Source organism: Desertibacillus haloalkaliphilus (assembly GCF_019039105.1).
GTDB lineage: Bacteria > Bacillota > Bacilli > Bacillales > KJ1-10-99 > Desertibacillus > Desertibacillus haloalkaliphilus.
Genome location: NZ_JAHPIV010000012.1, coordinates 68,027 through 179,919, shown reverse-complemented (window position 1 = coordinate 179,919; position 111,893 = coordinate 68,027). Strand labels below are relative to the sequence as shown.

Sequence of the window (111,893 nt, the reverse complement as noted above, 5' to 3'; positions counted from 1 at the left end):
CCTGATTCAATCCCCATCAAGGGGCCTTCCCTCATCTCCGATGTGCCTTTCACAGCACACCACCACCGTACGTACGGATCCGTATACGGCGGTTCAATTTCATACTAAGCATGTACTTTGTTGTAGTGTTGAACACAAGAGATTAGTCCGAACTGGGCTAGTCTCTTATTCGTAATTGTCGTAGTGAGTATCCACGAGTAGGCAATGCGGACAGCACCTTTACTTGTATAGCTATATTTATAAGCATTGTATTTGTCCATTCCCAATTTGATTAAGTTCTTTCTGCGGTTCTTAGCTGTTTTCCATTTCTTCCAAATACACGCTCTCAACCATACTCTTGTATGGGATTCTATTTTACCTAACAGCTTTTTCATATAGCCAATTTTGAAGTAGTTAATCCAACCTCGTATTACTTGATTGATTCGTTCAACCTGATACTTCGTATCAACACTCCAGTTCTTCCTAGTTAACTGTTTCAGTTTATACTTAAGGTTTTCTACCGATTTTTGGTGCGGTTTTGCTTTGTATAAATCTGTTTGATAATCTTTAAAGAAGCCGAAACCTAGAAACTTCATTGTAGGGTCATTCGGTCTTGTCACTTTCGTTTTTGTGGTATTGACTATCAACCCTAGCTTTTCTTCTATGAACTTTGTCACTGATCTCATCACTCGTTTCGCTGCCATCTCGCTTTTGACCATAATAATACTGTCGTCGGCATATCTTACGAATCGAAGTCTGCGATTTTCAAGTTCCATATCCAATTCGTTAAGCATGATGTTACTGAGTAGTGGAGATAGGTTTCCTCCTTGCGGAGTTCCTATGACTGTTTCCTTGTATTCTTCATCAATTTGCACACCACTTACTAAGAATTTGCGAATGAGGGAAATGACATCCCCATCATCGACTGTTCTTGATACAAGATTCAGCAGTCTGTCGTGATTCACTGTGTCAAAGAAACGTTCTAGGTCAATATCCACAATCCAATCATGACCCTCGTTTAGAAATTCTAGGGTTTGTAAGATAGCCATTTCCGCATACCGATTGGGTCTGAACCCATAGCTATATTCGCTAAATTGCTTATCAAATATAGGTGTAAGCACTTGCGCTATCGCTTGTTGAATAACCCTATCTTTGACCGTCGGTATGCCTAAGAGTCTTATTCCACCATTTGGTTTAGGGATTTCCACTCTTAATACGGGGTCGGGTTGATATTTTCTTTGGCGAATTTGAGAAATGATTTCTTCTTTATTTAACGCCATGTATGCCCCCAGTTCTTCTACGGTCATTCCATCCACACCAGCTGAACCCTTGTTCTTTTTCACCTGTTTGAATGCTTCGTTAAGATTATCTCTGTCCAGTATTCTGTCGAGTAGTTTTTCTTCATACATGCTTTGTTATTTCCTTTCTGTCTCGTGAAGTAGGTATCCACTTTTCCGCTTCATGCCAGTGGTCTATTTCCCCTTCCAATCAAGATTTCTCTAACGATGAAATTGTTCAGCCCTTCGCTCCTTCTAACTTTCGTTAGCTGTCTTCACTACTACGGCTTCTGCTGACTTCTCACTATCCAGTCTTGTATCACTACAAGATTTTGATGCAGACCAGTGAGACCTCCCCAGTTAAGGTGCGAACTCTTTCTCTCCATCTATCTGCCATATTTACACCGTATGATTGTAGTAGCTATCGGACTTTAACTTCTTTGGCAGTCTTATCCTCATACGTTGCCTCCTATATGATTTCTGTTCGTCAGACCGGAGGTTTGCCTCGAGCTTCCTTCAGATTCCACGTCACCGTGGACACCCTTGCTTTTGGCTATGTACTTACCGCTACAAGGTCGTACTCGGGACTTTCACCCGTTAGAGTTCGCCCGTGCTGGGCAAACCAAATAAGGAGAACCATACAGGTTCTCCCTTTCTACTTTATTTTGATTGTACCATTCTCGTCTTATAATCAGTTTCATAATATTCAAGTTCTTCTCGAATCATTTGAAATGCACCTTCAATGGACCGCATTAATTCCTTCACTGATGCTGGTACTGGCTTTGAAAATTTAATGGAATTTTTCCCTGTATAGGCAGAGCGACTATCCTCATACCAATTGTCAATTCTCGGATTAAAGAATTCCTCAATGCAATGATGATAGATCCAATACAATGTTTTTTCAGCAGCCACTTTTCTAAACGTTTTCCCATTTAGGATAACACTACAAGCATCTTGACCTTCCTCACAAAATACTAGTACTCTTCGTAACGATGAAAGAATGGACTGATAATATTCTTTCTCCCCTAAGTGCTCTTCCCTTAACATCTCGGTCAGTGTCATTTCATCTAAATAGTCACTAAGCTTTTCACAAATCTCTAACAACGTCTTTCGAGCTTCAATAAGTTGACTTTCCACCAGTGTATTTCCCATGCCTCGTCACCTCCATTCTCCCTATTATAATTTCATGAATATTCTTATTATACATAAAATTTCTTGGTGCATGCATTAGAAAAACGTTATTGATTCGTCAATTCAAATCCATTCTGCTCAACACGTTGTATAATTTCTTGCAATTGATCTACATTGAGGTTCTTAAAGTACTGTTCAAACTGTGCTTGATCGTTACAATAGACGCGCTTATTTTTCTTAAATCCTGGATTTTCTAATAAATAGACTAAGGCAACGATATCTTTAAAGGTTATATTTCTACTCCCTACTGTAAATATCGGGTTTGATTCAAACGGTGTAAACGTTGAGAAAACCTCGTCAAAATATCTCACATAAAGGACATGAAATTCTCTATCTTCCCCTTTGTCTGTATAGACTACCGTTGAACGATTAAAAAAATCCTCCGATGTATTTGGTTTTGCTTTTTCAAGCTCTTCCCCATAAATCTGTTTAATAAACACAGGCAAGCCCCCCTATGATAATCAACTACGTATGTAACCTCTTTCATTATAACAAATTCAATTCATTTTTAGTTAGACAAATTAAAAAAGCTCATCTATGATGGCGAGAAGTGGAAAATATTAGTTTTTACTATTTCCCTTATTCAATATGCGGAGCGGTTGCCAATTTTTAAAGGCCCACTATGAGTGGGGTTCTCAAAGCAGGCGCGCAACGTGCATACCCATTGATACTTAAATAGAGGCAGTGAAAAAGGGTGGCTTTTATTTTTTCAGTGGCTTCATGATGATGAACTCATGTTTTCTTCAAACTTTTCAAAAAAGAGGTCTGCTTCATCTTCTATCGTTCCATCATCAAGTGCTTCTGGTAATGGAGGCAACTCCTTGATTGATTTTAAACCAAAATAATCTAAGAAGTCTTTAGTCGTGCCATATAAAATAGCTCGTCCAGTCCCTTCTGCCCGTCCGACTTCTTTGATTAACGTTTTTGCCAATAATGTCTGTAAGGGCTTTTCCGTTTTCACACCTCTGACCTCTTCAATTTCCACCCGTGTAATCGGCTGTTTGTAGGCAATGATAGCCAACGTTTCTAGTGCAGCCTGGGATAAAGATGAATGGCTGGGCGTATGTGCAAGTCGCTTAAAATAGTGAGCATGCTCAGGCTTTGTTGTAAACTGAAAAGAACCGCCAACCTCAATAATTTGAATCCCACGATTGTCGTCCTGGTATGTCGCCATCAAATCGTCAATGACTTCCTTTACGGTATCTACCTTGACCTCAAGAACATCAGATAGTTGCTTACAATCAATACCTTCGTCACCCGTCACGTATAACAACCCTTCAATAATTGATTTCATTTCTTCTAATGTCAACGAACAAAAACCCCCTCACTCTGATAAACCATGATGTCAGTAAAATTTCCTACTTGTTCGCAAAAAATCAAATTTGATTTCATTAACTCTAAAAGTGCTAAAAACGTTACGACGATATGAGGACGATCTTGATACGGAAATAACTCATAAAAATTCTTTTTTCCGTGGTGCCTCCCTAATTCATCGATGATTTCATCCATTCTTGCTTCCAGTGATATTTCCTCTGCTTTTACAGTAGTCAGCTTGGGCTTCCGTATTTTATTTCGGTTCATGAGCTTTTGATACGCCTCTAGCATTTGATAAATGGATACATCTGAGCTTGGCTGTGCAATAGGGGCATCTTCTGTGTATGGACTAAGATCACTTGGGGGCTTCGTGTGAACGAGTGCACGCTCTTTCTCACGCTCCTCAAGGTCTTTTGCTGCCTCTTTATATTTTCGGTACTCAATCAGACGATCCATTAATTCTTGACGAGGGTCTTCATCTTCCTCTAGGTACATATCGTCTTCTAACAGTTCTTCTTCCTGCTTTGGTAGAAGCATCTTACTTTTTATCGCTAAAAGAGTCGCCGCCATCACTAAAAACTCACTAGCAATGTCTAGCTCCAATTCTTGCATCGTATGAATATATTCTAAATATTGATCCGTTATTTTCGAAACTGGAATATCATAAATATCAACTTCTGCTTGGTTAATTAAATGAAGGAGCAAATCTAATGGGCCTTCAAAAGCTTCCAGCTTCACATTATATTGATTCATCAAAACCACCATGTTCCTTGCTGCATTCAAATTGGTTCTAGCTAGATGAGATTATAACACAATTTTCTTTTCTGCGACGTTGTAATCTGCATACGTTAGCTAGAAAATTATGTTACACTTTTTATAACGAATTCACGTTAGAAAGGGGTTAAACCTTGTATCCAAAAGCTTATATTGATTATCTCGTTTACTTCCACGGAGCACGTGATTTTTTTGAATGTCATGAAGTATTAGAAGAGCATTGGAAAGAAGAAGGACAGAAAAACGACTACTGGGTTGGGCTCATCCAAGTTGCTGTTGCTCTTTACCACCAACGTCGTCGCAATTATCGAGGAGCAAATCGCATGATCAACCGAGCCCTTATGTTATTAGAACAGGAGAAAAAAGCCATTCATTCATTAGGTATCGATTATCATGCTTTCATAGAAGAATTACAAAAAAGAAAACAAGAGATTAGTAAAGAGCAATCATACACTGACATGAATATCCCTCTTCATGATCAAGCCCTGCGAGACCAATGTATACAAATATGCAACGATAGAGGGAATCAATGGGGGCAAAAGAGTCAATTAGATAACGACTACCTTATTCATAAGCACGCGTTAAGAGATCGACAAGACGTCATCGACGAGCGTAACTACCAAAAAAAACTTCGAAAAAGGGTAAGGAAAGAATAATTTCCTTACCCACCTCTTTTTATCTCATTTCTTGCATACAGGCCTCAAAAAATTCAATCGTATCCTCATTCGCCCTTAGTTCGCCTGGTACGATCTCTTGTAGGGCAGCGATCATTTTTCGTCCGATGCCTTCCTGACGGTAAGATGGATTTACACTAAGATGACATAATTCAGCCGTTGTGTCCTCATCGACAAATAATCCTAAAACACCAATGATGTCATCATCTTCTTTCCATAAATACAATTGATACCTGTCGTCTGTCTCATACCTGTCAATCGTCTCTTGTAGTTTCTTAATTTCTTTCTCTTTTGGCATGTACGATATAAGACCCATTGCTATTTTTTTGTAAGATTGCTTATATCGAATGAACATATACATCCCTCATTACATTTAGTAATTACCAGTTATGTGCAAAAGAGCTAATACTTGCTTGTAGCGATCATCTATCGCTTTATCTATTATACTGCATTATTGAAAAAACGTAATCATTTTTTCAATAAAAAAGAGTGATCTTTTATATTACTTTAGTGTCAAACAAGCAACTGTTCAATAACAAACTGTCGATCGGTTTCACCAATTACATATTCGGCCGTGCTTCTTCTTGCACTTCGAGCCTTGAGCATAAAAAATGGCGACAAGGTCGCCATTTTGCTTACTCAAATGAACGGTTTAAATTTGCCATTTCAATCGCAGAAGTGGCTGCATCCCAACCTTTGTTTCCTGCTTTTGTACCTGCACGTTCAATGGCTTGTTCGATCGTATCAGTCGTTATGACTCCAAAGATCACAGGAACACCTGACTGTAACGATAGTGATGCTACTCCTTTTGACACTTCGCTACAAACATAATCAAAGTGTGGAGTCGATCCGCGAATGACAGTCCCTAGTGTAATGACAGCATCATACTTGTTTGAATCAACCATCTTTTTTGCCGCAAATGGGATTTCAAATGCACCTGGCACCCATGCAACATCGACATCTGCTTCATTAATACCGTGACGTTTCAATGCATCTTCAGCCCCGCCTAATAACTTGCTCGTGATAAACTCGTTAAATCGCCCTACAACAATCCCTACTTTTAAACCTGATGCAACAAGATGTCCTTCAAATACTTTTCCCATCTCAACTTCCTCCTTATATACCATATAATTTTTTAATAAAGCTATGTAAGACTAGGAGAAGCCCTCAGGCATCCGATTTGACCCTGAGAAACTTATCCGCCTTTTAAAAATGTAATAAATGCCCAAGCTTTTTGTGCTTCGTTTTTAAATAATGCTCGTTATCTTTGTTATGAGGTAGCTGCAATGGAATACGGTCAACAATCTCTAAATCGTACCCATGTAAGCCTTTAATTTTACGCGGGTTGTTTGTTAATAGGTTCATTTTCGTAATCCCTAAGTCTCGCAAAATTTGAGCACCAATACCATAATCACGTAAATCAGGTGCAAAACCTAATTTCTCATTTGCCTCCACCGTATCATAACCTTCTTCTTGAAGTTTATAAGCCTTCATCTTATTGATAAGACCAATTCCTCGTCCCTCTTGACGCATATACAATAATACACCAGAACCAGCTTCCTCAATTTGTTTAAGAGCAGCATGTAATTGTGGCCCACAATCACAACGGTGAGAACCGAATACATCTCCTGTCAAACACTCAGAGTGAACACGGACTAATGTTGGTTCGTCAGGCAAGAGCTCCCCTTTAATTAAAGCTACATTCTCTTTGCCATCAACCACATTCGTATATCCTACAGCACGAAAGTCACCAAAATCAGTTGGTAGATTAATTTCGATTTCCTTTTTCACCAATTGGTCTTTGCGGTGACGGTATTTAATCAAATCTTTAATCGTAATCATTTTTAATTCGTGTTCATCAGCGATTTTACGCAAGTCAGGAACTCGTGCCATTGAGCCATCATCTTTAATAATTTCACAAATCACTGCAGCTGGTGCTGCTCCTGATAAACGAGCTAGGTCGACGGACGCTTCCGTATGTCCAGCACGTCTTAAAACTCCGCCTTCTTTGGCAACTAACGGAAAGATGTGTCCCGGCTTTTTGAAATGATGACTTTTCGCTTCATCATCAATTAATGCCTGTATCGTTGTTGCCCGTTCATGAGCAGAAATCCCAGTTGTTGTTGTATGATGATCCACACTAACCGTAAAGGCAGTTCCATGTGGATCAGTATTGTGATCAACCATTGGCAAGAGCTCTAATTGCTTGGCTCTAGTCTCAGTAATCGGTGCACAAACGAGACCACGGCCTTCTTTAATCATAAAATTAATCACTTCAGGAGTTGCTTTTTCTGCTAACGCGACAAAATCACCTTCATTTTCTCGGTCTTCATCATCACAAACAATAACAACTCTCCCCTGCATTAACTCATAGATTGCTTCTTCAATTGGATCAAACATGATTCCACCCCTTTTTTGGTCCTCTATACCCTTTATTTAAAACCATTCTCTTCCAAAAATTGTTCTGTAATTGAGGACGTCGTTTTCGCTTCGCTAAAACGTCTTGTAATGAATTGTTCTATATATTTTCCTACAAGATCACATTCAATATTAACCACATCGCCAATTCCTTTTTGACCGATGACAGTTTCAGTTAATGTATGAGGAATAATCGAAACGGTGAACGTCTCATCAGTTACTGTAAAAACCGTCAAACTTGTGCCATCAACGGCTACAGAGCCTTTTGAAATAAAGTAGTGACTTAATTCATGTGGCACACGTATTTCATAATAAACGGCATTATCGACTTCTTTCTTTGCAACAATTTCACCAACACCATCAACATGACCAGATACAAAATGCCCGCCAAAGCGTCCATTTGCAGCCATCGCACGCTCTAAATTAACGTTAGAACCTCTGGTGAGATCACGTAGGCTCGTATGTTTGACCGTTTCAGGCATAATATCGACTGTAAATGATGAAGAGGTAAATGAAGTTACTGTTAAGCAGACACCGTTTACCGAAATGCTATCACCTAATTGAACATCATCTAATATCGTTTTAGCCCCTATAACCATTACAATGGCATCACCAGATTGATTTACTTTTTCGATTGTACCAAGTTCTTCAATGATCCCCGTAAACACTATTTTTCCCCCTTTGGAATTGAGACAATTTTAATATCTTCGCCAATTCTTTCCATCGATTGAACCTCAAGTTCAACGACATCAGACATCGATTCAATCCCCTCACCTGCGATTGAGGGTATAGCATCCTTACCGCCGATCAGTTTCGGAGCGATATACGTGATGACTTGATTAATGGTTCCCGCTACTAAAAAACTACCGTGAAGCGTAGCTCCACCTTCAACAAATAACGATGTAATCCCCTTCTCACCTAACACATCAAGGAGAACAGGAATATCGATCTCGCTTGTTTGTAAACGAACAACTTTAACACCTAGCGATTCTAACTTTTCTTCTTTTTCATCTGGAGCATCTACGCTTGTGACAATCCAAGTCGGTGCCTGTTGATCACAAACGACTGTCGCATCTAACGGTATTCGTAACTGATGATCAAGAATGATCCGAAGCGGATTCTTACCACCATTTTGTAGTCGGGTTGTAAGTGAAGGGTTATCCTCAATCACTGTCCCTATCCCAACCATAATCGCATCATGTTGATGACGATAGCGGTGACTGTCCTCTCGTGCTGCATTTCCAGTAATCCATTTACTTTCCTTTGTTACCGTCGCGGTTTTACCATCAAGGCTCGAAGCTGATTTCAAGGTAACAAATGGTCGTTTGGTCTTCATATAGTGAAAGAAAACTTGATTGATTTGATCTGCTTCTTCTTTCAGTAAACCAACCTCAACCTCAATGCCCGCTGCCTGTAATTTTTCAATTCCTTTTCCTGCAACCACTGGATTTGGATCTACAGTCGCGATCACCACCCGGCGAACCCCCTTTTTTATAATAAGGTCAGCACATGGTGGCGTTCGTCCATGGTGACTACACGGTTCGAGGGTGACATAAATAGTTGCTCCGATTGCCTCATCGCCGGCCATCGTCAACGCATGAACTTCCGCATGCGGCTCGCCTGCTTTTAGATGAGCCCCCATCCCTTTGATTTGACCGTCTTTGACAACAACTGAACCAACAACAGGGTTTGGTGACGTTTGACCGGTTGTTGCTTTTGCTAACTGAATCGCTAGTGTCATATATTCTCGATCATTCATGGGTTCTCCCCCTTATGCACTCATATAAAAAAGACCCTAGAGAAATAGTCTCCAGGGTATCGTTTCTTCGTAAGAGAAATATCAAATAAAGGAACAAGTATACTCTAAAATTGGATCTCGATCTACTAACTATGACGCTTATCAAAATAAGCATGCATAAGTATGATCACTCTAGCTAAGCCAAAAAGAAGATACTTCTCCTATTGAATAGACATTCATTGCTCATGTCATGTCACTTCTCTTCCTTCTCCCATCCAGACTCTCACTGTCGGCCCTGGAGTTTCACCAGATCCACCGTATACACAGGCGTGCATACGGGTCACGGACTAAGAAGCTAACAACTTCATCACCGCCGGTTGGGAATTTCACCCGACCCCGAAGGAATTCGTATGTGATTTTTCTTAGTATAACACATATCTAGCACCGCTTGTCTACTTTGAGGTATTATTTTTCAAAGTCATGACAAAAAAGGTATGATGAAAGGTAAATCCTCACCTTTCATCATACCTTTGAAACTACGATTTAATTAAGCTTATTCTTCCCAAACCTTCACTTCACTCATCACATCACCTTGTTTGATGCGGTCTACGCTTTCCATTCCCTCAGTAACACGACCGAAAACCGTATGAACACCATCTAAATGTGGTTGTGGCTCAAAAAGAATAAAAAACTGACTACCACCCGTGTCTTTACCAGCATGAGCCATTGATAAGTAACCGCGACCATGCTTATGTGGGTTACCTTCTGTTTCACATTTAATTGTATACCCTGGTCCACCTGTACCATTACCTACAGGACAGCCACCTTGAGCAACAAACCCTGGGATCACACGATGAAACGTTAATCCATTGTAAAAGCCTTCATTAGCAAGCTTCTCAAAGTTTTCAACTGTTCCTGGCGCTTCTTCTGGGAAAAATTCCAAAACAACCTTTTCACCATTTTCAAACGTAATGCTTCCTTTTTTCATATGTACAACCTCCTAATGATAACATCTTACCCATCATATCATAATCTAAACAAACAAATCGACTTCGAATCCGCTGAGGGAGATTAGTCTTAGCAAACAGGCTGTGTCAAACGCTTTGTAATGTTTTGACACAGCTCTTCAATTATACCATTTCTTTTGAACTTAACGGTAAATCTAAACGCACGAGGTCCTCATAGGTTTCCCGTTTGACAACAAGGGTTGCTTCACCATTTTCTACAAAGACGACCGGCGGACGCGGGATACGATTATAATTGTTTGCCATCGAATAACCATAAGCACCTGTACAAAAGACGGCTAATACATCCTCATGATTTGCCTTTGGTAAAGGTAAATCCCAAATCAACATATCGCCACTTTCACAGCATTTCCCAGCAATCGAAAAGGTTTGATCCGCTTTTTCATTTGCTCGGTTAGCTAATACACCTTCATACTCTGCTTGGTACAAAGCAGGTCGTAAATTATCAGTCATTCCACCATCAACAGCTAAATAATGCCTTACATCAGGGACTTCCTTTTGTGAGCCGACACTATATAGCGTTGTACCCGCATCACCAACAAGAGATCTACCAGGCTCTATCCAAATTTCTGGCACATCAATCGAAAGGTTGTCAGCTTGCTCTTTCACTGCTTTCACTGTTGCATCAATGTAATCCGCTACTGGTAATGGCGTGTCACCCTCAACATAACGGATCCCAAAACCTCCACCAAGATTAAGAACGTCTGGTGTATAACCAATCGTTTCTTTCCATTGCTTCAAATATGAGAAAATCTTTTCAATCGTCATCACAAACCCTACCGTTTCAAAGATTTGCGAACCAATGTGACAATGTAGACCTAACAACTGGAAACACTCTCGTTTTTGAACATAAGTAATCGCTTGATCAACTTGACCACTTGATAAATCAAAGCCAAATTTTGAATCCTCTTGGCCTGTCGAAATATATTCATGCGTATGAGCTTCAATCCCTGGTGTTGTCCGCAATAAAATTGAAACCTGTTTCTCAAATTTTTTACTAGCACGCTCTAAAAGCTCTAGCTCATAGAAATTATCAACAACAAAACAACCAATACCAGCTTCAACAGCCATGTCGATCTCTTGTGGGCTTTTGTTATTTCCATGGAAATGGACACGTTCCATCGGAAAACCCGCAACTTGTGCGGTGTAGAGCTCACCACCTGAAACAACGTCCAAGCTTAAGCCTAACTCATCTGCTAATTGAATCATTGCTACGCAGCTAAATGATTTGCTAGCAAATGCAACTTGTGCCTGTACCCCATGATTTTGAAATGCTTGTTGAAATGCTTTAGCTTTCTCTCTAATCAAAGACACATCATACACATAAACCGGTGTTCCATACTCTTTTGTTAAAACAACTGTATCAACACCACCAATTTCAAGATGCCCTTTTTCATTCACCTGGCTTGACCCATGAAAAAACATACTTTCCCCTCTCCTTACTACGATAAAGTGCGTGAACCCATTTTTGTCCTATTAGCTTAAAATAGAAATGCAGCTAATGTAGGAACACTAGCTGCACTAACATGCGTGCGACTATAGCCTTCATGATATTTAAAGATCGTACTTACTCCTCAAATACGAGCAGCAACAATCCGATTACACAGTTCCGAAACAAAGTAGACATCCAATGCTCAATTCCCCAGTTAAACGATGGAGAGATTATTATTTACGTAAACTTTATCATACATATCTCGCACTCGCAATAACCGAAGATACCCAATACGAATTACGATTGTTTAATTGAATTTTTCGGGTTAACAATTGTTGGTCTCTGTTTCATGGTTGGTACTGACATTCTAAACAAGATTTGTTTAAACCCTTGTGGATCAAATGGTAAAAATGGCCATAAATAAGGTTTGTTAAGTGCTTTAATATTGATCATGATGATTAACAATAACGTAGTCCCAATCACAAGACCCGGTACTTTAAAGAGTGCGACCGCTGCAAGAAGTACGAGACGAGCCACTTTTAACGCAATTCCTAATTCATAACTAGGTGTAGCAAACGTACCGATGGCACCTAAAGCAACATAAAGAATGACCTCGGGAGAAAATAATCCAACTTCAATCGCAACTTCACCAATGAGTAACGCGGCTACTAAACCAAGCGCTGTCGCTAATGGTGAAGGGGTATGGATGGCCGCCATCCTCAATAACTCAATCCCAAATTCAGCTAGCACAATTTGCATAAAGACTGGAACGTTTCCAGTCTCATTCGGCCCGATAAATGAGATCATCTCTGGTAATAACGACGGTTGCATAACCATAAGTAGCCACAATGGTAAAATGAATAAAGCAAAAATCATTCCAGCAAAACGAACCCATCTTAAAAAGGTCCCAATTGCCGGTGCTTGACGATATTCTTCCGCATGCTGTACATGGTGAAAAAACGTCGTTGGGGTAATAATGACACTTGGTGATGAATCAACAATAAGGACAACATGCCCTTCAAGTAAGTGCGTAGCTGCCACATCTGGCCTTTCTGTATAACGAACAAGTGGGAATGGATTCGCCCCTTGTTTAACAATAAACTCTTCAACAACTTTGTCAGCCATCGTGATTCCATCAATATTGATATTTTCGAGTTCTTTTCTGACGATCTCAACTAAATTTTCATCAGCAACACCGTCAATATAAGAGATACAAATATCAGTTTTCGAGCGCGTGCCCACTCTAAGAATTTCATGACGAAGCCGTTCATCACGGATACGTCGACGAGTTAAACCTGTATTTTCAATAATATTTTCTGTGTAGCCATCACGGGCACCACGAACGACCCGCTCGGTATCAGGCTCATCCGGACCCCGCCCAGGATAACTTCTTGTATCTACAACAAATGCTTCATCTTCACCTTCTAGTAAAATGAAGATTAGACCTGAAAGCATTTCATCAATCGCTTCATCCAATGTTGATTTATATTCGACTTGAACGTGAGTGAGATGATTTTCTATCGCTTTTTTTACATCACGTGTCTCACGACCCCGTGATTCTAGATCCATTAACTCTTTGAGGATTTCAATAATATATTGGATATCACATAAGCCGTTCGTGTAATAAATTTGAATTTCTTTTCCTAAGATGGATAGTTTGCGAATTCCAACATCAAAGCTAGTCCCAATCCCTAAGCGTTGTTTTAAAATTTTCTCATTTTCCCTAATATTTTTGGATATTAATTGTTTTTCTTTCACATGCTGTTCAGTCATAATATCCGCTCCGTTCTAATATAATCTCCACCGCTTTTCTTGTGATAGGAGCCCCCTTTTCTACTGTATCCTGCCCTGCCATTTTCCCGATATCGCCAACACCGACGATGACGGGAATATGTAATTGGTCGAGGCTATAAACCGTGTCCCCGTCTATTCTGCCAACTTCAAGGTCTTGTAATCCATACTTGTCGACACCATATTCTGTTAAATTTCCGTAACGATCAACCGAGACATCTACCTTCGTCCATTCCGAAAAATGGGTAGTGGATGCCACAGCAATTGCTCCAAGAATCGTAAACTCAGGGTGAGTCGCAACGACTCGCATCGCGTGTTCCCCTCTGCCCTCTTCGTGATAACCGCTATCATCAAACATAACGAGCACAGGGTCATAAGGTGTTTTTTTTATTAATGTAACAAGTTCTTCCCCTGTTAATCGTGAAGGATTCCCCCACGATTGAGAAATACACCGTCCACCAATTTGCTGTGCGACAAGCTGAACAGCTTGTTTGGCTGACTCATCACCGTCTGTAACTAGAATCACGCGCTTTTTCTCATCCAATGTCACTCACCCCTTAGTCTCTAACTCTTAGCATGTCGCTGAAACTTAACATTTATGTCTTACATACCCTAGCTAGCAAACAAACTTTTTACAAAAGCTAATCTACATCTAAATGGCTAGTACAGGCATTACGAGGTAGCAGTCGACTCAAGAACAATTCCATGTGCAATACAAGGAATTGATTCTTTTTGCTGAATCATTGTCGGATTTAATAAAGCTCCAGTTGCAACGACTAGTAATCGTCTTAATGTTCCATTTTTCATCTCGTTAACAAGGTGACCTAACGTGACCACTGCAGGACAAGCACAACCGCTTCCTCCAGCAAAGGTTGGTTGCCCCGGACCAAAAACCATTAAACCGCAATCAGCATAGTTGGCTTGCACATCATGTCCATGCTCTTCTAAGAGTCCTTTTATAATTGAACTCCCAACCCGAGACAGGTCTCCAGTAACGATTAAATCGTAATCAGTAACCTCTCTATTCGTATCATTTAAATGAGCAATGATTGTATCAAAGGCAGCCGGGGCCATCGCAGATCCCATATCATAGGGGTTCTTCATCCCAAGATCGATTACTCTCCCAATCGTTGCTTCACTAATTTTTATATTCGCTTTCTCTTTACTAATATAAGCTGCTCCAGCACCCGTTACAGTAAACGTAGCCGTGGCAGGCTTCTGTCCGCCAAATTCAGTTGGGTAACGAAATTGTCGTTCAGCTGTGGCATTATGACTGCTTGTTGCCGCAAGTACGTCAGTAGCATAACCACCGTCCACTAACACTGACGCTAATGCAAGTGACTCTGTAATCGTCGAACATGCTGCAAACACTCCTAAAAAAGGAATTTCCATTTCTCTAGCGACATAACTTGACGTTACATTTTGATTCAATAAATCGCCGGCAAGCAGAACATCAATCTCACCTTTTGACTTATTAACCTTCTGCAAACAACTATTGATAGCCTCAGTCATTAATCGTTGCTCAGCCTTTTCCCAGTTCACTTCACCGCAGTAGAGGCTATCAAATACTTTGTCAAATTGATCTGATAACGGTCCCTTTCCCTCAAGAGGACCTACCGCTGTTCCTGTTGATGTTATATATATGTTATTTTCAAAGCACCACGTCTGCTTACCCTTGCGCTTCAATTGTAAGCCTCCTCCACGTCGTTTTCCTCGCCCCTTATTCGTATTTCAAGTTCAGTCACTGCTTATCTTGACCATGGATTACCTTCACTTTCTATATAGGACGAGTAAAAATCGCTTGCACACCTATATTAAGCAGCTACCGCTGCCTTGCGACTACTAGACAATATGAAGGGTGCTTCTTGTCGTTAGTATGTTCCATAACAGCTTGACTCATTCTAAATCTATTTCCACCAGTTATTCCCAATAGAAAAAGGTCAAATGGTTATTCACCCATTTGACCTTTAATATGCTCAAGTATTTTCTTTTCGAGCCTTGACACTTGAACTTGCGAGATTCCCAACCTGCCAGCAACCTCAGATTGTGTTTGATCTTTATAGTAACGCAAATAGACAATTAACCGTTCACGCTCTTCTAAATGTCGAATCGCTTCCTTTAAAGCAATTTTGTCAAACCACTTCGTCTCGGAATGGTCAGCGATTTGATCTAATAACGTAATTGGATCACCATCATTTTCATATACCGTTTCATGAATGGAAGATAGCGTTCGGCTTGCCTCTCCAGCAAAGACAACCTCTTCGGGTGAGATCTCAAGCTTTTCAGCAATTTCATTGACGGTTGGTACACGTCCGAGCGTCTTTGACATTTCATCTTTCACTTTGCGAATCTTATTCCCTAATTCTTTTAACGAGCGACTGACTTTGACCGTTCCATCATCTCGTAAAAACCGTTGGATTTCCCCTATAATCATTGGAACAGCATACGTTGAAAATTTCACATCATAGGAAAGATCAAATTTATCCACGGATTTAATCAATCCTATACAACCAATTTGGAATAAATCGTCTGGTTCATAGCCCCGGTTTAAAAAACGCTGCACGACAGACCATACCAGACGTGTATTTTTATTAACGATCATATCTCTTGCGCTTTGGTCACCAGCTTGGCTTAGCTCGATTAACTTTTTTACCTCATCATCCTTCAAGTATGCATCTTTATTCCCGTTCTTAACCTCCACATCCATTAGCAGAACCCCTTAATTGCATAACGCTTTACTTTTTGAGAGATGCTTTCGTAAATAGATCGTAGTTCCCATCATCGCTTCAGATACAACTTTGACTTCATCCATGAAATTTTCCATAATCGTAAACCCCATACCGGAACGTTCTAACTCTGGTTTCGTCGTATATAACGGTTGTCTTGCCTCATCAATATCTGCTATTCCTATGCCCTCATCTTTGATCGTCAATTCAATGACACCTTGGTCAAGCGTAACCGTAATATAGACCATACCTTCTGGTTGATTATGGTACCCATGGATAATTGCATTTGTGACCGCTTCTGAAACAACCGTTTTAATTTCCGTTAGTTCGTCCATCGTTGGATCTAATTGAGCGACAAAAGATCCGACGGTGACTCTTGCAAATGATTCATTTTGGCTTAAAGCTGAGAACGCTAAATTCATCACATTCTTCATCATTAAGCCACCCCCAATGTTTGCAAAGCAAATTGTTCACTCTCTTCAAGTCGAACAATCTTAAACAAACCTGACATTTCAAATAATCGCTTGACAGCTGGAGAAATGGCACAAACAACCATCTCCCCATCATTATTTTTCACTTGTTTATAACGTCCGAGAATGACACCTAATCCAGAACTGTCCATAAAGGATAACTGCTCTAAATTTAAAATAATATGCTTCATTTGGTATTTCACTATTTCTTCATCTACTTGCGTTCTTAATGTTTCTGCTGTGTGGTGATCTAGCTCTCCACTTAATCTCACACAAAGGACGCTGCCTTTACGTTCAAGGTCTACTTGTAAACTCACCAATCCTCACTCCCTCAAAGATAGTTGAAGTAATACTGTGTACTACAGGACACAGATCACCAATTATTCTGTAGTGAGTTTTTCGCTATCCTTTATGCATTGTCCTTCTCGGTGACAAAACTAGTGATTATTTGCGAAAAATAGTGGTATTTCGTTTTAACACACCTTGAGGTTTTTAAAGTGAATCTAACTCTACCCAGCGAATTTACCTAGTGTACGTTTAAATAACAACCACCATGATGCGTCATTAATATCTTCTTTAGCTACCAGCTTCGTTTCCGACAATACGCTACCACCTTGTTCAATGATTAATGTTCCTACTTGGTCGCCCTTTTTAATCGGCGCTTGTAATCCCTCTTCTAGCACTACTTTTTCCGTTGCATCCTCAACACTTGCACCTTTTTTCGTTAAAATTGACACTGACCCAGATGTCACTGCTTCTACTTTTCCTTTATGTCCCTTGCTTATCTTAACCTCATCAATTACATGGTTTCGTTCATAAAGGTTATGAGTCGTATACTGACTAAACGCATAATCAAGCATCTCGGTGATTTGTTTATTACGTTCTTTAGGTGAGCTGGCCCCCATAACAACAGAGATCACTCTCATCCCATTTTTTTCTGCAGTTGCGGTTAAGCAATATTGCGCCTCACGAGTATAACCTGTTTTCAAGCCATCAACCCCCGGATAAAATTTAACCAGTTTATTCGTATTCACTAGCCAAAATTCATCATCTGTATTTTCACGAAGGTAATCCTCATAAATACCTGTATAGTTTGTAATGTCTTCATACTTTAACAATTCTTTAGAGATCAATGCCAAATCTTCTGCTGTCGTATAATGATTCTCTGCTGGAAGACCATTTGAATTTATAAAATTTGTCTGCTCAGCCCCTAACTCTTTTGCCTTCTCATTCATCATTTCTACAAATGCCTCCTCTGATCCAGCAATATGTTCTGCCATTGCTACCGAGGCATCATTACCAGATGCAACAGCGATTGCTTTTAATAACTCCGCAACCGTCATTTCTTCACCAGGTTCCAAAAAGATTTGTGAACCTCCCATCGAAGCAGCCCTTTCACTTGTTCGCACCTTTTCATCTAATTTAATCTGACCCTTATCGAGTGCCTCCATGATCAGAAGCATTGTCATAATCTTCGTCATGCTCGCCGGCGGAAGCTTCTCTTGACTATTTTTTTCAAATAAAACCGTCCCTGTATCCCGTTCAATTAAAATCGCTGATGAAGCATCAGGCGCTAAATTGATCGAACTTTCTTCAGCAAGCGCCACTGGCGTAACGATTCCTGTTAGTAAAACTACACTTAAAATGCTCGTAATCAATCCCCTCATCACTCGTACCTCCATTCGTTTTATTAAAGTGTTTTCCAAAATTTATTGTTTTATACCTAAATCAGGAAATTTTTATCTCCAATTCATATGAGAAGCGAACCTTAGAAAATCAACTTCTTCTCACCTCAGTGAAACTGCCCTCATAATTCAATCCTAAGGCGGTGCGAGTAAGCGTACTTCACTGATTTTTTCTCCCTGTTCGCGCACTCCGTCCCTTTACCACACAAAAAAAGCTGATCGAAAAATGGCTCTCCATTTTCGATCAGCTTCATCCTAGATCAATCGATTACTTTATAAATCAATTCTAGTGTATCTGGTTTCTCGTCGGATATTTCATATGCTTCATAAACTTTATTAATGGATACTTCCGGGTCTTCATCGTTTGAATGAATCACTACAAGTGGTTCACCAGCACGTACAGCATCTCCAACTTTTTTCTTTAATGAAAGGCCAACACTATGGTCGATTTTATCCTCTTTTGTTGCCCGACCAGCACCAAGGTGCATGGCAGCGACCCCAATCGTTTCAGCGTCAATCGCTGCAACATATCCATCTTGGTGCGCCTTCACTTCAATGTGATGAGAAGCTTTTGGTAGCTTTGTAAGATCATCAATCATCCCTACATCCCCACCTTGAGCTTCAACCATGTTACGGAAAGCGGTAAAAGCCTTCCCATTTTCAAGGTTTTTCTCCAACGCCGCATAAGCCTCGTCATACGTAGCAAATACGTTCGCAAACACAGCCATATGTGCGCCTAATTCTAAGGAAAGCTTCCTTAGATCATTGACTTCCTTTCCTTGTAGAACCTCAACGGCTTCCTTTACTTCATTTGCATTTCCAACTTCAAAACCAAGCGGTTGATTCATATCGCTAATCACAGCAACCGTGTTACGTCCAAGATTCTGGCCAATACTTACCATTTCTTTAGCGAGAGCCTCAGCTTCCTTTAACGTCTTCATAAACGCACCGGTCCCTGTTTTCACATCAAGGACAATGCCATCCGCTCCTGAAGCTAGCTTTTTACTCATAATCGAACCAGCAATTAACGGAATCGAATCGACCGTTGCCGTTACATCTCGAAGGGCATATAATTTTTTATCTGCAGGTGCTAAATTACCGGTTTGTCCAGCAACAGAAAGCTTATGATTGTTAACATTAGCGACAAATTCCTCTTTGGAAATCGCAATATTAAACCCACGTATTGATTCAAGCTTATCAAGCGTACCACCTGTATGGCCAAGTCCTCGACCGCTCATCTTCGCAACAGGTACATCAACAGAAGCAACAAGAGGTGCGACAATAAATGTCACTTTATCACCGACGCCACCTGTAGAATGCTTATCAACTTTCACCCCATCAATCGCTGACAAATCAATAGTCTCACCAGACTCAACCATCGCCTTCGTTAACGTCGCTGTTTCTTGAGGAGTCATTCCTTTAAAATAAATCGACATTAATAGAGCGGACGCTTGGTAATCAGGGATGCTTTCCTCTGTATATCCTTTTATGAAAAAGCGAATTTCTTCATCTGTTAATTCATTTCCATTACGTTTTTTTTGTATTATGTCAACCATGCGCATGACGATCACCCCATCGTTAGTAACATACTGATAACACCTAATATAGATCCTTAGAACGTTGCAACTTTTAAAAGCTTATAAAGGTTGCCCCAGGTCAGGAGATATCCTAATCTTATATCTCACTCAAAAAGCTCTTCCCGTATTTTGGTATTTTTACGTTAAAGTTTTCAGCAACGGTTGCTCCAATATCAGCAAAGGTCTGCCGTATTCCTAAATCGCTCGCCTCACTTTGACCTTTGTAATGGACGAGCAACGGAACATATTCACGAGTATGATCGGTGCCGTGATGGACTGGATCATTTCCGTGATCAGCAGTAATGATTAGTAAATCTTCATCTGTTAATTTCTCAAGAACCTCGGGCAAGCGCTCATCAAATTCCTCCAACGCTTTACCATACCCAATCGGATCACGTCGATGACCGAACTTCGCATCGAAATCGACCAAGTTTAAAAAGCTGAGTCCAGTAAAATCTTGATTTAACGTTTGCACAATTTTATCCATCCCATCAAGATTTGACGTCGTACGAAGAGACTCAGTAATTCCTTCGCCATCATAAATATCGGAAATCTTTCCGATCGCAATCGAATCGTAGCCTGAATCCTTTAATTCATTCATCACCGTTCGCTCAAATGGCTTTAGAGCATAATCATGGCGGTTTGCGGTACGTTCCCAACGTCCAGGTTCCCCAATAAACGGTCGTGCAATAATACGTCCAACCATATATTCTGGATCCAACGTTAACTCACGAACTTTTTCACAAATTTCATATTGTTCTTCGATTGGTACGACATCCTCATGAGCAGCAATTTGTAAGACGGAATCCGCTGACGTATAAATAATTAATGCCCCTGTATCGACATGCTCCTTACCTAATTCATCAAGAATCTCAGTACCGGAGGCCACCTTGTTCCCAATCACTGAGCGCCCAGACAAATCTTCAATCGCTTTAATTAGCTTATCCGGAAACCCATCAGGGAACGTTCGAAATGGCTCTTTTATATTAAGACCCATAATTTCCCAATGCCCTGTCATTGTATCTTTTCCTGTTGATGCTTCTTGCATCTTCCCAAAGTGCCCTAATGGCTGTTTAACTTTTTCAATCCCTTTAATTTCTCGGATATGACTTAACCCTAAGCTTGCGATTGTCGGCATATGTAAGCCATCCATTCGTTCTGCTATATGTCCTAATGTATCAGCACCTTCATCATTAAATTCCTTTGCATCCGGTGCCTCCCCAATTCCAACAGAATCCATCACAATAAGAAAGATTCTTTTAAAACGATAATCTGTCATTCTCAATATCACCCTCACTTCACATCGTTATATTCAAATTATATGTAATCATTCGCCTTATTATCCTGCAAAAGCAGGATCGTGCATATTCGTTGGCCCTACAATAGAATCCCATTTATGCGCGAGGATGAAAATCAGCGTAAACATCTTTTAATCTTGTTTTAGTCACATGTGTGTAAATTTGGGTTGTTGAAATATCGGCATGTCCCAACATCTCTTGAACTGCTCTTAAATCAGCACCGTTCTCAAGTAAATGGGTAGCAAATGAGTGTCGAAGGGTGTGAGGAGTTAGGTCTTTTTTGATGTTAGCCTCTTGCGCTAACTTCTTTAGAATCTTCCAAAACCCTTGCCTAGAAAGAGGGGATCCATGATGATTAACAAACAACGTTCGGTGATCGACCTTCTTTACAAGCTTAGGTCTTCCCCGCTCAAGATAGGTAGTAAGAGCATCTGCTGCCATCGTACCTAGGGGAATAATTCTCTCTTTATTCCCTTTCCCAATACAGCGGATAAATCCCATTTTTAAATGAACATCATCTAATTGCAACTGACAAAGCTCAGAAACACGTATACCAGTTGCATACAACACTTCCAACATCGCTTTATTTCTCATATCGAATGGTGTATGTCGATGAGGTGCTGCTAACAATGATTCTACTTCACTAGTTGATAATACTTTTGGTAAACGCTTGTCTGCTTTCGGTGTTTCAATATGAATGGAAGGGTCTTGATCTGTTAATTTTTCTCGTAATAAAAATTGATGAAGTGCACGAATCGAGGCAATCGTCCTTGCGATTGTAGATGCTGCGCGACCTTTTTCTTTTAAAAAGTAAAGGTAATCAGTAATCGTTGTACGGTCTATTTGGCTAAAATCCTTACATTGTTTGAATTCAAACAGATACTTTTGGTACTGCCCTAAATCGCGTTTGTATGATTGAACCGTATTCGCAGACAATCCACGTTCCACGATACAATATTGTAAAAACTCATCAATCTGGCTTTGCATGTTCATCGCCCCTAACATGAGAATCACCATTATCATTCACCATAATGATAGAAGAACAGTAGACGATCCATAAACCAATGAGTGTTCGGGTCTGTCCCTTCCATTTGGACAACCTTTACTGCTCTTCCTTGCGGTTCATCATAACGGTGATAACTTTCATATTCTTTACTAACCCAAAGAATACCATAATAAAATAACAATGTGCATCCCATAAAGAGAATAAAAACTTTAATTGCGCTTAAAATAACAGTAACAAACGATCGCAAAGGCATAACCTCCTTAGGACTTGTCTAAAACAACAAAATACTCCCTGTTACAAGCTATGCCAAAAACAATACAGTTTATACCAAAATATAAAAAAACCTCTTCATGAGCGAAAAGGTTCATTCATTCTATTTAATTACTCTTCTTTATCTGTACAACGATAACAAATTCCATGGAACGTTAAACGATGATCTTTTATTTTAAAATTCCAGTCACGTTCGACGATTTTTTCTACATCTCCAAGTAAATCCTCCTGGATTTCATCAACGGATCCACATTCGATACAAACCAAATGGTGATGAAAGTGATCTGCTCCTTCTTGACGTAGGTCATAACGAGAAACTCCGTCACCAAAGTTGATTTTATCTACCACTTTTAATTCACTTAGTAACTCTAATGTTCGATATACGGTCGCAAGCCCAATCTCTGGCGCTTTCTCCTTGACAAGTAAATATACATCTTCCGCACTTAAATGATCTTCCTCGTGCTCTAACAAGACACGAACCGTAGCTTCCCTTTGAGGAGTTAATTTATAACTTTGCGAATGTAATTGTTTTTTTATTCGTTCAATTCTTTTTTCCACGATCATAACCCCTCCCCAATAACCATTTCCATTCTAATTATAATCATGGAAAAAAAGAGTGTCAAATAATAATTATTATCAGGAGTTAATCATACCCATTCTCATATAAGAATGATTATTAAGTGATTACGCCACCCAAGATAAAACAACCCTCATGAGACCAGGAGTTACATACGCTTCAAACGCAGATGCAGCTGAGAGCAAGGCCCCAATCACTAAAATGACTAATGAATAATTTAAAAATTGCGGAAAGATCGGCTCGTTATTCTTTTTAATAAACTGGTTACGAATCATTTTTAAGGAGAAGGCTACCGCTGTCGTGCCAACGATAATAAAAGCAGGAACTAAAATAAAATTTTGCGGCATCACACTTACAAATGATAAGGCAAAGCCAGACATCCCCATTTGGTTAACGAGAAATCCAACCGTAAACCCCATCGCAACACCTTTTAAAAATAGTAAAATTAATATGATCGGGAGTCCGACAATTGACAACCCTAAAATCCACATTAACCCTACATACTTCGCATAGTGAGCAAAACTTTGACTAAACATCGCTGCCGAATTAGCAAATTGCCCCTCAGACACTTGTCCAAAAAACTGACTTAAATACATATATAAATCATGCTTTTGTGTTAACCCTAAGCTATTGACTACAACAGCTCCAAAAATAATCCCCATTAAAAAAAGAACGGTCGTAAATATATAAATTGATCGGTTATCCTCTAAATGATAAGCGATAGACGCTCCGATACCATTCTTCATTCTTAACCCTCCCCAAACTCTCTTAATTCAATCTATGAACTCATCCTCAATTCTATGACTTGATAGGTCAACGAAATTCAAAAATAAACATATAAGAGAATTAAGAAATGGGGGGGAGTTAAAATATTGGCTTTTAAAAGATGGTGGCGGTTACGCTCATTGTTTCGAAGCTGGGACAAAAGGTAAAACCAACCTTTTGTCCCAACTTCTTCATTATCTACCGCTTGAGAAGCTTATGTATCCTTAACTTTCCCGTAGCGCCCTGCACCTCCATAATGAAACTGAAGCTCGCCACGCCTTGCCTTGATAATGGTTTCGGCTATCGAATCTGACACGACATGACGCAATCCTTCCTCTGGAACATCGTGAATAATGGCCATATCTGTTTTAAAATGGTCTCGCAATTTTGCTAATGTTTTTGATCCAAGTTTTGGTATGAACTCCAACGGAACTTGATGAATATAGGGGGGACGATTAGGAACAAGCGGACCATCACTGCTTTTTAATTCTAGTAAACGGTTATAAACACCTTTTGTAAAACGATTGTGTTCACATGTTGGGCAAATCATATCATCCTCGTTTGGTATAATTGTCGAACACTTTTCACAGCTCGTATAATAATATTTTCCTAAATATGGATTCAAGCCGAAGTTAGCACTAACTTTACGTCCTTCTTGTTCATGTAGGGCTAACCTTAACTCATTAAATGATGCATGCTCCATACGAATGGTTTGATACTCTCTAGCAATTTTTTCTAGCGAATGGGCATCAGAATTACTAATATACGAATAATGATGGAGCTCTGAGATTTGGTCAGCCATTGCAGTATCAGAGCTTAGACCAAGCTCAATCGCGTCGATCTTCCTATGATCCAATACTTCCCTGAGGCTATTTTCAACACCCTTACCGTATAAGCTTTTATGTGGGGTAAACACATGGGCCGGTATGAACATGCCACCAAGCTCGCACACGACATGTTGGATCGTTTTCGCTTGTTCATAGACTCGTTGTGAACTTAGCGTTATATTTTTCACGTGGGCTGCTAACCATTTACTAAATTGTTTCATTTTTTGGAGCTGAGGCATAAATGCAAGAACATGGATTGGACCTTTGCAGTTGTCATCATAAATTTCCATTTCTGTCCCCAATATGAGCGTCAATCCGTGAAAATCAATCCCACCTTCTGATAGCTCTATAGCTTCACCTGCTGCAATCATATCCTCAAGTTCAGCGATCACTTCTGGGACATGACAATCGATAATCCCAATCATATCAATCCCTTTGATCGACCGAGCATATTCTATGATATTAGACAGAGTTAGTCGCTTTGCCCCTGTGATCTTCACCGGTTTCCCAGAGGCAGTTCGGCCAATATGGATATGTAAATCAACAAAAAAATCTCGCATGGCCTTCCTCCTTCGTTGCTAAATATCCTTACGTAACCTCAAGTATTGAATTGCAAAGGCTGTTTTCGCATCAAAAATTTCTTTTGTTTCAATCATTTTTTCTGCGTCCTCTAGGGTAACTTCAAGCAGGTCGACGAATTCATCTTCATCCGTTTGTACATGTCCTGCGGTTAATTGATCTGTAAAATAAATATGAACGATTTCATCTGCAAACCCTGGAGACGTATAAAAAGAGGTGACAAACTCTAACTGGTTACTTCTATACCCCGTTTCTTCTTCTAGTTCACGCTTTGCTGAATGAAGTGGCTCTTCATTTAGCTCAAGCTTACCTGCCGGAATTTCAACAATGGTTCGCTCAAGAGGTTTTCTAAATTGCCGTACAAGCAACAAGTTCCCTTCTGGTGTTAACGCAATAACAGCAACTGCACCTGGGTGATTAACAATCTCACGTTTACTCGTATGTCCATTCGGCAACTTGACATCATCAACTTTTACATCAATAACTTTCCCCTCATACACCGTTGTTGATGCAATCGTTTTTTCATATAAATGTTCACTCACCTTAAATCCCTCCATGTTCTATTCCTTCATTCACCTTCATATAGTCTACCATAGCATAACTAGATTAATGACCGTTTAGCGCACACTTGAGGAAGGAGATATGCTATGAAGATTTATTTGCGAACAAATGGTGTTACGATTGTCGGCAAATCATGGGAAGTTTGTGCGATCTTGAAACAATACAAAAAAAAGTACGAAACTGTTCGAGAATGGACCGAGTCTAATTAATAGCTTCTTTTGCAGCAACAGCCACACTCAAAAAAAATGCCGGATCATCCGAAAATGTTCGTCCCATTGTTGTAATTGGAATTGGGTATTGTAAAAGGTTTTCTTGAATGAGCCCCGTCACCTCATCACTCGACACCCTTACAACCGTATGCTTCTCCTTCATAGGAACTACTTGTTCAGAAATTTTACGATCCCAGCTTTCCTTATGAAAAATCGGTAATGGAATAAGGCTTTTAGGATACGTAAATGAAAGCAGTGGGGTCAACAAGTGATGACTAATCCCCTGATGGCGACTTCGTTGATCTGCAAAAGAAATCCTTGGAACCCATACGGGTAAACCAGAAAAGCTACCGACCGTATTGGCCCAATCTGCCAATGCCATCCCTGTGAACCCATATGTTGTACCTGTACCCACAACCCCCGGTCCAACTGAAACAATAAGTACATCACTCTGTAATTTTTCCGAAGCAAATTGCAATGCTGTAGGAATATTTACAGCTTCATAATCCCCTCCGAATGCTTGACCGGTCGTTATCGTTTGAAAGCGTTGATCCTCCCTTAAATAACGCAAATGACTACTCATCTCAAGCGGTAAGGCCGCCTCATCACTTATAATAACGGTCATTTTCAAAGATGGATTTAATTCACTGATAGTTAAAAATAAAATTGGAATCATACTATGTAGTTCAGCTAACAAAACTTTCTTCCCTCGCAATGAGAACTCCTGTTGAAAAAGCGAATGATCAGCACTCTCCTGTGATTCAACACTCAAGACACTATGTTGAGATGGCAAGTACCTTGCTTTCATAATATGTCCTTGTTGGTGATCGTCAACTGCCATGTGTGGAGATAGAACCGCCTTAACGATATCCCAGCCACCTGTCCCTAACGAAAGGCTTACTGCCGTTGTATTGACTAATAATGTACAGCCTGGTGTAGCGGCAGGCTGTATTCGCCGATACAACATCGCTTTTTTTGCCCCCTCTGATGTTCGAAGTAATTGGATATGTTCGTCCTCATATAATACGTCTACTACTTCGACAATTAACTCTTTATACATGCAGAGCCTCCATCTTCGATATGATGATACTCTCATTATCACCGCTTACCGGCTTATTTATCCTTGACCATTGTGAAAATATACATCCATCCAAAAAAAACACCTCTATAAGAGTACATCTACCCTTTTAGAGGTGTTTCCACATGGTTTACTCCTTAAAACATTTCTAAAATGATTTCTTCTAGCCCTTCGTAATTGACTTCACCACGAATAACAAGGTTAATCACCCCGTCTTCATCAATAATGTAAGTCATTGGTAACCCTTGAATTTGATAATCTGTCGCCACATCGCCATCGACATCAATTAATGTCGGAAATGAAACATCGAACTCTTCAAGAAATGCATCAGCATCTTCTGTTGTTCGTTCAAATTTATTCATATTGACACCAAGCACTGTTACACCGACATCCTTATAATCCTGATAGAGCCTGTCTAAATCTGGCATCTCTTTTCTACAGGGCGGACACCACGAAGCCCACATATTCATGATGACAATCTCACCACGGTAATCAGAAAGTGACGATGTTTCATCCGTTCCCCACAATGGTAACGTAAAGTCTTCGGCCACCATTCCTTGATCGATTCCGACCTGTTCTTGATTCGCATTGGTAACAATCAAATAAAAAATAAGACCTGCTGCCAAAAGTAGAACCACTGCACTTACCAACCGACTTTTGCTAAACACAACCTACACTCCTTTCTAGGATCACACTAACAGATATACCATAATCAATCGCTCAATTATGTATGAACGTTTTGTTTAGTTTCGGCGTTTTGTTTCCCCCACTTTTGCAGAAAATTTGGATTTGAAGCTAAAATGACACCAGACAAAATACAAGCTCCACCAACCACTTGGATGATTGTCAATACTTCCCCTCCAAACAAGACGGCTAATACCGTTGTGAATAAAACAATTAAGTGCAGATAGTTGGAGGCTTTCCCCGGTCCTACTTGCATAACACCTTCATTCCAACAAATAAATGAAATAATACTAGGGAATACACCTAAAAAGAGAATACCAGCTAAGATATCTACGGATAAAGAGGTAAACGCAACCGGTTGCTGTGTTCTTTCAAAAATGGCAAAAGGTAGCAAGCATAGAATCCCTATATACATCGTAACGATAAATGTTGCTCTTTTTGGAAATCCACCTGCAAACTTTTTCAATAAAACAGAATAAATCGACCAAGAAATGACTGCCGCCACAACAATTAAATCACCAGGATTAAAGGAAAGTGTAAATAGATTTTCTAATCTCCCCTCCGTGATGACAATAACAACACCGAGAAATGAAAGCAAAATACCTATGTATTGAAAGCGAACTAGCGTTTCCTTTAAAAAGAGAACAGAGAGTACGACGATTAATAACGGTGCTAGTGAATTAACAAGTGATGCATTGATAGAGCTAGTATACTGAATCGCTATATACAATAACGTGTTGAAGCCAGCGATTCCGGTTACTGCAAATGCCAATAGTACTTTCCAGTTCCGTTTTAATAGTTCCTTAGATTCTCGTAGTTCGCGCCACACAAATGGTAGAAAAACGAGGCTCGCAATCCCCCATCGCACAACAGACAACTGAAATGGTGGGACTTCTTCAACAATGATGCGACTAAACACAAAATTAGTTCCCCAAAAAAAAGTTGCAAAAACTAACAATAAATAAGGAAGCCGCTGTAACTTGGCCATCATTTCCCTCACCCCCTCACCTTTCCTTATTGGTATATACTCAAAAAGCGCCCAACTCATGACGAATAACTCTATCTCTATTATAAAGATTTACGCGCAAGTTGAACAATAATCACGATTACATTCGTAAATTTTTTTCATTTTCCCTTCAGACTTTGATATAATAGATTAGCTAGAAATCAGCAACTTGTGAAAGGAGTTAAGCATGTCAATTATTGAGGCACTTATCTTTGGGATCGTACAAGGATTAACAGAGTTTCTCCCTGTCTCTAGTACAGCCCATATTGTTATTACACAAATGGTTTTTGGATACACATTTCCAGGTCTAGCTTTTGAGATTTATTTACATATCGGCTCGATCTTAGCTGTTATCCTTTATTTCAGAAAAGACCTAGCCGATGTCATTACAGGTTTCTTCGGCTATTTTAAAACGAAGTCACAAGAACACCGTATACAATTTTGGTTCGCGATTTACATTGTGGTCGCAACAGTTATTACCGGTGGTCTTGGTGTGCTATTAAGTGATGTGATTGGTGATGCAATGAAAACTCCACTATTTATTGCTGTCGCTTTATCAGTTACTGGTATTTTCCTAATTATTATTGAACGCTTCCATACTTATGGTAATCGTTCAGAAAAGAACATGACATTTTTTGATTCAATCGTTGTTGGTCTCGGACAAACATTGGCAGTGTTCCCCGGTATCTCACGATCTGGTGCCACGCTTGTCACCGCGCTATTTATGGGTTTGAACCGAGAGACTGCCGTCCGCTACTCATTTTTACTTTCGATCCCTGTGATTTTAGGTTCGACCGTACTAGCTTTCGATGAAATTAGTGCTGGTGGCTTCGCGTCGATCGGAATAGGGGCACTGACCATTTCTTTTCTTGCATCCTTTATTTTTTCTTGGATTGGAATTGTATGGTTAATTGAATTTTTAAAACGTAGCAAGCTCACATATTTCGCGATCTATTGCTTTGCTGTAGCAATTTTGGTTTATTTATTTATCGATCCAAGTACTGTGATCGAGATTGACTAATAAAAAACTGCGCAAGCGTGATTTGAATAAAACAACAAAGTCGACTACGGGAGATGGCTCACACGTAGTCGACTTTGTTAATGGCTATTCACTTAACAACCTTTTCACTTCGTTAACATCCTTATCACCACGACCAGAGATGTTAACGATAATAATATCATCACTATTCATCTCTTTTGCAGCTTTCAAAGCGTAGGCAACCGCGTGCGCACTCTCTAATGCTGGAATAATCCCCTCTGTACGTGCAAGCTCCTGAAAGGCATCCAACACTTCTTGTTTTGATACGGTATAATACTCGGCACGATCGGTAACCTTCAGATGACTATGTTCCGGTCCAATCCCAGGATAATCTAGCCCAGCGGATATTGAATGCGTTGGCAAGGGATTCCCCTCTTCATCTTGAAGGCACAGGCATTTAAAGCCGTGGATCACTCCAGGGGTTCCTTGTGTAAGTGTTGCAGCTTCTTCTGGCTCGACTCCGACAAGACGAACATCTTGTTCAGGTATATACTCAGAAAACGCCCCAATCGCATTACTACCACCGCCTACACATGCAACAACCATATTTGGTAGGCGACCTTCTTTTTCGAGAATTTGACGCTTAGATTCCTTACTAATGATGGACTGGAAGTGGTGAACCATGGTTGGGAACGGATGTGGCCCTACAGCCGAACCTAGTAAATAGAACGTTGTTTCATAATTCTCAACAAGATCATTTAATGCTTCATCGACGGCATCTTTCAATCGTCCTTGCCCTTTTTTAACAGGGATAACCTTCGCCCCTAACAGTTCCATACGAAACACATTTAATTCTTGGCGACGTGTATCCTCTGCCCCCATATAAATGATACATTCCATCCCAAGCATCGCACATGCCGTTGCTGTTGCCACACCATGTTGACCGGCACCAGTTTCTGCAATCACACGGTGTGCACCCATTTTTTTGGCTAGTAAAATTTGACCAATGACATTATTAATCTTGTGAGCACCTGTATGGTTGAGGTCCTCACGTTTCAAATAGATCTTCGCCCCACCAAGCTTATTCGTTAAACGATCAGCATACGTTAATGGGTTTTCCCTGCCTACATACTCTTTCATATAGTACAAGTATTCTTGATTAAACGCTGGGTCATCTTTATACTTTTGAAACTCTTCATCTAAACGCTCTAAGACACTTTTTAATTGCGGTGGTACAAAACTCCCACCAAAATCTCCAAAATAACCTTTTTCTTGATTCTCTACTCTACTCGTCTCTACTTTGCTCATCTCTAAAACTCCTTTTCTCTTATGTTACTATTTATTTTATCAACCACTGCTACAATTAGCAATTGTTAATGTTTAGTGGTTACTAACACCTAATGGCGGCTGATACGTTTTCTCTTTAACGACTGCCTCAATCTCATGTTCATGTTTTAATAAGTAATAACGAACACTATCGATAAGTGCATACCAACTCGCCTCAATGATATTTCCTGACACTCCAATTGTGCTCCATTTTTCCTTTCCATCTGAGGATTCGATTAGTACCCTTACTTTTGATGCCGTTGCTTCTGTTTCATCTAAGACACGAACCTTATAGTCAGATAAATACATCTCGTTAATAATCGGGAAGAATTCAACCAATGCTTTACGGAGCGCGTGATCAAGTGCATTGACTGGTCCATTCCCTTCTGCTGCTGTTAAGACAATCTCGTCATTGACCATCAACTTTACAACAGCCTCAGTTGTGAACGTTTCAGTTTTATTTTTTTCAACTAAAATTTTAAAATGATCAAATTTAAAGAAATCCGTCAGTTCACCTAAACCCTTTTTCACTAGCAATTCAAACGAAGCCTCTGCTGCCTCATATTGATAACCGATATGTTCCATCTCTTTAATTTTTGTAATGAGTTGTTTAGATGCTGGATTTTCTTTATCAAGGTCAAGGTTCCACTCTTTTGCTTTAAAGAGTAGATTACTTTGACCTGCTAACTCAGACACAAGTACTCGACGCTCATTACCAACCATTTTAGGAGATAAATGTTCATAAGTCTCTGGGTGCTTCATAACCGCACTAACATGCATGCCCCCTTTATGAGCAAATGCACTTTTTCCTACAAATGGTTGGTTGCTTGGTGCAACCTGGTTCGCAATTTCATGTACATACTTTGATACAGACGTGAGTTGTCGTACTTGCTCCTCGTCAATACATGAATAGCCCATCTTTAACTGTAAATTCGGAATAACAGAGATCAAGTTCACATTCCCGCACCGTTCACCATAGCCATTGATGGTCCCTTGAACGTGTGATGCACCTGCTTGCACAGCAGCAATCGTATTTGCAACAGCTAACTCACCATCATTATGACAGTGGATTCCCACTTGGATGGAAAGGTTCTCACGTACAACAGACACAATCTCAGCAATTTCATGCGGTAACGATCCACCATTCGTATCACACAAGGCAACGCAATCCGCTCCAGCTTCTTCCGCTTTCGCTATCGCTTTTAATGCGTATTCTGGATTATGCTTGTAGCCATCAAAAAAGTGTTCAGCATCAAAAATAACTTCTAAGCCACTCTCTTTTAAAAACAACACGGAATCATAGATCATGTTTAGGTTTTCTTCTAATGTTGTTTTCAATGCCTCTGTCACATGAAAGTCCCATGTCTTCCCAAAAATGGCAACCGCGTTGGTTCCACTTTCAATGATACGTTGCAGGTTTTGGTCTTCACTCGCGCTAACTCCAAGCCGCCTCGTACTACCAAACGCAGTAATTGTCGCGTGGTTTAGTTTTAAGTTTTTGACACGGGCAAAGAAGTCCATATCTTTTGGATTACTGCCTGGCCAACCACCTTCAATGTAGTGAACGCCCATTTCATCTAGCTTTTGCACTATTTTCAGCTTATCATCAACAGATAAACTCACTCCTTCTCCCTGTGTTCCATCACGTAGCGTTGTATCATATAAGTAGACTTGCTGTTTCAAAGGTTAAACCTCCCACTTTCAGTTACGATCTTAGCCTTCATTTCTAAATTGTAAGAATGTTTGAACTCCATGCTAATATTGGGTAAAAGTATAGCACAGCTTCTTCTAATTGGCTATGTGATTATTAGAAAATTATGATTTTATCTATTTTCTGATGATTTCATTAAAAATGAGCGCTAAAAAACCTATAAACGAATGAAATCAAAACAAACTCGAAAAAAAGTTCGGGAAAAATAGAATTTCATCTGTTTTCAATTCTATTTCTATGCTATAATCATCTCAATTCAAAATATTTAAGAAGGTTTACTCGTATAATTGCAGGAATACGGCCTGCTAGTCTCTACCGAATCGCCGTAAATGATTCGACTACGAGTGAAGCAATGACAACCTTTAGTTGCTTATAGGCGAGGCCTTTTGCAACCTTTTAGAAGCTGCTTTTTATAGCTCAAATGTCAGTGGTTCACTTGTATGTAGTGTCCTGACATTTGAGCTTTTTTCGTTATTACATAGAAGTAAAACTATAATCAGGAGGTATTGCAATGGAACAATTAAAACAAGCCATTCAAACGAAAGGAACGGTGTTAGCCAACGAAGTTTTAAAAGTTGATTCGTTCTTAAATCACCAAATTGACCCAAAGCTAGCGGTAGCTATTGGAAAGGAGTTTGTTGAACGGTTTAAAAGCGAAACGATTACAAAAGTGTTAACAATTGAATCTTCCGGGATTGCTCCTGGTTTGACAGCAGCGCTAGAGCTTGATGTTTCGCTCATCTTTGCTCGAAAGAAAAAATCACTAACCATGAACGATGATGTCTACACAGCAAGTGTGTATTCCTATACAAAGAATGAGACAAATGAAGTTACTGTATCTAAAGCATTTTTAGAAGGTGACGACCACGTCTTAATTATTGACGACTTTCTTGCAAACGGGGAAGCGGCACTAGGATTAGCAAAGGTCACGGAGCAATCTGGCGCAACGGTTGCAGGAATTGGAATTGTGATTGAAAAGTCCTTTCAAAATGGTCATAAAAAATTAACCGAAGCAGGATACCGTGTCGAATCACTCGCTCGAATTCAATCTCTTAAAGATGAGAAAGTTACGTTTGTGGAAGAAGCAAAAGTTACGAACTAGTTAACACAACGACCATAGGAGGATCATCATGTCTACGAAAACCATTCATTACCCTTGGTATAAAAAAGAAGATACCGACGCATTCTTTGCTCTTTTTCAAAATAATTTAGCCAATTTTGTCATTATCGCGGTGACAATGCTCGGAATGGGATTTCCTACGAGCATTGTGTTCGGTCAAGTCATTCCAGGTGCAGCTGTCGCTGTTATTGTCGGAAATCTTTACTATGCCTATATGGCTAACCGTTTAGCTCAAAAAGAAGGCCGCACAGACGTTACCGCACTATCATATGGGATCAGCACTCCTGTTATGTTCGTCTTTTTATTCGGAGTCTTACTCCCAGCATTGACATTAACAGGAGATCCGGACTTAGCTTGGAAAATTGCACTTGCGGCTTGTTTTATTAGTGGCTTAATTGAAGTCCTTGTTAGTTTCACAGGTAGCTGGGTCCGCAATAACATTCCACGTCCAGCGATGCTTGGTGCGCTTGCTGGTGTTGCCCTTACCTTTGTAGCGGGAGAGATGTTATTTAATACGTTTTCAATGCCTGTTGTCGGCCTTGTTGCCCTAGCAATTATACTCATTGGCTTTATCGGAAAAATTGCACTACCTTTCAACATTCCACCGTCACTATTTGCGATTGTTATCGGTACTGTGCTTGCATTTTCACTTGGTTATACGGACACAGCCCAAATAAGCGAGGGTCTTGCTCATATTGGCTTTTATCCAATTTTACCAACGCTCGCTGCCTTTGAAGGCTTTAATTATTTATTTGGTGCATTAATCGGCTTATTAGCAGTGATTCTGCCAATTACGATTTATAATGCGATTGAAACGATGAATAATGTTGAAGCAATGGCTGTTGCCGGTGACAACTACGATGTTCGTGAGTGCCAAGCCGTTGACGGCCTTGGAACAATGATCGGAACGCTATTTGGCGGGATGTTCCCAACAACGGTTTATATAGCGACTGTCGGTTCAAAATGGATGGGAGCTGGTCGTGGTTATAGTATTTTAAATGCACTTGTGTTTGCTTTAGCAGCGATGTTCGGTTTCATCGCAGCGATGTCATCCATTATTCCAATTGCTGCTATTGCACCTATTTTAGTATTTGTCGGTATTTCAATGGTCACCACCGCTTATCAAGCTAGTAACTCAAAATACTTCATTGCCGTTTCGATTGCGATGCTTCCGTATTTAGCAAATTACGTGATGACTCGGTTTAATAATGATGCAAGTGATGTTGTTGCTGGAATTTCTGAAGGAATTGTCCCATTAGGTGAAGGTGCTATGTTTACAGGTATTATCTTAGGTGCCATTACCGTTTATATTATTGATCATCAATTTATGCGGGCAGCTGCATTTTCTCTACTTGGTGCCCTCCTTTCATTCATCGGCTTCATGCATGCACCAGCACTATCTATCAATGCTGCAACAGATTTCGCGATTGGATATCTTATCGTTGCACTCATTTTCATCTATTGTTCGTTCAAACAAACGAATGCGAAACATCAAGGTGAACACTTGAGCGAGTCGAAAAAAATAGCATAAATGAAAACATGATGAGAAATAAGCCATGATCCAAGCCTATACTCTAGATCATGGCTTATTCATCTAAGTTCACTAAAATCATTAACGTATACAATGTTAAGACGTTTTGAGGCTTTACATTGAGTGTACGCAACAATTCAACCGCTGCTTGTTTGTTAATGGCATAAACAATATTATTTCGCCACTTCCAAACTGTCGGGTCGACATTGCTTTGATACAAAAAACCTTTTCGCCCATTTATCCAATAAAACGTGTGACCATCGCCTTGAATCCTTACCCATTTCTTTTCCATTTTTCACTCCTGTATCCCCTTTTCTACTACTATATTCACCACCCATTGTCTAATGAACCTTCTTGATTTTGCAACACATTGATTTTTATTTTACACCTTGTCCTATAGAAATGCTCTATACTCATTCTGCCCCCTATACCAATTGGATGACTTAGATAATTAATGTGTATATATTTCTTTCTCAGTCGCATATGATGTAATACCCTTCTAAAGACAAGTTACATAGCATCATATTCAATCTACAGGAGGGCTTACAATGGCAAGCAATGATTTTATCCTTATCATTACGGTTGGTAGCTTAATAGTCTGTTTTACCGCCTATCTATACGCCCAAATCATCATTTCTCGAAAAAACAAAGAAATTAAAAAACTCTCCAAGCAATTGCAACAATTGACAGCTCCTTCAAATAACCAAAGAAAGCATTTCCGATTAAAACTTGACCTTGACGATGTCATTCTAACCTTTAAACAAATGAACCAAGGTGCCTTTAAACGTTTAGAGAACAAAAAAGCAAAGGTTAAAATCCTTGATTTAAGCGCAGGTGGTGCAAAAATCTACTGTGATCTTGATGTACCGATCAAAGAGAGTATGTTAGTTAACCTCGACTTTCATCTCCGTGGTGTCCATTTCACTTTAAACGGACGAATCATAAGAAAAGAAACACTAACCGACTATAAAACAAATGTTTTTAACTATGGCATCGAGTTCATCATTACACATAACGACCGAGCTCGGCTCAACAATCTCCTCAACCATATTGCAGTAGAGAAACATAAAAAAGCTAAGCTTGAATAAACCAGTACGAAAGAACTCTACAGAACCTAAAAGGACGATGTTACTTATTGGCTACTTTCCAAAACTACATGATTTTTCTGACCAAACATACTCCTGTATATGAATTGATTAGACTTCTTGTCATGATAAACCGTTTAACCAAAAAATAGACACTGCCTCTTAGTAGCAGTGCCTACATCCATTCTTATTTGTTTCTATTTAATGAGAAAATCACTTCTCTAATAAAGCTCAAAAAGTTCTCTCTTGCATATTCTGTTGTTTCAATAACTTCAGTGTGACTTAATGGTTGATCTAAAATCCCCGCCGCCATGTTTGAAATACAAGATACTCCTAATACGTTAATTCCAGCATGTCTAGCAACGATAACTTCTGGGACAGTCGACATTCCGACGGCATCTCCACCTAAATAGCGAATCATCTTGACCTCAGCCGGTGTTTCATATGAAGGGCCTGAATTCCAAACATATACGCCATCTTTTAGTGTAAGGCCTAACTTTTCTGCTGCTTTCTTCGCTACGACTCGAAGGTCTTGATCATATGCCGTAGACATATCTGGAAAACGAACACCAACTTCAGAGTCATTCGGCCCAATTAGAGGGTTTTGACCTGTATTATTAATATGATCAGTAATTAGCATAAGGTCACCAGGCTTTAGGTTTTGATTTACCCCACCAGCAGCATTCGTTACGATCATTGTTTCAATGCCTAACTCCTTCATCACACGCACTGGAAGAGTTACCATATCAATAGGGTAACCCTCATAAAAGTGAAATCTACCTTGCATCGCAATGACCGGTACCCCTTGTAATGAACCATAGACCAATTGGCCCGCATGGCCTTCCACTGTTGAAACAGGGAAACCTGGGATGTCTTGATATGCAACCTTAACAGGTTCCTCGATTTCATCAGCCAATACGCCCAAGCCTGAACCAAGAATTAAACCAATCTGAGGTTTTGTTGAGATCCTTTCGCTAATATATTTTACCGCTTCATTTACTTTTTCTTTTAGCATTTTAATCTCCTTTAAACTGGAATATTATAGGTAGGATGTCATACCACTAAAAAGTAAAAATAACGACCACTTAGATACAATATATCGAACACCGTCAACGATCCTCGCGATTGTACCTAACATCGCAAACTAAATACGCTACCCTATTATGTTGACCTAACGATTAAAAATTTACACGCTTTCTAAACACACTAAAACTAAATTGGTCTGCTCTAAAAAAATTAATAGAGTACAATACGGGTTGATCATTCATATCAAAGTGTGTTTGCTTTAATATAAGTAACGGAGACTCTTGATCACAATCTAAAATCTTAGAAATTTCTTCGTGATAACCAATTGTCTCAATGACGGCAGTCGCGTAATTGATCGTGACATCTCCTTCTTTTTCAAGAAAATCAAAAATCGATTCATTATCTTGAATAGCATCATCCGGAACAATATGAGCCGGGATTTTGTCGATACAATAAATCACCGGACTCCCATCAGCTGTTCGAACTCTCTTAACTAAAAACACCAACTCATCGTCTTTAAGATTTAACACGTCTTTATCTTGCGCGATTGGAGTGACAAAATCAGAGAAAAGAATCCGATTTCCCGCTACCTTACCTTCCTTTTCAATCATTTCAGTTATACTCGTTAATTCTTCAATTCCGTTATAAAAAACAGGCTTTTTATTAATAAATGTTCCAATGCCATGTCTTCGTACAACAACTCCTTCTTCTTCAAGGATACGAAGCGCTTCTCTCAAGGTTGTGCGACTAACACCCAATTTTTTTGCTAATTTATTTTCAGAAGGTAATTTTTCACCTGGCTGTAAGTAGCCACTTTCAATATCTTGTTTAATTTTGTCTATGATTAAAAGATATCTAGACCTTTGTAGCCCACCTAATGACATGACTATTCCTCCAACGATAGCTAAATTGTCTTACAACTTATCATTTTATAGTTTAAACCATTAACAATCAAGTTCATTTAGCCTTACTACCGGTGGGTTACACACCCTTTAAAAGGTTATTCCACTCATTTTAGGTAACCCCTTCATTTCTATCAGTGTAGCCATCGTTGCTATCTCGTTAAATCCTCAGAAGAGAAAGCACCTGGTAAAAGATCTTGTACATCCATTTCTTTTACATCTCCATTTAGGTTAGCAAGAACGACTTTCATTTCAGGTCTGCACAGCTCAGCTATCACCTGTCGGCATGCACCACATGGAGGTACTGGACGCTCAGTATCAGCAACAACTGCAATCATTGAAAACTCTCGGTCACCTGTGGAGTAAGCGCTAAATAATGCTGAACGCTCTGCACAATTGCATAGTCCGTATGCAGCGTTCTCTACATTACATCCATGGTATACCTCTCCTTGTTTTGTAAGGAGTGCTGCTCCAACTTTAAACGTTGAATAAGGTACATAGGCCTTCTCTCTCGCTTTAATTGCTTCTTGAACTAAACTTGTTTGATCCATATATAATCCCTCCATTAAAGTGATGATACGACCTCTTTAACTAAAGAAATAAATCGAGGCTTCGTACGATTAGCTACTTCTACGACTTCATCATGGGTAAGTGGCTCTAACTCTTCACCAATCGCCATATCTGTAATGCAAGAAATACCGATAACCTTCATGCTCATATGACTTGCTACGATCACTTCAGGAACCGTTGACATCCCAACTGCATCCCCTCCAATAGCACGTAACATCTTAAGTTCCGCAGGAGTCATATATGTTGGCCCGGTAATCCCAGCGTAAACCCCTTTTTGAACAGGAATATTTAATTTCTTAGCTGTTTCTTCTACTAACGATACATATGCTGGCGTATATGCCGCACTCATATCAGGGAAACGTGGCCCCAACTCTTGTTCATTTGGTCCAATAAGCGGGTTTGCTCCGGTCATGTTTAAATGATCTTCAATAATCATTAAGTCACCTGGGTTAAACGTTGGGTTCATTCCCCCACATGCATTTGTCACAATCATCGTCTCCACACCTAACTGCTTCATAACACGTACAGGATATGTGACTTCCTGCATCGAGTAACCTTCATAAAAATGAAAACGCCCTTGCATCGCTACCACTTGTTTACCATGTAATTCTCCAATCACTAACTGCCCTGCATGGCCTTCCACTGTTGATACTGGAAAATGAGGGATATCTGCATAGCTAATTGTTACCGGGTTCTGAATTTCGTCCGCTAGCTCTCCAAGACCTGATCCAAGGATTAAGCCGATTTGTGGAGAAATACTTACTTGATTTTTTATAAACTGTACTGATTCTGTTATTGCATGTAAATGAGACAAATGAATAACCTCCCTAAACGATTTTTTTGAAATGAAAATGACTAGATATGGCTGGTACAAGCTTTTCTGTTCCTTGTACAATTTTACCTTTTAATGGCTGTTAAAAAACTCTCCCCATGCTGTGGCATTTCAACATCGAAGTTATCAGCAATTGTCGCTCCGACATCAGCAAATGTTTGTCTAACCCCTAAATCATTTGAGGCTTTCTGCCCTCGGTGATAGACTAGCAATGGCACATATTCACGGGTATGATCGGTACCATGATGTGTAGGGTCATTCCCGTGATCTGCCGTAATGATCAGGAGGTCATCTTCTTGTAATTTCCCTAGCACTTCTGATAAGCGCTCATCATATTCTTCTAGTGATTTTCCATAACCTATCGGATCACGCCGATGTCCATATAGAGCGTCAAAATCAACTAAATTTAAAAAACTTAAACCCGTAAAATCTTTCTCCATAGACTGAAGCAACTTATCCATTCCATCCATATTCGATGTTGTTCGAAGGGTATCTGTGACCCCTTCACCATCATAAATATCTGAGATTTTCCCAATCGCAATCGAGCTAAACCCTGCGTCTTCCAATGTATTCATAACCGTTTTCCCAAATGGCTTCAACGCATAATCATGGCGATTTGTCGTCCGAACCCATGCACCTGCTTCCCCCTTAAATGGACGTGCAATCACTCGACCGACCATATACTTTTCATCTAACGTCAGTTCTCTAGCTATCGTACAGATCTCATATAACTCATCCAATGGAACGACCTCTTCATGAGCGGCAATTTGTAAAACGGAATCTGCTGACGTATAAACGATGAGGTCTCCAGTTTCGCAATGTTGCTCCCCTAATTCATCAAGAATGCCCGTGCCTGAAGCTGGCTTATTTCCAATCACCTTTCTTCCAGTCCGACTTTCTATCTGCTCAATCAACTCGCTTGGAAACCCGTTTGGAAATGTTTGAAACGGCGTTTGAATATTAAGCCCCATCAATTCCCAATGCCCCGTCATTGTATCCTTCCCATTTGATGCTTCTTGCATTTTTCCATAATGCGCAAGTGGGTGCCCCACTTTTTCAATCCCCTTGATTTCACGGATATGACTCAACCCAAGTTTCACCATGTTGGGCATCGATAACCCATCCATCTTTGCTGCAATATGTCCTAATGTATCTGCCCCAACGTCGTTAAATTGATCAGCATCAGGTGCCTCACCAATCCCAACCGAATCCATCACAATTAAGAAAACCCTTTTAAACGTTTGCACAAAATAACCTCCTCTAGCTCACTTGCTCTTCATGTTGTTTGATGTCCAACAACTACGATTAAAAAAATATAGCTTATTAAATTTTAAATAACCAACTTGCGATTACTCCCCCTGCATAGACACCAAAGACGGCAACTACCCCCGCTAATACTGGTGGTGCTGGTAAGGGAAGTCGTAACACCTTAAATACCATCCCAATGATGAGACCCGCTAACACACTTAAAAGTATTTCTTTCATTCCTCTTTCTCTCCTATCGAATCTTTCTATTAATATTGTGAAGTTGACGTTTGTCCATTAACGATCGCTACACCTGAACTTGCTCCAATTCTTGTTGCACCAGCTTCAATCATCGTTTGGACATCCTCAGCACTCCGAACACCACCTGACGCTTTGACACCAATAGATGGTCCAACAGTTTTTCTCATTAATTGAACATCCTCTACCGTTGCCCCACCTGTTGAAAAACCAGTTGATGTTTTCACATAATCAACTCCTGCTTCCACCGCTAGTTGACAAGCTTTGATTTTTTCTTCTTCTGTTAACAAACATGTTTCAATAATTACTTTTACTAATGCCTTATGATGAGTAGCATCAACAACAGCTTTTATATCATTTTTCACCTTAGTCGTATCATTTGTTTTTAATGCTCCAATATTGATGACCATATCAATTTCAGTTGCTCCGTTTTTAATTGCATGTTCTGTTTCAAATGCTTTAACTTCCGAAGACGATGCTCCTAATGGAAACCCGACTACCGTACATACTTTCACATTTGTATCTTTTAAAACCTCATAAGCCGTTTTTACCCAACTCGGGTTTACGCAAACGGAAGCGAATTGATAATCCTTTGCCTCTATCGCTAATTTCGTAATGTCTTGTTCTGTCGCATCCGCTTTCAATAATGTATGATCGATCATTCCTGCAATATTCGTTGTCATTATTATCCACCCTTTCTAATTGTCCACTTATGGTTGTTGGACATCATACCTCTATGATACCACAAGTATCTTTTTATTAAAGACAAAAGTTAAACAAATAAATCCTTTTTCTTCTTCCTAAAAAAGGGGAAGGGACTCTCCAACACACCAAAGAGACCCTTCTTTTCCTTCTAATCTACTACTCATTAATGACATCATAAATCAGTGGAAGTAACTCAACATCCTCTTTTGTCATTGAATACGATTCATAAATTTTATCGATTACATCTTGGACATCCTCTTGATTACTATGAATCGTTACAAGCGAATCACCCAGTTCTACTTTGTCACCGATCTTTTTATTCAGCACAAGACCGACGGCTAGGTCAATCGTTGAATCCTTTGTTGCTCGACCTGCTCCAAGTAACATCGCTGCCGTTCCGATTTTATCTGCAACAATTTCTGACACATAACCCGATTCCTTCGCCTTAACATCGAACGCAAATGTCGCTGTTGGTAACTGTTCAGGTTGATCGACAACTGCTGCATCTCCCCCTTGTGCGGCAAGGAACGTTTTAAACGTCTCAAGTGCTTGACCATTATTCATTGCTTCCTCTAGCATCATACGAGCGTCCTCTATCGACTCTGCCTTTTTCGCCAAATACACCATGTGACTACCTAAGACTAAACAAAGTTCATGAAGGTCACTCGGACCCTTTCCTTTTAACGTATCAATCGCTTCCTTGACTTCAAGTGAATTCCCAATCGCCCTTCCTAAAGGTTGACTCATATCAGAGATCACTGCTGTTGTCTGACGTCCAACTTCATTTCCAATTTGCACCATAGCCTTAGCCAGTGACTTCGCTCCCTCTAACTCTTTCATAAAGGCACCACTACCCGTTTTCACATCAAGTACAATGGCATCAGCACCAGAGGCAATTTTTTTACTCATAATAGAACTTGCTATCAGTGGGATTGAATCAACAGTAGCTGTAACATCTCTTAACGCATATAACTTTTTATCAGCCGGTGTTAAATTTCCTGTTTGACCAACTACAGCAACTTTATTGTCATTGACTAACCGATTAAACTCATCATTATTAATCTCTACATTGAATCCTGCAACTGATTCAAGCTTATCAATCGTTCCTCCTGTATGTCCTAAACCACGACCTGACATCTTCGCAACAGGTACACCAACCGCTGCTACTAATGGTGCTAGTACAAGTGTTGTTGTATCACCAACTCCACCAGTACTGTGCTTATCGACTTTGATTCCTTCGATCGCTGATAAATCAATTTGATCGCCGGATTCTACCATAGCCATAGTTAGATGAGCGCTTTCAGATTGTGTCATACCATTAAAATAAACTGCCATTGCCAAAGCTGAGAGTTGATAATCTGGGATGTCATCGTTTGTATAACCTTCGATGATAAATTTAATTTCTTCCTCTGTTAACTCCGCACCATTACGTTTTTTTTCAATTAAATCTACCATTCTCATGAATGAACACCTCTTCTATTCGTTTTATTAATAAACGTTTCAAAACCACTATCGGTTCATTATAAATCGAAATACATACAACGTGGATCTTATATCTTAAAAGATCATCATTCCCGCAATTGCTGCACTTAATAAAGATGCAAGTGAACCTGCTAAAATGGCTCTTAATCCTAAACGAGCAATATCACCACGACGGTCTGGAGCAAGTCCACCAAGTCCACCTAATAGAATCGCTAATGAACTAATATTAGCAAAGCCACATAGAGCAAAACTAATAACTGCAACTGTCTTATCTGTCAGTTCTGGAATTTCAGGAGCAAATGCTGCATAAGCTACAAATTCATTTAGTACAAGCTTTTGTCCAATAAAGCTACCAGCTGCTAATGCTTCTGTCCAAGGTACACCGATCGCAAACGCAATTGGGGCAAAAATGACACCAAGAATCGTTTCAAGGGTTAAGCCTTCATAACCAAACCACCCACCTAGACCGCTTAAAATACCATTAACTAATGCAATTAGAGCAATAAAAGCGAGGAGCATCGCCCCTACGTTTAGCGCTAATTGTAAACCGACACCAGCCCCACGTGCTGCCGCATCAATCACATTCGTTGATTCTGTATCTTTTCCGATTTCGATTTCATCTGTTGTTTTTGATTTCTCTGTTTCCGGAATAATCATTTTCGCCATAATTAAACCAGCTGGTGCTGCCATGAAACTCGCTGCTAGTAAATATTCTAACGGTACTCCTAATAGTGAATAACCAATGAGCACAGAACCAGCGACAGACGCCAGACCTCCTGTCATTACGGCAAACAACTCAGAAGTTGTCATTTTGTTAAGGTAAGGACGTACAACGAGTGGAGCTTCCGTTTGTCCAACAAAGACATTTGCCGCTGCTGACATTGACTCTGCCTTGCTTGTCCCAAGTGCTTTAGAAAGAGCTCCTCCAAGTAATTTAATTAGCCATTGCATGATACCTATATAATAGAGCACTGATATTAAAGAAGAGAAAAAGATAATAATTGTTAATACTTGAAATGCAAAGACAAATCCTACATTTGCTTCTTCTACAAATAATCCACCAAATAAAAAGTCTACGCCTTCATTTGCATAGTTCGTAATATCTGTCACTCTCATTGTCAGCCATTGCAAAGCCGCTTGTCCTGTTTCCCATTTTAAGACAATAAATGCAAATGACAGCTGAATGATTAACCCTACGATGATTGTTCGCAAATTAATCGCTTTTCGATTTGAAGAAAATAAAAATGCGATTAAAAAGATAACGAAAATACCTAAAAGTCCCCATAAAATATTCATAGATTTCAATCCTTTCTTGGTGTTTAAACAATTAAATTCATCAAAAACACATCAACTAGAAAGCGCTTTCTTTTCGTTTAAAAAAATAATTTGAAACTCTATCATCCTTGTATAAATAAAGTCACATAAAACCAACGATCTACTCCTCTACCATTTGGTCATTTTTACCACTTGTATGATGTCCGACATCTGGACATTAAAATAATCACACATCGTAAAAGCGTTTATCATATCCCTTCCCTCTCCCCTATTTTTCAATCCCTTTCAAACTTCAAATCAACAGTGGTATGACGTTGGACCTCTTACCACGATTTCATTATATATGTTTTATTTTTATTCGTAAATAGTTATTCAAAAATAGTATTGAGTTTCTAATATTCACGCATTTCTATAACTTTTGAAGGTATCTATCCTATTCTTGAAGTCGTGATATAAGGTAAACGAACACGACCTAGAAAAGCTAATCAACTTTTCTAGGTCATGTTCGTTCATTACTCTTTAACCTCAACCTGATAATCTTTCAACCACGTATTGATTTGCACGAGATGTGCAATCAATTGCGGACCGGTCATCAGTTGCCCGAACCACGGCACATCAAATGACTTTCCTCCCGTTTCGGTCATTTTTGTTAGTTTCTCTTTATTGATAAATTCTAAAATTGGAGCGTTTCGGTCATCAAGGATCGAAAACATTTGCTGTTGTACCGCTTTCGTATACGCTGGATTGTGTGTCTTCGGGTACGGACTTTTCTTACGATAAAGGACATCATTTGGAACGATTCCCTCTAATGCTTTTCGCAAAATCCCTTTTTCCCTACCTTCTAGTTGTTTCATTTCCCATGGGATGTTCCACACATATTCAACAAGACGATGATCCGCAAATGGGACGCGCACTTCTAAGCTGGCTCCCATACTCATCCGGTCTTTGCGGTCCAATAACGTTGTCATAAACCATATAATATTTAGATAAGAAATCTCGCGCCTTCTCGCTTCTTCTGCACTTTCCCCCTCTAAACGCGGGGTTTCATCGATTGTTTCACGGTAACGGTCATACACATACGACTGTAACTTTAATTTTTTCTGCCACTTTTCATGTAACAAGTGCTCACGAGCTTGTGTGGATTGCATCCATGGAAAGCGATCTGCAAACATCACTTCAGGCTTATGAAACCAAGGATACCCGCCAAAAATTTCATCCGCACATTCTCCTGATAGCCCAACTGTTACATCATTTTTAATTTGTTTACAGAACCACAAGAGTGAGGAATCAATGTCAGCCATTCCTGGTAAATCCCGGGCATGAACGGCTTCTTTTAACGTATTGGTTAATTCGTCCATTTGAATAACGTGTGACGTATGGTCCGTTCCAATCGCTTTTGAAACCTTTTCGATCCACGGCCCATCTGCATTAGGCTGGAAATCATTCGCTTTAAAGTATTTCTCATTATCAACGTAATCAATCGAGTATGTTTTTAATGGTCCTCTTCCTTCTTGTGCAAATACATCAGCTGCAAACGCCGTTAGTGCACTCGAATCAATCCCCCCTGATAAGAATGTCCCTACCGGAACATCAGCAATTAATTGACGCCTGACTGTATCTCCTAACAAATAACGAATATACTCAGCTGTTTCCTCAACATTTTCTTCATGCTCTTCACTCTTTAGTGACCAATACCGAGTAATTTTTGCGCCATTTCGATCGTACAGGAGTGCATGACCGGGTCGCAGTTCATCAATTCCTTCAAACACGCCATGAGCCGGTGTACGTGAAGGACCTAAACCAAAGACCTCTGCTAGCCCATCCTGACCAACATGAGGGTGGACATCACGATGAGCTAGCAAAGCCTTGATTTCTGACCCGAATAACAACCTCCCATACTGTACACTATAAAATAACGGTTTTACCCCTAAACGGTCACGTGCTAAAAACAAACTTTGATCATAATCATTCCAAACGGCAAATGCAAAAATGCCATTTAACCGTTCTAAACAGTCGAACCCCCATTCTATATACGCGGTGAGTAAAACCTCTGTATCTGAATGTCCTTTAAATGTATATCCTCTTTGCGCCAGTTCCTTTCTAAGCTCCTCGGTATTATATAACTCACCATTATAGGCAATGGCATACGAACGTTCCCCCTGTTTTTTCGTCATCGGTTGAACGCCGCCTTTTGGATCTACAACAACTAAACGCGTATGTCCTAACGCTGCATGCTTGGAACTCCAGACATTGCTATCATCCGGTCCACGTCGAAGCATTGTTTCAGCCATCTTTTTAACCTCTGCTTCTTCTCTTGTCATCTCTTTCTGCCAATCAATCCAACCGGTAATGCCACACATCGATTTTCAACTCCTTTGAAACGATTCTCGTGTTGTCATTATGCTCTTTGCAGCGTTTTGCAACATTAGGCGTTTTACCCATAACTTATCGTATGCGTATCGCTTAGTTGTGTGACTATTTGCATGACCAACGATCAACTTTTTGACTGTTCCTTCACATTAGTACAACATTTAAGGCGATGAGTAAGCTCATTTTTCTGGAGATGCTTTCTTGCTACTTTAAAACCACAAAAAAGCAAGAGGCAAAACAAATTGCTCACCTCTCGCTCCATTGTTTACTGATTTTTCACCCATGTTCTCCCATCAACTGAATATTTCACAACACTTTCTTCAACATCAGTCAATACATCGTTATCGTCATCTAGGACCGCATCGAGTTGTTCTGAGGTCATCTTCGTACCAAGAACATCGTGAATGACAGCCGAACTAACTCCTTCTTCCTTGAGCTGTCGAACTTGCTCTCTAATTGGATCCATCTTTAAGCCCCCCTCTCTCTTTTAGCATTTCCGTAATGGGGGTCATTTAATTACAATTGCTCCCGATCACATATATAGGTAAGCAGACGTGAGCAAGCTTCATTTACTAATTCATATACTTCATCAAAGTTACCTGTAAAGTAAGGATCAGGTACATCAGCGACGTTACTGTCAGGTACAAAATCAAGCAGCCTTGCGATCTCTCCTGTTGTCTGTCGACCAGCAAGGGCATGTAGCTGACTTAAATTGTCCGCATCCATCGCCAAGATATAATCAAACCTCGTAACATCTTCCTCTTTCACTTGCCTTGCCTTTAAACCTGCATAGTCAACATCGTATCGATCTAAAAGGCTTCGCGTCCCTTCATGTGGTGGCTTACCAATATGCCAGTGACCTGTCCCAGCAGAATCAATACTGATCTGATCTTTAAGACCAGCCTCCTCCACCTGTTTTCGAAAAACAGCCTCGGCCATCGGCGAACGACAAATATTTCCTAAACATACAAATAACACACGAACCATACGGTCCCTCCTCATGTACAGTCATCCCTCACATTCCTTATAAATCGTATACTACCTTTATTTTTTACGCAATCTATATGTTAGATAATGACTAAGTGTAAAGTGTCTGCACATCAGCGATCAGCATGACCAATTGACCTCGAGGTCCTGGCACCTGAAGGTAGATGATAAAACAAAAGCCCCCTCAGTCAACCATCAACATCGGGGGCTTCACGCTTACATTATTGAAAAATTTCTTGATGTGTTTCTTTTACTTTTGTTAAAACTGCTTCAAGGGACGGGTAGTCATTACCAATGTCATAGCTATCGATTTTGCGAAGCGAATGCTCCTTTTCACCATGAAAAATTTGCACTACCTCTTTTGTCCCTGCCTCAATCTCTTGGTATTTCCTTCCGTCAATTCTCGCGTCACGATCAATGACCTTTTCATAAACGACTAAATAGTCGGGCTTTGTTTCACCAATAAATAATTGTTTTGTATCGACCAAATCATGGACAATCACAATATTCACTTCCTATTCTAGATAATTTTATTCAATTTGAGTTCTATTATAGCGATTTATTATGCCTTATGTCCGCCTACAAGCGTACTTCGATGTTTAGCTGTTCCTGCTTTTGTATACGAAACGGCACGAAGAAGCGTATCTGCTCCATACCTTTCACGAATTTGATCCATCACATAGCCTAACTTCTTTCTTTCCGGCTTGCTCATATCGAACAAGCTTAACTGCGTATGGGTATCATCACAAACATTCGATAAGGAAATATCAATTTTACGAACAGTCTCTCCATTATAATGAGTTTTAAACAACTGCATACAAATCTCATAGATGTCCATTGTAATATTTGTCGGTTCAGCAATTGTTTGTGAACGATAAAATCCACTTCGGCGTTCACTTTTACTATAACCAAGCCCTAAGCGGACCGTCCGTCCTGCCTTTTTCTCATTTCTTGCTCTTCTAGCAACTTCCTCACATATTTCTAAGATGACATGCTTAATCTCGCCTTCCCTGTCATAATCCCTCAATAATATTTGACTTTTTGCAAAGCTAATTTGCCCCTCAAGCATCGGCGTTCCTAAATCTGATAAATCAATCCCCCACGCATGATAATACAACTGGTTGCCTATCACACCGAATTTCTTTTCTAATTGATCTAATGGATAATTTGCTAATTGGCCGACCGTACGGACCCCGATGCGGTGCAGTCGTTGTTCAAGCCGTGAACCAATTCCCCACATCTTACTTAAAGGAGAGAGTGGCCAAAGCTTTTTCTTGACATCGTCAAACTTCCATTGAGCGATTCCAGCTTTCTTTGCTTCGACATCCAAGCAAAGCTTAGCCAACAGCATATTAGGCCCAATTCCAATCGCGCATGTTAAACCAAACTCTTTGAACATATCCCTTTTAATCCTTTTGGCAAGTGTCTCGGCATCTCCCCAGAGTCGTTCAGTCCCATCTGTATGTAAGAAGCTCTCATCGACACTGTAGGTGTGGATACATTCCATCGGTACATAGCGGTTAAAAAAGTTGGTGATCTCAACTGACGTCTGCAAATACGTCTTCATTTGCGCGTTCACAATATGAATGCGTGGATCATTCGGAATCTCAAACAGACGGCTCCCTGTTTGAATACCAAAGTCCGCTTTTAGCTTAGGAGTTGCAGCTAACACGACACTCCCATTACGATTTGTATCTGCGACTACGGCAAGGTAGCACGTTAACGGATCTAGCCCAAGCAACCGCGCTGAACAACTCGCATAGAAGCTTTTCATATCAATACAAAAAATCGTTTGCTTTGGCAGTGATTCATAAATTTCATCCATAACGTCATCCCCCTTATTAAATGTTGACGTTATACCATCATTTCTGTTGACAGTATAAAAGAACCTACGTTCTCATCATACACCTTAGCATATTCGAATATACGTTCGATTTCAATTAGTAAATAATGGATCGGATGATACAAATCATAGCAAAGACTTACACGTCGTCCCACAGATCAACAAACTCCTACACCGACGAATCAAATCGCGCTCGTAAACTGATCTGAAAACGGACAATCTAAAATAGGGGGTGATCAGAGATGGAACACTACGATGTTGCTCATTTAGATGAAAAACAACTACAAAAGCTTAGAAACCTTGAAGAAGAACTGCATGTCGTCTTAATTGCTTATGACGACAATGAACAAGAAGGGCAATAACTGAAGAAGCTTTCACTGCTCCTGTTAAAACCCTATATTCAAATCAAAGCTGTGTGCTAAACCTTGTTATGCACTTAGGCGAAACGGTACGGGTGATACGGATTTCGGTATCCGATCACCCCTGTTTATTAACGAGCAAAACGTTGTTGCTAATCGCTTCAACCTCTCGTAAGATATAATATGATAACATGAAACGAGAGGCTTTTATATAATGAACCAAGAATTTTTAACAAAAAAGGCCGAAGCTATAACAAGAAGTTATGTAAATGATCAAATGCTCCCCTTAACCGATCAAGAATTTCAAGAGCTACTTGCTAACGTTCATCAGCGGATCAAAGAAAACCCAAAGGAAGACCTGTACCTCATCATTAATGATGTGATATATGATTATTTAACAACATAACAACAGGCCTCCCAACCTTCAACCTTCATTCTCGAAAGCAAGACTTTAAGAACACCGAGCGTTATTTTTGGTTGAACTTCTTTCCACCAAACTTTTCAATTAGTCCGGGAAAGAGCTGATAAAATATGGTCCCAATGCTCATCCACGTTGGTACATTTACCTCACGTTTCGGTCGCCTAATCACATCAATGATTTTGGAAGATACATATGTTGGTTCAAGCATCATACGTTCTACATTTTTAACGTACGTCCCTGTTTGATCAGCTGTTTCAAAAAATGGTGTCTTAATTGGCCCTGGGTTCACACTTGTGACATGAACATTCGTCTGTTGAAGTTCCAAGCGAACACCATTCGTAAACCCAAGTACAGCATGCTTTGTCGCAGCATAACCACTTGACTTAGGCGTCGCAAGCTTTCCAGCTAACGAACCAATATTAATGATATGACCTTGGTTACGTTCAATCATCGACGGTAAAACCGCCTTTGTACAAGCCATCATCCCGTATACATTAACGTCAAACATGGCTTTCAATTCCGATAAATCAGCATCTAAGAAAGAATCAAAAATAGCAAATCCAGCATTGTTTACCAGAACATCGATGTGCTTATGCTCATGAAAAATCGCTAAAAATGTTGCTTGAACATCCTCTAAAGAGGTAACATCCAGTTGATAATAATCTGGCTTCACACCTGTTTTTTGCTCAATTTGCGAGCAATGTGTTTCCAGCTTATCCACGGAACGCGCCAACAAGACAGGCGTTGCCCCGTAGGAAGCGAGATCATAAGCAAGTTGTGCTCCGATTCCGCTAGATGCACCAGTAATCACAATCACTTTTTGTGTTAACATTTGTTTCCCCATGTTTTGTAACCACCTTACGTCTGTTAATACTCCGTATGATAGCAACGATATGGGGTCAATTTCTACCCCGCTGTAACCTATATCACTAAACCTCTTGACAAAGCGACTAAAAATCGTCGATAATGTGATAAAAGTATTTATTATGAGCGTTGAAAGGGATTAGTAAATCAAATTCATGTGATAGAGAGCGGAACTCATCGGCTGAAAGGTTCTGCCACCTCTGAATGATCGAACCTACCCTTGAGCTGTTAGGGATAAGCTAACCGTCTTCCCTCGTTACGGGTAATGAGCGGACATTTCTAGAAATGTCAATGAAGGTGGTACCGCGGAATCATGACTCTTCCGTCCTTTTCTATAAAGGACAGAAGGGTCTTTTTTAAAGTTTTTTAACACTAAGAACATGAGAAACCTTTACGTAAAGAGAAAGAGGAGAGTCCAATGAGCAAACAACGAATCGTTGTCAAAATTGGGAGTAGTTCATTAACAAATGCACATGGCGGTCTTTGCAAAGAGAAACTAACAGAACATGTCTCAGCACTTGCCCAACTTAAAAAGCAAGGACATGAAGTTGTTTTAATTTCATCTGGGGCAGTTGCTGCTGGTTTTACAAGCCTTGGGTACCCTACTCGCCCAGTAACAATTGCAGGCAAGCAAGCGGCAGCCGCTGTCGGCCAAGGTTTACTCATGCAAGGATACACTGAAGAGTTTAATAAGCATCAGATTGTTACTGCTCAGTTGTTATTAACCAAACATGATTTTGCCAACGAAGAGCAATATAACAATGCGTATTCAACGTTGTCTGAACTGTTAAAACGCAATGTTTTACCGATCATTAATGAAAACGATTCGATTGCGATTGATGAACTAACATTCGGTGATAACGACATGCTCTCCGCTCTTGTCAGTGGCCTGGTCCACGCCGATTGTCTAACAATCTTAACTGATATTAATGGTCTTTATGACGATAACCCACGTGACAACCCAAATGCCAAAAAGTACAACTTTTTATCAACGATCTCCGATGAATTACTTGAACGTGCGGGGTCAGCCGGCTCAAAAGTAGGCACGGGTGGCATGCGCTCAAAAGTGTTAGCTGCCAAAACCGCCCTCTCGCTCGGAACACATGTATTTATCGGTATGGGTGAAGGTGAGAAAAAACTCATTGATATCCTAGCAGGCAAAGGTGATGGCACTTACATTGGTGATGCGACTCCTGGTTCAATCAAAAATAAGAAGCAATGGATTGCCATACACTCGACCGTCTCTGGTCAGATCGAAGTTGACCGTGGTGCCGAACACGCAGTCACCGAACAAGGAAAAAGCCTTCTGCCCGCTGGTGTAAAATCACTCACTGGACACTTTGAAGAAGGCGATGTCGTTGAAGTGATCAATGAAAAAGGAAGCGTCATTGGCAAAGGGCAAGTCAACTATCCAGCTGACGAATTAAAAGAAGTCAAAGGCCTATCAAGTAAAGAAGCAAAGCAAAAAACGAAACGTGAGCATTCAGAAGTGATTCATAGAAACCATTGGGTAAGCTTAACAAAGGAGAAGATGATCAAATGAGTGAATTAATAACAAAAGCACGTCGTGCACAAGAAGTTGCTGCAACGTTATCAATTAGTTCAACTGACCAAAAGAACCAGGCATTAGAATTCATTGCCAAACAATTACTTGAAGAAACAGACTATATTTTAACTGAAAATGAAAAGGATATTGTTGCCGGTCGAGAAAGAGGCTTTAGCGATGCACTGCTTGACCGCTTAAAGCTTTCTGAAACACGCATTAAAGATATGTCTGAAGCACTTGGACAAGTCGTTGCTCTTAACGATCCTATCGGGGAAAAACTCGAAGCATGGAAGCGCCCAAATGGCTTACAAATCGATAAAATCAGAGTCCCATTAGGTGTCGTTGGCATGATTTATGAAGCTCGTCCTAATGTTACAGTTGATGCATCAAGCCTTTGTTTAAAGACAGGTAATGCTGTCCTATTACGCGGGAGCTCATCAGCGATTCATTCAAATAAAGCCATTGTCCGTGTTATTCATCATGCTCTAGAAAAAAGCGATCTACCGACTGAGTCCGTTCAACTATTAGAAGATACAAGTCGCGAAACGGCATCAGAAATGTTTAAGTTAAATGAATATCTAGACGTCCTCATCCCTCGCGGTGGTGCAAACTTGATCCAATCCGTTGTCAAAAATGCTTCTGTACCAGTGCTTGAAACAGGTGTTGGTAATTGCCATGTCTACATTGACGCAACGGCTCAAAAAGAAATGGCAACAGAAATTGCGGTTAATGCCAAAACACAGCGACCATCGGTATGTAACGCAGCTGAAACGTTCTTGATTCACGAGCAATGGGCAAAAGAACATTTCAATGACCTCGTAACTGCCTTGAAAGCTAAACAAGTTGAGATTCGGGTCAATGAGCCCGGCCTTGCCTTTGATTCAAGTTTGACACTTGCGACTGAAGCTGACTGGGAGGAAGAATTTCTAGACTTAACAGTTGCGATTAAGATCGTCAGAGATGTTGATGAAGCGATTGAACATATTAAAACGTATGGTAGTAAACACTCTGAGGCGATCATCTCAGAAACAAATGAGCATGTAGAGCAATTTTTTAAAGCCGTTGATGCAGCTGCCCTTTACCATAATGCATCCACTCGCTTTACAGATGGATTTGAGTTTGGGTTTGGAGCAGAAATCGGTATCAGCACTCAAAAATTACATGCACGCGGACCAATGGGACTACCAGCCTTAACCTCCACAAAATACATCGTCCGTGGCACAGGACAAATTAAAGAGTAGGAGGAAATTATGCTAGAAAATAAGAAAATAACCTTTCTTGGCGCAGGCTCAATGGCTGAATCTATTATCGCTGGCTTAATTAAGCAAAAACTGCTTTTACCCGAGCAGATCTATGTCACAAATCGCTCGGACCAACAGCGCTTACAGCAACTTCGCAAAACGTATGGTGTACAGGTCATTGCAAGAGATCAGGCACTTAAACAAGCCGATTTCATCCTGTTAGCGATGAAGCCAAAAGATGCACAAGAAGGACTTGAAGCGATCAAAGAGTTTACCTCAGAGGACCAACTCTTTTTATCGGTTTTAGCTGGCACCCTTACTGACCATATAACATCATGGCTAGGTCACCATGCACCTGTCGTTCGTGTCATGCCAAATACGTCAGCTAAGGTGGGAGCCTCAGCTACCGCACTCGCACCTGGTGCTTATGCGAATGATGATCATATGACAATTGCAAAGCAATTATTTGAAGCAATTGGAACCGTTACCGTCGTCGATGAAGAGCAACTCGATGCAGTTACCGGCTTATCAGGTAGTGGTCCTGCATATATTTACTACTTTGTTGAAGCGATGGAACAAACGGCAAAAGACCTAGGTTTAGACGAACAGGATGCTAGAACGCTCATTATTCAAACTGTTTTTGGTGCAGCAGAGCGACTGAAGTCTACTTCAAAACCGACCGCCGATCTTTATAAAGAAGTAATGAGTCCAGGAGGGACTACCGAAGCTGGTTTTACTGCTTTACAAAGCTATAAATTCCAAGAAGCAATCTCAAAAGCTATTCATGACGCAGCGGCACGCTCAAAAGAACTTGGTAGAATTCCACCAAACCGCAACTAGTAGAACCAAACCCACGCGCGCTTTCCTTACAACAAGGAGGCGTGCGTTTTTTAGAGAGTATAATAGTTACCTTAATGATTCGATAGTTAAACACAAACGTATGAAACTCGCCCCTTTATAAACTCATAGATTTTTAGTAAAATGAAAAATAGTGTCATTTTAATCGTTAATATATTACAAATACTCGAAAATACTAGTTTAGTTGTTATGGAGGGGCCAAACAATGAACCAAAGCGCCAATAAATCCAAATCTAAAAACTCACTTTTATCCTATATTCAATCGATTGTCGGTCACTCTGCATTTACAACAACGATCATTATTTTAATTATCATTAATGCAATTATTGTTGGTTTAGAAACCTACCCTAACTTGTATGACCAATACGAACAATGGTTTTATTATGCTGATCTCGCACTTTTATGGATTTTCACCGTCGAAATTGCCTTACGCTTAACCGCAGTTCGGCCTACACGTGACTTTTTTAAAAGCGGTTGGAACTGGTTTGATTTGATTATTGTCGCAAGCAGCCATATCTTTGTCGGTGCGCATTTCATCACTGTACTACGAATTTTGCGTGTGCTTCGTGTCTTACGTGCGATCTCAGTTATCCCTTCGTTACGTCGCCTCGTTGATGCGCTCTTAATGACCATCCCCGCACTAGGTAATATTATGCTACTCATGGGGATTATCTTTTACATTTTTGCAGTCACAGGGACGATGCTGTTTGCAGATGTTGCGCCTGACTATTTTGGAAGCTTGCAGTTATCATTACTAACACTATTCCAAGTTGTTACGTTAGAATCGTGGGCTAGTGGAGTCATGAGGCCAATTTTCGAACAAGTGACTTGGTCATGGGTATACTTTGTCTCCTTCATTCTCGTTGGAACGTTTATTATCTTTAACTTGTTTATCGGTGTTATCGTTAATAATGTGGAAAAAGCCAATGACGTGGAAATTGCAGCGACTAACGATCCAGATCCAGCAGATGATTCGAAAAAAGAATTAGCTGAACTAAAAGAGGAAATTAGAGAGCTGAAGCAATTAATTATGCAAAACAATAAAAAAGATCAATAAAAAAAGCTGTTCTATAAGTAATCTATCACTTATAGGACAGCTTTTTACTATCAATTATCGAATGAGCCGGCCCTCTTTAAGCTTATTAATAATCATCCGATCAGTAGGAAATGCCAGTTCAGGAAGTCGGTGCGTATCAAAGTAATCCACGTCATCAAGATCATCACCAGCAGCTAACGTTCCAGCGACGACGTCGGCCAAAAACCAAATACCAACAGTATGCTGTTTTGGATTATGAAAATTTGATTGAACATCATAGACCGATCGTGGTTGTATTTGTAAGCCAGTTTCTTCATTAAATTCCCGCTGCACCGCATCATAAACATCCTCGTCGTATTCAACATACCCACAAGGAATACACCATTTATCTTTATAGCTGCTGTTTCGTTTTCCGAGTAAAAGCTGCTGATCTTTTATGACAATGGCTGCTACACCAACAATCGGATTCTGATAAAACACAAACCGACATTGCTCACAGATCGGTTTATTTTTCTCTAGTTGCTCATTAAGCTTTAATCGTCCACCACACTTTGGACAATAATGATAGCGCATCACACTCTATCTCCCCCATCTATAAAAACCCCGAGGAAGCACTTCCCCGGGGCACTTTCATTCTTATTGCAGCGATTCATCCGCCTCGCCAAAGAATTCATCATAAAGCTCACGAACAGCATTATCAGCATCTTTTTCATGGACACCAAAAACTAAACTTACTTCGGATGAACCTTGGTTAATCATCTCAATATTAACATCAGCTCTGGCTAGTGCTGTTGTTGCACGAGCTGAAATCCCTTTCGTGTTATGCATTCCTTCACCAACAATCATAATCATAGCGAAATCTTTTTCAATATAAACATCATCAACTTCTAACTCATCATTGATACGGTTAATGATACGATGTTCGGCTTCATCTGTTAATTGATCTTGACGAAGGATGACAGATGTATCGTCAATACCTGAAGGAATATGCTCATACGAAATCCCTTCATCTTCAATAATTTCTAGCAAACGACGTCCAAACCCAACTTCTCGGTTCATTAAGTATTTACGCACATAGATCGTTGAGAAGCCGTCATCACTGGCAATCCCAATAACAGGGTTTAACATATATTCGCGTTCTGCAATAATCATCGTTCCCCGCGCTTGTGGGTTATTCGTATTTTTAATACAGACAGGAATTGAATTTCTAAATGCTGGGATTAACGCTTCATCATGGAATACTGAGAACCCTGCATAAGAAAGCTCACGCATTTCACGATACGTTAACCGTTTTATCTCAACTGGACCATCAACAACCTTCGGATTAGCTGCATAAACCGAGTCAACATCTGTAAAGTTTTCATACAAATCAGCCTTGATTCCTGCTGCAACAATTGAACCCGTAATGTCAGAGCCTCCACGTGGAAACGTGACAAGCGTTCCTTCTGGTGAGTAACCAAAGAATCCTGGGAAGACAAGAACTCCTGGACGCTCACGAAGCTTGAATAAGTTTTCATAGGCTTCCGGCAATACTTGAGCATTCCCTGGCTCATCACTTACAAGTAAACCTGCATCCCTAGGGTTCACATATTGAGCTTCAATTCCCTTACTCTCCAAATAAAAGGCGATTAATTTTGCATTGTTATCCTCACCGCTTGCCTTAATGGCATCCATAAACTTACCTTCATTTGAAGTATCAGCGGCTAAGCGCTCTTTAAGATCGCTTTCAATCGTATCAATAATTTCACTTGACAGTTCAAGGCCTTTTGCAATCTGTTCATAACGATCGACAACAGCTGCTAACTCTGCATCTGCACTGCCTTCGCTTAAATAGGTTTCACCTAGTTTTATTAATAAGTCCGTTACTTTTGTATCTTCATCATTACGCTTCCCCGGTGCTGAAACGACAATAACTTTTCGTTCTGGGTCATCTGTAATCACTGATGCGACTTTTCGAATTTGTTCTGCACTCGCTACTGATGTTCCACCAAATTTAGCTACCTTCATCTTCTCTCTCCCAACTCCAATGTTTGTTTTGTGTTCGCTAACATTTTGACAATTCTAAATTTAACATAGCTTTACACGTAAAGCAAAACGAATCTGCCAGCTTTATCTTTCATACAGTTTGATATAGTTTCATCAGCCACAGTGATACCCGCATCACGCTTATTTTTACCTAATCAATCTCATTCACTAGCAAATAGTAACAAATCACCTTGTAAATCAAACACTAGTCAGAACATACAAGCCCAATTAAATTTTCCGAATTTTAGTTGCAAATGGTTATAAACTTTAGTATGATTCAACTGTACAACTAAAGACAAACGGGAGCTTGATCGAATCAAGCTGAGAGGACAACTAGTGAGTTGTCGACCGGTGAACCTGAACTAGGTAATGCTAGCGGAGGGATTATATTTATCTATGTATGGATACGTATGCCTATCAGACCGCTTGCTAGCGGTCTTTTTTACGTTTAAGTAATGATGACAATAGTGGTTTACGTATTATACCTTACTTTTTATTACAAAAATGTAAATATAACCCTCCTACTAGAGTTCACTTTCTACCATGAGAGTAAAATTCTATTTTTAGGAGGATCATCGTATGAAAAATCAATCTACTCTTACCCTATCATCAACATTCCCCAATAGTTCAAAGGTGTATCTTGAAGGTTCAAGAAAGGACATTCGGGTGCCTGTACGCGAAATTAAACTTCACCCGACAGATAATAACGGTCAAAAAGAGATCAATCAGCCGTTTCAAGTCTATGATACAAGCGGTCCCTACACAGATCCTCATTATTCTGTAGACGTTCGCAAAGGACTTCCTACCATTCGTCAACAATGGATTTTAGAACGTGAAAATGTAGAAGAATATGATGGAAGAAATATTAAACCTGAAGATAACGGCTTTAAAACCACCCAAGACAAAAACGAGGTTGAAATGTTTGATACACGCCAACGAAAGCCTCTTCGTGCCAAAAAAGAAAGAAATGTTACACAACTCCATTATGCCCGCCAAGGAATGATTACCCCTGAAATGGAGTTTATCGCTATTCGTGAAGGCCTTTCCCCTGAATTTGTACGAAAAGAAGTTGCAGAGGGACGAGCCATTATTCCGGTAAACATCAACCATCCGGAAAGTGAACCGATGATTATTGGTCGCAATTTTCATACGAAAATTAATGCAAACATCGGAAATTCAGCTGTCAGCTCGTCGATTGAAGAAGAAGTTGAGAAGATGACATGGGCTACCCGTTGGGGGGCTGATACGATTATGGATCTGTCAACAGGAAAGCATATCCACACAACAAGAGAGTGGATCATTCGTAATTCTCCTGTACCGATTGGAACCGTACCTATTTATCAGGCGCTTGAAAAGGTAAATGGTGTTGCTGAAGACCTTTCTTGGGAAGTTTATCGTGATACATTAATTGAACAAGCTGAACAAGGGGTTGACTACTTTACAATTCACGCTGGTGTTCTGTTACGGTATATTCCACTTACTGCAGATCGTGTTACAGGTATCGTTTCTCGTGGCGGCTCGATTATGGCAGCATGGTGTCTCGCGCATCACGAAGAAAACTTTTTATACACTCATTTTGAAGACATTTGTGACATCTTAAAACAATATGATATTGCATTTTCTTTAGGAGATGGTCTTCGTCCTGGCTCCATTGCTGATGCTAACGACGAAGCACAATTTGCCGAATTAGAAACGCTCGGAGAGTTAACAAAAATTGCATGGAAACACGATGTTCAAGTGATGGTTGAAGGTCCAGGACATGTACCAATGCACAAAATTAAAGAAAACATGGATCGTCAGCTTGACGTATGCGAGGAAGCACCGTTCTATACATTAGGTCCATTAACGACAGATATTGCACCAGGCTATGACCATATTACATCAGCGATTGGTGCTGCCATGATTGGTTGGTTCGGAACAGCGATGCTTTGTTATGTGACACCAAAGGAACATCTAGGGTTACCGAACAAAGATGATGTCCGTGAAGGTGTGATCACCTACAAAATTGCCGCTCATGCCGCCGATTTAGCCAAGGGTCATCCGAATGCACAAAAGCGTGATGATGCCCTATCAAAAGCGCGGTTTGAGTTCCGCTGGTATGATCAATTTAATCTATCACTTGATCCTGAAAAAGCGTTGAGCTTCCATGATGAAACACTCCCTGCTGAAGGTGCAAAATCAGCCCACTTTTGCTCGATGTGTGGTCCGAAGTTTTGTAGCATGCGCATTACACAAGATATTCGTAACCAAGCAAAAGAAAAGGGTCTCAAGGAAGATCAACTTCTAAAAGAGGAACTTGAGAACAAATCTAAGGAATTCCGGGAAAAAGGCAGTAAAATCTACCAATAAATAACGATCTCAATTCCTCATTATCAGGATTAAACAAATGGCGAACAATTCATGCCTATCAACTCAAGGGGCACACATACAACCTCATCCTCTCCAACCGATGACAGGTAGGATAATAGAGAACTTAAACATGCTTAAGAGGGCAGGAAACCTGCCCTCTTATACACGACTTTTTTATGCCAATAAATAGATTAACTTAAAAAGTGGAGATTAGGAAACAATGGTTTCATCGAATATTCTAATAGAATCGCTCAACCTTTTTGGTGACAACCACCTCTTATTAATTCCAAGAGCCATCGCGTCCCCAATTTGGCTCTACCAATCCAACCTTCTCAAATAAGGCTATAGCGATTGAACGAGGTTCTCCGACGAGTGATGCCTCCGTACATGCAGATTCAGGTTCATATCCTGTCGCTAATGCCTTTTCTAACGTTGTTTCCTCTAAATAATTCGTCAGCTCTGCTTGATCAAAGCATGGTGGTGATACATAAACGTGATGAGTATGATCAATGATCATTCGTGTTTGATCTGGCGCTGTTGGTGTGATTTTAATAAAAAATGCAACAATAACAATAGCAATAATTACACTGATCAATAATAGTTTCTTCATCTCTTTTCCTCAACTTTCATTCAATTAAACGATGTCGTTTCTAGTTTAATATGAATGCTAACGTCAAAACAACTGATTTGTTTTTAATAGTAGAGATCGTTGAGACCAAACGACGTGATAGGACTAATTGTTATATAATCCATCAACTAGTAATTCTAGTGCAGCTGGAGCGCGAATTCCTTCGGCAGCCGCTGATAACGGAATAATGATAAAGTGTTCATTTTTAATCGCCGTCACATCTTTTAAGGCAGGATGATGCAAGAGGTGTTCCCTTTTTTGATCGACTGTAGTCTCACCATAATCAACGATGACAATCACTTCTGGATCACGATCAACAACTTCTTCCCAACTGACTTCTGCCCAGTTCTTCTCAACATCGTTAAAAATATTTTTGGCACCCGCAACCTCAATTAACGTATTTAAGAAGTTTCTCGCCGACGTAAATGGTGCCTGTTCGCCACTATCATATACAAAAACACGTAGAGGTTCTCCCTCCTCGTCTATACGTTCACGGAGTTGGTTGATCTCTTCGTCCATCTCTGCAATTAATGTGTCAGCACGGTCTTCCACTCGAAAAATACGGCCGATATTTCGAATATCTTCATAAACATCTTCAAACGTCGGTCCTACTATCCTTGATGACTCATGTAAGTAGGCATGAACCCCAAATTCATTTAACTGTTCAACCGTCCCAATGCTATCTTCACGAAAAGCACTTTCCCAGCCTGCATAAGCAAAATCTGCTTCTACAGACAAAAACACTTCTTGTGAGGGATACTGATCTGCGAGAATTGGAATTTGTTGATAGGCTTCTTGAAATCTCGGTAATATTTCATCATCTAAATATGCCATACCTACCATATGATCTTCGAGACCGAGGGCTAACATGACTTCAGTGACATGTTGATTAAGCGTCACAGCTCGTTCTGGAACTTCGGTAAACGTTAGCACATTGCCGTTGTTTTCAATTTCTACAATAGTAGAACCCTCAATATGTTCACTTCCTATTTGTTTATGATCTTCTCCTACCGTTTCATTTGCTGAGCTGCAACCGACGATAAGTAGCATACTAAACAAAGTTAGTACCAGTAGTAAAGGGTGTTTTTTCTTCAAACTTATCTCCTCCACATAAATGGTAATTTATAATGATAGAACTTGACTTCCCGAATCTTCTTCAGCCGTTTGGTGAGACAAAAACGTAATTTGTAGTTTTTTTGTCAATGGGTGCCTACGTACATCCGTTTGAACGTGAAAAACATCGGCTAGGAGTTGTTCAGTTAAAACGTTTTCCGGTGAGCCAGAAGCGATCATTTCTCCGTCACTTAACATAAAAATCTGATCACAATATGCAGCGGCTAAATTCAAGTCATGCAATGCTGCTATAACCGTCACATTAACTGATTTCACAAGCTCTAACAGCTGCAACTGGTGATGAATATCAAGATGGTTTGTCGGCTCATCGAGAATAAGTATCTTCGCTTGCTGAGCCAAAGCACGCGCTATCAGAACACGTTGTTTTTCACCGCCTGATAACGTTGAAAAGTGTCGCTTGCGACCCGCTTTCATCCCTACATCACCTAAGGCTTGAGTGACTATCTCTTCGTCATTAGCTGTATCTGACTCAAATAACCGTTTATGTGGGTTTCTACCCATAAAAACAATTTCCTCGACGGTAAAGTCAAACTGTGAACCATTTTCCTGTCGAACAACGGCAAGCTGTTTAGCTATTTGTTTCTGTGATAATTGATATATGTTTTTTTCATTTAATGTAATCACACCGGAATCTGGCGCAAGTACCCTATAGATCGTTTTTAACAACGTTGACTTCCCACTTCCATTAGGTCCAATTACGCCGACAAACTGTCCATCTTCAACATTCATCGTAATTTGTTTAATAATTACTCTATCATTAATGCTTGAAGATACATTAGTGACCTCTACATTCATTTAGTTATCACCTGCCGAAAAAGAATAAGAATTCCTCCGTAGTAACCATATAAAAAATGGTCCACCACACAAAGCTGTTATAATCCCAATGGGAAGTTCCTGTGGGGCTAAAACCAACCTAGCAAAAACATCAGCCCAAATTAAAAAGATCGCACCTACACACGCGCTCACAGGAATCACATGTTTATGATTAGAACCCACAAACAAACGAACGATATGCGGAATCATTAAGCCGATGAAGCCGATTGCTCCACTTACCGCAACGAGGACACCTGTTAATAAGGCTGTCAATATAATTAGACTTTTACGAAACAAATTCACATTGATACCTAGAGTAGCCGCTGTTTCTTCACCCATTAATAACAAATTAAGCGAACGTGATTGTAAGAGTAAAAAAGCAAACACGAATAACAAAACAAGCGTCGGTATGAGTAACTGATCCCATTTGGCTCCAGCTAAACTCCCCATCATCCAAAAGAGTGCATCACGCATTCCTTCTTGTCTTGGGGCTGAAATGACAATGAAATTTGTAACAGCTGATAACATCATTGACACAGCAACGCCTGCAAGGAGGAGACGAACGGTTGAAATTCGGCCACCGACTTGCGCAAGCAAAAAAACGAATAGAACCGAACATAATGCACCAATAAACGCCGCGAACGTCAATGCATATTGTCCCAAGATGTGAAATGCCCCTAATATAATCACAAGGGTCGCACCGACAGATGCACCTGATGATACCCCTAAGATATATGGGTCTGCTAATGAATTGCGAACAAGGGCTTGAATAGCGACACCAACCACTGCTAGTCCTGCACCAACGACCGCACCGAGAAGAACTCGTGGAAAACGAATGTCCCAGATAATATGTTCGTATGATGTCGGCCATGTAACCTCAATCCACTCACCGAGATAAGGAAGTTTTGAAAATGCTACCTTCCAGACAAGATCGGGTTGTAATGAGACAGGACCAAGCATAATCGCTAGTGTCATTGATAAGATAAGGCCGACAATTAAACAGAGATAGATGACATTACTTTTGACCGCACTCCCCTTATGTGATCTGTTATTCCTTTGACCTGTCGTGAGCGAACGACCATTTTCTTGCGCTTGCTGCTCCATTCAACCACCTCAAATAGTAATTATTACGATTTACGACACAAAGGTTGAGTAGGGCCATTTGCTATCCCTACCCCTGCATAAGAGTATTACGCTCTTGAAACCATTGAAGCTTTTCACGTAAACGAACGACTTCTCCGACTAAAATGATCGCAGGATGAGTGATTGCGAAAGATGCAGACACTTCTTCTATCGTTTCAAGTGTACCGGTAATCGTACGCTGTTTTTCAGTTGTCCCCCATTCAATCATCGCTACAGGTGTCTTTGAATCACGACCGTGTTCAATCAAACGACGACAAATATAACTAAGATTATTGACCCCCATGTAAAAGACGATGGTATCAACCCCCGTTGCTAATGCTCCCCAACGACGTGTATCCTCTTGCTCTTGTTGCAAATGTCCAGTCACGACAGCAAAAGACGAACCATATTCGCGGTGGGTGACAGGAATCCCTGCATACGTGGGAGCTGCAATTCCAGCAGAAATACCAGGAACGATTTCAAAATCGATGCCGTGGAAAGCTAAATGCTCCGCCTCTTCACCAACCCGCCCAAAGACGCATGGGTCTCCCCCTTTTAACCGAGTCACAACTAATCCTGCAGATGCTTTTTGAACGAGAATCTCATTGATTTGCTCCTGCCTTAATGTATGATGCTTTGGCAGCTTCCCACAATAGATAAGTTCTGCTTTACTCTTTGCATGTTCAAGTAAGCTAGAGCTGGCAAGTCGATCATAAATGATTACATCTGCTTCTTGAATACATTCTAACCCCCGAATGGTCAGTAACTTAGGGTCACCAGGCCCTGCACCAACAAGGTACACTTTTCCTGTTGTCTTCATGTTTCTCTCCCCCTTTATTAGCACATTAGCTTAACATAGAGGCTGGGACAAAAGGTTGGTTACCTTTTATCCCAGCCTTAACTAGTTTTGTCCCGATCCCTATCTCTCTTTGCTAATCATGCCTTGGCTTTGATACCAAGGTCTGCAAACGTGGCCATATTTGCAACCATGCTTGTCGATGCTTTTACGAGCGGATAAGCCAAAGCCGCTCCTGTTCCTTCACCTAGCCGTAAGTCTAAATCAAGCAGTGGTTTTTTTTCTAAACAACGAAAAACAGCTCGGTGACCTTGCTCGACAGACTGATGACTTAAAATGAAATAATCCTTTACTGTTGGGCATAAGTGATAAGCGAGGACAGCTGCCGTTGACGAAATAAACCCATCAACTAACACCGGTATCCGTAGTCGAGTTGCCTGTAAAAGAACACCCGCTAAAGCAGCAATCTCCAATCCACCGACTTTGGCGACAACATCAATCGGATCATTTCGATCTGGCTTACGCCTCGCAATCGCCGTTTCGATTGTATTGATTTTATTTACTCTAGCCTGTTCATCTAAACCAGTGCCTCTGCCGACTAGATCTTCTACATTTTCATCGAGAAATGTAGCTAGTAACGCACTGCTTGCGGTCGTGTTACCAATGCCCATCTCTCCAATAATTAATAAACGATGTCCGGAATGAATAAGTGCTTCGGCAACCTCTAACCCAACTTCAATCGCTTCACGGGCTTCACTGTGCGTCATTGCATCTTCTTCAAGAAAGTTAGCTGTACCGGATCGGACCTTTTTCGATAACAAGTTAGGATGTGTCATCTCACTATTAACGCCGACATCAACAACAGATACACTCGCTCCGATTTCATGGCCAAATACATTAATGGCTGCCCCATCTCGTAAAAAATTTTCGATCATTAACTTCGTTAGCTCTTGTGGATACGCTGATACTCCCTCAGCGGTAATGCCGTGATCCGCAGCGGCAACGATAATTGCTGGAGAATCAACAGTTGGTCGCTCTTTTTCCGTGATCCCCGCAAGCTGAATCGCAACCTCTTCAATACGGCCTAAACTCCCTGTTGGCTTCGTCAATTGATCAATATGATCCTTGACTCTTTCCATCACCTCATGATTCAGAGGCCTGATCCCTGCAACTGTTTCTTCGATTTTGTTCACCTAATCACCTCAACTTAAAATTCGATCCCATAGACAGCCGGAACATTTTGATCGTAATAATGCTTTGTTGCATCAACCGTTGAGACAAGATCCGCGATTTCCGTCAGTTCAGTTTTTGCATCACGACCTGTGATCACAACATGGGTATGTGGGGGTCGCTGTTTTATCGTTGATACAACATCCACTAATGGCAGACAATCGTCAATTGGAAATCTCTCAATCGCGAGTGCATTATTTAATTCATCAAGCACGACAACGTCATACTCTCCCGACTGAACCACACCTTTAGCATGCTCCCACGCTTGTTTTAACGCTTCACGGTGGACTTCAGGCGTCTTCGTCCATGTAAACCCCTCACCGAGTTGGACCATCTCTACCCCTAACTTTTTAAGGGCTAATTGTTCGCCATACGTGCGTTCAGATGATTTAATAAACTGTAAAAACGCAACCTTCATCCCACGCCCAACCGCTCGAACGGTCAAGCCGATCGCTGAAGTTGTTTTCCCCTTTCCATTACCGGTATAAACAAGACAATAACCCACTTGCTTCTCCCTCGATCTAGCCATGATTTGTCCCCCTAAAGTTCAAACACGCCTCAACAAAATGGTTTGCCATGTTTGGATTTGATGCAAAATGCAAATGTGTATAACCCGCAACAAGATTCGGTAAATAATAGCCTTCTTGCTTCGTCCCTCTTAATGCTTTAACCTCATAAACAGCTGGAAACTCCTGCTTACTCGAAAATGTTGAGTAATGAAACTCGTGCCCACGTGCCTGCTCACCTTTTTTGAGAATAACCGTCTCATGATTAGCCGTAACGTCTCGGTACCCTAATGCCGCTAACCGCTCTTGCATCTCGACAACACCAGGAACAACTCCTACCATCGGATACGTATCCCCACTCGTTGTCGTAATCGACTCGGCTAAAAACATGTAGCCTCCACATTCAGCAAGCGTTGGTAGACCTGCTTTAATCGACTCTTTTATCTCTCGCTTAACATCAACATGCTGTGAGAGTTCATCAGCAAACTCTTCTGGGAACCCACCACCGATATAGAGACCATCAACATCTTTAGGCAGCGATTCACCTGCTAACGGACTAAAATAAACAAGAGTTGCTCCAGCCCCTTCTAACAACTTGAGGTTTTCCTGATAGTAAAAATTAAATGCCGCATCTTGAGCAATCGCAATTTTAACTTCCTTTGTTTGCTTCGTAGCCGCTGTAAGTAAGTTTCCTGTTGACTCAATGTCTGGACTTTGATTTGCAATACGAACGAATGCTTCAAGGTCAACTCTCTTTGCAATGACCGCTCCTAACTGGTCAAAAAATGAATCAAGCTCGCCACGTTCAATGGCTGGAATCAGACCGAGGTGACGTTCAGGAATCGCCGGAACATCCCCACGCTCCAAGAAGCCAAGAACCGGAACATGACACTCTTGTTCGATCGCTGTTTTACATAGCTGATAATGGCCCTCACTCCCAGCTTGATTTAAAATAACACCAGCGACATTAACAGTTTCATCAAGTAATTGATAGCCTTTCACAATGGCAGCTGCACTACGTGCCATACTCGCAATATTAACCACTAGTATAACCGGTGCATCAAGTAACGAACTAATTTCCGCAGTACTTCCGATGTTACTTTTCGGGCTTTTTCCATCGTAAAAGCCCATAACCCCTTCAATAATAGATACATCAGCACCGCGACTTGCATCAACAAAAATCTCTTTTACAACCTCTTCGTCTAGCATCCAACTATCAAGATTACGAGAATACCTCCCAGTCACTGCTGTATGATAGCTTGGATCAATATAATCCGGTCCACATTTAAAGCCTTGCACGACAAGCCCTTGCTTTTTTAATGCTGCTAATAATCCGACCGTCAGCGTCGTTTTTCCAACTCCGCTGCCGGTTCCGGCAATAACAATTCTTGGTTGCATCCCTTCACTTCCTCTGCCCATTTTTCTATGTAAAAGCTATTTTCAATAAATAGACTTCTTTTTCTAGTTTACCGCAATTGAAATCGTTACGTTGCCACTTTTCTTTTTTTCTAGTAATAACTTATCAACACCTGCCGACCGTTTTGCCGCTGGTTCGCTCACTCCGTATGCTCCTGTATATTTAAATACGGTGTCGGACGGGTTGTCTATTTTGATTTCATTTAATTGTTCAGGTGTATAATACGTAAAATTCCAATTATACTTCTCACACACCTCAAGTAAGCCTTGTTCATCTTTCTTTAAATCAATCGTTGCCATTTCTTTTACAGATAATAGAGAAATACCTACCTCCTCCAATGTATTTTTAATCACTTGTTCTATTTCTTCTGCCGTTGTTCCACGATTACATCCCATTCCCAGATATACCGATTTCGGGCGGTAGAGCACTCCATTCTTGAGCAGTTGTTCTTCCATTGACTTGGATAACAGACTGTGAGTGATTACAAGTGCTGCTTGAAACTCTTGCTGAAGCGCTTCTTCACAGGAGCTAACGACTTGAAAGTGAGTAGGCAACGGCTTTTCATGCTTCCACCACGCGCGTTCACCTGACTCTTGCACGATGACAACCGGTTCCTCATTGACGACCGCCGCACTGACCGGGGTTACATGAGTAAAATCTTCAATCTCCCAACCAAATTCTCGACCAAAAATATCAACTGGAATTGTCTTTTGAACATCTGATGCTGTCGTAATCACAGGTGTAGCCTGCAAATAGTCGCTTAGTTCGCGTGTCAAATCGTTAGCGCCACCAATATGGCCAGATAACACACTGATCACAAACTCTGCCTTGTCATCAACAACGACGACAGCAGGATCCGTTTTTTTGTCTTTTAAAATTGGAGCGATCATGCGCACGACAGCTCCTAATGAAATGACCATCACGACCCCGTCATAACGCTTAAATAACTCAGGTAAAAGTAATCGCACGGAGCCTTCAAACATTTGTATTTGCCGATCGGTTTCATCACCTTTTGCAAACTTAGTCATGTAATATACATCAGCACGTGGCATTTTTGGTTGTAAGCTACGAACGAGCTCAACACCATGCTTAGTGATCGCCACTAACGCTACGTTATCCATGCTCGGGCTCCCCTTTCCGGTAGCCATGTGTAAAGCTTTTATCATAAAGCTTAGATTCATAGTTTCCTTGAGCGACTAAATTCGGATCAACTGCTGGGCTAATAATCACCATCGCTTGTTTTGTAATTCCATTTTTACGCATATCTTCTGCTAAATTGCCTAATGATGTTCGAACAACTTTTTCGTCAGGCCAACTCGCACGATAAACAACAACGACTGGGGCCTCGCTTTTCCACTCTGCCTCGAGGAATGCGTGAACGACTTTTTTTATGAGCGTCGCACTTAAAAATAAGGATACGGTACAATGGTGCTTCGCTAAATCAACGAGCTTTTCGCGTTCAGGTACTGGCGTACGCCCTTCTGCTCTAGTTAAAATGACCGTTTGCGTTAAATCTGGAACAGTGAGCTCTACACCGGCCGCTGCAGCTGAGGCAAAGACAGAGCTCACACCGGGGATAATTTCATAGGCAATCCCCTGATTATGTAAATGACTCATTTGCTCTAAAATGGCGCCATAGACAGCTGGGTCCCCCGTATGTATTCTTGCAACACTTTTTCCTTTTCTTACAGCTGTTGCCATTACTTCAACAAGTTCTTCTAGCGCCATCCCTGCACTTTTTAATACCTTTGCTTCAGGTTTTGCAGCTTCGATTAACAAGGGATTTACGAGCGAATCAGTATAAAGGATTGTGTCAGCTTCTTGTAATATCTTCATCCCTTTAACAGTAATCAGTTCGGGGTCCCCTGGCCCTGCCCCTACGATATAGACCTTTGCTTCCAAACCCAACGTTGATCACACCTTTCTATTTTCTAACCATCATTAATGTTAAATATTCAAGCTCTGCATGACGTAGTTCTTTTACTTCGCGCCAAATGTACTCTTCTTTTGACGTAACTTTCGTGGCAACGGTTGCTTTCTCTAGTAAATCGAGTTCTTCTAGTAATTCAATCATCATTGGAAGGACTTTTGCGACTTTGATAAACACAATCCCGTCATGATCTAGTAGCGCCTGTTTCATCCGCTCACGATCCTCTGTTGCTGGAATGACAGCCGTCCAATCGTCACCGTCTGCAAGCGGTAATCCAATTCTTGAAGCCACTCCATTAATCGATGAAATCCCAGGAATTGAAACGACGTTAACGTCAGGGTGAAGCTCACTCATTAATCGATAAAGATGAATAAATGTGCTGTAGAGCATCGGATCGCCTTCAGTGACAAACGCAACGTCTTTCCCTTCTTTCACATACTCCCACACCTCAGCGACGATCGTTCTCCACTCCCGATCTAATACGTCTTGGTCTTTGGTCATTGGAAACACAAGTCCGAGCATTTTTTTCTTACTCTGGTCAATATACTCTTCGACGATTTGATAGGCATAACTTTTACTGCCTTTTCTTTTTTTTGGATAGGCAATCACCGGTGATTCTTTCATCGTTCGGTAGGCTTTCACCGTAATTAACTCCGGATCACCTGGGCCAACACCTACGCCATATACTGTTCCTAGTGTCATGCTGTTGTGTCCTCCTTTTGTTTTGCACAAATAATATAAATTGGATTTAACCCTTCAAACCGGTTCATATGTAAGATTGGCTTACTGCGAGAGATTTGCGCTAATGTGATGTTGACCTCAAAACCCTCATCTGCAAATGCTTGAGTTGCCTCGTATAAGGACTCAACTGTCGCAGCATTAAGTACAATTCGTCCGCCCTGCTTGAGGCGATTACAACAAACGTGAAGCAACTCACGCATTTCTCCTCCTGTACCACCGAGAAATATTGCATCAGGATTGGGAAACTGATCTAATCCTTGTGGGGCTTTCCCTTGTACGACCGTTACATCCGTACGAAACTTCTTCGTGTTTTCTTTGAAATTTTTTAAGTCTGGTTCATTCTTCTCAATTGCGTAAACCTCACCGAATCGTGCAATTTTTGCAGCTTCAATCGCGATTGAGCCCGTGCATGTGCCAATATCCCAAACGATACTATCCTGTTTTAATTGCAACTCGGATAGACTTAACACACGCACTTCTTTTTTTGTAATTAACCCTTTATCAGGCTTACGTTGCGAGAATTCACCATCAGCAATGCCAAGTGGCCATTTTGGACTTTCACCCACCTGCTTTAAAATGACAACGTTGAGCGGGTGCGCCTTGTAATCAGCCATTTCTTCAAGAGTCATCTTTGTCGTTTTTTCGTTTTCTCCTCCGAGCGCTTCAGCAACAAACGCTTCATATTCACCGAATCCAAACGAGAGCAAATAGTTGGCTATAGCGGCCGGTGTATTCTCTTCATCTGTTAGTAAACAAACTTTCTGGCAACCATCAACCTTTTGTGCCAATCCTTTCATTTTTCGGCCATGGACACTAATAAACGTGCAGTCTTGCCAACTTTCTTGAAGCTTTGCAAACGCTTCTTGAATCGAGCTGATATGTGGGTAGATTTCTACGGACTCAAGCTTTTTTGCTAAGTAACTACCAATCCCATAAAACAACGGATCACCTGATGCAAGGACAACTGTTTGCTTCTCTTCTGATGCGAGCTCGTCGATCACTTTTTTTAATCCACCTTGTAAGACAACTTTCTCTCCTTTGTAGTCAGGAAAGAAATTCAAATGACGTTCACCACCGACAAGACGCTCACTTTCATAGATCCACTCATGATAGATTGGTAGTAGGCTACTTTGCCCTCGATCTCCAATGCCAATCACTTTGATAGGCTCTCGCATGTCACGGTCTCCCTTCCTAATACCTCTTGTTTCATCGTCATTAAAATCGTTTCAATTTCAAGTCCGCCTCCAACTTCTGCTAACCCTGAACGTGATGCAGCGATGCATAACTTCGCAAAAAAATCATCATAACCGTTTTCCTGCATCATCGTCCCAACTTGTGAAGCAGTGTTTGCAGAACGGATTTCCTCAAGCAAACCTTCTTCAGCACCGACTTCCTTAGCAAGATCAGCTAAAAAATTAAAATCTACCGGCGCACTTTTTGAATGAACCATCATGATCCCTTGAGCGACTTTTGAGAATTTCCCCATCATCCCAACGAGAGTCACTTTCGTTATTTTTTGTGCTTTGCATTGTTTTAGCGCAAAACCAACAAAATCACCCATTTCAATAAATGCTTCCTCTTGGTGCCCCTCATATAGCGCCATCGCGTACTTCTCACTACGACCTCCTGTTGTTAAAAACAGATGGTCACAGCCACTTTCTTTTGCGACCTTTATCGCTTGAACAACGCTCGCCTTATAGGCAGCGGTTGAAAACGGTACGACAATCCCGCGTGTTCCAAGGATTGAAATCCCACCGATAATCCCGAGACGGGCATTTAATGTCTTTTCAGCAATTTCTTCCCCATCAGGAACGGATATCGTAATTTGGATCCCTTTTTGGGTTTCCGACTCGGCTAAAACCGACTCGGCGGCCTCACGAATCATTTTGCGCGGAACCGGGTTAATCGCCGCTTCGCCAACTGGAACGGGTAAACCTGGTTTTGTTACTCGACCAACCCCAACGCCTCCATCAATCGTTATTCCTGGCTCACCTCTCCAAGTAACACTTGCCACAATTTTTGCTTGATGAGTTGCATCTGGGTCGTCTCCCGCATCTTTGATCACCGACGCTTCAGCTCTCTCTGTAGAAAAGGTTACCTTTTCCATCTGAAAAGGAATCACTTCACCAATTGGAAGTGGAATTTTCACTTCCTTTACCTCCTGTTGCAACATTAACGAGAGCAAAGCCGCTTTTGTCGCAGCGGTCGCATTGGCTCCAGTGGTATAGCCGCGTTTCATGTCTTTCGGGTCTTTTTGTTGCTTCTTTTTCATTGTTATCCCTGCTTTTCTGCAATCAGTGAAAGAGCGTTAACAGCAGCAACCGTAACTGGACTTCCCCCTTTTCGACCTACATTCGTAATGAATGGAATATCCAGTTTCGCTAATTCTTCCTTCGATTCCGCTGCGGAAACAAACCCGACAGGCATCCCAACAACAAGTCCTGGGCGCGCTTCACCACTTTTTACTAAGCGAATCAATTCCAACAGTGCCGTTGGTGCGTTACCTATTGCAAAAATCCCACCATCTGCTTCTTTGATTGCTTTTCGAGTCGCTATAATTGCTCTCGTTGTATTTAATCGTTTTGCTTCCTCGATGACATCTGGATCTGAGATGTAGACGTGGACACTTCCACCAAATTTCTCAAGTCGCGGTTTACTAATACCTACTTGAACCATTTGCACGTCTGCTACTACCTTCTTCCCAGATCGAATCGCTTGAACGCCGGCACGGACTGCATCCGGGTGAAATGCGACACTTCTGCCTAGATCGAAATCGGCTGATGCATGAATGATCCGTTGGACAACTGGATATTGCTCTTGCGTAAATGAATGCTTTCCGATCTCTTCAGTAATCATCTCAAAACTTTTTCCTTCAATCTCTTGAGGCTGTACTGTTAACGGTTTAAATTCAGTTGAAAAATCCATTTCAATCACACCTTTTTTATTTTTTTAATCTGTTCTACTACTTGGGGAATGTCTGAATACACATTTCCATAACCGATCCTAGGGCGTTGGATCATCACAATCGGGATTCCTAATTCACGTGCCGCTTCAACTTTTTCATCCACCGACCCGACTTTCCCACTTTCTTTTGTGATCATTAACGTAACTCCATATTGCCTGTAGAGAGCTTTATTTAATTCTTTGGAAAATGGTCCTTGAATCGCAATGATGTTTTTTTGTTCAATCCCTAATTGTTCACATAGTTCGAGATTATCTTTGCGAGGTAACATCCGCGCAAGAAACCTCACACCTTCTAAGCCAACCAATTTTTGCGCAAATGTTGGAAGCGTCTTACTTCCAGTTGTTAACATCACTACCCCTTGATGGTTGCTGGCAACATCAGCCGCCTCCTCATATGACGCTACCTTAGTGACAATCGCATCATAGCTCGTTATTTCTTTTCGTTCATAACGAATGTAAGGAGTATCGGAGCGTTCTGCAGCTTCAATCGCATTTCGAGAAGCCTCCTCAGCAAAAGGATGGCTCGCATCAACAATAAGAGTAATCTGATGTTCCTTAATGAAATCAACCATGTCAATAGCTGCCAGCCGTCCAACCCGAACCGGTAACCTAGCCTCTGTTAATGATTTCGCTGCATTTTCTGTCACGACTGATGTGATCAGCTGGTACCCTTGTTTGTCGATCTCAATCGCTAATTCTCTAGCATCACTTGTCCCTGCTATGACTAAAATCATTTGTTGCTCCTTCCTTTGTCACTTGAGTACATGGTGGTGATCGTGGTCGTGGTCGTGATGATGATGGTGAACATCCATATGTGCTAATGCATGTAAACGATACTCGCACATGTCACAATTTAATTTTGCGCTTCCACCTAGTGCTTCTACTGCTCGGTCAATAAAAATCGTTTTAAGTGCGGGATGAAAGCCGAGGTAATCTGTCATCTTGAACACAACATCATCATATTCCGATGTAAAGTTTGCAAGCTTGTCTTCCATACGATCCATCAAAATTCCCGTAAAGAAGAAGTAAGGGACGATGTAAATCGTTTTAGCGCCAAGCTTCAGACAACGTTGCACCCCTTCTTCAACCGTCGGTGTCGTTACACCAATAAAAGAGAGCTCAACATTTGTCATTTGTAATCGCTCAGATAATAACCTTGAGATTTTATACAACTGACTGTTGGCATCCGCATCACTACTTCCTCGTCCAACGAGCAAGATCGATACTTCCTCGTTGCTACTTTCACTCGAAAATCCACAGTCGGACAACCGTGACTCTAAAATATCAAACAGCTTGTCATGGACATCAATTGGCCGACCATAACTAAATTCTACTGCAGGGTATTTTTCTTTTGCATGATCAATTGCATCTGGAATATGTATTTTTGAATGTCCGGCAGCAAAGAACATCATTGGGATTAGAGCAACCTTTGTCGCTCCTCGCTCAATACAACGCTCAATGCCAGTTGCAATAGATGGCTGAGCAAATTCTAAATAGCATGTTTCTACAATCGGGACATCGAGCTCCGGTTTCATTGATTCAACAAATTGAGCAATTTCACTATTTCCTTCGTTCTTCTTACTTCCATGACCGATAAATAAGACAGCGTTCATGCGTAACACATCCCTTTTCTATTTAATCTCCACAAACTTCATCAACAACGACTTGATCCGGTACATCACGGAACTTGAAGCCATTAATCTCTTGAACCCGTTTAAAAAATTTATGAAAACGCTCATTTGGTAAACCGCGCTCACGAAATTGTTCAACAACAGCCACAACGGTTTCAACAATTTGATCTGGTTCTACACCTTCGGCCACGAGCTGTGCGACATGCGCGTTTCTACCTGTACGTTTTGCTCCTAAAAAAAGGTCAAATTTTTGTCTTCGATAAATGATGCCAATGTCATCTGCCGTTGCACCGTAACAGGCCATTCCACATCCATTAATGCCAATGGTCATTGCCTTTGGTACAGACAACCCACCTAGCTTTTCCTGTAATTCCGTTGCATGAGGGATCGCATCACGCTTTTCACCATCACAAAAGTCACATGCTTTCACTTTAACAACATTGCCTATCGGTAATAACAACAGGCCCTCAGTTTTTAACCTTGACGTGATCTCATCTGGCTGATCCGTATGTACCGATATTCGCATTTCATGGTCTGGTGTATACTCAATTGTCCCTGATTCACCAACTATTTCTGCAATCGAAAGCATTTGCTGAGCGCTGATCTTTTTATTTGCAATACCTGGAGACACAGCAAATTCAAAAATCGATTGTTGCCTAAACTCATTTGAAAATTCCGATGACTGTTTATGTTCAGACTCCTTGCAACCTACTTTTGTCATAGCTTCCTCAGCTAAGTCAACGGCTGAAGCTACCTCTGCTTTTGTTTGAGATCCACCTTGGTGCATAGCCCAAGGCTCAGCTTGTTCTTGTAATCGTTGGTGCGGTTTTAATTGCTGTTCCTCGCTATCTAACGTGTATTTGCGTTGATAGCCACGCGGTGTAATCATCTTACCGTCGTACATAAACGTCGAGTTATTACCTATCACAACTGTCGTTAGCATCCCGATATCATGATCAAGCATATGTGCAAGATCAGTGATAACCACGTGTTGACGCTCGCGGTATGCACTTTTCACTAACCCGACCGGTGTATCTGGTGACCGATAGCTTAAGAGGATCTGTTGTGTTTCAACAATTTGACGAGTTCTTCGCCCACTTCTTGGATTGTATAAAGAAATGACAAAGTCCGCTTGAGCTGCAGCTTCTACACGCTTTTTAATTAATTCCCAAGGCGTTAGATGATCACTCAAACTGATCGTACAGGCATCGTGCATCACAGGTGCACCTAATAGCGACGCACAAGAATTAATCGCTGAAATTCCTGGAATAATCTCAACCCTTACGCCTGTTTCTTCCTTCCACCCTTGCTCAATGAGCACTTCATAAATCAAACCAGCCATCCCATAAACACCAGCATCGCCACTCGAGATGACCGCGACACTCCTACCTTGTTCTGCTTGCCTGACCGCCTCCTGAGCACGACTGACTTCTTCTGTCATCCCGGTACGAACAATTTCTTGATCTGTCAATAGTGGACGGATGATATCAATATATGTGTTATAACCGATAACTGCATCACTTTCCAAAATCGCCTCTTTTGCCCGAAACGTCATATGTTCCTCATTCCCAGGCCCAAATCCAATGACTAGTAATTTCCCTAGGTTCATTTCCATACAACTTCCTCCCATCTATAGACTCCAATGACTTGTTGTGACCAAACAGCATGATCACTAAACTTATTAAACATCCCTTTTTACTCAAGTTTATGAATCTCTCGTCTATTCTTCACACTCTACCTCAATGTGAGAGTATACGTACCCTTGTTAACATACTCTCTGCTACATCTAAAACGAAAAAAGCATCTCTAACCATTATTGGAAGGTTAGAGATGCTTGAATGATTGTTTACTAGTTTTTAGTATTCAACTTAGACTCTGCTCTCTAACACTTCCCTATTCCCCGTAGGTCAAACAGTGTTGTTAGAAAAGGCAGGTCTCCTGGCTTATGGTTCTCGCTCTTCTACACCTTCCCATTCGATATGAACAGTGGTTTCGCAGAGAGCAACCAATTACAGTGGCGGGTCCGCGTCGGTTTCTCACCGACTTCCCTATTAGAAGGTTACGAATCGTAACCCTCACCTTTTCCCTTAAATGAAATTGTTAACTATAACAGTATAGCAGGCGAAAAACTTTGTCAATTATTTTCATGAAATTTTCCTAAAAACTACTACTCTTGTCGAAAAATACTATTATTTTTGAATAGGGAGAGAACACTCGTGATTTCAGTCATGTGAGGTTCAAAGCGCACATTCTTCAATCTCAAAACCAAGATCCTCAATGATGTGATGATCATCCTCTACTAACTGACCCTCAGTCGTTAAATAATCACCTACAAAAATTGAATTAGCAGCATAGAGAGCTAAGGGCTGTAAGGTACGTAAATTCACTTCACGACCACCAGATACACGAATTTCTTTGGTTGGATTTATAAAGCGCATTAAAGCTAATACTTTCAACGATTTCATTGGATGTGTGCGACCGTAATTTTCAAGGGGCGTGCCTTGAATCGCATGAAGGAAGTTAACTGGAATGGAATCAGCATCAAGCTTTCGTAAGGCAAGCGCTGTTTCAACAATTTGTTCGTCCGTTTCTCCCATGCCAATAATACACCCAGAACAGGGTGACATTCCTGCATGCTTCACAGATTCGACAGTGTTTACACGATCTTCGTACGTATGAGTTGAGGTGATGTTTTCATGATTATCTTCATGGGTATTAAGGTTATGGTTATAACGATGAACCCCCGCTTCCTTTAACTTTTCTGCTTTTTCATCACTCAATAGACCTAAACAAGCGCAAATTTTTAATGGCATCGTTTCTCTAATTTCCTCGACAGCTTCTACAACTTGATTTAACTCTTGATCCGTCGGTCCACGTCCACTTGCCACAATGCAATACGTTCCTGCTTTTCGATTCATCGCTTCCTTCGCACCGGCTACGAGCGTTTCTTTATCAAGAAAGGAATACTTATCCACCGGTGCATCCGAAACAATGGATTGCGAGCAATATCCGCAATCTTCCGGACATAAACCACTTTTAGCATTAATAATCATATTTAGCTTTACTTTTTTCCCGAAGTAGTGTTTTCGCACCCGAAAAGCAGCTTGCAATAATGGTAATACTTGCTCATCTGGTGTTTGTAACACTTCAAGTCCTTCTCCAACTGTTAGAGGGACCCCTGTTAATGCTTTGTTAGCGAATTGTTCCCAACGATTTTTCTCATTGACAGTTATCGTCATCTCATACACCCTTTCGTTAACCTTATTTAATTAAAGGTTAACATTAAGGAGTTCAAGTTGACAAGCATTATTTTCCACTGAGTTCCTCAAAAACTTTGTGAATCCAATCATAAATCAAACCTTCGTAGCTAGCGCACTCCGTACCCTTTTCCATCTTCCTGATTTACTCCTTTCTGCTTCAGTGCATTCTCCCTCATCCTTCAATCAAAGGCGGCGTGAGTAAGCCCACTTCCTGGGCACCTCACCTTTGTTGGCGCACTCCGTACCCTTTACCTAATAAAAAAAGGCCCGAAAAACGGCCTTTTGTCAATTCAACTTTTTCATTAACTTTTCTAACTCCCGCTGGCGATCCGCAGCCTCTAAAAATCGCTTACTAGCTAACTCTTGAAACATTTGCTTACGCTTAGTACGTTCTGGAACATGTTCAATAATATCCTTTCTCGACTTCAATAGAAATTCAAGATACTCTTCATAACGTTCATCATACGTTTTTTCAAGATCTTGGCAAATGTGCTTAGCAAGCATAGGACTAGCTCCTCCTGTGGACACCGATATTGTCAACTCTCCCCTCTTTAACATTGACGGTACATAGAAATTGCTAAGTTCGGGCTGGTCAACAATATTTACTAATTGGTATTGATTAACTGCCTCAAAAACGCTACGGTTCACGTCACGATCATCTGTAGCAGCAATCACCAGAAATGCATCTTTGATATACAAAGCTTTGAAACGATCTTGCACCCACGTCAAACGATGGTTATGGTCATGAATAAGTATTTGCAGTGATTCACTTAAGTAGGGAGAGACAACTGTGACATCGGCTGCTTCTTGTATTAATCGCTTGATTTTTCTCGTCGCAACTGCCCCACCACCAACTACGACAACCAATTTCCCTTTAAGCTTCACCATAAGTGGGTAAGTCATACTCTCGCCTCCATGGTCTTTAGCTGACTAGAACGATCACTTTCATCTGTGATCAAAAAATTGTACCTACCCCCAACAACTTCATTCACCCGCTCAATCAACACATGAATCAATTTTGAATGAAAGCCTAAGTAGTCACACAAAATCACTTGTTTGTTACGTCTTTGAAAGGAATCGATTTTTTCTTCCATCCGTTTCATTAACACACCTGTAAATAATAAATAAGGCAAAACATAGACCGTTTTTGTTGGCAATGTTAGTACACGGTCTAGCCCTTCGTCAAAACTAGGCGACGTGGCAGCGAGATAACACGTTTCCACAAACGTAACAGGATAATGTTCCCAAACAAGACGACTGATTTTTGCAAGGTCACTGTTTGCATCAGGATCACTGCTCCCTCGACCAACAACAAGGAGTGATACGTCTTGACGTTCTTGCATGGTAGGTCTACTCTCCGATTCAAACAGAAATCCTTTCTCTTTCAACCGTTCTCCGATAACGGTTATCACCGTCTCAGTGACCCCAAATGGGCGCCCATAACGAAACGTAATATCAGGATAGATTGTTTGTGCACGCATAATTTCTCTTGGTATATCCACTTTTGCGTGACCAGCTGTCAAAAGCAGGACGGGAATAATAGCGATGCTCGTAGCCCCTCGTTTTACACAAGCATCAATTCCAGAAGCGATTGTCGGCTCTGTTAATTCAATAAAACAAAGCTCTTGAATCGTAATATCAACGCTTGCCATCGCTTCACTTACAAAGGAGCGAAGTTGCTCATTCCCTTGCTCTACTCTACTTCCATGCCCGACATATAGAACGGCTTCCATATCTTTCACCTACTTAATAACAATTTCAACTTCTTCTCGTTCCTTATTTGTTTGTACTTGCTCTTGAATCGAATCGATAACATCGGCAATACTAGGCGTTTTTGACGTACTTGCCACGTTAAACCCAGCTTGTTTCGCTGCTACAAATGATCGACTTCCCATACAAATGACTGCTGCATCTGCAAGTAGTTGGCTTGGGTCTTCCCCTTGTGCTCGCACTGTTTCAACTAGATTTGTAACGGCTCTAGCACTTGGGAATACAACTGTATTTAATGTGTTTTCTTGTCGCAGACGTCTAAACGTCTCATTCGATTGCTTAACAGCACTTGTCTTATACACTGCAAGGTAATCTCCCATGTACTGAAACCTCTGTTCTTTTTCATAATCGCGTTCACCAATAACTAACCAGTCCCCAACGTCCATGTTCACATTGTCGATCACGTTAGCGATACATCCGTACGCTTCAAGTGCCCGCTTTGACTTAACAGATCCGGCATAGAAGGTGGCTTGAACGGAGCGAATATCAATTTGATAGTGCCGCAATCCCCGAAAAAAGAACTCCACGCTTTCAGGGGAAGTAAATAACATATTCGTATAGCGTGCCACCTGCTCAATCGTTTTAATAAAAGATGTTTCAGAAATGAGAGACTCAGCTTGCATGCGCGGGTACTCAAACACTTCTGCCCCTTGTTTTGTTAATGCCTCTGCTAACTTCCCACGATTTGTCCCTGTTCTTGCAATTAATACCTGTCTTCCTTTCAATGGCTTTTTCTCAAACCATTGTATTTTTTTACGAATGCTAACAATATCACCCACTAATGTAATCGCGGGATTTTCAAACCCGACTTCTTCGGCTTTAGCTGTTATTGTCTCCAATGTGCCTTCTAATACGTTTTGCCTACCTAGTGTTCCCCATTGAATTAAGATGACAGGGGTTTTAGGTGATCGGCCATATAAGCAAAGTTGTGAAGTAATATAGCCTAAATTTCCAACACCCATATAAAACGCAATCGTATCGACACCAGATGCCAACGCGCTCCAATCAATCGTCGGCTTCCCTTCTTTTGATTTATCATGTCCAGTCACCACAGCAAAAGAACTCCCATACTCCCGGTGAGTGACTGGGATTCCTGCATAAGCAGGAGCCGCAATCCCTGATGTAATTCCTGGGACAATTTCAAAATCGATTTGATGCCGAGCCAGTGCTTCAGCCTCTTCTCCAACTCTTCCAAATACGCTTGGGTCTCCGCCCTTTAAACGAACGACGTTTTTACCTTCAAGCCCTTTATCAACTAATAATTGATTAATTGATTCCTGACGAAGAATATGTCGGTCTGGGAGCTTACCACAATATATGAGTTCTGCCTCTGGTCTCGCATGTTCTAGCAATAGAGGATTAACTAAGCGGTCATATAAAATCACATCCGCTGTTTGAATACATTCTAACCCTTTGACTGTGATTAACTGCGCATCACCTGGACCAGCACCAACTAAAAACACTTTTCCTTTTACCATGACCGTCTCTCCCTCGTTTTTAGTTTAGTCAAATCTTTGACTGATCTACGAATCAACTTTTTACGCTATTATTTATCGCTCGACGCCAAATCTGTAAATGATTCTCGCCAACCTTATTGACTAATTGTTGATCAGCATAACGGATTCCCTCTTCTATCGTTGCAAATTCACCATAAAGAAAATAGCGAACACCAGCATTAAATAGCACTTGAGCCCTAAAATACTCGAGCTCTTCAGCTTGATCACCAGCGAGAAGACGGTTGATAATATCGACTTGTTGATCTAGTGAAAGCTTCTCTTTTTCCTGGTCCTTTGTTTGAGCAAGACCGAAATCCTTTGGCTTTACCGTTAATGACTCCGAACCATCATCTGTGATTTTATAAATAAAACTGCTGTTTCGGTGAACAGGGATGTCCTCCGAACCTTCAATTCCTTGAACGATATATGCTTGTTTATACGGAAGCTTCTGCAAGGCTGGAATAATTTTATCAATGGCTGTTTTATGAAATGCACCAACCATTAACGTTTTTGCATTCGCTAAGTTAAGTAACTTTTCAGCCGTATTCAAAAACGTACGAACGCCCATTTCTTCACGAATATGGCGAATACGCGCAAGTGGCGAAGAAAACTTTTCTGTCCATGCAAATCCAATCATCGCTTCCTCAATTGACTTAGCGACTTGGTTCGTGGTTACATCAACAGGAATGTCTAGTTTCTCTACAATCCTTTTGATCGATGTTCCATACTTTGGTGGCAATGATTCACTTCCATGCAATAACGCAGGAATTCCACGCTCAGCTAGTAAAATTGACACAGGAACTGTAGCTGCAAATGTGTTTCGCCCTGCATAAGGTCCAGCAAAATCTACTAATTTATCTTGAAGAACCGTTGATGTAGGAATTCTGTCTGATCCTTGTCTAAACTGTTGGATAAATGCCGACAATTCCTCTGCTGATTCTTCCTTCACTCGTTCTGCGATTAAAAACGCTCCTATTTGAGCATCTGTCGCTTCACCACTCGCAATAGCATCAGCCGCTTGCATAGCTTCTTCATAGCTTAAATCGCGTCTCCCTTTTTGTCCACGTCCAACTTCACGAATCCATTGTTTCACGTTTACTTCTCCCCCTATCGATTCACTATCCCGACTTAATTGATATGTTTTATAAAGTATAGTAGATATTATTGCTAGATTCAATAGTTTTCATATCTTAATATCTATTCTATCATTAAAGTGGTGTCACTTTTACGACACTTACTTTAAATTCAGGCATACGACAGACAGGATCAAGGGCAGGGTTAGTCAAACGATTAACACTTTGCAAATCGCCCCAATGAAATGTTGTAAATAAAGTATCTTCTCGAATCGTTTCTGAATACTTACTTCTCGCAATCATTGTTCCCCTGCGCGAAGTAAGTTGAATTAAGCTATGGTCTTCAATTTGATACAATTCTGCTGTTTTTGGGTGAATTTCTAAAAGTGGTTCAGTGGCACGCCCCAATAAATCAGGACTATTTCGCGTCTGTACGCCTGTTAAATAGTGGTGCATCACCCGCCCTGTCGTTAACACGAGCGGAAAGCTTTTTGACACCTTTTCCTTTGGTTCCTGAAATTCAACGGCACTAATAATTGCTTTTTCATCCTCGTGCGCAAAAGAAGATTCAAATAAACGTCTTGTACCTGGATGTTCAAGTGTCGGACAAGGCCAAAACACCCCTTCTTCCCGCAAGCGATCATAAGTCACACCATAATAATCAGCCTTTCCACCTCGACTTGCTATACGGAGCTCATTGAAAATCTCTTTAGCAGATGTGAACGCAAAAAACTCTTCTCTTCCTAATTTTTTAGCGACATCGCAAAGAATTTGCCAATCATGCTTTGCTTCGGGTGGTGCCGGTCGTTCCCCTTTTCTTAACAGCACCCGTCCTTCAAGGTTGGTCATCGTTCCTTCATCTTCCAAATACGCAGTAGTTGGTAAAATAAGGTCCGCCATTCTTGCTGTCTCAGACATATAAAGATCAGCAACGACTAAACAATCTAGCTTTTTTAACGCTTGTTCAACAAACTGTGAATTTGGATTGGATACAACTGGGTTCGACCCCATAATAAACATAGCATTGATCTCATTTTGATCAATTTTCTCAAACAATTCATAGGCTGATACTCCTTTTCGTGGCAACTCTTCTTCGTCAATACCCCAAACGCCTGCAATATACCTACGATGTTCGTCGTTTTCAATCGAGCGATAACCAGGCAACTGATCGGCTTTTTGTCCGTGCTCCCTTCCACCTTGACCATTCCCTTGTCCTGTAATTGCACCATAACCACAGCCTCGCTTGCCAATCTTTCCTGTTACCAATGGCAGGTTGAGAAAATTTTTAACCGTTTGAACACCACTTGCATGTTGTTCAACCCCTCTCGCTGTAAATACCATCCCAGTCTCCGCTTGACCGTATTGCTCAGCCGCTGTGATCATGTCGTCAATATCGACTCCAGTTACCTCAGAAACTTCGTCTAGTTGAATCACGCTTACGTGATCGCGTAACTGAGAAAATCCATTCGTGCGTTCATTCACAAACTTATAGTCAACAAAATCACGATCAATCAGTATCTTAAGAATTCCGTTCACAAGATTGGCATCCATTCCGGGTTTGACTTTTAGGTGTAAGTCAGCAAGCTTTGTTGTTCCTGTCTCACGCGGATCAATCGCAATAATATAAGCACCATTTTTCTTCGCTTTACGAAAATAAGGCAATATCGTCGGTTGGCATTCAGCAATATTAGTACCGGCTAGAATAATGCATTTCGCCTCAGGGACCTCCGAAAGTTGGTTGGTTAGACCGCGATCGATCCCAAACACTTGTTGTGCAGCTGAAGCTGCTGAAGACATACAAAACCGTCCATTATAATCGATATACTTGGTTTTTAAAGCGACACGAGCAAATTTTCCTAATAGATAGGCTTCTTCATTGGTCAAGGATCCTCCGCCATAGACTGAGATTGCATCATTCCCTTTTTGATGTTGAATCTTTTCGAACTTTTCCTTGATATAATCGAGTGCCAAGCTCCACGGAATGCGCTGAAATTCACCATCAACATTTAATAGTGGAAATTTAATCCTTTCGCCATTGATTACATGTTGATGTGCGTTCATTCCTTTGATACATAAGCGACCTTCTGAGGTCGGATCTTCCTTGTTCGGCTTTACTTTTATCTTTTTTCTTGCGATAATCCGCTCCTCCATCACCTCTTTGGTACACTGAACACTACAATATGGACACTGTGCTTGATAAATGGTCTCTGTACCTAATTCAAGTTGTTTTTTTCGAAAATGTTTTAATAAATCACTCACTCTTATCAACCATCCTTATTATTCAATCAGACCCATATTTACTGCTACTTACAGCATCTGTTAACTAAAATACTCTCTCGATCATGTATGTAAAGAACACTACCTTTTGTTAATTCTGATTATTCCATAAAAACAACTTCAAAGCAGTAAAAATGTAAGGAATCCTAACAGAAGAATTTAAACTACTTTTACTTCCTGCTCTTTTTTACACCATTCATTTAAATTTTGCCTAAGCCGTTTGAGTTTTCCCAGAAGATAATGCTTGCCTATGTTTGCGTTGTTTCATGAACTTGTAGTGAACAAGTAAACATACAAAACCGAAGGCACCTAAGAAAACAAATCCAAGAACATAGCTGCCTGTATATTGATTAATGAAACCTAGCATAATCGGAGGAAAAAAGCCTCCTAGACCTCCGATCGCACCAACGACCCCAGTGACTGCACCAGTGTTTCCTTTTGAAACTTCTGGTACAAGCTTAAAAACAGCCCCATTACCAATACCAAACAAGAACGCTAACAAAAAGCAGCTCGCAACAAAAAAAGTTAAATCGTTAATCAAAAAGGAGATGATAAGCGCAGCTCCAATTGCCCCAACAAAAACAGTGGATAAAATGTTGTCGGTTCCAAATTTGTCAGCTAAATAGCCCCCAAGCGGGCGAATGAATGTTGCAATTGTAATAAACAAAGCCGATATCATTCCAGCACCAACAGCTGAAAACAAAAATTCATCCTGCAATAACGTGGGCATATAAACGCTAAAAGCAACAAAACCGCCAAACGTCAAAAAGTAAAACAACGATAACACCCAAGTCGCTTTCATCTTCATCACAGACAACGAGTCTTTGATCGAACTAGGTTGTTCTTGTACCTCGGACTCTTTCGTCCCGAACCAAAAGATGATCGCCATTAGTCCAATTAAAATAGCTAATCCCCAAAAAGCCCAAGAAAGACCAAACACCAAAACAATCGTTGGGATCGTAAAGCTAACGGCAGCTGTACCGAAATTCCCCATCCCTGCAATGCCTAATACTAACCCTTGCTTCTCGGGTGGGTACCATTTTGATACATAGGTAATCGCAATAGCAAATGTTGTACCGGCCATGCCGATAAAAAAGGCAGACATCAACAACCATGCATAAGAATCGGCAAAACCTGCTGCCACTAACGGAAAAACAAGCGACAACATTGTAATCGTATAAACTTTTTTACCCCCATAGCGATCCGTTAATATTCCCATTGGTATTCTCATGATTGATCCTAACAATACTGGGATTGCAACTAAAATACTTCTCTCAACGGATCCAAAACCATAAGCCTCTTGGAGTTGTGAAGCGATTGGTGACATGACCGTCCAAACGGAAAAAGAAACGACCATAGCTAGCGTCGATAATAGGAGTGCTGAGCTACTACCCTTCATAAAAATAACCTCCTTACATTTATTTACACGCTTAATCACACTTATATTTTTGCATATCACGGTATATAGATCTGCATTCCTGTTAACTTTTGTCACATATATTTTTTTACAATTTAATGGTTCACCTCGTTCGTACTAGGCTATCACATTACCTTAACGTCATAAAAAAGTTGATCCCATTGTCACCACAAACGTGACAATGGGATCAACTTTTAATCAATAGAAAAAAATTATTATCGCTTTAGTTATTTTCCTGTAACGTTATGCACTATATTGATTCGATCGGTCGACAGAAGATTCAAGATACTCGTTGGCAAATGAACCTTCTGGCTCATCTAACCAGAAGTAGCAGCAAATAAAACTTAAAAATGCTCCACCTGCTAAAATAAAGAAAAATTGCTGTGGTGTAACAAGGGTGTAGAGCACTAAGTAAACTGTAGAGCCCACATTCCCATATGCGCCACTCATACCGGCAATTTGACCAGTAATTCTTTGTTTAACAAAAGGAATGACTGCAAATGTCGCTCCTTCTGCCCCTTGAATAAACATCGACGTTACAATAGTCATCGCAACTGCCAATACGAGCGGCCAGCTCGAATCAATCATCCCCATCCCAACAAGTCCAACGCTAATCCCGATCATATAAATAAGCATTGTATTTCTACGACTATTCATTCGGTCTGATAACCAGCCTCCTAACGGCCTTGCAATTAAATTAACAAATGCAAATGAAGATGCGATCAACCCTGCTTGTGCTGGGCTTAATGAGAACATCATTTGGAAAAACATTGGTAACATTGAAATAATCGCTAACTCTGCTCCAAAGTTGGCAAAGTATGTACTATTTAACGCTGCTACATTTCTAAACTTATAACGATCGTCCTTAGGTACACCTTTTTTTAAAATCGGCACATTTACCTTAAAGATGTTGTAAATTTGATAGATACAGAAGATAACACAAAGTGCATATGCCGTATATAATAAGGTATCTGAGATCATTCCCGTTCCCTGCAACCGCCATGCGACAAGGGTAAGTGCTGCATATAATGGAATGGTCCATAAGATAAGAAGAACCATATCTCCCCAACTGCTAACTTCCATAGCTGCAATCTTCTTTGGTTTTTTGTATTCCTTACCTTCAGGCGTATCTCTTGCAAAGATGTAAAAAATAATCCCGTAAATTAAACAAACTAGTCCTGTAAAAGCTACAGCATACCTCCAACCGTTATCTCCACCAAACATTGTTAGCGATAACCAAGGCAAAAGCATGGCACCCGCTGCCGAACCAAAGTTGCCCCAACCTCCGTAAATACCTTCAGCCATTCCAACACTTCTTGGTGGAAACCATTCCGATACCATCCGTATCCCTACAACAAAACTGGCTCCTATGCTACTTAATATCAGTCTTGCTATTAACAATTGCATAAAACTAGTACCGAACGCAAACACAAATGTCGGAATTGACATGATTATTAATAACCCGGCATAGACCTTTCTCGGGCCATATTTATCTAGCAATTTCCCAACGATAATCCGTGCTGGAATCGTTAACGCAACATTAACGATAGCTAATGCAGCAAGATGATCCGCTGTCAAAAAGTCTGTCGTTTCTATCATTGTTGTAGCAAGCGGTGCCATATTAAACCACGTAAAGAACGATACAAAGAATGCGATCCAAGCTAAATGAAGCATTTTCGTCTGTTGATTTTTAAACTTAAAAACATCTGATAATGTCATCTTATACACCCCTCTACATCGTTTTAATCTAAAAACAGCAAGACCAACCATCATCATTTAACCTTACAATATTAATCCCTCCTATGAATGACATCCTGCATATGGCATTCATCAGTAGTTTTGTGATTCTCATTATTCCACAGTTTGTTTTCAGAAACTTCAAACATGTGAGTTTCTTTTACAGAGGAATTTTACTGGCAATGTTTCTAGACACTAAAAAAGCCATTGGAGATGGTCTCCAATGACTTTGATCACTAAGATTTAAATGTTTAGTTGATGTCCTTTAAGACTCGAGTTTCAAAATCTTTACTAGTTAATGGCTTACTTAGGAAATACCCTTGAATTTGATGACATAAATGCTCCTTTAAATACGATAATTGCTCCTCGACTTCAACACCTTCTGCTATCACATTCAGTCCTAAGCTGTGCCCCATCGCGATAATCGCCCGCACAATAGAAGCATCACCACTACTTGCTATTTCATCGATAAATGATTTATCGATTTTCAATGTATCTACTGGGTAATCTTTCAAATAACTAAGTGATGAATAGCCTGTCCCAAAATCATCAATAGATAGATGGACACCGAGATTACGAATCGCATTTAGCTTTTGATTTACATACTTCTTTTGATGCATCGCAATATTTTCTGTAATTTCTAATTCTAAATAATGCGGGTCCAACTCTGTATCTTTTAAAACACCAGCAATCATATCAACGAGATCTGGTTGTTGAAACTGTCTTACCGATAAATTAACAGACACACATATTGGCTTATACCCTTGCTTTTGCCAGGCTTTGTTTTGTTCACACGCGGTACGTAAGACCCACTCGCCAATTTCACAAATCATACCAGTCTCTTCAGCGACCGGTATGAACTCCCCCGGTGAGACAGAGCCTAAGTGGTCATTCTCCCAACGAAGAAGTGCCTCCATTCCATTAATCTCTGACGTCATTAAATTCAACTTCGGCTGGTACACTAGTGAAAACTCTTCGTTTTCTAATGCTTTACGTAAGTTTTTTTCAATCATAACTTGACGAGTTACCTCTCGGTCCATGATCGATTGAAAGAACTGATAATTATTTTTCCCTTGTTTTTTCACTTGATTAATCGCGATATCAGCTTTTTGAGTGAGCTCATCAATCGTTTGACCATCATCTGGAAAAATACTTATTCCAATACTACAGGTCGTATAGTTCTCACTTCGTTCTATACAAATGCCCTTATCTAAGGCTTTCAAAACCTTCGTTGCAATCACCCGAATCGTTTCCTCATTTGCGTCGCGTAAATAAATTAGAAATTCATCCCCACCTACACGTGCAATCATATCGTCAGCTCGTAAGCAAGCATGGATTCGTTGCGCAACCGCCTGTAACATTAAATCTCCGTATCTGCGCCCCAATGAATCATTAATCATTTTGAACCGATCTAAATCAATCGATAAAACCGCTAAACGTTCTTGGTTTGCTGTTGCTTCCTGTAAAGCCGTTGCTAACTGCTCACGAAATGCCAGTTGATTTGGCAATTTTGTTAACTCATCATAGTAAGCTAGATAATGGGCTCGTTCTTCTACTTTTTTTCGTTCAGTGACATCCGTACGAATGGATACATATTGATATGGTTTGCCATTGGAATCCAAAAAGGGAACAATCGTTGTGTGCATCCAATAATAGCTCCCATCCTTGGCTTGGTTTTTCACTTCCCCTTGCCAAACATCCCCATTTCCAATCGTACGCCACATCTGGCGAAAAAATTGTTTCGAGTGATAACCAGAGTTAACAATACGATGGTCCCTACCTAATAGCTCTTCTCGAGAATAACCCGAAATTTCAGTAAACTTATCATTGATATACCTTATCCTCCCTTGCGGATCAGTAATCGCGACAATGGATGATTGATCAAGGGCAAATTTAATGTCTTTTAGCTCTTTGAGTGTACTTTGCAACTCATTCTCTGCCTTTTTACGAATCGTTTGATCCTTTAAGATCAATAAAAAACCGATAAGTTCCTGCTTTTGATCAAAAAGCTGCACACCAGATACACTGACATCAATCATTAGACCTGACTTTTTGGGTAGAATAGCATCTTCACTCGCAATAACCTCACCCTTCTGAAGCCTCTCAACAATTGGACGTGTTTCTCCCTCGCAACCATAAAACGACGGATGGAGTTTTCCGATGATTTCGTCTTCATGCCACCCAAACATCGATTCAGCCCCATAATTTAGTAAGATCAACTTTCCATCTTTATCTAGAACCACAATCGCTACCGGTGACGATTGGACTAAAGCACGCAAAACCTCTACATCTTCCCACATATACTGACAATACTCATTTGTATGATGCGCTAGTAAATTGTTTAATTGATCAAAATTATTGTTAGCCATAGTTCATCCTTCTTTCAAAACTGTAATGCAATCGCTTGGTGATCATATATAGCTATTTTACCCTTTTTTTGTCTACATTTACATAGCCAGGCATCATTCAAATATGAAGAACTTAACTCTCTTTTCTAACGGCTAACAACTTTCTCCAGAAACTATGTTAGGAAATCTAACAAAGAAAGCTTTTCCACCTATTCTGATATGGTATAGTATAAATAACAATCACAACTTTCCAAAAATTGAGAGGAGTGTATACACTTGTGGCAAAGTCTTATAAAGAAAAGAAAGTTATTACCATTGGGGTTGTTAGCGAATTAACAGGACTATCTGAACGAAAAATTCGCTATTATGAGGAGCGAAAACTGATCTATCCTGAGCGTACACAAGGTGGCACACGTAAATTTTCTTTCATGGATGTTGAACGGTTGGTAGATATTGCCAACAAAATGGAAGATGGAATGCAAACCTATGAAATCAGACGGATGGAACAAAAGCAACTCAAGAAGAAAGATGTGCGTGACCGTATGATCCGCGGACAGTTAAACGCCGCCTTTAATATAAGAAAATAGTAAAAAAGCACTACATGGCAATTCAGAGATGTCATGTAGTGCTTTTTATTTTATTATATTTAATTCTCATTTTTGGAAAGCTAACCGTAGCAAGAAAAAGTGCAGTATGGAAAGGACGGTTACGTGATGACATATGATTGCTTAATTATTGGTGGTGGTATTGCGGGCTTACAAGCAGCGATTCAATTAGGCAGGTATGATCACTCCATTGCAGTGATTGATGCTGGAGGCGGTCGTTCGAGTCTTTGTCGAAATTACCATAACTTATTAGGTTGGCCCGACGGTGTTAGTGGTGATCACTTTCGTTCTACCGGACAAAAGCAAGCCAAGCAATTCGGTGTTCACTTTATCAATGACAAAGCGATTGATATAAAAAAAGATCAGCAAGGGTTTGCCATCACCCTACAAGACGACACAATTTGTCCGAAAGGAAAAACCCTCTTATTTGCAACAGGTATCACGGAACGACTCCCAGATTTGCCGGCACTACTCCCCTGTCTCGGCCACAGTGTCTATATTTGTCCTGATTGTGACGGATATGAAATTAAACAGAAAAAAACGATTGTAATCGGTTCAGGGAAAGCTGGTGCGAACCTCTCACGTGCTCTTCGTTATTGGAGCGATGAGATTACATTTGTGAATCACGAAAAAATAAATGTGCCAGATGAGGTTGTGAACAAACTTGCAAAAGAAAATATTACAATCATAAATGAAGAAGTCAAAGATGTTCATACGAAAGATCAATCACAATTTACAGGAATTACGTTAGTAAACGGTGAGAAAATCGAGGCTTTTCATGCATTTCTTGCAATGGGAAACAATCAAGTAAATTCAGGCCTTGCCAAACGTATTGGAGTAGAAAGGCTAGAAAATAAACATATTAATGTTAACCCTCGTACGAAGCAAACCAACATACCTGATGTATGGGCTGTTGGTGATGTCGTTGCCCATTCGCAGTTACTATCTGTTGCCATGGGTGACGGAGCACAAGCTGCGATTTGGATTCATAAGCGTCTATTACAAGGTCGATAATCCAGTATCAAAACAACAAAATCTTTAAACAATTAGGTGGTTAAGATGATGAAAAAGCTACTACTATTCTTATTCATTTCTGCATCAATCGTCTCTCTTGGTTCCATTAATTACGCCCATGCAAAAGAAGTTGCTAAAGCAGCAATTATTATTGATGACTTCGGTGGCGATGTTAAAGGAGTTGATGAATTTTTTGAATCTGATATCCCCATTACAGTGGCCATCATGCCTTTTTTAGCGGAGTCAGAAGTACAGGCGGAGCTTGCACACGAAAAAGGGTTAGAGGTTATGCTTCACCTCCCTCTTCAACCTAAAAAAGGCAAAAGTTCGTGGCTTGGACCGAATCCAATCACTGCAGATCTACCGATTGAGGAAATTAAAAAGCGAGTTGAAGCTGCCATTGAATCGATCCCCCATGTTAAAGGTATTAACAATCATATGGGATCACGAATTGTAGAAGACGAAGACATTATGCGTGCCATACTAGAAGTTGCTAAAGAACACAACCTCTATTTTATCGACAGTGGCACGAGCGGAAACACAGTGATTCCGAAACTAGCTGAAGAACTTGGGGTTCCATGGGCAATGCGAGATGTTTTTTTAGACGATACACATTCATCACATTCGCATGTAAATAAGCAAATGAAGAAACTAGCGAAGGTTGCTCAAAAGAAAGGGAGCGCCATTGGAATTGGGCATGTCGGTATACGCGGGACTGAAACAGTCAAAGGAGTCAAACAATCGGCGACTCAATTTCAAGAAAAACAGGTTGAAATCGTTCCAGTTTCTCATTTGTTAAAATCGTCGATTGACAAAAATCCTGATAAGTTTTGGCAGAATTAAAGGAGGGAACCTAAATGTTTGTTAAAGAACATTCAAAACAACTCATTATGTCGTTCGAAGCAAAAGATCGCACGCGAGTAATCTTAAGACCCGCTTCAGTGGATGATGCACAGGCAATTGTTGATGGGGTGAAAGAAATCATTGCAGAAGGTACGTATTTACAAAAGGAAGCTGTCCGCACTGTTTCAGAAGAGAAACAATTTATTGAAGATATGATCAAAAAAAACAATATGTACACCGTAATTGAAGTTAATGGCGAAGTCATGGGCATTGCCAGAATTATTCGTGGCGAATTAAAAATGAAATCCCATACGGGCATTTTCCGCACATGGCTAAGAAAAGATGCTCAAGGAAAGGGGATAGGCTCCCGTGTTATGGAATATTCAATTCAGTGGGGGCAGCAAAATCAACTTCATAAAATTTGCTTAACTGTCTTTGCCCGAAATGCCGTTGCAACAAAACTTTACAAAAAATATGGTTTTATTGAGGAAGGGGTCCAAAGAGAGCAAGTCATCATTAATGGTTCGTTTGATGATGAAATTTTTATGGCTCGTTTTTTAAACGATTCATACTAATCCTTTTTAGCGATTATGACCAAACTGAAAACTCTCATTTTAACCTTCATATGGATTGTAATGACCGATTCAATATAAATGAAAACTGTAGTCAATGTAGGAGGAAGTTATGAGCAAACTAAATCCATACGCTTTTTTTATCGGAGCCATTTTGCTATTCTTGATTGCTGCCCCCTTTTGGGGAGATGGGGGGAATCAGCAACGAGCAACAAATCAATCGCAACCCGAGCCACTCGATGGCTCAGTCATGGACCAAGTCTTGGCTGATGATTTAGCGATGACAACATCACTATTTATTACTCACTTATCAGAACAACTGCAAGAATGGGCAGAAAGGGACTTAAGTGAACCTTCCTTACAAAAAGAATTTGAGGACGAACTTTATGAACATCCCCACTTCCATTCTTTTGCCGTTACCAAAAACGATCAAGTAGATGTAGCGATCGGTCAGATCTCTACATCTAGACTGAAAGAGTTAATCGACGATGCCGACCAAGACATTGTCTACTCAGACCCTTATGAGTACGATGGGCATCAGTATTTCCTCATGGCACAACAAAAAGATACAAATGGTTGGGTCGCAGGTGAAGTTGACCTTTCATTTGTTAGAACATTTATTAATGATATGGCTTCTGTCGCCGATGCTAATGGGAACTTTTTCATTTCAAATGGTGACCCAGAGGTCGATATAGAAGATGGGAAGGACCGAAAACATCACGTCACAGCACAATCTGTTCCAGAACTCGATTGGCAAATAGTCGTGGCATCCGATGACGAGGAGACTGACAAGGAACGGGATTATCAAGAGCACGAAGCGGTCGTAAAGTTTAATGATGAAACAGAAGTAAAACAATGGATTAACGCTCAATCAACTATAACCATCAAAAAAGATAGCGATCCTTACCTTGTTTTACGTGATGAAACAAAATCAACTGCTGATTTAATTGAGCTATTATCAGCTGATGAAGCTATCGAATTTGTTGAACCAAACTATGTCATTTCAAAACAAGGAACAGCCTCTAGTTATCGACGTCACTCCTCTCCGTTACCGAATGATGAGTTCTTTGCAACTCACCAGTGGAACCTCTCACAAATTCAAGCGGAGGAAGGCTGGGATATGTCAATCGGTGATGAGGATGTCATCATTGCGATTTTAGATACAGGAGTTGACCCAGATCATCAAGATTTAAAAGAGAAAGTTCTCGACGGATATAATTCATTTGATGGGTCTTCTGATTATTATGATAGCCATGGTCATGGGACTCATGTCGCTGGAATTGCAGCCGCAATCACAAACAATATCAATGGAATTGCTGGTGTATCATGGAATAACCCGATCTTACCGGTCAAAGTGTTGGATGACGACGGAGAAGGAACATCGTTTGAAGTTGCACGGGGAATTCGTTGGGCAACGAATCAAGGTGCAAAGGTCATTAATATGAGTCTTGGTGATTATTACGATTCATTTATTTTACACGATGCCATCCGCTATGCAGACCGAAATGACGTCGTCTTAATTGCAGCTTCTGGGAATGATAATGTTGATGATCCGATGTATCCGTCTGAATATGAAGAGGTTTTAACGGTTGCTGCAGTTGACCATAACAGGGACCGTGCGTTGTTTTCCAACTACGGACACCATGTCGATGTCACCGCTCCAGGCGAGCATATTCCGAGCACCTTTCCAAATAATAACTATGTGATTATGTCTGGAACATCAATGGCTGCTCCACATGTTGCAGGTCTCGCAGGGCTCATTCGATCAATTCAACCAGAGCTAACGAACAGCGAAGTCTATCAATTAATCCGAGAAACATCCGAAGATTTAGGGCCAAAAGGACTTGATCCTTATTATGGATACGGAGAAATCAATGTAGCTAAAGCACTTGACCGACTTTTAAATGAGTGAATAAACACCAATAAAAAACCCTATCTGTTGAATTCAGATAGGGTTTTTGCATTTAGATAATCGACTGTCCCTTTAAGTAATCGATAACTTTATTTACAGATTCCTCAATAGATAGTTGATCGGATTCAATGACGAGCTCAGGCTTTTCTGGTTCCTCGTAAGGAGAACTGATCCCAGTAAATTCGGGAATTTCACCAGCTCTTGCTTTTTGATAAAGGCCTTTTGGATCACGACTTTCACATTCTTCTAATGAACATTTTACGAAAACTTCAATAAATTCGCCATCCTCAACGATTTCTCTCACTTGATCTCGATCCTCTTTAAATGGTGAGATAAACGCCGTTAATGTAATGACACCGGCATCAACAAATAACTTAGAGACCTCTCCGATACGGCGAATATTCTCACGGCGATCATCAGCACTAAAGCCTAACCCTTTATTGAGTCCATGGCGTACATTATCGCCATCTAATACAAAGGTCTTCTTATCCAATTCATATAATTTATGTTCTACTGCGTTGGCTAATGTTGATTTACCAGAACCGGACAATCCCGTAAACCAAAGAATACAGCTTTTATGATTGTTGGACTTTTGACGATCCTCTTTTGTCACCGTACTTTCATGCCAAACGATGTTTTCTACCTTTTGACTCATATCCTTCACCTGCTTTCCATTTTTTAAGACATTAGATGATATCTATCTTTAATAATAAGAATAAAAACACTTAAATCCCGCCACCTTGATCATGAATCGTACTTTTTTCTTTTCTTGTTGCAGAAAGTAAACTAATCGATCCCACGGTTGCGATAAAGACACTTACAATAACGATCAATGTGTAGAAGTCTGACTGTAGAAAAAGTAAAATTAGACCGTACGAGACCACCAAAGAAAATACTGGCGACACGACCCAAACTTTAATAATGCGCTTGATTACATCTTTTTGCCACAGTTTAAAGCCATTATCAGCTGTACCTATACCTAGTATACCCGATGTGGTTACTTGGGTTAGTGGCACTGGTATGCCAAATAATGAAGAGAAGATGACTAGTGTTCCACCTGTTGCAGAAACTGCACTTCCCTGTAACAAAGACAGTTTTGTAATTCGCTTCCCGTTCGTTTCGAGTACACGGCCTCCTAAAAGCAATGCACCTAATGCAACAAATGCACCACCAAACCAGACGGCTGTCGTTACATCTAATAACCCAGCACCAACAAGTGGGCCGACCGCATTAGCAACATTATTCATCCCTGCAGCAAATGCTTCGAGAAATCCCGTAATAATGAGAAGCATTGCAAGCCAACGCCCCCATTTCCCTTTTCCTTTTAGCTGGGGCCACTTCTTTTCAGCATGTTGAATTACTTTTCCAAAAACAAATGAAAGCGAAAACGCTACAAAAGGAATAATAACCCAAAATGAAACAATCACAAGCAACGTTTCAAGATAAAGTGCATTATAAGCAATCCCAGCACCTACAATCGCACCTACAACCACTTCACTCGTCGACAACGGGATCCCAATAATATTTGCAATAAAAAGAGTTAAACAAGCAGCAGAAAGGATGATGACAACTAAGTTCACTTCAACGATAGATTCAGGAATAATTCCAGAACCAATTGTACGAACGACTTCACCACCAGCAAGAGCACCTAAAAATGCACCTACACCGACGATACACATCGCAATTCGTTTGTTTTTGACGGCACCACTTCCATATGCAGGACCCATGGCAGCCGCTGTTCCACTTGCTCCTATATTTAATGCGAAGAAGAATGCTACCGCGAATGCGATGTAAGTTAACGTCATTGCTTGCTCACTGGTTTATATACTCTCATCACCATCACCCTTTCCAACCTCTAACTAGTTACGATTGAACTTTCTCTTTCATCCCACGAATTAACACTTCAACCACTTCCGGACGACTAAATTCTGGTGGTGGGGTTACTCCATTTCGTAACATTTCTCGTACCTTTGTTCCTGATAAAATGACATGATCTTCTTTACCGTGCGGGCATGTTTTTGCCGATCCCATATTTCCGCACTTCTTGCAGTAGAAGCTGTGTTCAAAGAATAATGGTGTAATCCCTAATTCGTCTTCAGTAAAGTTACTAAAAATCAGCTGTGCATCGTACGTGCCATAATAATCACCCACACCAGCATGGTCGCGACCAACAATAAAATGAGTGCACCCGTAATTTTTACGTACCATAGCATGGAAGATCGCTTCTCTCGGTCCTGCATAACGCATCGCAGCTGGGAAGACCGCTAAAAAGACACGGTTTTCAGGATAATACTTTTTAAGTAAAACCTGATAACTCTCCATGCGAACTTCAGCAGCAATATCATCTGATTTTGTCTCACCTACAAGCGGGTTTAAGAATAAACCATCAACGATTTCAAGTGCTGATTTTTGAATGTATTCATGAGCGCGGTGAACAGGGTTTCTCGTTTGGAAGCCAACAACACGCTTCCAGCCACGCTTTTCAAACTGTTCACGTGTTTCAACTGGATCAAGATGAAACTCTGAAAAAGTTTTTTCCGGACGATTAACGAGTGTAATTGGTCCAGCAAGGTACGTGTTCGGTCGTTCAAATAGTTTTTTTACCCCTGGGTGTTCAAGGTCTGTCGTTTGGTATACCTTTTCGGCTTCACGCTGTTTATTAGGAACATACTTTTCAGTTACTTGTAAGACACCGTAAACAACACCGTTTTGAATAAGCTTTACTTCATCACCAATTTTCAACTCGCCTGCCTTTTCTTCTGTTACAGGCAATGTGATTGGAATACTCCAAACTTCACCACTTGCTAGCTTCATTGATTCAACAACGGATGTATAATCTTTTTCACCTAAAAAGCCTGTAATCGGACTAAAAGCACCAATTGCAATTAATTCAAGATCTGATAATGCAAAATTGTCTAATTCGACTTCCTTAGTAATGTGAGAATAATCAAGCTCCAAATCAATTCGATTAACTAACTTTCCTCCATGTGGTTGACTTAAACTCATTTTGACCGACTCCTTTATCTAAATTTTAATTATTGATGTAATCCACACTCTGTTTTGTTACTGTTGGCCCATCGTCCTTCACGACTATCTCCACCATCCGTGACAGGCAATGTGCAATTTTCACAGCCAATACTCGGATAGTTTTGATCGTGAAGTTCATTGTACGGAAGTTGATGAAGTTTGATATACATCCAAACTTCTTCCCACGTCCAATGAATAAGTGGGCAAATTTTAATTGAATGAAATCGATTATCCTTATTGACAAACTCAGTATTTTGACGTGTCGGTGATTGCTCTCGACGTAATCCAGAGATCCATGCACTGTGCTGCCCTAACATCTTTTCAAGTGGCTGAAGTTTTCGAATGTTACAGCATTGATCTGGATTCGTTTTCCAAAGCTTTTCACCATGCTGCTCTGCTTGCTCTTTAAGGGTTAACTCCGGTTGTAACAGTTCAATTTGTAATGTTGGGTATTTCTGTTTTACACGCTCAATGAGTTCATATGTTTCTTTAAAATGTAAGTTCGTATCTAAAAAGACGATCTTTGCATCTTTACGAACTTTACTGATTAGATCGATCAAGACCATCCCCTCGGCACCAAAGCTACATGCATAGACGAGATCTTCTTCAAACGTATCATATGCCCATTTCAAGACATCAAGTGAATCCTTTCTCGCTAAGTGCTGCTGATTTAAGTATTGGTAGTCTTCTTGTTTCAATGTTTCATAGCTTGCACTTCTCATTGAATCTCCCCCGTTTCTCAACTACATGTGTTCAAATGATTAGTTAAAAACAAAAAACGACGCTTAATTAGACAGGTACCTACTAATTAAAACGTCGCCTCTAGTTTTCTAGTCAGCACGTCTAACATATTTACTTATTTCAAACGAACCTTTTCATTTTTTTCAATCTGGATTACCTTACCATCCTGAACAATCAGTGTAACGGATCCAAATTTAAGATCTTGAAGTAACTTCTTCACCTCAGAAAACACCTGATCTTCTTGACGACTCATCCCATTTCCCCCTCTTTACTATCATTCAGTATAGCTGATATAGGTCTATGTAGTTTAGCTTTTATTAGGGCCAACGGGTTAATCCCTTGTAAATCACTCAGTTTTATAAGTTTAATAGTATTGTAATTCCTTGGTAACGAAAAGTCAACACATAGTTTTCAGGTCGGAATAATTTTTTTATAAATAAAAACAGGTTCAGCTATACTGAACCTGCTTTTACGCTATTATTCGTTTTCAATGACACTACCCTCGATATTCTCAATTCGCACTTCACCATTACTGTTTTCCAAAATTTTCACATCGTGAGACACATCATCAATATCGATATCACCGGCACCACTTCTAACAGAAACGGAACCATCAACAGCTCTTACATAAACATCACCAGACCCTGCAATAATTGTAAGGTCACCAGTAACCTCTTCAATGGTTAAGCGACCTTGGTTCGTGTGAATGGTCATATGACCTGAAACCTGTTGAATATCAATCGCACCTTCTCCATCTGTAATCGTCACATCGCCCGTTACTTCGCGCAAGGAAATATCTCCAACACCATCATTAATTGCAACATGACCTGCTATGTTAGACATTTCACTATAACCAGCATCTTTTTTCATATCAATATCCAATGTTTCTGGGACAAACACTGTAACATGAATCCGTGCTTCTGTCGCTGTATCCGACCGACTATTCACTCTTGTTCTTAAATAGGCTGTACCATCTTCATTTTCTAGTGTAATTTCAGTATTTACATCTTTGAAATCAATCGCTTCTTCTTCAGTTTCTGCTACAGCCGTCACCAATGCAATTACATCTATTTGCTCACGAGCACTTTCACCAATAACTTCAACATCTCCCTCATCAAGATCTAGCGAGAGTAACTCAATACCTTCCGATGCAAGAGACAACTGTTTTTCCTCTTCAACCGTTACTAAATTACATGCACTTAACACGAACGCTCCAACGAGTAAAACTGTGAGCTTTAACTGTTTCATCTTGACCTTCCTTTGTATACAGTTTAATAATCTGATTTACTATACCACAAGCCTATCATGGTTACAAGTAAAACGCTTTTTTACGACTCTAACGGAAATCAGAAGATATAGAATGAACAGTCGCTGGTTGTTTATTAATAAATTTATATTCAACACGATAGCCCTGTTTTTCTCTTTGAAAAAACGTACGTTTCGAAATGGGGCGTGGCCTTGACCAACTCAATGAATCAAGGTTATTCCACGAATCATGTGTAATGATCTCTTGTTTATAGTAATAACAATTACCAGATGGATATTGTTCACACCGATACTTCACCGTCTGTTTTGTATGCATAAGGTCACCTAATTCAGTTCTTTTTACTTATATCATTGGCAAGTATTATGGAATTTATAATGAAAGGATTAATATCTTATTACTAACAGCAACATAATACAGAAGCATTTATTCGATAATGATTTTATCTAACCCTCCAATAGTCACATTTTTGTAAGCGCTTTCTTTTAGACCTTGACAAAAATAGGATTTATCCATAGTATAAAATTAAGAAAGTTTGTGTACGTTCGTTTAAAATTATTAAGAAAGAAAGTGATGCGAATTCTATGATGCAAAACCTAAAGAATAGTAACATTATGAATAATGAAATTAAAGAGTTGGTTATACCACTAGATAAAGTTGCTCATGTTCAGTTAGGAAATCCACTGGAACATGCTTTGCTCGTCTTAATTAAGTCCGGCTACTCAGCCATTCCTGTATTAGACTCCTCCTATAAACTTCATGGTCAAATAAGTAAAGCATTAATTCTTGATTCAATCCTTGGCCTTGAGCGAATTGAACTCGAACGTCTAAATCAAAGCAACGTTGAGGATGTGATGGATTCGAAAATTCCTCGTATGAATAAAAATGAGACGTTTGCCCGTGCTTTAACCCTATCAATCAATCATCCATTTGTTTGTATACTAGATGATGATGAGTCATTTATGGGAATTTTGACCCGCCGTTCGATCCTTGCCCTCGTCAACCGTTATTTAAGAAAAGCCAATGAATCGTAATCATGTCATTGTCATACCATACTCAGTTTTCAGGCTGACCGTTAAAGTTCATGCAATCTTTCGCGGTCAGCCCTTTGTCTAACTTCAAAAGGCAAGCCTTTGTTCATCGCTTCTCCTATATGATAGAATAACACTGGAAGATTTAAGTAATTTTTAACCTAGGGGGACGAAACGATGGCAAATCAACTTTTTTCTCCATATACAATCAAGGATGTTACGTTAAAAAATCGGATTGTGATGTCACCAATGTGCATGTATTCTGCAAAAAACCAAGACGGAAAACTAACACCTTGGCATTTCACCCACTATATCAGTCGTGCCGTTGGCCAAGTAGGATTGCTCATGATTGAAGCCTCAGCCGTTACACCACAAGGAAGAATTTCAGCTGAAGACCTTGGAATTTGGAGCGATGAGCACATTGAGGGTTTTAAACAATTAGTTGAACAGATCCATGAACAAGGATCAAAAGCTGCGATTCAAATAGCCCACGCCGGCAGAAAAGCAACCGTCGCTGGTCCAATCATTGCCCCATCAGCGATTGCCTACAATGGAAAAATGAGAACTCCTGAGGAAATGACGACAGCTCAAATCAAAGAAACCATTAAAGCATTTGCCGATGGTGCTAGACGAGCAAAACAAGCAGGCTTCGATATCATTGAAATTCATGGCGCACACGGGTATTTAATCAGTGAGTTTTTATCACCATTAACAAACCAACGCGAAGATGAATATGGCGGAAATGAGCGAAATCGCTATCGCTTCTTAGAAGAAACAATTGAGGCTGTGAAACAAGAATGGGACGGTCCATTGTTCGTTCGCATTTCAGCTTCTGAATATCACGAGAACGGGACCCCACTTGAAACGTTTGTAGAATACGCAAAACAAATGAAAGAACAGGGGGTAGACCTCATCGATTGTAGTTCTGGTGGAGTTGTCCCTGTACGAATCGAGCCTTATCCCGGCTATCAAGTCCGTTTTGCAGAAACAATCAAACATCAAGCGGCAATTGCATCAGGAGCAGTCGGTTTAATTACAACTGGGATTCAAGCTCAAGAGATTTTACAAAATGAACGAGCAGATCTTGTTTTCCTTGCTAGAGAGTTACTAAGAGACCCTTATTGGCCAAGAACTGCGGCAATAGAGCTCGGTGTAGAATTACCTGCTCCAACTCAATATGAGCGCGGTTGGTAATTGAGTAAAAAACTTACAATTATAATTGCAGATTATGAACAACCCACTAGACGATCTTAGGAAGGGGGTATTCCCCATTTAGGATCGTCTTATCTTAAATCTAGCCCCTCAATCACTCATTCCATTTCCAACTTTGTGATACACTAATACCGAACAAACATAGATTACATACTCCAACCAAAAAAGGAGGCGAGGTTCATTGAGTTTTCGTTTTCAAAAACGAGTGAAAGTTGCTCCTGGTGTGCGATTAAATTTTAGTAAACGAGGCGTTAGTACCTCGTTTGGACGTCGCGGGGCATCAGTTTCACTCGGTAGACAAGGCTTATATGGTAATGTTGGGATTCCTGGAACTGGTATCTCCTACCGGACAAAATTAAACAAACAAGGAGCTCACTCTTCAAAAACTACAACCAAAGCTCCGGCTACTGACCTTGGGGATATTCAACTCGTCTATCGTAAGGACACACATTCTATATCCTTTATTGATGAACAAGGCGAGGCACTTCCAGCATCACTCGAGCGCCAATTAAAAAAACAATTTGCCAATGAGATCCAAGCACTATACCAACAAAAAGAAGCAGAAATTAATGCCCAAACCGATCGCTTACTTGGTCTGCACAAGCAGCCATTTCCTGAGCGAACGTATGAACAAGTTTATCAAGTTATCGATGAAGAAACAGCGCTTGACCTTGATCAACCCAAAAAGCAGGCGTTTGTAGATAAAGTTCGCCAACAAAAAGAAAAGAGCCTATCAACACTTGCAAAACTCAGCCTGTTCCTGCCCTCTAAACGAAAAGATTTTGAGGAAGAGATTCAACATGAAGCGGAAAAGTTGTTTGCTAAAGCAAGCGATGAATACGAACAACTCGTTAGCGACGCCACGACTGAAAATGAACACCGTAAACAGCAGCTAGCCCAAGTCGCTGAAGGTGATGTAAACGCAATTGAGGAATGGCTAGAGCTACATTTAGCAGAGGTCGACTTTCCGCTAGAAACTAATATCTCATTTTCAGTATTGACAAAAGATACGATCTACCTTGATGTTGATTTACCCGAGATGAAAGATATCCCACTCACAAAAGCGACGATTTTAAAATCAGGAAAATTAAAAGTTAAAAATAAATCGCAACGAGAAACGAGAGAACATTATGCCATAATGGTAGGTGGGACCGCTCTTTCTCTCTGCTCATTTGTATTTTCGCTCTTGCCAGACTGTCAACAAATCATTATTTCTGGCTATACCCAACACCTTAACGAAGCAACGGGACATGTTGAAGATGAGTATATTTATAGCCTTGTTGTTGAAAGAGAACCATTTTATTCGCTTAATTTTGAAGCTATTCACCCCATTGCGGCCTTTGAAAATTTCCAACCCCGTCTAAATGCAACGAAAACGTATATTTTTAAAGCCATTGATCCTTATGATCCCAGTACGTTTCGTGAATAGAAAGGAATCTGAACCGTGTACATCCGAGTATCATTTATAATCGCCATCTTTTTAGCACACGTTTTATTATGGCTTAGTTTCACAATCCGCCCTTTTGAATTTTGGGTACTATTTCCTCTATCACTGCTCGTCCTTAGCCTATATGCACTCACAAATGAAACGATGGAGACAAGAGCCAACCATTGGGAAATGATTTGGATAGGGACAATGACAGGAATTGGATTGTATAGCTTATATGCCCTTGGCAAGTGGCTCATTGTTGTAACAGATGTACCACTGCTCGACCAGCTAGAAGCACTATATGCTATGATCCAGCCAATCGAATGGTGGCATTACTTACTGTTATTTACCATTGTCATCCCGGGTGAAGAATTATTTTGGCGTGGATTTGTGTTAAAACGATTAATTAGACATGGGGTCAAGCCTATATATGCAGTCATTGGCGCGTCATTACTTTATGCAAGTGCCAACATTTATGCGGGGAGTCTTTTATTACTCGTCGCAACTGTTCTTGCTGGACTTCTTTGGTCAACGCTCTATCTATGGAAACGAAATATTTGGTTATGTATTTTTTCTCACCTTATTTTTGACCTCTTTTTACTTGTGTTATTTCCATTGTTATAATTCGTACATTACAGCGACACCAAACAAGCAAATAGCTGAGTGTGAGACGATCACACCCAGCTATGTTAGGCATAGATATTGACAAGTAGACCTTTAATCTCTCCGACCATATCGAGGATCTCAAGCCCTTTTTTCTGTTTAGCAAGGACTGCATCGGTTAAATCAAGCAATTTCCGGTCTACTTCTTGAACAATTTTATATACCTTCGTACGACCACGACGGTTGAATCCACGACGCTCTTCAAGGCTCAACCCCAGTTGCACCGCATCTTCCATAAACTCTTTGACTAGCTGCTTATACTTCCGTAAATCCTCAACGGTACGTGATTCAGATAATGTTTTCCCTTGATCATCTATTTTTTGCATTAACTGATTAAGCTTTTCATACGCTTTTTCATTGCGTTGTTTTCCCATTACCTCAGAAAATGACACTGACGCTGACGGTTCACTTTTCTTTGATTCTGCACGGCTTAAACCAGCCCTACCGACCTTTTGAACATCCATTGCCTTCCCGCCTTTTACCTTATTTATGATAATTTATCCTAGACCTACTCGCAGCTTCGTTAACAACTGCTAGTAGCGTATTCGCTTCTTCTCACCCTTTTATAGTAGCATAAGAGCTAGCAAGAAGTAAGAATTGATTAAAGGAAATCCTTCTACTTAATGGACAATCTTATGGTGCTCTTGGTCAAGCGCTTCAATTTCACGGTGCAGTTTATTGATTTTATCTTGAATCAGTGCTATATCCTCTCGGTCAGGTTGCTGATCACGAGCATACTCCGCTAACGTGCGCATCTCTTTTAGCTTCGCTTCAATCGTGTTAAGAACACGAATTCGGTAACTAATCCATTCAACCTGCTCCTCAAAAAACTTTTTATCATCTATCATTGTCCCACTTCCTTTACTAGATATGTAGAAATTATGTAAAGAGTAAGGAAAAAGAGGTAGATCCACTGACCTAACCTCTTTATGCTCTTACTATTATTGTAATAATTGTAACACACCTTGCGGCAATTGGTTCGCTTGCGCGAGCATCGCTTGTGCTGACTGGTTCAAAATATTATTCTTCGTAAACTCTGTCATCTCTAGTGCCATATCAGCATCACGGATACGAGATTCGGCAGATGTAAGGTTTTCACGTGTGTTAGTTAAATTTGAAACTGTATGTTCTAAACGGTTTTGAATGGCACCAAGGTTTGAACGCTCTTCAGATACTCTTTGTATCGCTTCATCAAATGTCGAAATCGCCTTACTTGCGTTTTCAGCAGTTGTAACATCTACGGCATATTCTTTTAATTCATTATCTGTACCATTAGAAACATTCATTTTATTAGAAAATCCATTTCCGGCCGTTTTACTAGTAATCCCTAGTGCCTCGGCACGCATATCATTAATTGAAACAGCAAGTGACTGACCTTCATTAGCACCAATTTGCATTTCTAAAGATCGATCAGTAAGTGAACCCATGATATTGAAACTTGCTGTATCACTTTCAAGTGAACCGATTTGTGCTTTAAGGCCATTTCCGAAATCTAACAGACTGTCAGGCTCAATACCTTTTAGTTCCGATTGTTGACTTAGACCCATGTTTAATACTGCATTATAACTCTTTGAATCTAGTACTCCAAATTCATACGAGCCTGCAGAAACATTACCTGTTGTAAAAGTAACACCATTTCCAAAATTAAAGTTACCATCATTATCTACTACAACTTGTTGAACCCCTGTTACTTCTTCTCCGTTTTCACTCTTTAATGTGGCAACATATGAATTCTCTTCTCCAACTGTAAATGTAGAATTAGTAATTCCAGGTACATAACTTGAAATATCATCATTTGTATTTATTGTAACACCGTTACCAAGACTAACTGATTCACCAGCAGTAAAATTCACTGAAGATTCATCATTAAGTTTAGCTGTTAATGTGTTCTCGATGTCAAATGTTGTCGTTCCAACAGTTAGAGCACCTGTAGGAATTTCTCCATCATCATTTGACTGGTTACCACCATGCTCAACAGTAAATGTAGCATTATCATAAGTAAACTCTACCGTACCTTCTGTATCACCCGCTGCTACAGTCTGTGTGTCTAATAAGTTATTTTCTGCATCTCTAAGGTTTAGTTTATAATCCACGTCAAATGTAGTTTCAGGTTCAGGAGCATTGCTTAATTGCTGGTTAATATCTTGAATCGTATTAAACTCTAGGCCAATCTCTTCGCTACCTGAATAAAATTTATATGTCTGTGTATTATTATCTAACGTAACAGGATCAGAAAGAGGTGTTACACCATCTCTAGCATATAAAGTTACTTCAAAAATACCCGAACCGTCTTCTGTTTCCGCATACTGTAGAGTCAGGTCCTCACCAGCATAATTAAAGCTTTCGTTAGTGATAGTTAAATCAGTTACAGGGCTTCCATCAGATATGTTATTAATTGTTTTAACTGTTTCAATGGAATAACCTTCCGCAGCCGACAAGTTTGCATTATTATTGATAGACACGCTTGAAATTCCAGTTCCATCATTTTCAACATTGGTTACAGAATCTTCACGAGATACTGAAATTGTATGTTCGTCATTTGGTAAATCTGAATTAGCAGCTAACTCAATATCCTCTATAGAGTCTGCCAAATTAGGATCAGCTACAGTTTTAGCGAGTTGATTAGCACTCACTTCAATACTGTAATTACCTTCTTCAAGATTCACATCTTCCTCAATATTAACAGTATTAATCCCAGCTCCAGCTACATTTTCTACGCTTGATTTTGTAATCACTTCATTTACATCAAGGGTATAGGAACCCTCTGGTAAATTACTGTTAGAGTCTAGATTTATATTGTTTATTGTTGTTCCTGGAACTATAGTATTTTGATCAATTTCCTTTTCACCAAAACTATTAGAAACTGTATCATTTAATAACTTTTTGCTATTGAATTCAGTTGAATTACCGATACGGTTCACTTCTGTTGCTAATTGATCAATTTCTTTTTGAATTTGCTCACGATCTTCGGGAGTGTTTGTGTCATTACTTGCTTGGACTGCTAATTCTCTCATACGCTGCAAAATACTATGCGTTTCTTGTAGTGCTCCTTCAGCCGTTTGAATAAGAGAAATACTATCAAGCGCATTACGCTCAGCTTGTTGAAGACCTCGGATTTGTGAGCGCATTTTCTCTGAAATTGCTAGACCTGCGGCATCATCAGCAGCGCGGTTAATGCGTAGCCCAGATGATAATTTTTCTAAGCTTTTTGACGTGTTAAATTGGTTTTGGTTTAAGTTTCGGTAAGCGTTTAATGCTTGAATATTGTTATTAATTTTCACGGTCATCGATCTCCCTTTGTATTATTCATACATTACATTTTGTTCGTATGCTGAAGCTTTTTGTCTCATCATTTTTGGTTGATTGTCAACCTTTTTATCCATCGCCTGTTTCCAAGCGTCAATAATTTCAGTTAGTAGCTTAATTGTTTCTTCAAGCGGCTCTACTTTCTTATGAAGATTTGCTTCAATAATTTTATCTGCCATGTAGTTATATAGTGCATCTAATTGATCTGAAATGATTCCTGCGTCATAATTAAGTCCACCACCTAAGCGATGCAAAATATCATTCGCTTTTTGGAGGCTTTTATTGGCATCTATATATTCCTTTGCATTAATTGCATCTTTTGCGGTGTATAAGTTTTCTAAGCACGCTTCATATAAGAGTGCTGTAATTTCTTGTGGAGTTTTCTTGTATAGCAATTCTTTCGTGATAAACTGACTCATTTTTACACCACCATCCTTCTATCTTTTTTATCGGACATATTTTTTGATTGTTTAATAGTTTTTCTCCATTTCTTCAATTAATAATAAAATTTCTGCAATAACTTGATATAGCTGTGGTGGCACATTCTCTCCAAGATCCATATCCAATAAATTTTCAACTAGCATTGGATCTTCTTGCATGTGTATATTATTTTCTTCTGCAAGTGCCATAATTTGATTAGCAACTTGCCCCTTTCCTTGTGCAACAACTTTAGGAGCTCCCCCCTGATCTTCGTCATAGCGAATGACAGCTGCAGATGGGCCGTTTACACTTCGTCTTTGTTTATGGTTAAAATGTTTCGAAATAATCATATTTTAAAGTCGAATCCTTTCTCTGTAAAAATTGCCGATTGGGTCTCTGATTCGTTTGTGGTACCTTCTCGACGTTGATCTACTTGTTTACTCTGTTCAGCAGTATTCATTTTTTTGAATTCAATCCCATTGATGTTATAGCCAACTTCACTAAGTGTCTCAACGCAATTTTCAACAAACGGTTCCATCTTCTCTTTAAATGAAGCTTCGTCATTTTTTAATGTTACAGAAAGGTTTCGCTCAGATGCTGAGAGCATGATACCAACTTCCCCTAACTTCGGTGTTTCAATTAAAAAGTAGAGGCTGCAATTTTCCCAATCAACTTGCTGTCCTTCATTTCTCGAATTGACATACACTTGTAAATTCTCAACTTTTTCTTCCAATAAAAATGGTAAATTCATAAACATACTTTGTAAGTTTCCACCGCTATCGGATTTACTAAGCAGTTGTTGTCCTGTTACATTATTTAACGCCTGATTCGCTTGCTGTGAAACTCTACTTTCTCCCTCTTCACCACGTGCAAGCTGCATCAGAATCGACTTCAAATTTCGCTGATTAGCCTCTTGATCATTTTGTTCACGACCAAATGCTAACATTTGCCCAATTTCGCTATCACGGTTCAGTCCTAATCCACGTACCATTTCAAAAGCTTGCCTAGCAGTAGGTTCTTGTGTAACTGCTTTCGCTGTATCATTAAATTGTTGCAATAAGTTTTGGGAAGGTGCTCGACTTTCTTGATTTTGTCTCTCACTAGCAACATAGTGTTTCACCTTTGTTTCGGATGGCTGAAAGTTCAAACGCTCAACAAGTGTTTTTACCTCTCGAACAATACGATTAGCCTCATGATAATTTCCTCGATTAAGTAATTTTTTAGCTTCTGCTAATTGGCTGCTTGCTTGCATTAAACTTTTTTCTGTCTTCATATCAGTCAGCAGCATCATTTCACTCTTTAAGATTGCATTGTCTAGTTTTTTAATCGTTGTTTCAAGTATTGGCTTAACTTGTACATTCGCTTGCTTTTTAAATTGCTGTATAAGGCGGTCCACTGTATCTAAGTTTCTCGTGATATCACGTTGCATGCCTTTAAAATCTGCTGTTGCTTGGGCCAGTTTTTGAGTGACAGTTGTTACAGCGATATCTTTACTGTTCAATTGGATATTTTGAAATTGCTCATTCTCTGTATATTGGCGTGCTTCAGCCAATGGGCGTACCTCAGAAGGCTGCACACGTTCTTGGGTAACAGCTTGTTGTTCGGCCTTTGTTAATGCTTGCATCATTTGTTCCCTTGCTGCAAGTTCACGACCCTGTGCATGCAATTGCGCAGCTTCGGCTGTTGTACGTTCCAAACGCTTAGCAGTTTCCTCGTTGGTTTGCGAATGGTTTACGACGTCGGCTCGTACCTGTTCTAACACTCGTTGCACGTTCGGTTCACGTTGGAGTTGAGTTATGGCATTTCGAATCGCTTCACTTAATCGTAGTTCAGATGGTCGTCCCTCAGAGGTAGCGATATTCTCTTGGCGCACTTGGTTTTCCTGACGACCTAGATCATTTTCTACACTATTTAACGTTTGGGTCAGGCGCTCTCGGCCGACTTGTTCTAGTTGTTTTGACTGTGTCATAAGTCGTTCAAGACTCTCTGTGGCAGCTCGATCAATGGAGTGGTTATGAATAACTTGATTTCTTATTTGTTCATGCGCTCGTTGGAGATTCGGCTCACGCTGTACCTGCTCACGGGTTTGGCTAACCACTTCACTAGTACGTAACCGACTGTTCTCCGAAATGACTCTATGATTATGCCCATTTTCACTTCGTGATAGGTCACGTTCAATACGGCTTAGCTCTTGTGCTAAACGATCCCGACCTATTTGTTGTAAGTGTCGTGCTTCATTTACTGAACGTTCTACTTGTTTTGCTGTTTCACGATCAATGTTGGGGTTGTTTATTACTTCATTACGAACTTGCTCAATTGCTCGTTGTAGGTTCGGCTCGCGCTGGACTTGTTCTCTCACACTGCGAACTACCTCACTCGGACGAGCTTCCGTGACTCTTGGCTCAACTTGGCGAGCTTCTACTCGACCTAGATCTCGCTCTACCTGACTTAACGCTTGCGTCATTCGCTCGCGACCAGCACTCTCTTGACCGCGTTGCTGAAGCTCTCGGGCTTCATTCATGGCTCGGTCTACCTGTTGCGATACTTCTTGACTCACTCGTGGGTTGTTTACTACTTGCTCGCGCACTTGATTCATCGCTCGCTGAAGATTCGGCTCGCGCTGGACTTGTTCTCTCACACTGCGAACTACCTCACTCGGACGAGCTTCCGTGACTCTTGGCTCAACT

General features: G+C 40.4%; 110 protein-coding genes, 4 riboswitches and 1 other annotated feature. Of the genes, 21 read left to right on the top strand and 89 right to left on the bottom strand.

Annotated features, from left to right (window positions below; all coding sequences use genetic code 11):
* Window positions 1–104 precede the first annotated feature (104 nt).
* The 5 genes from ltrA to KH400_RS14805 all read right to left on the bottom strand — a co-directional run bounded on the left by ltrA (window position 105) and on the right by KH400_RS14805 (window position 4,514).
* Window positions 105–1,388 carry a group II intron reverse transcriptase/maturase gene (ltrA, locus tag KH400_RS14825; protein ID WP_217225837.1) on the bottom strand — a complete coding sequence of 428 codons (1,284 nt, stop codon included), beginning with the start codon at window positions 1,386–1,388 and terminating at the stop codon, window positions 105–107.
* A 528-nt stretch (window positions 1,389–1,916) separates the two neighbouring features.
* Window positions 1,917–2,408, bottom strand: a complete 492-nt coding sequence (locus tag KH400_RS14820; protein WP_217225835.1) for a DUF3907 family protein — start codon at window positions 2,406–2,408, stop codon at window positions 1,917–1,919.
* Between the two features lie 86 nt (window positions 2,409–2,494).
* Entirely contained in the window at window positions 2,495–2,887 is a 393-nt protein-coding gene (locus tag KH400_RS14815; RefSeq protein WP_217225833.1) for a hypothetical protein, read from the bottom strand.
* A gap of 278 nt (window positions 2,888–3,165) precedes the next feature.
* Window positions 3,166–3,741 carry an SMC-Scp complex subunit ScpB gene (gene scpB, locus KH400_RS14810; RefSeq protein WP_246589674.1) on the bottom strand — a complete coding sequence of 192 codons (576 nt, stop codon included), beginning with the start codon at window positions 3,739–3,741 and terminating at the stop codon, window positions 3,166–3,168.
* Between the two features lie 11 nt (window positions 3,742–3,752).
* Complete coding sequence (locus tag KH400_RS14805; RefSeq protein ID WP_217225829.1) at window positions 3,753–4,514, bottom strand: segregation/condensation protein A; 762 nt, start codon at window positions 4,512–4,514, stop codon at window positions 3,753–3,755.
* 155 nt (window positions 4,515–4,669) lie between these two features.
* On the opposite strand from KH400_RS14805, the gene KH400_RS14800 reads away from it, so the two are divergent.
* A complete protein-coding gene (locus tag KH400_RS14800) occupies window positions 4,670–5,191 on the top strand; it encodes a DUF309 domain-containing protein (RefSeq protein WP_217225827.1) in 522 nt (173 codons plus the stop codon).
* Between the two features lie 19 nt (window positions 5,192–5,210).
* Here the strand turns inward: KH400_RS14800 and KH400_RS14795 are convergent, their stop codons facing one another.
* The 22 genes from KH400_RS14795 to KH400_RS14690 form a co-directional block, all read right to left on the bottom strand.
* On the bottom strand, window positions 5,211–5,564 hold the full coding sequence (locus KH400_RS14795; RefSeq protein ID WP_217225825.1) for a GNAT family N-acetyltransferase: 354 nt from the start codon (window positions 5,562–5,564) through the stop codon (window positions 5,211–5,213).
* Window positions 5,565–5,844: 280 nt separating this feature from the next.
* Window positions 5,845–6,312 carry a 6,7-dimethyl-8-ribityllumazine synthase gene (gene ribH / locus KH400_RS14790; protein ID WP_217225823.1) on the bottom strand — a complete coding sequence of 156 codons (468 nt, stop codon included), beginning with the start codon at window positions 6,310–6,312 and terminating at the stop codon, window positions 5,845–5,847.
* Between the two features lie 103 nt (window positions 6,313–6,415).
* The gene (locus KH400_RS14785; protein WP_217225821.1) at window positions 6,416–7,609 is read right to left on the bottom strand and encodes a bifunctional 3,4-dihydroxy-2-butanone-4-phosphate synthase/GTP cyclohydrolase II; all 1,194 of its coding nucleotides are present in this window, start codon (window positions 7,607–7,609) and stop codon (window positions 6,416–6,418) included.
* 32 nt (window positions 7,610–7,641) lie between these two features.
* The gene (gene ribE / locus KH400_RS14780) at window positions 7,642–8,295 is read right to left on the bottom strand and encodes a riboflavin synthase (protein ID WP_217225819.1); all 654 of its coding nucleotides are present in this window, start codon (window positions 8,293–8,295) and stop codon (window positions 7,642–7,644) included.
* A complete protein-coding gene (gene ribD, locus KH400_RS14775; RefSeq protein ID WP_217225817.1) occupies window positions 8,295–9,386 on the bottom strand; it encodes a bifunctional diaminohydroxyphosphoribosylaminopyrimidine deaminase/5-amino-6-(5-phosphoribosylamino)uracil reductase RibD in 1,092 nt (363 codons plus the stop codon). The genes ribE and ribD overlap by 1 nt, the downstream gene beginning before the upstream one ends.
* Window positions 9,387–9,624: 238 nt before the next feature.
* Window positions 9,625–9,773, bottom strand: a riboswitch (FMN riboswitch).
* A gap of 145 nt (window positions 9,774–9,918) precedes the next feature.
* On the bottom strand, window positions 9,919–10,353 hold the full coding sequence (locus KH400_RS14770) for a peptidylprolyl isomerase (RefSeq protein ID WP_217225815.1): 435 nt from the start codon (window positions 10,351–10,353) through the stop codon (window positions 9,919–9,921).
* Between the two features lie 142 nt (window positions 10,354–10,495).
* The gene (gene lysA, locus KH400_RS14765; RefSeq protein ID WP_217225813.1) at window positions 10,496–11,815 is read right to left on the bottom strand and encodes a diaminopimelate decarboxylase; all 1,320 of its coding nucleotides are present in this window, start codon (window positions 11,813–11,815) and stop codon (window positions 10,496–10,498) included.
* Between the two features lie 304 nt (window positions 11,816–12,119).
* A complete protein-coding gene (locus KH400_RS14760; RefSeq protein ID WP_217225811.1) occupies window positions 12,120–13,595 on the bottom strand; it encodes a spore germination protein in 1,476 nt (491 codons plus the stop codon).
* Entirely contained in the window at window positions 13,588–14,157 is a 570-nt protein-coding gene (gene spoVAEA, locus KH400_RS14755; protein ID WP_217225809.1) for a stage V sporulation protein SpoVABEA, read from the bottom strand. The genes KH400_RS14760 and spoVAEA overlap by 8 nt, the downstream gene beginning before the upstream one ends.
* Before the next feature lie 128 nt (window positions 14,158–14,285).
* Window positions 14,286–15,299 carry a stage V sporulation protein AD gene (gene spoVAD / locus KH400_RS14750; protein ID WP_217225807.1) on the bottom strand — a complete coding sequence of 338 codons (1,014 nt, stop codon included), beginning with the start codon at window positions 15,297–15,299 and terminating at the stop codon, window positions 14,286–14,288.
* A gap of 262 nt (window positions 15,300–15,561) precedes the next feature.
* Window positions 15,562–16,320, bottom strand: a complete 759-nt coding sequence (gene sigF / locus KH400_RS14745) for an RNA polymerase sporulation sigma factor SigF (protein ID WP_217225805.1) — start codon at window positions 16,318–16,320, stop codon at window positions 15,562–15,564.
* A gap of 12 nt (window positions 16,321–16,332) precedes the next feature.
* Window positions 16,333–16,773, bottom strand: coding sequence for an anti-sigma F factor (spoIIAB, locus tag KH400_RS14740; protein WP_217225869.1), 441 nt, complete (start codon window positions 16,771–16,773; stop codon window positions 16,333–16,335).
* Between the two features lie 2 nt (window positions 16,774–16,775).
* Window positions 16,776–17,126 (bottom strand): anti-sigma F factor antagonist, encoded by a 351-nt coding sequence (gene spoIIAA / locus KH400_RS14735; protein WP_217225803.1) that lies wholly within the window; start codon window positions 17,124–17,126, stop codon window positions 16,776–16,778.
* Between the two features lie 192 nt (window positions 17,127–17,318).
* A complete protein-coding gene (locus tag KH400_RS14730; protein ID WP_217225801.1) occupies window positions 17,319–18,476 on the bottom strand; it encodes a D-alanyl-D-alanine carboxypeptidase family protein in 1,158 nt (385 codons plus the stop codon).
* Window positions 18,477–18,754: 278 nt separating this feature from the next.
* Window positions 18,755–20,056, bottom strand: a complete 1,302-nt coding sequence (locus tag KH400_RS14725) for a pyrimidine-nucleoside phosphorylase (RefSeq protein WP_217225799.1) — start codon at window positions 20,054–20,056, stop codon at window positions 18,755–18,757.
* A gap of 112 nt (window positions 20,057–20,168) precedes the next feature.
* Window positions 20,169–21,350 carry a phosphopentomutase gene (gene deoB, locus KH400_RS14720; protein WP_217225797.1) on the bottom strand — a complete coding sequence of 394 codons (1,182 nt, stop codon included), beginning with the start codon at window positions 21,348–21,350 and terminating at the stop codon, window positions 20,169–20,171.
* A 115-nt stretch (window positions 21,351–21,465) separates the two neighbouring features.
* Window positions 21,466–22,356 (bottom strand): site-specific tyrosine recombinase XerD, encoded by an 891-nt coding sequence (gene xerD, locus KH400_RS14715; protein WP_217225794.1) that lies wholly within the window; start codon window positions 22,354–22,356, stop codon window positions 21,466–21,468.
* 32 nt (window positions 22,357–22,388) lie between these two features.
* A complete protein-coding gene (locus KH400_RS14710; RefSeq protein WP_217225793.1) occupies window positions 22,389–22,628 on the bottom strand; it encodes a YqzK family protein in 240 nt (79 codons plus the stop codon).
* A gap of 128 nt (window positions 22,629–22,756) precedes the next feature.
* A complete protein-coding gene (gene fur, locus KH400_RS14705; RefSeq protein ID WP_217225791.1) occupies window positions 22,757–23,203 on the bottom strand; it encodes a ferric iron uptake transcriptional regulator in 447 nt (148 codons plus the stop codon).
* A gap of 126 nt (window positions 23,204–23,329) precedes the next feature.
* Window positions 23,330–23,968 (bottom strand): stage II sporulation protein M, encoded by a 639-nt coding sequence (spoIIM, locus tag KH400_RS14700; protein WP_217225789.1) that lies wholly within the window; start codon window positions 23,966–23,968, stop codon window positions 23,330–23,332.
* Window positions 23,969–24,201: 233 nt separating this feature from the next.
* A complete protein-coding gene (locus KH400_RS14695; protein ID WP_217225787.1) occupies window positions 24,202–25,374 on the bottom strand; it encodes an endonuclease Q family protein in 1,173 nt (390 codons plus the stop codon).
* Window positions 25,375–25,392: 18 nt separating this feature from the next.
* Window positions 25,393–25,935, bottom strand: coding sequence for an NUDIX domain-containing protein (locus tag KH400_RS14690; protein WP_312889202.1), 543 nt, complete (start codon window positions 25,933–25,935; stop codon window positions 25,393–25,395).
* A gap of 105 nt (window positions 25,936–26,040) precedes the next feature.
* Between KH400_RS14690 and mciZ the strand changes: the two genes are divergently transcribed.
* Window positions 26,041–26,163, top strand: a complete 123-nt coding sequence (mciZ, locus tag KH400_RS14685; protein ID WP_217225783.1) for a Z-ring formation inhibitor MciZ — start codon at window positions 26,041–26,043, stop codon at window positions 26,161–26,163.
* Here the strand turns inward: mciZ and KH400_RS14680 are convergent.
* From KH400_RS14680 to KH400_RS14670, 3 genes are all read right to left on the bottom strand, one after another.
* Complete coding sequence (locus KH400_RS14680) at window positions 26,156–27,223, bottom strand: DUF3866 family protein (protein WP_217225781.1); 1,068 nt, start codon at window positions 27,221–27,223, stop codon at window positions 26,156–26,158. The two genes, mciZ and KH400_RS14680, sit on opposite strands and share 8 nt — an antisense overlap.
* Before the next feature lie 155 nt (window positions 27,224–27,378).
* Complete coding sequence (locus tag KH400_RS14675) at window positions 27,379–27,909, bottom strand: TlpA disulfide reductase family protein (protein WP_312889201.1); 531 nt, start codon at window positions 27,907–27,909, stop codon at window positions 27,379–27,381.
* Window positions 27,910–27,965: 56 nt separating this feature from the next.
* Complete coding sequence (locus KH400_RS14670; protein WP_217225779.1) at window positions 27,966–28,916, bottom strand: DMT family transporter; 951 nt, start codon at window positions 28,914–28,916, stop codon at window positions 27,966–27,968.
* Between the two features lie 202 nt (window positions 28,917–29,118).
* Here KH400_RS14670 and KH400_RS14665 point away from each other — a divergent pair, with 202 nt between their 5' ends.
* On the top strand, window positions 29,119–29,952 hold the full coding sequence (locus tag KH400_RS14665) for an undecaprenyl-diphosphate phosphatase (RefSeq protein ID WP_217225777.1): 834 nt from the start codon (window positions 29,119–29,121) through the stop codon (window positions 29,950–29,952).
* Window positions 29,953–30,036: 84 nt separating this feature from the next.
* Here KH400_RS14665 and trpB read toward each other — a convergent pair whose 3' ends face one another.
* Both trpB and cimA read right to left on the bottom strand, forming a co-directional pair.
* Window positions 30,037–31,218: a tryptophan synthase subunit beta gene (trpB, locus tag KH400_RS14660; RefSeq protein WP_217225775.1), complete on the bottom strand. Its 1,182-nt coding sequence runs from the start codon at window positions 31,216–31,218 to the stop codon at window positions 30,037–30,039.
* A 72-nt stretch (window positions 31,219–31,290) separates the two neighbouring features.
* Window positions 31,291–32,919, bottom strand: coding sequence for a citramalate synthase (gene cimA, locus KH400_RS14655; RefSeq protein WP_217225772.1), 1,629 nt, complete (start codon window positions 32,917–32,919; stop codon window positions 31,291–31,293).
* Between the two features lie 287 nt (window positions 32,920–33,206).
* Window positions 33,207–33,308: riboswitch (purine riboswitch) on the top strand.
* Between the two features lie 150 nt (window positions 33,309–33,458).
* On the opposite strand from cimA, the gene KH400_RS14650 reads away from it, so the two are divergent.
* Complete coding sequence (locus tag KH400_RS14650; RefSeq protein WP_217225770.1) at window positions 33,459–34,049, top strand: xanthine phosphoribosyltransferase; 591 nt, start codon at window positions 33,459–33,461, stop codon at window positions 34,047–34,049.
* 28 nt (window positions 34,050–34,077) lie between these two features.
* Complete coding sequence (locus tag KH400_RS14645; RefSeq protein WP_217225768.1) at window positions 34,078–35,598, top strand: NCS2 family permease; 1,521 nt, start codon at window positions 34,078–34,080, stop codon at window positions 35,596–35,598.
* Between the two features lie 55 nt (window positions 35,599–35,653).
* Here KH400_RS14645 and KH400_RS14640 read toward each other — a convergent pair whose 3' ends face one another.
* Entirely contained in the window at window positions 35,654–35,890 is a 237-nt protein-coding gene (locus KH400_RS14640) for a hypothetical protein (RefSeq protein ID WP_217225766.1), read from the bottom strand.
* Window positions 35,891–36,146: 256 nt separating this feature from the next.
* Here KH400_RS14640 and KH400_RS14635 point away from each other — a divergent pair, with 256 nt between their 5' ends.
* A complete protein-coding gene (locus tag KH400_RS14635) occupies window positions 36,147–36,686 on the top strand; it encodes a PilZ domain-containing protein (protein WP_217225764.1) in 540 nt (179 codons plus the stop codon).
* Window positions 36,687–36,870: 184 nt separating this feature from the next.
* Here the strand turns inward: KH400_RS14635 and KH400_RS14630 are convergent, their stop codons facing one another.
* The 15 genes from KH400_RS14630 to KH400_RS14560 all read right to left on the bottom strand — a co-directional run bounded on the left by KH400_RS14630 (window position 36,871) and on the right by KH400_RS14560 (window position 50,333).
* Window positions 36,871–37,698, bottom strand: coding sequence for a purine-nucleoside phosphorylase (locus KH400_RS14630; RefSeq protein WP_217225762.1), 828 nt, complete (start codon window positions 37,696–37,698; stop codon window positions 36,871–36,873).
* Between the two features lie 163 nt (window positions 37,699–37,861).
* Window positions 37,862–38,593: a GntR family transcriptional regulator gene (locus tag KH400_RS14625; RefSeq protein WP_217225760.1), complete on the bottom strand. Its 732-nt coding sequence runs from the start codon at window positions 38,591–38,593 to the stop codon at window positions 37,862–37,864.
* Between the two features lie 170 nt (window positions 38,594–38,763).
* Window positions 38,764–39,162 carry a cytidine deaminase gene (locus KH400_RS14620; protein ID WP_217225758.1) on the bottom strand — a complete coding sequence of 133 codons (399 nt, stop codon included), beginning with the start codon at window positions 39,160–39,162 and terminating at the stop codon, window positions 38,764–38,766.
* Between the two features lie 14 nt (window positions 39,163–39,176).
* Complete coding sequence (locus KH400_RS14615; RefSeq protein ID WP_217225756.1) at window positions 39,177–39,995, bottom strand: purine-nucleoside phosphorylase; 819 nt, start codon at window positions 39,993–39,995, stop codon at window positions 39,177–39,179.
* Between the two features lie 83 nt (window positions 39,996–40,078).
* Window positions 40,079–41,260 carry a phosphopentomutase gene (deoB, locus tag KH400_RS14610; protein WP_217225754.1) on the bottom strand — a complete coding sequence of 394 codons (1,182 nt, stop codon included), beginning with the start codon at window positions 41,258–41,260 and terminating at the stop codon, window positions 40,079–40,081.
* A gap of 76 nt (window positions 41,261–41,336) precedes the next feature.
* Entirely contained in the window at window positions 41,337–41,498 is a 162-nt protein-coding gene (locus KH400_RS14605) for a XapX domain-containing protein (RefSeq protein ID WP_217225753.1), read from the bottom strand.
* A gap of 29 nt (window positions 41,499–41,527) precedes the next feature.
* The gene (deoC, locus tag KH400_RS14600) at window positions 41,528–42,199 is read right to left on the bottom strand and encodes a deoxyribose-phosphate aldolase (RefSeq protein WP_217225751.1); all 672 of its coding nucleotides are present in this window, start codon (window positions 42,197–42,199) and stop codon (window positions 41,528–41,530) included.
* A gap of 178 nt (window positions 42,200–42,377) precedes the next feature.
* Window positions 42,378–43,682 carry a pyrimidine-nucleoside phosphorylase gene (locus KH400_RS14595; RefSeq protein ID WP_217225749.1) on the bottom strand — a complete coding sequence of 435 codons (1,305 nt, stop codon included), beginning with the start codon at window positions 43,680–43,682 and terminating at the stop codon, window positions 42,378–42,380.
* Window positions 43,683–43,778: 96 nt separating this feature from the next.
* Window positions 43,779–44,999 carry a NupC/NupG family nucleoside CNT transporter gene (locus tag KH400_RS14590; protein ID WP_217225747.1) on the bottom strand — a complete coding sequence of 407 codons (1,221 nt, stop codon included), beginning with the start codon at window positions 44,997–44,999 and terminating at the stop codon, window positions 43,779–43,781.
* A gap of 491 nt (window positions 45,000–45,490) precedes the next feature.
* Window positions 45,491–47,338, bottom strand: a complete 1,848-nt coding sequence (asnB, locus tag KH400_RS14585) for an asparagine synthase (glutamine-hydrolyzing) (protein ID WP_217225745.1) — start codon at window positions 47,336–47,338, stop codon at window positions 45,491–45,493.
* Between the two features lie 275 nt (window positions 47,339–47,613).
* A complete protein-coding gene (locus KH400_RS14580; protein WP_217225743.1) occupies window positions 47,614–47,814 on the bottom strand; it encodes a hypothetical protein in 201 nt (66 codons plus the stop codon).
* A 50-nt stretch (window positions 47,815–47,864) separates the two neighbouring features.
* Entirely contained in the window at window positions 47,865–48,335 is a 471-nt protein-coding gene (locus tag KH400_RS14575; RefSeq protein ID WP_217225741.1) for a low molecular weight protein-tyrosine-phosphatase, read from the bottom strand.
* A gap of 221 nt (window positions 48,336–48,556) precedes the next feature.
* Entirely contained in the window at window positions 48,557–48,838 is a 282-nt protein-coding gene (locus tag KH400_RS14570) for a hypothetical protein (RefSeq protein WP_217225739.1), read from the bottom strand.
* A gap of 59 nt (window positions 48,839–48,897) precedes the next feature.
* On the bottom strand, window positions 48,898–50,160 hold the full coding sequence (locus KH400_RS14565; protein WP_217225737.1) for a Y-family DNA polymerase: 1,263 nt from the start codon (window positions 50,158–50,160) through the stop codon (window positions 48,898–48,900).
* A 29-nt stretch (window positions 50,161–50,189) separates the two neighbouring features.
* The gene (locus tag KH400_RS14560; RefSeq protein ID WP_217225735.1) at window positions 50,190–50,333 is read right to left on the bottom strand and encodes a hypothetical protein; all 144 of its coding nucleotides are present in this window, start codon (window positions 50,331–50,333) and stop codon (window positions 50,190–50,192) included.
* Window positions 50,334–50,751: 418 nt separating this feature from the next.
* Between KH400_RS14560 and KH400_RS14555 the strand changes: the two genes are divergently transcribed.
* Window positions 50,752–50,943 carry a YqzH family protein gene (locus KH400_RS14555; RefSeq protein WP_217225734.1) on the top strand — a complete coding sequence of 64 codons (192 nt, stop codon included), beginning with the start codon at window positions 50,752–50,754 and terminating at the stop codon, window positions 50,941–50,943.
* 61 nt (window positions 50,944–51,004) lie between these two features.
* Here KH400_RS14555 and KH400_RS14550 read toward each other — a convergent pair whose 3' ends face one another.
* Window positions 51,005–51,802 (bottom strand): SDR family NAD(P)-dependent oxidoreductase, encoded by a 798-nt coding sequence (locus tag KH400_RS14550; protein WP_217225732.1) that lies wholly within the window; start codon window positions 51,800–51,802, stop codon window positions 51,005–51,007.
* A gap of 140 nt (window positions 51,803–51,942) precedes the next feature.
* Window positions 51,943–52,155 (top strand) — a binding site (T-box leader).
* An 85-nt stretch (window positions 52,156–52,240) separates the two neighbouring features.
* On the opposite strand from KH400_RS14550, the gene proB reads away from it, so the two are divergent.
* The 4 genes from proB (at window position 52,241) to KH400_RS14530 (ending at window position 56,524) form a co-directional block, all read left to right on the top strand.
* A complete protein-coding gene (proB, locus tag KH400_RS14545; protein ID WP_217225729.1) occupies window positions 52,241–53,365 on the top strand; it encodes a glutamate 5-kinase in 1,125 nt (374 codons plus the stop codon).
* Window positions 53,362–54,609 carry a glutamate-5-semialdehyde dehydrogenase gene (locus KH400_RS14540; RefSeq protein ID WP_246589637.1) on the top strand — a complete coding sequence of 416 codons (1,248 nt, stop codon included), beginning with the start codon at window positions 53,362–53,364 and terminating at the stop codon, window positions 54,607–54,609. Before proB ends, KH400_RS14540 begins: the two co-directional genes overlap by 4 nt.
* 9 nt (window positions 54,610–54,618) lie before the next feature.
* Window positions 54,619–55,449 carry a pyrroline-5-carboxylate reductase gene (gene proC / locus KH400_RS14535; RefSeq protein WP_217225725.1) on the top strand — a complete coding sequence of 277 codons (831 nt, stop codon included), beginning with the start codon at window positions 54,619–54,621 and terminating at the stop codon, window positions 55,447–55,449.
* Window positions 55,450–55,672: 223 nt separating this feature from the next.
* Window positions 55,673–56,524, top strand: a complete 852-nt coding sequence (locus tag KH400_RS14530) for an ion transporter (protein ID WP_217225723.1) — start codon at window positions 55,673–55,675, stop codon at window positions 56,522–56,524.
* Window positions 56,525–56,578: 54 nt separating this feature from the next.
* Here KH400_RS14530 and KH400_RS14525 read toward each other — a convergent pair whose 3' ends face one another.
* Complete coding sequence (locus KH400_RS14525) at window positions 56,579–57,076, bottom strand: nucleotide triphosphate diphosphatase NUDT15 (protein ID WP_217225721.1); 498 nt, start codon at window positions 57,074–57,076, stop codon at window positions 56,579–56,581.
* Window positions 57,077–57,139: 63 nt separating this feature from the next.
* The gene (locus tag KH400_RS14520) at window positions 57,140–58,510 is read right to left on the bottom strand and encodes an aspartate kinase (protein WP_217225719.1); all 1,371 of its coding nucleotides are present in this window, start codon (window positions 58,508–58,510) and stop codon (window positions 57,140–57,142) included.
* Window positions 58,511–58,817: 307 nt separating this feature from the next.
* Window positions 58,818–58,929: riboswitch (TPP riboswitch) on the top strand.
* Window positions 58,930–59,107: 178 nt separating this feature from the next.
* Here KH400_RS14520 and thiC point away from each other — a divergent pair.
* Window positions 59,108–60,877: a phosphomethylpyrimidine synthase ThiC gene (gene thiC / locus KH400_RS14515; protein WP_217225717.1), complete on the top strand. Its 1,770-nt coding sequence runs from the start codon at window positions 59,108–59,110 to the stop codon at window positions 60,875–60,877.
* A 280-nt stretch (window positions 60,878–61,157) separates the two neighbouring features.
* Here the strand turns inward: thiC and KH400_RS14510 are convergent, their stop codons facing one another.
* The 26 genes from KH400_RS14510 to KH400_RS14385 form a co-directional block, all read right to left on the bottom strand.
* Window positions 61,158–61,487, bottom strand: a complete 330-nt coding sequence (locus tag KH400_RS14510; protein ID WP_217225715.1) for a hypothetical protein — start codon at window positions 61,485–61,487, stop codon at window positions 61,158–61,160.
* Window positions 61,488–61,610: 123 nt separating this feature from the next.
* Entirely contained in the window at window positions 61,611–62,600 is a 990-nt protein-coding gene (locus KH400_RS14505; RefSeq protein ID WP_246589634.1) for an ABC transporter substrate-binding protein, read from the bottom strand.
* 27 nt (window positions 62,601–62,627) lie between these two features.
* Window positions 62,628–63,434 carry a heme ABC transporter ATP-binding protein gene (locus KH400_RS14500; RefSeq protein ID WP_217225713.1) on the bottom strand — a complete coding sequence of 269 codons (807 nt, stop codon included), beginning with the start codon at window positions 63,432–63,434 and terminating at the stop codon, window positions 62,628–62,630.
* Window positions 63,435–64,427: a FecCD family ABC transporter permease gene (locus tag KH400_RS14495; RefSeq protein WP_246589660.1), complete on the bottom strand. Its 993-nt coding sequence runs from the start codon at window positions 64,425–64,427 to the stop codon at window positions 63,435–63,437. It abuts the gene before it with no gap.
* A gap of 196 nt (window positions 64,428–64,623) precedes the next feature.
* Window positions 64,624–65,394, bottom strand: coding sequence for a uroporphyrinogen-III C-methyltransferase (gene cobA, locus KH400_RS14490; RefSeq protein ID WP_217225709.1), 771 nt, complete (start codon window positions 65,392–65,394; stop codon window positions 64,624–64,626).
* 116 nt (window positions 65,395–65,510) lie between these two features.
* Window positions 65,511–66,563 carry a nicotinate-nucleotide--dimethylbenzimidazole phosphoribosyltransferase gene (gene cobT / locus KH400_RS14485; protein ID WP_312889199.1) on the bottom strand — a complete coding sequence of 351 codons (1,053 nt, stop codon included), beginning with the start codon at window positions 66,561–66,563 and terminating at the stop codon, window positions 65,511–65,513.
* 14 nt (window positions 66,564–66,577) lie between these two features.
* Window positions 66,578–67,129, bottom strand: coding sequence for a cob(I)yrinic acid a,c-diamide adenosyltransferase (locus tag KH400_RS14480; RefSeq protein ID WP_217225707.1), 552 nt, complete (start codon window positions 67,127–67,129; stop codon window positions 66,578–66,580).
* Entirely contained in the window at window positions 67,122–68,504 is a 1,383-nt protein-coding gene (locus tag KH400_RS14475) for a cobyrinic acid a,c-diamide synthase CobB (protein ID WP_217225705.1), read from the bottom strand. The genes KH400_RS14480 and KH400_RS14475 overlap by 8 nt, the downstream gene beginning before the upstream one ends.
* Before the next feature lie 63 nt (window positions 68,505–68,567).
* A complete protein-coding gene (locus KH400_RS14470; RefSeq protein ID WP_217225703.1) occupies window positions 68,568–69,644 on the bottom strand; it encodes a cobalt-precorrin 5A hydrolase in 1,077 nt (358 codons plus the stop codon).
* The gene (gene cobM, locus KH400_RS14465) at window positions 69,637–70,431 is read right to left on the bottom strand and encodes a precorrin-4 C(11)-methyltransferase (RefSeq protein WP_217225701.1); all 795 of its coding nucleotides are present in this window, start codon (window positions 70,429–70,431) and stop codon (window positions 69,637–69,639) included. The genes KH400_RS14470 and cobM overlap by 8 nt, the downstream gene beginning before the upstream one ends.
* Window positions 70,432–70,447: 16 nt before the next feature.
* Window positions 70,448–71,155: a precorrin-2 C(20)-methyltransferase gene (gene cobI / locus KH400_RS14460; protein ID WP_217225699.1), complete on the bottom strand. Its 708-nt coding sequence runs from the start codon at window positions 71,153–71,155 to the stop codon at window positions 70,448–70,450.
* Window positions 71,152–72,369 carry a precorrin-6y C5,15-methyltransferase (decarboxylating) subunit CbiE gene (gene cbiE, locus KH400_RS14455; protein WP_217225697.1) on the bottom strand — a complete coding sequence of 406 codons (1,218 nt, stop codon included), beginning with the start codon at window positions 72,367–72,369 and terminating at the stop codon, window positions 71,152–71,154. Before cbiE ends, cobI begins: the two co-directional genes overlap by 4 nt.
* Window positions 72,348–73,466 (bottom strand): cobalt-precorrin-5B (C(1))-methyltransferase, encoded by a 1,119-nt coding sequence (locus KH400_RS14450; protein ID WP_217225694.1) that lies wholly within the window; start codon window positions 73,464–73,466, stop codon window positions 72,348–72,350. The genes cbiE and KH400_RS14450 overlap by 22 nt, the downstream gene beginning before the upstream one ends.
* 2 nt (window positions 73,467–73,468) lie before the next feature.
* The gene (locus KH400_RS14445; protein WP_217225692.1) at window positions 73,469–74,119 is read right to left on the bottom strand and encodes a precorrin-8X methylmutase; all 651 of its coding nucleotides are present in this window, start codon (window positions 74,117–74,119) and stop codon (window positions 73,469–73,471) included.
* Window positions 74,120–74,124: 5 nt separating this feature from the next.
* On the bottom strand, window positions 74,125–74,892 hold the full coding sequence (cobK, locus tag KH400_RS14440) for a precorrin-6A reductase (protein ID WP_217225690.1): 768 nt from the start codon (window positions 74,890–74,892) through the stop codon (window positions 74,125–74,127).
* Window positions 74,893–74,910: 18 nt separating this feature from the next.
* Window positions 74,911–75,771 (bottom strand): sirohydrochlorin chelatase, encoded by an 861-nt coding sequence (locus KH400_RS14435; RefSeq protein ID WP_217225688.1) that lies wholly within the window; start codon window positions 75,769–75,771, stop codon window positions 74,911–74,913.
* 22 nt (window positions 75,772–75,793) lie between these two features.
* Window positions 75,794–77,404: a precorrin-3B C(17)-methyltransferase gene (cobJ, locus tag KH400_RS14430; protein ID WP_246589632.1), complete on the bottom strand. Its 1,611-nt coding sequence runs from the start codon at window positions 77,402–77,404 to the stop codon at window positions 75,794–75,796.
* Window positions 77,405–77,700: 296 nt separating this feature from the next.
* A riboswitch (cobalamin riboswitch) is annotated at window positions 77,701–77,887 on the bottom strand.
* Window positions 77,888–78,026: 139 nt separating this feature from the next.
* Window positions 78,027–79,028 (bottom strand): biotin synthase BioB, encoded by a 1,002-nt coding sequence (gene bioB, locus KH400_RS14425; protein ID WP_217225686.1) that lies wholly within the window; start codon window positions 79,026–79,028, stop codon window positions 78,027–78,029.
* 306 nt (window positions 79,029–79,334) lie between these two features.
* Window positions 79,335–79,952: an NAD(P)-binding protein gene (locus KH400_RS14420; protein ID WP_217225684.1), complete on the bottom strand. Its 618-nt coding sequence runs from the start codon at window positions 79,950–79,952 to the stop codon at window positions 79,335–79,337.
* Window positions 79,949–80,782, bottom strand: coding sequence for a sirohydrochlorin chelatase (locus KH400_RS14415; RefSeq protein WP_217225681.1), 834 nt, complete (start codon window positions 80,780–80,782; stop codon window positions 79,949–79,951). Before KH400_RS14415 ends, KH400_RS14420 begins: the two co-directional genes overlap by 4 nt.
* Window positions 80,783–80,791: 9 nt before the next feature.
* The gene (gene cobA, locus KH400_RS14410) at window positions 80,792–82,297 is read right to left on the bottom strand and encodes a uroporphyrinogen-III C-methyltransferase (protein ID WP_217225679.1); all 1,506 of its coding nucleotides are present in this window, start codon (window positions 82,295–82,297) and stop codon (window positions 80,792–80,794) included.
* Window positions 82,298–82,349: 52 nt separating this feature from the next.
* On the bottom strand, window positions 82,350–83,408 hold the full coding sequence (locus tag KH400_RS14405; RefSeq protein WP_217225677.1) for an anthranilate phosphoribosyltransferase: 1,059 nt from the start codon (window positions 83,406–83,408) through the stop codon (window positions 82,350–82,352).
* A 115-nt stretch (window positions 83,409–83,523) separates the two neighbouring features.
* Window positions 83,524–85,647 carry an assimilatory nitrate reductase catalytic subunit NasC gene (gene nasC, locus KH400_RS14400; RefSeq protein ID WP_217225675.1) on the bottom strand — a complete coding sequence of 708 codons (2,124 nt, stop codon included), beginning with the start codon at window positions 85,645–85,647 and terminating at the stop codon, window positions 83,524–83,526.
* Window positions 85,648–85,876: 229 nt separating this feature from the next.
* Entirely contained in the window at window positions 85,877–87,064 is a 1,188-nt protein-coding gene (locus KH400_RS14395) for an MFS transporter (RefSeq protein ID WP_217225673.1), read from the bottom strand.
* A gap of 261 nt (window positions 87,065–87,325) precedes the next feature.
* Window positions 87,326–88,801: a NarK family nitrate/nitrite MFS transporter gene (locus KH400_RS14390; protein WP_217225671.1), complete on the bottom strand. Its 1,476-nt coding sequence runs from the start codon at window positions 88,799–88,801 to the stop codon at window positions 87,326–87,328.
* A gap of 269 nt (window positions 88,802–89,070) precedes the next feature.
* On the bottom strand, window positions 89,071–91,188 hold the full coding sequence (locus KH400_RS14385) for a sensor domain-containing protein (protein ID WP_246589630.1): 2,118 nt from the start codon (window positions 91,186–91,188) through the stop codon (window positions 89,071–89,073).
* A 257-nt stretch (window positions 91,189–91,445) separates the two neighbouring features.
* Here KH400_RS14385 and KH400_RS14380 point away from each other — a divergent pair, with 257 nt between their 5' ends.
* From KH400_RS14380 to KH400_RS14360, 5 genes are all read left to right on the top strand, one after another.
* Window positions 91,446–91,754 carry a MerR family transcriptional regulator gene (locus tag KH400_RS14380; RefSeq protein WP_217225669.1) on the top strand — a complete coding sequence of 103 codons (309 nt, stop codon included), beginning with the start codon at window positions 91,446–91,448 and terminating at the stop codon, window positions 91,752–91,754.
* A gap of 126 nt (window positions 91,755–91,880) precedes the next feature.
* Window positions 91,881–92,786: an NAD(P)/FAD-dependent oxidoreductase gene (locus tag KH400_RS14375; RefSeq protein WP_217225667.1), complete on the top strand. Its 906-nt coding sequence runs from the start codon at window positions 91,881–91,883 to the stop codon at window positions 92,784–92,786.
* A gap of 45 nt (window positions 92,787–92,831) precedes the next feature.
* Window positions 92,832–93,629, top strand: a complete 798-nt coding sequence (locus KH400_RS14370) for a divergent polysaccharide deacetylase family protein (RefSeq protein WP_312889198.1) — start codon at window positions 92,832–92,834, stop codon at window positions 93,627–93,629.
* Between the two features lie 14 nt (window positions 93,630–93,643).
* Window positions 93,644–94,204, top strand: a complete 561-nt coding sequence (locus KH400_RS14365) for a GNAT family N-acetyltransferase (protein ID WP_217225665.1) — start codon at window positions 93,644–93,646, stop codon at window positions 94,202–94,204.
* 109 nt (window positions 94,205–94,313) lie between these two features.
* Complete coding sequence (locus KH400_RS14360) at window positions 94,314–96,113, top strand: S8 family peptidase (RefSeq protein ID WP_217225663.1); 1,800 nt, start codon at window positions 94,314–94,316, stop codon at window positions 96,111–96,113.
* A gap of 52 nt (window positions 96,114–96,165) precedes the next feature.
* Here KH400_RS14360 and cysC read toward each other — a convergent pair whose 3' ends face one another.
* From cysC to KH400_RS14325, 7 genes are all read right to left on the bottom strand, one after another.
* On the bottom strand, window positions 96,166–96,768 hold the full coding sequence (cysC, locus tag KH400_RS14355; protein WP_217225661.1) for an adenylyl-sulfate kinase: 603 nt from the start codon (window positions 96,766–96,768) through the stop codon (window positions 96,166–96,168).
* Window positions 96,769–96,838: 70 nt separating this feature from the next.
* Window positions 96,839–97,918: a sulfate permease gene (cysP, locus tag KH400_RS14350; protein WP_217225659.1), complete on the bottom strand. Its 1,080-nt coding sequence runs from the start codon at window positions 97,916–97,918 to the stop codon at window positions 96,839–96,841.
* A 58-nt stretch (window positions 97,919–97,976) separates the two neighbouring features.
* Entirely contained in the window at window positions 97,977–99,119 is a 1,143-nt protein-coding gene (gene sat / locus KH400_RS14345; protein WP_217225656.1) for a sulfate adenylyltransferase, read from the bottom strand.
* A gap of 29 nt (window positions 99,120–99,148) precedes the next feature.
* Entirely contained in the window at window positions 99,149–99,862 is a 714-nt protein-coding gene (locus KH400_RS14340; protein WP_217225654.1) for a phosphoadenylyl-sulfate reductase, read from the bottom strand.
* A 134-nt stretch (window positions 99,863–99,996) separates the two neighbouring features.
* The gene (locus KH400_RS14335; protein WP_217225652.1) at window positions 99,997–100,134 is read right to left on the bottom strand and encodes a YezD family protein; all 138 of its coding nucleotides are present in this window, start codon (window positions 100,132–100,134) and stop codon (window positions 99,997–99,999) included.
* Between the two features lie 224 nt (window positions 100,135–100,358).
* The gene (locus tag KH400_RS14330) at window positions 100,359–101,129 is read right to left on the bottom strand and encodes a DUF4097 family beta strand repeat-containing protein (protein ID WP_217225650.1); all 771 of its coding nucleotides are present in this window, start codon (window positions 101,127–101,129) and stop codon (window positions 100,359–100,361) included.
* 88 nt (window positions 101,130–101,217) lie between these two features.
* Window positions 101,218–101,463, bottom strand: coding sequence for a hypothetical protein (locus tag KH400_RS14325; protein WP_217225648.1), 246 nt, complete (start codon window positions 101,461–101,463; stop codon window positions 101,218–101,220).
* 269 nt (window positions 101,464–101,732) lie between these two features.
* Here KH400_RS14325 and cbpB point away from each other — a divergent pair, with 269 nt between their 5' ends.
* The 4 genes from cbpB to KH400_RS26425 all read left to right on the top strand — a co-directional run bounded on the left by cbpB (window position 101,733) and on the right by KH400_RS26425 (window position 105,441).
* A complete protein-coding gene (gene cbpB, locus KH400_RS14320; protein WP_438821119.1) occupies window positions 101,733–102,179 on the top strand; it encodes a cyclic-di-AMP-binding protein CbpB in 447 nt (148 codons plus the stop codon).
* A gap of 174 nt (window positions 102,180–102,353) precedes the next feature.
* Window positions 102,354–103,370, top strand: coding sequence for an NADPH dehydrogenase NamA (gene namA, locus KH400_RS14315; protein ID WP_217225644.1), 1,017 nt, complete (start codon window positions 102,354–102,356; stop codon window positions 103,368–103,370).
* Window positions 103,371–103,569: 199 nt separating this feature from the next.
* Window positions 103,570–104,817: a DUF4236 domain-containing protein gene (locus tag KH400_RS14310; protein WP_217225642.1), complete on the top strand. Its 1,248-nt coding sequence runs from the start codon at window positions 103,570–103,572 to the stop codon at window positions 104,815–104,817.
* A gap of 15 nt (window positions 104,818–104,832) precedes the next feature.
* Window positions 104,833–105,441 (top strand): type II CAAX endopeptidase family protein, encoded by a 609-nt coding sequence (locus KH400_RS26425; protein ID WP_217225640.1) that lies wholly within the window; start codon window positions 104,833–104,835, stop codon window positions 105,439–105,441.
* Between the two features lie 65 nt (window positions 105,442–105,506).
* Here the strand turns inward: KH400_RS26425 and KH400_RS14300 are convergent, their stop codons facing one another.
* The 5 genes from KH400_RS14300 to KH400_RS14275 all read right to left on the bottom strand — a co-directional run bounded on the left by KH400_RS14300 (window position 105,507) and on the right by KH400_RS14275 (window position 109,556).
* Window positions 105,507–105,944 carry a YaaR family protein gene (locus tag KH400_RS14300; RefSeq protein WP_217225638.1) on the bottom strand — a complete coding sequence of 146 codons (438 nt, stop codon included), beginning with the start codon at window positions 105,942–105,944 and terminating at the stop codon, window positions 105,507–105,509.
* Window positions 105,945–106,100: 156 nt separating this feature from the next.
* The gene (locus tag KH400_RS14295) at window positions 106,101–106,328 is read right to left on the bottom strand and encodes a hypothetical protein (protein WP_217225636.1); all 228 of its coding nucleotides are present in this window, start codon (window positions 106,326–106,328) and stop codon (window positions 106,101–106,103) included.
* 93 nt (window positions 106,329–106,421) lie between these two features.
* A complete protein-coding gene (locus tag KH400_RS26420) occupies window positions 106,422–108,761 on the bottom strand; it encodes a flagellin N-terminal helical domain-containing protein (RefSeq protein WP_312889196.1) in 2,340 nt (779 codons plus the stop codon).
* 21 nt (window positions 108,762–108,782) lie between these two features.
* Window positions 108,783–109,205, bottom strand: coding sequence for a flagellar export chaperone FliS (fliS, locus tag KH400_RS14280; RefSeq protein WP_217225634.1), 423 nt, complete (start codon window positions 109,203–109,205; stop codon window positions 108,783–108,785).
* 51 nt (window positions 109,206–109,256) lie between these two features.
* Window positions 109,257–109,556: an EscU/YscU/HrcU family type III secretion system export apparatus switch protein gene (locus KH400_RS14275; RefSeq protein ID WP_217225631.1), complete on the bottom strand. Its 300-nt coding sequence runs from the start codon at window positions 109,554–109,556 to the stop codon at window positions 109,257–109,259.
* Between the last annotated feature and the right edge of the window lie 2,337 nt (window positions 109,557–111,893).

Bases quoted from the DNA above. Each gene is read 5' to 3' on its own strand.
- KH400_RS14770 (WP_217225815.1), bottom strand. From the start codon at position 10,353: ATGAAAAAAGGAAGCATTACGTTTGAAAATGGTGAAAAGGTTGTTTTG.
- KH400_RS14500 (WP_217225713.1), bottom strand. From the start codon at position 63,434: ATGAATGTAGAGGTCACTAATGTATCTTCAAGCATTAATGATAGAGTA.
- KH400_RS14365 (WP_217225665.1), top strand. From the start codon at position 93,644: ATGTTTGTTAAAGAACATTCAAAACAACTCATTATGTCGTTCGAAGCA.
- KH400_RS14630 (WP_217225762.1), bottom strand. From the start codon at position 37,698: ATGCTAAAAGAAAAAGTAAATGAAGCGGTAAAATATATTAGCGAAAGG.
- KH400_RS14725 (WP_217225799.1), bottom strand. From the start codon at position 20,056: ATGCGCATGGTTGACATAATACAAAAAAAACGTAATGGAAATGAATTA.
- KH400_RS14590 (WP_217225747.1), bottom strand. From the start codon at position 44,999: ATGAATATTTTATGGGGACTTTTAGGTATTTTCGTTATCTTTTTAATC.
- fliS (WP_217225634.1), bottom strand. From the start codon at position 109,205: ATGAGTCAGTTTATCACGAAAGAATTGCTATACAAGAAAACTCCACAA.
- spoIIM (WP_217225789.1), bottom strand. From the start codon at position 23,968: ATGAAGAATGGTATCGGAGCGTCTATCGCTTATCATTTAGAGGATAAC.
- KH400_RS14695 (WP_217225787.1), bottom strand. From the start codon at position 25,374: ATGCGAGATTTTTTTGTTGATTTACATATCCATATTGGCCGAACTGCC.
- KH400_RS14360 (WP_217225663.1), top strand. From the start codon at position 94,314: ATGAGCAAACTAAATCCATACGCTTTTTTTATCGGAGCCATTTTGCTA.
- KH400_RS14730 (WP_217225801.1), bottom strand. From the start codon at position 18,476: ATGAGGGGATTGATTACGAGCATTTTAAGTGTAGTTTTACTAACAGGA.
- bioB (WP_217225686.1), bottom strand. From the start codon at position 79,028: ATGACGATAACTGTCAATGAGAAAAATCGTTGGGAACAATTCGCTAAC.
- cbpB (WP_438821119.1), top strand. From the start codon at position 101,733: ATGCAAAACCTAAAGAATAGTAACATTATGAATAATGAAATTAAAGAG.
- cobJ (WP_246589632.1), bottom strand. From the start codon at position 77,404: ATGGAAATGAACCTAGGGAAATTACTAGTCATTGGATTTGGGCCTGGG.
- KH400_RS14665 (WP_217225777.1), top strand. From the start codon at position 29,119: ATGTCAATTATTGAGGCACTTATCTTTGGGATCGTACAAGGATTAACA.
- KH400_RS14445 (WP_217225692.1), bottom strand. From the start codon at position 74,119: ATGGATTTTTCAACTGAATTTAAACCGTTAACAGTACAGCCTCAAGAG.
- deoB (WP_217225797.1), bottom strand. From the start codon at position 21,350: ATGACAGATTATCGTTTTAAAAGAATCTTTCTTATTGTGATGGATTCT.
- KH400_RS14540 (WP_246589637.1), top strand. From the start codon at position 53,362: ATGAGTGAATTAATAACAAAAGCACGTCGTGCACAAGAAGTTGCTGCA.
- KH400_RS14565 (WP_217225737.1), bottom strand. From the start codon at position 50,160: ATGGATGAAATTTATGAATCACTGCCAAAGCAAACGATTTTTTGTATT.
- KH400_RS14620 (WP_217225758.1), bottom strand. From the start codon at position 39,162: ATGGATCAAACAAGTTTAGTTCAAGAAGCAATTAAAGCGAGAGAGAAG.
- deoC (WP_217225751.1), bottom strand. From the start codon at position 42,199: ATGACAACGAATATTGCAGGAATGATCGATCATACATTATTGAAAGCG.
- asnB (WP_217225745.1), bottom strand. From the start codon at position 47,338: ATGTGTGGCATTACCGGTTGGATTGATTGGCAGAAAGAGATGACAAGA.
- KH400_RS14625 (WP_217225760.1), bottom strand. From the start codon at position 38,593: ATGTCATTAGGTGGGCTACAAAGGTCTAGATATCTTTTAATCATAGAC.
- mciZ (WP_217225783.1), top strand. From the start codon at position 26,041: ATGAAGATTTATTTGCGAACAAATGGTGTTACGATTGTCGGCAAATCA.
- KH400_RS14275 (WP_217225631.1), bottom strand. From the start codon at position 109,556: ATGATTATTTCGAAACATTTTAACCATAAACAAAGACGAAGTGTAAAC.
- KH400_RS14385 (WP_246589630.1), bottom strand. From the start codon at position 91,188: ATGGCTAACAATAATTTTGATCAATTAAACAATTTACTAGCGCATCAT.
- KH400_RS14450 (WP_217225694.1), bottom strand. From the start codon at position 73,466: ATGAAAAAGAAGCAACAAAAAGACCCGAAAGACATGAAACGCGGCTAT.
- proB (WP_217225729.1), top strand. From the start codon at position 52,241: ATGAGCAAACAACGAATCGTTGTCAAAATTGGGAGTAGTTCATTAACA.
- KH400_RS14420 (WP_217225684.1), bottom strand. From the start codon at position 79,952: ATGACTTACCCACTTATGGTGAAGCTTAAAGGGAAATTGGTTGTCGTA.
- spoIIAB (WP_217225869.1), bottom strand. From the start codon at position 16,773: ATGAAGAATGTGATGAATTTAGCGTTCTCAGCTTTAAGCCAAAATGAA.
- KH400_RS14760 (WP_217225811.1), bottom strand. From the start codon at position 13,595: ATGACTGAACAGCATGTGAAAGAAAAACAATTAATATCCAAAAATATT.
- thiC (WP_217225717.1), top strand. From the start codon at position 59,108: ATGAAAAATCAATCTACTCTTACCCTATCATCAACATTCCCCAATAGT.
- KH400_RS14295 (WP_217225636.1), bottom strand. From the start codon at position 106,328: ATGATAGATGATAAAAAGTTTTTTGAGGAGCAGGTTGAATGGATTAGT.
- cbiE (WP_217225697.1), bottom strand. From the start codon at position 72,369: ATGCGAGAGCCTATCAAAGTGATTGGCATTGGAGATCGAGGGCAAAGT.
- KH400_RS14550 (WP_217225732.1), bottom strand. From the start codon at position 51,802: ATGGGGAAACAAATGTTAACACAAAAAGTGATTGTGATTACTGGTGCA.
- KH400_RS14555 (WP_217225734.1), top strand. From the start codon at position 50,752: ATGAACCAAGAATTTTTAACAAAAAAGGCCGAAGCTATAACAAGAAGT.
- KH400_RS14640 (WP_217225766.1), bottom strand. From the start codon at position 35,890: ATGGAAAAGAAATGGGTAAGGATTCAAGGCGATGGTCACACGTTTTAT.
- cysC (WP_217225661.1), bottom strand. From the start codon at position 96,768: ATGAGTCAAAAGGTAGAAAACATCGTTTGGCATGAAAGTACGGTGACA.
- scpB (WP_246589674.1), bottom strand. From the start codon at position 3,741: ATGAAATCAATTATTGAAGGGTTGTTATACGTGACGGGTGACGAAGGT.
- KH400_RS14480 (WP_217225707.1), bottom strand. From the start codon at position 67,129: ATGGCTAGATCGAGGGAGAAGCAAGTGGGTTATTGTCTTGTTTATACC.
- KH400_RS14635 (WP_217225764.1), top strand. From the start codon at position 36,147: ATGGCAAGCAATGATTTTATCCTTATCATTACGGTTGGTAGCTTAATA.
- namA (WP_217225644.1), top strand. From the start codon at position 102,354: ATGGCAAATCAACTTTTTTCTCCATATACAATCAAGGATGTTACGTTA.
- KH400_RS14470 (WP_217225703.1), bottom strand. From the start codon at position 69,644: ATGGATAACGTAGCGTTAGTGGCGATCACTAAGCATGGTGTTGAGCTC.
- cobI (WP_217225699.1), bottom strand. From the start codon at position 71,155: ATGACACTAGGAACAGTATATGGCGTAGGTGTTGGCCCAGGTGATCCG.
- KH400_RS14710 (WP_217225793.1), bottom strand. From the start codon at position 22,628: ATGCCTTTGCGATCGTTTGTTACTGTTATTTTAAGCGCAATTAAAGTT.
- KH400_RS14680 (WP_217225781.1), bottom strand. From the start codon at position 27,223: ATGTATAAAGAGTTAATTGTCGAAGTAGTAGACGTATTATATGAGGAC.
- KH400_RS14510 (WP_217225715.1), bottom strand. From the start codon at position 61,487: ATGAAGAAACTATTATTGATCAGTGTAATTATTGCTATTGTTATTGTT.
- cobA (WP_217225709.1), bottom strand. From the start codon at position 65,394: ATGAAGACAACAGGAAAAGTGTACCTTGTTGGTGCAGGGCCTGGTGAC.
- KH400_RS14415 (WP_217225681.1), bottom strand. From the start codon at position 80,782: ATGGAAGCCGTTCTATATGTCGGGCATGGAAGTAGAGTAGAGCAAGGG.
- KH400_RS14805 (WP_217225829.1), bottom strand. From the start codon at position 4,514: ATGAATCAATATAATGTGAAGCTGGAAGCTTTTGAAGGCCCATTAGAT.
- cobK (WP_217225690.1), bottom strand. From the start codon at position 74,892: ATGATTTTAGTCATAGCAGGGACAAGTGATGCTAGAGAATTAGCGATT.
- KH400_RS14390 (WP_217225671.1), bottom strand. From the start codon at position 88,801: ATGACATTATCAGATGTTTTTAAGTTTAAAAATCAACAGACGAAAATG.
- KH400_RS14375 (WP_217225667.1), top strand. From the start codon at position 91,881: ATGACATATGATTGCTTAATTATTGGTGGTGGTATTGCGGGCTTACAA.
- cobA (WP_217225679.1), bottom strand. From the start codon at position 82,297: ATGGTAAAAGGAAAAGTGTTTTTAGTTGGTGCTGGTCCAGGTGATGCG.
- KH400_RS14335 (WP_217225652.1), bottom strand. From the start codon at position 100,134: ATGAGTCGTCAAGAAGATCAGGTGTTTTCTGAGGTGAAGAAGTTACTT.
- cysP (WP_217225659.1), bottom strand. From the start codon at position 97,918: ATGACGTTAACTTACATCGCATTCGCGGTAGCATTCTTCTTCGCATTA.
- KH400_RS14650 (WP_217225770.1), top strand. From the start codon at position 33,459: ATGGAACAATTAAAACAAGCCATTCAAACGAAAGGAACGGTGTTAGCC.
- KH400_RS14370 (WP_312889198.1), top strand. From the start codon at position 92,832: ATGATGAAAAAGCTACTACTATTCTTATTCATTTCTGCATCAATCGTC.
- sigF (WP_217225805.1), bottom strand. From the start codon at position 16,320: ATGGATGTGGAGGTTAAGAACGGGAATAAAGATGCATACTTGAAGGAT.
- lysA (WP_217225813.1), bottom strand. From the start codon at position 11,815: ATGTTTTTTCATGGGTCAAGCCAGGTGAATGAAAAAGGGCATCTTGAA.
- KH400_RS14525 (WP_217225721.1), bottom strand. From the start codon at position 57,076: ATGCGCTATCATTATTGTCCAAAGTGTGGTGGACGATTAAAGCTTAAT.
- ribD (WP_217225817.1), bottom strand. From the start codon at position 9,386: ATGAATGATCGAGAATATATGACACTAGCGATTCAGTTAGCAAAAGCA.
- KH400_RS14495 (WP_246589660.1), bottom strand. From the start codon at position 64,427: ATGACACTAGCGATTATGCTTGGTCCTGTCTCATTACAACCCGATCTT.
- KH400_RS14475 (WP_217225705.1), bottom strand. From the start codon at position 68,504: ATGCAACCAAGAATTGTTATTGCCGGAACCGGCAGCGGAGTTGGAAAA.
- trpB (WP_217225775.1), bottom strand. From the start codon at position 31,218: ATGAGCAAAGTAGAGACGAGTAGAGTAGAGAATCAAGAAAAAGGTTAT.
- KH400_RS14820 (WP_217225835.1), bottom strand. From the start codon at position 2,408: ATGGGAAATACACTGGTGGAAAGTCAACTTATTGAAGCTCGAAAGACG.
- KH400_RS14530 (WP_217225723.1), top strand. From the start codon at position 55,673: ATGAACCAAAGCGCCAATAAATCCAAATCTAAAAACTCACTTTTATCC.
- xerD (WP_217225794.1), bottom strand. From the start codon at position 22,356: ATGCAAAGCCAGATTGATGAGTTTTTACAATATTGTATCGTGGAACGT.
- KH400_RS14330 (WP_217225650.1), bottom strand. From the start codon at position 101,129: ATGAAACAGTTAAAGCTCACAGTTTTACTCGTTGGAGCGTTCGTGTTA.
- proC (WP_217225725.1), top strand. From the start codon at position 54,619: ATGCTAGAAAATAAGAAAATAACCTTTCTTGGCGCAGGCTCAATGGCT.
- KH400_RS14325 (WP_217225648.1), bottom strand. From the start codon at position 101,463: ATGCATACAAAACAGACGGTGAAGTATCGGTGTGAACAATATCCATCT.
- KH400_RS14395 (WP_217225673.1), bottom strand. From the start codon at position 87,064: ATGAAGGGTAGTAGCTCAGCACTCCTATTATCGACGCTAGCTATGGTC.
- KH400_RS14580 (WP_217225743.1), bottom strand. From the start codon at position 47,814: ATGGATCCAATTAGAGAGCAAGTTCGACAGCTCAAGGAAGAAGGAGTT.
- KH400_RS14785 (WP_217225821.1), bottom strand. From the start codon at position 7,609: ATGTTTGATCCAATTGAAGAAGCAATCTATGAGTTAATGCAGGGGAGA.
- KH400_RS14435 (WP_217225688.1), bottom strand. From the start codon at position 75,771: ATGAACGCTGTCTTATTTATCGGTCATGGAAGTAAGAAGAACGAAGGA.
- KH400_RS14300 (WP_217225638.1), bottom strand. From the start codon at position 105,944: ATGGATGTTCAAAAGGTCGGTAGGGCTGGTTTAAGCCGTGCAGAATCA.
- ribH (WP_217225823.1), bottom strand. From the start codon at position 6,312: ATGGGAAAAGTATTTGAAGGACATCTTGTTGCATCAGGTTTAAAAGTA.
- KH400_RS14595 (WP_217225749.1), bottom strand. From the start codon at position 43,682: ATGAGAATGGTAGATTTAATTGAAAAAAAACGTAATGGTGCGGAGTTA.
- sat (WP_217225656.1), bottom strand. From the start codon at position 99,119: ATGAGTTTAAGTCAACCACATGGAGGAAAGTTAGTTAATCGAATTGAT.
- KH400_RS14670 (WP_217225779.1), bottom strand. From the start codon at position 28,916: ATGATGGCCAAGTTACAGCGGCTTCCTTATTTATTGTTAGTTTTTGCA.
- KH400_RS14575 (WP_217225741.1), bottom strand. From the start codon at position 48,335: ATGGTTCGTGTGTTATTTGTATGTTTAGGAAATATTTGTCGTTCGCCG.
- KH400_RS14605 (WP_217225753.1), bottom strand. From the start codon at position 41,498: ATGAAAGAAATACTTTTAAGTGTGTTAGCGGGTCTCATCATTGGGATG.
- ltrA (WP_217225837.1), bottom strand. From the start codon at position 1,388: ATGTATGAAGAAAAACTACTCGACAGAATACTGGACAGAGATAATCTT.
- KH400_RS14795 (WP_217225825.1), bottom strand. From the start codon at position 5,564: ATGTTCATTCGATATAAGCAATCTTACAAAAAAATAGCAATGGGTCTT.
- KH400_RS14520 (WP_217225719.1), bottom strand. From the start codon at position 58,510: ATGAAGGTAGCTAAATTTGGTGGAACATCAGTAGCGAGTGCAGAACAA.
- KH400_RS14340 (WP_217225654.1), bottom strand. From the start codon at position 99,862: ATGAGAAGTGCAAGCTATGAAACATTGAAACAAGAAGACTACCAATAC.
- KH400_RS14645 (WP_217225768.1), top strand. From the start codon at position 34,078: ATGTCTACGAAAACCATTCATTACCCTTGGTATAAAAAAGAAGATACC.